This window comes from Rugosimonospora africana (assembly GCF_016862975.1).
Taxonomy (GTDB): Bacteria; Actinomycetota; Actinomycetes; order Mycobacteriales; family Micromonosporaceae; genus Rugosimonospora; species Rugosimonospora africana.
This window is the reverse complement of record NZ_BONZ01000012.1, coordinates 1-114165: the sequence shown is the minus strand read 5'-3', so window position 1 is coordinate 114165 and position 114165 is coordinate 1. Positions and strand designations below refer to the sequence as shown.

Here is a 114165-nt window from a genome sequence, read left to right as displayed (position 1 = left end):
ACAGTTGCTGGATCAGTCCGCTCACCTGCGGGATGAGCAGGCCGGCCGCGAGCCCCTGGACGAGCCTGGTGATGATCAGCAGGGTCGGGTTGGGCGAGATCCCGCAGCCCGCGCTCGCCAGCGCGAACACTGCCACGCCGAGGATGAACACGTTGCGCCGGCCGCGGGCGTCACCGAACCGTCCGGACGGCACCAGGATGAGGCCGAAGGTCAGCGCGTACCCGGAAACCACCCACTGGAGGTCGCTCTGGGTCGCGTGCAGTCCCACTTTGATCGCCGGCAGCGCGACGTTGACGATGCTGACGTCCAGCAGTGACATGAATCCGGCCACCAGGCAGACGGCCAGCGCCTTCCAGCGGCGCGGGTCGGGCGTGTAGTCGGCCGGTTCGTCGCCGGTTCCGCTGGCCGGACCCACCGGCTCAGCTCAACCGCGCGCGCAGCTCTTCGGCCGGCAGTACGACGCCGAAGACCGAGCTGTCGGGCTGTTGTTTACGACCGCCCTCGGCCAGGCTTCCGGTGTCCACCGGCTGGAAGCCCATCTCCTCGATGAGGTCGAACGCGCAGCGCTTCGCCGCGTCGTCGTCGCCGGCCACCGGAACTCCGTAGAGCAGAGCCTCGCCGCCGGTACGCGGGAAGTCGCGCAGCTTGTCGAAGGGCGTGGTGTTGAACGCCTTGACCACGTGGGACGAGGACAGGTGCCGCTGCAGCAGCTCGCTGGACGTGGTGTCGTCGGAGTCGAGCTGGGGGTAGACGCCGTCGCGCTGAGGGTGGTAATTCATCGTGTCCACCACCGTCTTGCCGGCCAGCTCCGCGACGGGGATCTCGGTGTACCGGCCGAACGGCACCGACACCACCGCCACCTCACCGAACCGGCCGGCCCCGGGTGCGGTGGTCGCTTCGGCGTTGTAGCCAAGATCGGCCTCCAGGTCCCGCAGCGTCTCCGGCCCGCGCGAGTTGGCGATGGCCACCAGGTGCCCGGCCGAGACGAAGTACTTGGCCAGCGTGCTGCCGATGTGGCCGGCGCCGATGATCCCGATCCGCATGCCGCGTTGCTACCCGGCCCCGCACCGGCTAACCCTGCGGCCCACCGAGCCCGTACGGCCCGCCGAGCCCGTATTGCGCCGAACGGTACGGCGCCGAATCCGTACGACCCGGTGCCAATCGTCGACTTCGCTTTCATCGGTACTGACCCGGAAAATGTGGCCGCGTACCGGCTGCGGGCAACTGTTCCGACCGCTGCCGATACGTTCGAAGTCACCGGTCGTGGCAATAATGCCCCGATTTGTTTGTCAGCAAGATGACATGAATCCGGTGGTCACGATGATGACACTGGCGAAAATCGCGCCGGGATTGCACGCTCTTTTGCGGGAGGATTTCTGTCGACGCCCTCGGACCATTTCCAGCAACCTGTTTCGCCATGTGCACGACCTAAGCATCTGACGATTTGCCGGGGACATTACGGAGGGGAACGGTGACGACGATCGTCTCGACATCCAGTACTGCCGTTGATCATGACACGACCGTCACCGTCACCTTTGCCCCGCTGGACCTGCCCAACCAGGCCGGGTTCGCCCGGACCGGCTGGGAGACCCGGTACGTGCGCGCTCTCCTCCTGCTTGACCTGCTGGTCGGAATGATCGCCGCGGGTGTCGCATTGATCTCCCGATTCGGCTCGTCGGTGAACGAAAGCTACAACCGGGACTATCTGTGGTTCACCCTTGCGTTGCCGTTCGCATGGCTGCTTGCGCTGACAATTTACCGTGCGTTCGAACCACGGTACCTGTTCGTCGGAAACGATGAGTACGAACGGGTATTTCGAGCCGGCGTTGGGTTGACTGCCGCACTCGCCATTTTTTCATTCACGTTCGATTTGCGCCTGGCCCGCGGGTACATCGTCATCGCAATGCCGCTCGCGATTGTGTGCGCGTTGTCCGCCCGGTACCTGATGCGCCGGCGACTGCACGCGGCCTGGGCGCGCGGCGAGCGGCTGCGCCGGGTCATCCTGGTCGGCCACGAGCAGGCCGCCCACGAGACCACCCGCCAGTTGCGCCGCGAGCGCTACCACGGCATGGGCGTCGTCGGGGTGTGCCTGCCCGCTGCCGCCGGTGCCCAGGGGGAGCTGGTACAGCGGCTGCCCGGCCTGCCGCCGGTGTACGGCAGCTTCGAGGAGGTCGCCCAGGCGGTCCAGCGGGCGCACGCCGACACGGTGGTCGTGCTGTCCTGCCCCGAACTGGACGGCACCGCGCTGCGCCGGCTGGCGTGGAAGCTGGAGCGCGACGACATCGACCTGATCGTGGCGAGCACCCTGGTCGACGTCGCCGGCGACCGGACCACCATCCGCCCGGTCGACGGGCTGCCGCTGCTGCACGTGGAACATCCCCGGCTCAAGGGCGGCCGCCGGGTGTTCAAGGAGATCTTCGACCGGGTCGCGTCGCTGTTCGGGCTCCTGCTGCTGCTCCCGCTCGTGCTGGCCGTCGCGGTGCTGATCAAGACGACTCCGGGCCGGCCCGGACCGGTGATCTTCCGGCAGACCCGGGTGGGACGCAACGGACGCACGTTCGTGATGTACAAGTTCCGCACGATGTACCGGGATGCGGAGGCCCGGCTGGTCGAACTCCGCCATCTCAACGAGACCGGCGGCAGCCTGTTCAAGATGCGCGACGATCCCCGGGTCACGCCGGTCGGCCGGTGGCTGCGCAAGCTGTCCATCGACGAGGTGCCGCAGCTGATCAATGTGGTCAAGGGCGACATGTCGCTGGTCGGGCCGCGCCCGCCGCTGCCCCGGGAGGTCGCCGAGTACCCGTTCGACATGCGTCGCCGGCTTGTCGTCAAGCCCGGGCTGACCGGCCTGTGGCAGGTCTCCGGCCGCTCAGACCTGACCTGGGAGGAGTCGATCCGGCTGGACCTGCAGTACGTGGAGAACTGGTCGTTCGCGATGGACGTGATGATCCTCGCCCGGACGGTGATCGCGGTATGGCGCAGCGCCGGCGCCTACTGAGCCTCGCTCAGCACCCCGCCGGCCTCCACGTACTCGGCGCCGGTGCTCGGGCAGACAAAGGCACCGCCGCCCTTTGCCACCAACGGAACCCCGGCCCGCCCGACCCAACCAACCCGGCGGGCCGGTACGCCGACGACCAGCCCGTACTCCGGCACGTCCCGGGTCACCACGGCGCCGGCCGCGACCAGTGCCCACCGGCCGATCCGTACCGGCGCGACACACACCGCCCGCGCCGAGATCGACGCGCCCTCGCCCACGGTCACCCCGACCGCGTGCCAGTCGTCCGCGGTCTTGAGCCGGCCGTCCGGCGTGACCGCCCGCGGGTACTCGTCGTTGGTCAGTACCGCGGCCGGCCCGATGAACACACCGTCGCCGAGCACGGCCGGTTCGTACACCAGCGCATAGTTCTGCAGCTTCACGTTGTCACCCAGGCGCACTCCCGGACCCACGTACGCACCGCGACCGATGTTGCAGTCGCGCCCCACCGTGGCGTCTTCACGGATCTGGGCGAGGTGCCAGACCGACGTCCCTTCGCCGATGCGCGCCCGGTCGTCCACGTCGGCGGTACTGGCGATGCGGGTGCCGGTGCCCTTGTCGGTGCCGGTGCCCTTGTCGGTGCCGGTGCCCTTGTCGGTGGCCATGTCGGTGTCCTCTCGACGAACGGCGACGCACGCCGAACGGTAGCGGAATTTTCCACTGTGGACGACCAGCGGGGACGTGTGGACGACCAGCGGCAAGCAGTGGACGACCAGCGGGGAGCGTTTGTGTACGTCACGATCCGGGACAGCCCGTCCGGGCAGCCATCGCCGGGATCCCCGGTCCCGGGATCCCCGGTGCTGCGGCGGGTGGCAACGACCGTCTTCCTGTTGGGTGTCGTCAGCATGCTGACCGACGTCTCGTCGGAGATGGTCAACGCCGTCCTGCCGCTGTACCTGACCGCCGAGGTCGGCATGGGGCTGGTCGCGTACGGCTTCGTGGACGGGTTGTACCAGGGCGTCAGCGCGCTGCTGCGGATCGCCGGCGGATACGCCGGGGACCGGCACGACCGGCCGAAGTGGGTCGCGGTGACCGGGTACGGGATCTCCGCCGCCAGCCGGCTGGCCATGCTCCCCGCGCACGGGCTCGCGTCGATCACCGGAGTCATCACCGCCGACCGGCTCGGCAAGGGCCTGCGCACCGCGCCGCGCGACGCGCTCATCGCCGACGTCACCGAACCCGGCATGCTCGGCCGCGCGTTCGGCGTGCACCGCACGCTCGACACGCTGGGCGCGGCGATCGGTCCGCTGGTGGCGTTCGCCGTCCTGGAGGCGGTCCCCGACGGGTACAGCTCGATCTGGGTGGTGTCGTTCGCCGTCGCGGTGGTGGGTGTCGCGGTGCTCGTGCTCGCCGTACCGGACCGGCGCACGGGTGGCGGCGCGGCCCGGCCGGCCGCCCGGGAACTGCTCCGGGTGATGGTGTCGGCCCGGCTGCGCGGACCGCTCATCGCGTGCGCGCTGCTCGGGTTCTTCACCGTCGGGGACGGCTTCCTGTACCTGTCGCTGCAGCGGCGCGACGGGTTCGCCGCGCTGTGGTTCCCGCTGCTGTACGTCGGCACGAACATCTCGTACCTGTGCCTGGCGGTGCCGCTGGGCCGGTTGGCCGACCGGATCGGGCGCACTCCGGTGTTCCTCGGCGGGCACCTGCTGCTGTTCGCCGTCTACCTGGTCGCTGCGCTGCCCTCGGCCGGCACCGCCTGGACCGTCGTCACCCTGTTGCTGCTCGGTGTGTTCTACGCGGCCACCGACGGAGTGTTGTCGGCTCTGGTGAGCCGGCTGATTCCGGCCGGTACCCGGGGCAGCGGCCTGGCGTCCGCGCAGACCGTCCAGGTACTCGCCCGGTTCGGTTCCTCGGTGGCGTTCGGTGTGCTGTGGACGCTTGCGGGCCCACGTGACGCGCTGCTCATCGCGGCCACCCTGCTCGCGGCCGCAATTCCCGTGGCCTGGTGGCTGCTGCGCGACACCGGCGACGCCGAGCCGGCCGGCACGGGCGCTGCCGCGGATACTCAGGAGGCCGTCGCGTGACCCGGCTGCGCCTCGCGATGCTGGCCGCCATCACGGTGCTCGCGGTGGGGGCGGCCACCGGCTACGTCGTGTACGCGCACGGCCAGCGGGCCTCCGCCGCGGCCAAGCAACCGAAGACGCCGACCATCGGGCTGTCCGCCGTCTCGGCCGGCCCCCGCCTGGTGTTCCGCAGCACCGCGTTGGGCTCCGGGTACGGGCACGTGGCGGTGGTGCCGCTGACCGATCCCGACGGGCCCCGGGCCATCACGCCGGCCTCCTGTGACCGGGTCTACGCGAGCGACTCCTCGGCGCTGTGCCTGGTGGCCGACCGCGGTCTGGTCACCACGTACCAGGCCCGGATGCTCGACGCCGGATGGCAGATCAACCGCGAGTCACCGCTGCCCGGGCTGCCCAGCCGGGCGCGCCTGTCGCCGGACGGCTCGCTGGACGTCACGACCACGTTCGTGTACGGCGACTCGTACACGAACCCGGGCCAGTTCTCCACCCGTACCCTCATCGGCCGCTCTTCCGGCGCGCAGATCGCCGACCTGGAACAGTTCACGCTCGTCATCGACGGCCGCAAGGTGACCGCCACCGACCGCAACTTCTGGGGCGTGACGTTCGCGGACGACGACACGTTCTACGCCACCGCGGCGACCGGCGGCCACACCTGGTTGGTGCGCGGCAGCATCGCGCAGCGCCGGTTGACCTCGATCCGCGAAGACGTCGAGTGCCCGTCGCTGTCGCCGGACAAGACCCGGATCGCGTTCAAGAAGCACGGGAACCTGCCGCCGGGACAGTGGCGGCTGGCCGTCTACGACCTGCGCACCGGCGTGGAGACCCTGCTCGCCGAGCGACGCAGCGTCGACGACCAGGTGGAGTGGCTGGACGACAGCCAGGTCCTGTACGGGATGCCGCGCACCGGCGCGGCGTCCGCGACCGAGGACGTGTGGACGGTACCCGCGGACGGCAGCGGTTCCCCGCGCGTCTTCGTGCACGACGCGTGGTCGCCGAGCGTGGTCCGGTAGCGGGCGTTCACATGAGCCATCCGACGAACGCCGGTCATACAGCGAGTCCCGGGCCGACGCCGGGAGTCCGATTCATTGCTCAAGATCATTCAGAGGGGGTGGACGCGTGACGGCCGTCAACAGAACCGCCACCGCGTCAAGGATCGTGCTGGGCGGTGCGCTCGTCGACCTGATGCGGCGGGATGACGTGGTATCGGCGGTGAACGACCGGTTGGGCGGCGGTGAACGGGTCCGCCCGCCCGGCGTACCGCTGGCCATCGGGTCAGCCAACCTCGACCACGTACACCACTTCGGGCGGCGCGGCCGCAGCGCCGCGGACATCGACGTGGCCGGCCCGACACCGGAGTGGCTGATCCTGCTCGACGGCGTGCCGATGGTGCGCCGGGCGGCCAGCCTCACCGGCCGGTCGTGGCCGCTGCTCGCCGGCTCGGACCTGCTCCCGCTGCTGCTGAACACCGCGCAGGCGGCGCGTGCCCGGGTGGGTTTCCTCGGCGGTAGCGGGCAGATGCACGACATCGTGCGCCCGGTGCTGGCCGACCGGTACCCGGGCCTGACGGTGGCGGGCTTCTGGGCGCCGCCGCGCACCGACCTCGCCGACCGGGACGGGGCGGCGCGGCTGGCCGCGCTCATCCGCGAGGCACGGGTCGACCTGCTCGTGGTCGGGCTCGGCAAGCCTCGCCAGGAGCGGTGGATCCAGCGGCACGCCGGGGCCAGCGGGGCGCGGGTACTGCTCGCGTTCGGGGCGGCGACGGACTTTCTCGCCGGTACCGCGACCCGGGCACCGGGCTGGGTGCGCCGGGCCGGGGTGGAGTGGCTGTACCGGCTGTCCCGGGAGCCCCGCCGACTGGCGCGCCGGTACTGCGTCCAGGGGCCGCCGGCCCTGTGGCGACTGTGGACGGACTCCCGCCGGTGAGCGGCGTTCCCGGTGCCGATCGGCCCGCTGCGGATCGGCCTGGTGAAGGCCGGCCCGGCCCCGACCGGCCCAGCCTCGACCGACCCGGTGCGGCCGACCGCGGCCCGAGCGACCGCGGCCCGAGCGACCGCGAGCCGGTCGACTGCACGGTCATCGTGGTGACCTACAACAGCGCGACCGACCTGCCCGGGCTGCTCGACTCGCTGCCCCGGGCGGTGTCCGGGCTGCGGGTGCGGGTTCTGGTCGTGGACAACGACTCGGCCGACGACATCGGATCCATTGTGGACGGACGCTCGGATGTGACGCTGATCCGGGCGGGTGCCAACCTCGGGTACGCCGGCGGCATCAACGCCGGACGCCGGCTCCTCGGCCCGACCCGTACGGTCGCGATTCTCAACCCGGATCTGCGCCTCGCCCCGGACAGCCTGGCGCGGCTGGTCTCGGCCGCCTGCCGCCCGGGTGCGGGCGCGGCGGTCCCCCGGTTTACCGACGAGGCGGGCACCACGTTCCCGTCGCTGCGCCGGGAGCCGTCCGTCACCCGGGTACTCGGTGACGCTCTGCTCGGCGCGCACTGGTCGGGCCGGCCCGGCTGGCTGTCCGAGATGGTCTGGGATCCACGGTGCTACGAGCGACCCGGCCCGGTGGACTGGGCGACCGGCGCGGTGCTCGTGCTGGACGCGGAGGCGGACGCCGCCGTCGGCGACTGGTACGAGGAGTTCTTCCTGTACTCCGAGGAGACCGACTACTGCCGGCGGCTGCGGACGGCGGGCTGGACCGTCCAGTACGTGCCGGACGCCCGGGTGTTCCACGAAGGCGGCGGCTCCGGCACCGGCCCCGCCCTGACCGCCCTGAACGAGGTGAACCGGGTGCGTTACTACGACAGGTACCACGGCCGGCTGGCCGGCGGCGCGTTCCGCGTCGCCGTGACGGTCGGGCAACTGGCCCGGATACAGCGGCCGGGCAACCGGATGGCGCTGCGCGCTCTCTGGTCGAGCCGGGGCCGGGACGAGCTGCCCGGCCGGCCGCCGGCGGTCCCGGCCGGCGCCTCGGCGCTTGGGCAGGAGGCGCTTGGGCAGGAGGCGCTTCAGCAGGAGGCGGCACAGCAGCAAGCGCAACAGCAGCAAGCGCAACAGCAAGCACGGCGGGAGTTCGCCCGATGACCGCGTCGAGCCCGGCGGCCAGGACGGCCGAGACGACCGACGCAACCGAGGCGGCCGAAGCGACCGACGCAACCCGAGCGGCCCGAGCGGCCCAAGCGGCCCAAGCGGCCGACCCAACCGAGGCGACCCCGGGCCCGGGCGGTCCGCTCGGATCGGTGGTCATTCCGGCGCACAACGAGCAGGCGGTCATCGCCGCCTGCCTCGCCCCGCTGGCTCCGCTCGCCGAGAGCGGAGCGCTGGAGATTGTCGTGGTCTGCAACGGTTGCACCGACGCGACGGCCGAGGTGGCCCGGACGTTCGCCGGCGTACGGGTGGTGGAGTTGCCGGTCGGGTCCAAGCCCGCCGCGCTGCGCGCGGGCGACCGGGCGGTCAGTGCCCTGCCGAGGATGTACCTCGACGCCGACGTGGTGCTGCCGCCGGACGCCGCCCGGCAGGTGCTCTCCCGGCTGTCCGCCGGCGGATCCCGGTCCGGCAGGCGCGGCGCGGCTCCGCTGGCCGGGCGACCGCCGGTGCGCTACGACGCCGCGGGGGCGACGCTGCCGGTGCGCCGGTACTACCGGGCCCGGTCACGGATCCCGGCGGTGCTCGGCTCGCTGTGGGGTGCCGGGACGTACGCGCTGTCGGCCGAGGGCCGGACGCGGTTCGGTGAGTTCCCCGACCTGGTCGCCGATGACCTGTGGGTGGATCAACTCTTCGCGCCCGGCGAGTTGGAGATCGTGGACTGCTCGCCGGTGACCGTCACAGCGCCGGCCCGCACCGGCGACCTGCTGCGGGTACTCCGGCGCACCTACCGGGGCAAGGCGGAGCACCACAGCATCAACCCGGACACCGCGTACGAGACGTCCGGCGGCACCGCGCGGGACCTGGTACGGCTGGCCCGCAGCGGACCCTCCGGGTTCCTCGACGCGACCGTCTACCTGGGACTGGTGCTGACCGCCCGGATCCTGTTCCGGCTCTCCCGCGACGGTTCGTGGGAGCGGGACGACAGTTCCCGCTCCCCGACCGGCCGCGATTAGACACCGCTACTAGGCCCGACGTCGGTGGGCACGCCGTCAGTAGGCGCGCCTCAGTAGGCGCGCCTCAGTAGGCGCCGCAGCTGGAACCGCCGTCGACCCGGTAGATGTGGACGGCGTTCCCGTCTGCGAACCGGTCGCTGAACGTACCCTGGTTGATCGTCAGCGTGCGGTTCTCGTTCAGCACGCTCACCTGTGCGTTGCCGACGCACGGCAGCGTGAACCTGGCTGTCTGCGCACCAGAAGCGGTGGAGCCGGCCAGCAGATAGAAGTGGCCGCCGTACCACTTGGTGGACACATCGACTCCGGTACCGCGTGCCACGTTGTCCGCGAACGGCGCGTTGAGCACCGGGGCGAGCGCCTTGACCTGTGCGTCCACACCTTTCACCGCGGCGCGCTGGGCCGCATAGCACGGCTCGCGCAGTGCATGCTGAGTCTTGCAGGGGCCGCCGAAGCTGTGGTTGAAGTAGATGATGCCGCGCGCCCCGTGGATGATGCTGCTCCACACGGCGGCGACGATCTGCTGCGGCTGAGCCGACAGCGTGGAGTCGCCGTCCTTGTTCGGGTGACCGACCTCGATGAAGGCCCAGACCGGCTTGCTGCCGGCCGGCGACACCAGTGAGCGGACCCGGTCGATGGTGAGTCCGTAGTTCGCGGGTCGGTGGCAGAGAGCTGCCGGCAGCCGGTCGCTGCCGCCGTTCGGGTCCGGGACGAGCTTGGATGGATCGAACAGTGAGCCGCCCTCATTCTTGATGCAGATGCCCTCATCGGTGAGCCAGTAGTTGTCCACCGAAAGCACGTCCGGGTACTGGTTGACGAAGCGGGCAGCCTGCGCGTTGGTCTCCCAGAAGGTCACACCCTTGCCGTAGTTGCCGTAGACGAGCCGGTTGTCCTGCGGGTACTGCCCGAGAATGGTCTGATCCACCGTGTACCCGCACTTCGCGCTGGCCGGTTGGCAGATCTCGCCCCCACCGGGATATTTGCCGGTCCACGGGGCATCGCCCGGGCCGGCCCACATGTCCGCTTCGTCGGGCAGTTCCCAGCCGACCGTCTCGGCGCCGGCACGTTTCGGGTCGCTCTGGATGGCATACATCCCCGCCGCGCGGATGAGATTCATCTTCGTGCTGTCGGTCAACTGCACGTACGTGTTGATTCCGGCGTCGGCGTCCTTGTCCGTGTCCGCCTGCGACAGCACGCTTTCGAACCAGACGCCGATCGGAAAGAACGACGAGCCCCCCGGCAACGGTGGAGAGAACTTCCCGTAGTAGCCGGCTCCTCCGTCCACCGGGCGCAGCCTTGCGCCCGAGCCGCCCCGCGCCGCGGGCGCTCCGGCCAACGAGACGAGACCCGCGCTGGACGACGCGCTCGGCGAGAGGCTGGGACTCGTCGAGGGGACTCCACCGGCGCTGTGGACACCGGTGGAATCCGGCAACGCGGCCGCGGCCGGGGAAGCGTCGTGGGCCGCCCGGTCGATGACCACCGCGACCGCGGTGAGCCCGGCGACAAGTGCGACCGCCGCGCCGACGATCAGCACGAGCCGGATCCGCGCCCTACGCTGGAGAATCACACGCTCACCTCATTGGCCTCCGACGCCAGCGCCGGTCTCGGCGCCGGTCGTGATGTCCACCGTGGACAGCTTCATGGCCCGCGCCACGACCTCCGCCCGCGCCGGCCAACTGTGCTGTTCGGCAAAGGATCGACGGGCCCGGACCAGCGAGCCTGCCGCGGAACCCGCACCCTCCCCCGATCGCTGGTCGGCGAGGCGCTCATGGCCCAGCGCTGCCGCCGTCTTGGCGAACTCCCCGACGTCGCTCGTGATGCGAACCAGATCGGTGTTGAGCCAGCGGGTGGCGGGCAGGTCGGTGCTGACCGTCGGCAGGCCGGCGGCCAGATATTCCAGCGTCTTGAGCGGGAAGGAAGCGCGGTTGAACTCCGAGTCGACGTACGGCGTCAGCCCCACATCGATGACTCCCAGATAGGACGGGAGCGACTCGTACGGCTGGAAGCCGACCCACTGCACCTCGGGCCGGGCACACAGCCGGGCGAAGCGCTCCGGCTCCCAGCGCGGATCACACGGTCCCACCAGCAGCAGCGAACACCCCCCGGCGACGACCGCCTCGAGGAGGGCGATGTCGATGCGGGCGGACAACTGGCCCACCACGCCGGCGATCGGGCGCGGCAGTCGTACGTCCGGGGCCGGAGCGACCCGATCGAGGTCGGCGTAGGGCTCGGTCCGCACCCCGTTGGGTACGAGCAGCACGTCGGCGCCCAGTGCCTGCCAACGGTCGCGGAGCGGCTCTGAAACGGCCATGACCAGATCGGCGGCGTCCAGGGAGTACCTTTCGTCGGCCCGAACGCGTGCGGCCGAGATCCCCATCAGCGCCGCGCCGGCGACAAAGTCATCGGTGCCGTACAGCACGTCGGTCACGCCGTCGCCCCAGCCTCCGAGCATCCGTCCGAGCCGTGCGTCCAGAACGGCGTCCGGCCGGCGGCCGAGCCGGCGCAGCGCCCACGAGATCTGTGACCGGACCAGGATCGGCGACGTTCTCCGGATGCCTGGGCGACTGTGGAACGGCAGCACTGCCGGAAACAGCGCGGTGATGTTGTCCGCGACCGGGCGCAACCTGGGCATCGGGATGCGGCCGGTGCCGTAGCGGGTGCTGGAGCGGGTGATGGGTGACACCGGAAGGTCCACCCAGAGGATGTCCGCGTAGCGGGTCAGCGCGGTGGCCAGCATCCGGTGCGTCCCGGCCACACCGTGCCAGGGTCGGCCGCCGCCGAAGACAACCAGCGGAAAGCCCGCCCGTCCACCCGCCCTCTGGAATTTCGCCTGATCACCGTGTCTTCCTGGCACGTCTAGCAGCCTGCGGCATCCACAGTGGAGCACGCAAACAGCTCGGCTGTCGGCATCCCGACCTGGGGTGCGGCCGATCGGCCCGTTGCGTGAATCGCCTGCGCTCGTAGGGTCTGGATGGCACCAGAACCGTTCGCGGCGCAACGCGGAGAGTCAGGAGTGTGCATGGCCGGGTTGAGGGTCGTCGTCTACCCGCACGCGATGACCGTGGGTGGCAGCCAGCTCAACGCGATCGAACTCGCAGCCGCCGTGCGCGACCTGGGTCACGAAGTCGCCGTGCTCGGCGAGCCCGGGCCGCTGGTCGAGCAGGTACAGGCCCTGGGTCTGGAGCACCTGCCGATCCCACGCGACCGTCAGCGCCCGTCCCTTCCGGTCGCCGCCCGGCTGCGCCGGCTCATCCAGCTCCGCCGCCTGGACATCGTGCACGGGTACGAGTGGCCACCCGGCCTCGAGGTGGCGGCCGCAGCCTTCGCCCGGCCCGGCACCGCCGCTGTGTGCACAGTGATGTCCATGGCTGTCGCGCCGTTTCTGCCGGCGTCCATGCCCCTGGTCGTGGGCACCCAAGAGCTGTGCGACCGGACCGCCGAGGGCCGCAGCGGCCCGGTCTACCTGATCGAGCCGCCGGTCGACGTGGTGCGCAACGCACCCGGCCATCCGGTGGCTGCCTTCCGGGAGCGATTCGGCTTGCTCGACTCTGGCGCACCAGGCGAGGCTGATGCGTCCGGCGGCGTCGCGCCACCTCGAGTGTTCGACCTGGTGATGGTCTGCCGGCTGGTACCCGAGCTGAAGCTGGAGGGCATCCTGACCGCCATCGACGTGGTGGGTGCGCTCGCTCGGCAGCGGCCGGTACGGCTGACCATCGTGGGCGACGGGCCGGCGGCGGACGCCGTACGGGAACGGGCCGCAGCGGCGAACACGGTCGCCGGCCAACGGGCGGTGGTGCTGACCGGTCAGCTGGACGATCCCCGTCCGGCGTACGCGGCGGCCGACGCGGTGCTGGGCATGGGCGGATCCGCGCTACGCGGGCTGGCGTTCGGTCGGCCCCTGGTGGTGCAGGGCGAGCACGGCTTCTGGGAGCTGCTGACCCCGCAGAGCTGCGAGACGTTCCTGCGTCAGGGCTGGTACGGCGTCGGTGACGGCGAGCGGGCCGGCGCCGACCGGCTGCGGGGCATCCTCGACCGGCTGATCGGTGACGAGGGACTATGCCGAACGCTGGGCGAGTACGGACGGCGGCTTGCGGTTGAACGGTTCAGCCTGCAGCGCGCCGCAGCGGTGCAGGAAGACATCTACCGGCGAGCCCTCGGCCAGCCGGCACATGTCGTGACGAGTGCCGCCGAGGGCGCGCGGGCAGCCATCAGCCTGGCCGGGTACAAGATGCACCGGCGGTACCAGCGACTGCGCGGCCTGGCCGCTCGCGACGACTTCAACGCGAAGGCGAAGGTCCAGACGTCCGCTGGATGAGCCACCCGGCCCGGGTTGGCCTCGGGCCGTCAGTCGACCGCCTCGACCGTCCGCAGGGTACGCAGCACGCCGCGCATGCGGTAGACCAGCAGCGCCATCGCGGCGACTCCGGCCACGCCTGCGACGCCGAGGGCGAACAGGTCCACGGGGATCACCCGAGCGGCCACGAGTGCCACCATCGCGGCGGCGAGGGCACCCAGGGCCGGTATGGCGACCCTGGCGCCGAGTGCCCCCGGCGAGATGCCGGTCTTGTTCAACTCGTACAGGTAGAGCGGGAGGACCACGAGCAGAGCGACCGCGAACTGGGCCGCGCCGGCACCGCCGACGCCGGCCGCCCGCGCGCCGAACTCCACCGCGGCCACCAGCGCGAGCAGCCAGACCACCTGAGCCACCAGTACCACCCGGGTGTTGGCGAGCACCACGAAGTAGTCGTACACGAGCTCGAACAGGATCCGCAGCGCACCCAGCAGTCCCAGCCAGGGCAGCACGGCGGCGGAACCCGCCCACTGGTGACCGTAGACGAACCGGATCAGCGGCCCGGCGCTCGCGGCGAGCAGCGCGCATGCGGGCAGAGTCACCGCCGCCAGCAGATCGGCCGTGGACAGGAAGCTGAGTCGCATCGCGGCCCGATCGTGCTGCAATCGGGCCAGTGCTGCCGGCGCGACCGACCGAACCGGCTGGGAGAACATGCTGACCGGCCAGTTGGACAGGTTCACCGCGAGAACGTAGAGGCCCAGCGGTACCGGGCCGAGAACGGTACCCACGATGATCTTGTCCACATTGGACACGGCGAACACGATGGCGCTGGAGCCGGCGAGCGGTAGGCCGAACTTCAACAGATCGCGGACCTTGTCCGGGTCGAAGCCGAATCGGATTCCCTGCGGGGCGAACGCGATGTACAGCACCGCGCCGCCGAGCGCACCAGCGATCTGACCGACCGCCAGGCTCATCGCGCCCAGGCCGGCCAGGGCGCAGACGACCGACGTTCCGGAGTTGAGCCAACTGGTGGTGAGACTGCAAATCATCTTGCGGTCCTGGCGGAATTCGCGTTGCAGGATCGCGGCGGGGACCGAGACGAGCCCGTCGATGATGACGCTGGCCGCGAGTACCCGCACGACCGGCGCGGCCTGCGGGGCGCCCATCGCCTGGCTGAACGCCGGCGCGCCGAGGAAGCAACCGAGGTAGATGACGACGCTGGACACCACGGAGATGGTGGCCACGCTCGGCGCGATCGCCCGCGGGTCACCCGGCCAGCGCACGATGGCGAGGCTCACGCCGAGTTCGTTGAAGCTCAGCACCGCCAGCAACGCCACCATCGCGACCGCGAACGTGCCGAACTGCGCCGGCCCGAGGATGCGAGCCATCACGATGCCGATGGCCAGCGTGCTCAGGCGGCTGGCGGCGGTACTGGCAAAGCTCCACCCCAACGCCCGGCTCGCCCGGGAAAACAGCGAGCCGGGCTCGGCAACGTCTGACTTCATACCCTCATCCTGTGGAGTCCGGCAGGAACATCGCGTCGTCCCAGTAGTTGTTCTTGGAGGCCGTGCCCGGGAATCCCGAGCCGTAGCGGTAAGCGCCACCGTTCGTCGCGACGTGCAGGGGTGGCTTGTTCACCTGGGACGTGAAGACATTGAGCGTAGCCGAATAGTATCCGACCGTAGTCGAGTACGACACCACGTACGTGGTGTTCGGCGTGATGCGAACCGGTGTCGAGAAGGTGACCATCTGCCAGCCCGAACTCGTCTCGTTGCTGAAGGTGGCCGTCGCCAGTAGAACGCCAGTGGATGTCCACAGTGAACCCTGGTGCACACCGGTGTTCATGGAACCCTTGTAGAACCGGACGCCGGTGACCACGCCGGGCGCGTCGGCGAAGAACTTCAGGCCCACCTCGATGGCCTTCGGGTCATTCCAGTTCGACGTGGCCGGGCTGTCGTCGTTGGTGAACATGCCCACCACGCCCGAGGGCAGCGGCGACGGACTGACCGGCGGCCCGTCGCTGATCGTCGGCGTCGGACTCGCCGGCGCGGTGGTCGAGGAAGACGTCGTTGGAGGAGGAGGCACGGACGGGGTCGGCGATCCGGTCGGCCCGGCGCCCGGCAGGAACAGCGGATCCACCCAGTAGTTGCTGGACTGGTACGAACTGGAGGGGAAGGCGTCGGAGCCGTAGCGGTACACGCCGTTGCCGCCGCTCGGCGCGGTCAGCGCACCGCTGACCAGGGGCGAGCCGAACGCGTTGGCGTCGGCCGCGTAGTGGCCGAACGGCGCGTAGTACGACACCACATACGTGCTGCCGGCGCTGACCGACACCGGCGTGTCGAAGTGCGCGGTCTGCCAGCCGGTACCGGTCTCGCTGCCGAACGTGACCCGGGCCAGCAGCACGCCGGTGCCCGTCCAGAGGCTGCCGGTGTGCGGTCCGGTGTTGCCGTCGCCCTTGTAGAAGCGCACGCCCACCACGGACCCGTTGACCGACGGAGTGAACTTGACACCGACCTCGGTGGCATTGGTGTCCGCGGTGGCCGGGACCACGGGCACCGCGCCCGTGGCGAACAGCGTGTTGAGGCCCGTGTAGGACTCGGTCGTGAACGACCAGGTCGTGGTCCCGGTGACCGCCTTGCCGGTCAGGTCGTGCCCCTGCACGCTTGCCGTGTATCCCATGCCGGCGGCCAGTGGGGCGGACGGCGTGAAGGTCGCGGACTTCGATCCGGCGTCGTAGGTCGTGGTCCCGGCGACCGCCCCGCCAGGGCCGGTCAGCGTGAACCGCACCGACGTCGGATCGAGTGCCTTGGAGAAGGCCGCCACGACGGACGTCGACGTGGGCACGTACAGGGCGTTGGCGCTCGGCGTGTTCGACATCACCGTCGGCACGACCGTGCTTTCGTCCTGGAACAGTACGTCCACGTAGTAGTTGGCCGCCTGGAAGGTGTTCGTCGGGAAGCCGGTGCCGGCCCGGTAGAGCCCGTTGCCGCCGACGTCACCGGATCTGGGCGTGCTCAGCGGCCCGGCGGAGGAGCCGGCGTAGATGAACGACCAGTTGTCCGCCGAGTAGTGCCCGCTCGGGGCGTAGTACGAGGCGACGTAGGTGGTGTTGGCGGTGACCGCCACCGGCGTGCTGAAAGTGAGTGTCTGCCAGCCGTTGGCGGTCTCGTTGACGAACGTGCCGGTGGCCAGCTTCGTCCCGGTGCTGGACCACAGCGTGCCGGTGTGCGTACCGGTGTTGCCGGAACCCTTGTAGAAACGCACCCCGGTGATGAAGCCGTCGTCGTGCGGGACGACCTTCACGCCGACCTCGACCGACGAGCTGTCGTTCGCCGCCGGGACGGCCGGGGTCACATTGCCGAACAAGCTGGCCAGACCGGTGAGTTTGAGGTGCAGGCTGGCCGGCGTGGAGCCGATGTTCACGCTGTCGTCGACACCGCGTACGAAGACGGTCTCATCGGTCACCCCGGCCGCGATGAACGTGTAGGACCACGGTCCCGTGCCGTTCGCCCGGTGCCAGGTGGTCCCGCCGTCGGTGGACACCTCGACCGCCGCGACGTGGCCGCCCACGTCCGACGCGCTGCCCATCAGAGTGACCTGAGCGCCGTTGGCGACCGTGCTGTCCGCAGCGGGCGCGGTGATCGTCACGGTGGGAGCCTGGGTGTCGGCGGACGCCGTGGCCGGCGTGAGCCCTGCCATCAGCGTGGCCGGCTGCACGCCCATGTCCGCGAACAGGTTGACGGTCGCCTGCTGCATGCTCGGGTCCGCCGGCGGCTCCGTGCCGTCGTGGTCGTCGTCCAAGCCCCAGGCCCACTGGATGGTACCGGCGCCGAAGACCAGCGCTCCGCTCGGCGCACGGTACAGAGTCATGTGGTGGGTTGTCGTACCGGGCGCCACGCGGAGGCCGAAGTCCTGCAGGTACTGCGGGGTGTCGCCGACGGTGGTCGACAGGTCGATCAGGCCGGCGGGCCGGAACCCGTTGTCCAAGTCCTCATCGGACTCGTACCCGACGGTGTGCGGAGTCAGCGTCGATGTCTGGCCCAGGGCCGCCTGCCGGGCGACCCCGCTGTAGCGCCACAGACGGAACAGCCCCTCGTCCGGCGGCACCTGCAGCGCCAGGTCGTCGCTGTTGGCCATGTAGGCCGTGCCGGTCAGCGCGTTCTCCGGCTGGCCGCCGTCGTACGGCGGGCTCATCGTCGGATCCCGCCAGGTGCCGGTCCAATCGTCGGTGGGATCGAGCTTGTGGCCCGGATCCCAGGTCTCCTTGTAGGTCACCAGGGTCCGGTAGTCGGTGGAGCTGCCGTCCTCGCTCGGCTCCCAGCGGGTCTTCCAGTACACCTCGTTGCCGCTGAAGAAGGCGAGGTTCACGCCCGCGTCCCGGGCCGCCTCGACGTTGTCGCGCTCGTTCTCCGACCAGTACTCGTCGTGCCCCACCGACAGGAAGATGTTGTGGTTCCGGATGAGCGAACCGTAGCGGTCGGCGTCGACATCCGTCGTGTAGCTGACGTCGTAGCCGTTGCGTTCCAGGAACCGGATCATCGGATACTCGTTGCTGAACAGGAAGTCACGTCCGCTGTTGTCGCCGCGAGTCGCGAATGGACGGTTGTAGCTCAGCTTGTAGGCACGCCCGTTGTCGAAGCCGTGGTAGAAGTCCGCGCCGCCGTACATGTTGTACGCCTGCCAGGTGGCATCGGACGTCTTGAACAGCATCTGCGAGTGGCTGGCGTCATTGCGCACGATGAACGTGATCTGGCTCTTGCCCTGGTTGTCGGTGCGCTTCAGGGTGGCCACGTACACGCCGGACACCGCTGTGACCGGCACCGGCCAGGAGGCGGTGACGGCCCAGCTACCGCAGTCGTAGATCTCGGTGTCCGGGTCGAACAGGCAGTTGTCGGGCTGATGCTCCGCGACATTCGCGATCGGCGTGACGCTGTCGATGTAGCGGGCGCCGTCGCCCTTGTAGTAGCCCAACCGGTAGATATCAATGGTGTACTGGGGCGCATCGGTCTTTATCTTGAAGTTGATGGTCTGTCCGATGTTGACGCTGATGTCGGTGGCGAACCCCTGGATGGTGTCGTCCCCCGATCCATGGATGTCCCAGACCGATTCCGGCGTGCCGTCCTTGGCGTTCTCGCAGACGATCGGGTTGGGGGAGCAGGAATCCGCTTGTGCCGGGCTGCCCACACCGCCGACTCCGGCAATGAGGATCGACAGCACACCGGCGACCGCGCTGGCCGGCCGCCAGACCCGCCGCACCTGCCGCGACAACCACGCCCGCGTCCACGCCTCCGGCGCCGAGCCGGCCCGGCCGGTCAGCACCCGGGCGATGGGAAGTCGTTCCGCCAGCCTCCGGCGCGCCGGCGCGTGCGGAACCTCCGGCGACGGCGCCGCCGGTCTTAGTCCGAAATGTTCGCCGTCCACGGCCCTCACCTCACGAAGAATGACAGTCACCGTGTCCCCCAGGACGACAAGCCGAACGCTATGTACATCTCGACTACTGGACAACTGACCGTCCATCCGGCACCGATCGCCACCCGGATGGTGGCGCGGTCGGCCAACAGGCCGGGGCCGTAGACCGTCAGGCGTCCCCCCGTGCCGGAGTGGACTGACCGTTTGACCGCCGTTCGGTCGTGACGGCGATCGACCCGGCCGCTTCCCTCGGCATTCGGGGCAGAACCATCGTGAGATCGTTGCCCGGCTGCCCACCGCCGTCGCCCGGGTCGCCGTGCCGCGGCTTCCTTCGCCGGGTGGGCAGCGCCTCCAGTACGGAGATCAAGGCGAATATCAGAATCACCCCGGCCGCGGTCACCGCGATCAGCGACCGCATTGTTCCGGTTATCTTCCGGGTCGCGTCGGTTGGTGCGTTGATCGCCAACACCTGGAACAGGAACCGGCTGTCGGCACCGTCGATCGTCTGCATGGTCTGCAGCTCGCTCTTGGTCCGCGCGGCGACCAGGTTCAGCGTGCCCTGTGCCTGGCCGGCGGAGTGGCCGGTGCCGGTGATCTGGATGACGAGACCGTTGCCGATGCTGTTGGTCGAGCTGATCACGTAATTCCGATCGGCGCCCTGCGCGATCAGGTCGCGGCGCACCGCGTCACCGGACACCCGCTGCGCCAACACATCCACGACAACCGAGCTCGGCAACCTGAGGTAGGGGTTGTTGTCGTTCAGCCGTCCCAGTGCCGGATCCGCGGCGATCTGCGCGTCGGTCGGCGGAGCCGGCGGTGCGATCAGAACGTACTGGGCCTGCGACTCGTACGACGGAGGGATGACAAACAGCACGTACGCGTCTCCGCCGACGACCAGCAGCGCGAGGATCACCACAACCAGCGGGTGGCGCCGGAGAGAGGAGAAGATGGCCAGCAGATCCATGAACGACTCGCTTCTTACGAGGAGGAAGGAGGGCGGTGTGCATGCAGCCAACAGGTACCGCACAGTCCGACCACGAGCGCGTGGACCGAAGCGAACTGGGCGAAGGAGAAGGAATCAAAAGTATATGAGGCTACGGCCGCCGCTAGCGCGGCTCCGGCCAGGGCAGCGCACAGGGCGCGAAATTCGGGATCGCGCGCTTTGACCGCCACCTGGACCATGGCGATCATCGGTACCACGAGATAGAGAATCAAAGCCAGCACACCGACCAGACCCAGCTCGATGGCGGACTTGAGGTACTGGTTGTCGAGCACCTTCGTCAGGTCGGTCTGGATGTCGGTACCGCCGCCGGCGCCCAGCCACGGATGCGCCTGCACGGCGGCGAGTACCCGTGGATAGTTGTTCAACCGGTTGGCGACCGACGGATCGGTGGAGCCCGCGGTGAACAGCCCGTACATGGTGCGTAGATAGCCGGGTGTGGACGCGAAGACGCCAACCACCGCGACCGGCGTGAACAGGATGACCCGCGCGCGCTCGGCGACCGGCAGCGCGACGACCAGGACGCCGACGGACGTGACGCTCGCGAGGATCGCGGACCGGGACACCGACATGGGGATGCACATCCCGATCAGCACCAACGGCAGCCAGCGCCGCAGCGCCGAGCGCTGCCGGCCGTAGAGACCGAGCCAGATCGCCAGCGGCAGGAGCATCCCAGCCACCACACCGAACTCGATCGGATGGTTCGCCATGCCGGTGACCCGCACCAGCGCGTCCCGTCCCTGGAAGCCGGAGTAGTCGCCGTTGCGTTCGAATCCCACCAACAACTGCCGCAGGTACGGCTTGAGATCCCAGTGCAACCAGAACTGGAACACGGCGATGAACCCGGAGAACGCACCGCCCCACACGATGACGCGAACCACGCGGTGCACGTCGCGCATCGACCGCAGGTGCTCGGCGGCGACCAGCACCACCCCCGACGTGCCGGCCCACAGCATGAGCCACCGGCCGGCGCCGAGCCGCTGGCTCTCGTCGGGAACGTAGAACGGCATCGCGGCGTAGGACAGCAGCGTGCAGATCCACATCAGTGCGAGCGCACCCCGGATCGGGTACCGGGTGTGCAGCGGATCGTGGTAACCGAAGATCGCCGTCACGATCCAGGCCGCCAGCAGGAGCATGGCGATGAGGCTGGCAACGTACCCCTGCGCGCCGATCACCCGGATCACCGTGTCGGTCGGCAACACGAAGGCCGCGACCGCGAACGCCTGGAGCATCACGGCGGCCTGCTGGGAACCCATCGGCCGCACCGCGGCCCCGAGGGCGGCGCCGCCCCTCGGTCGGTCGGCCCAGCGCCCGCCCTCGCCAACTGCTCCCCCGGACGTGCCGGGCGTCGCCCCGTTGAGCCCGCCCGGCGTCCTCGTGTCGCGGCCTGCCGGGGTCACAACAGGGAACGCAGTGTCTCGATGACGGACTCCTGCGCCTGCCCGGTGATCTGCGGGTAGACGGGTAACGAGAGGATCCGATCGGCGGCGGCCTCGGCGTGCGGGAACGCGCCCCGCCGGTACCCGAGGTGTTCGAAGGCGCGAGTCAGGTGCACCGGTGTCGGGTAGTGGATGCCCGCGCCGATGCCGGCCGCGTTGAGCTCCGCGACCACCCGGTCCCGGTCGGGCACCCGCACCACGTACAGGTGCCAGACGTGCAGGTTGCCGGGCAGCGTCGCCGGCCGCACCACGTCCAGCCCGGCGAGCAGGTCGTCGTACCGCTGTGCCGCGGCCCGCCGCGCCTGGTTGCCGGCGGCCAGCTTGGCCAGTTTGGCCCGGAGCACGACCGCCTGCAGGGCGTCGAGCCGGCTGTTGAAGCCGACCAGGTCGTGCGCGTACTTGGTCAGGCCGCCGTGGTTGGCCAGCGTCCGGACGGTTGTCGCCAGCGTCTGGTCGGTGCTCACCACCGCACCGGCGTCGCCGTACGCGCCCAGGTTCTTGCCGGGGTAGAAGCTGGTCGCCGCGATCCCCCAGGAACCGGCACCCCGCCCGTACCGGGTGGCGCCCTGGCACTGCGCGGCATCCTCGACGACCGCCACTCCGCTGCCGGCCAGCCCCTCGACCAGCCGTTCGACCGGGGCGAGCTGCCCGTACAGGTGCACCGGCAGCACCGCGCGGGTGGCCGGGGTGACGGCCGCGAGCGCCGCCTCGACGTCGATAAGGTAGCTGTCCGGGTCCATGTCCACGAGTACCGGCCGGGCACCGGTCCGGGCGACCGCCTCGGCCGTCGCGATGAACGTGTTCGCCGGCAGGATCACTTCGCCGCCCGGCCCCACGCCGACCGCGCGCAGCGCCAACTCCAGCGCATCGGTGCCGTTGGCCACTCCGACGCAGTGCGGGACGCCGGCGAACGCCGCGTACTCTCGCTCGAACGCGGCCACCTCCTCGCCGCCGATGAACCCGGTCGTCGAGATGACCCGCTTGAAGCCCAGCTCGACCTCCTCGGCCACCTCGGCGTGCGCGGCCTGGAGGTCGACGAGCGGAACTCTGCCCATGGCTCAGCTACTCCTCACGGTCATACCGGCGAACACACTGGCTTTCTCATCCGCCGGGCGCAGCCGCCGGGCCGGGTTCCCGGCCCACACCTCGCCCGGTGGCACGTCGCGCAGCACCACCGCGCCCATGCCGATCAGCGAACCCGCGCCGATCCGCACACCCTCGCGGATCAGCGCGCCCGCGCCGAGGTACACGCCCGGCTCCAACCACGCCGCACCGCCCAGGCGCACCCCGGACGCGATCGTCGCGTAGTCCTCGACCACGTCGTCGTGGGTCAGCACCGCCTGCGGCATCACCGACACGTGCGCGCCGACGGTGACCTCGGCGGTCAGGACCGCGCCGGCCAGCAGGACACTGCCCGGGCCGACGGCGCAGCCGGTGCCGACCGACGCGGACGGGTGCACGATGGTCGCGTACCGGTGGTCGGGCAGCGCCAGCCGGTTGACCACCCGGGCCCGGGCCGCGTAGTCCCGCGGGTTGCCGACGCACACGACCACCATGGCGTCCGGATGGTCGTAGACAGTGGACAGTCCACCGAGGACGGTGAGCCCGGCTCGGCCGGTGCCGTGCAGCGCGGGATCGTCGTCCAGGAAGCCGAGCAGCCGGAACGCCGGCCGCACCTCGTCGGTCGCGTGGTTGGCCGCTTCGTTGATCGCGCGAACGGCCGACACGGTCTCCCGGGCGAACCCGCCCGCGCCCGCGATCAGCAGGTCAGCGGTCATCCCCGGGCCAGTTTCCGCAGCGTACCCACGACCTGGTCCTGCTCGTCGGCGGTCAGCGTGTGGAACAGCGGGAGGATCAGCGAGTCCCGGGTGAGCCGCTCGGTCACCGGCAGGCGCGACGATCGCGCCTGCGCGTACGCCGGCTCCAGGTGAGCCGCCATGATGCCCCGCCGTGCCGAGACACCGGCGACCGCCAGCTCGGCCAGAACCTCGTCCCGGCCGCGACCGAACCGCTCGTCGAGCAGCACCCAGAACGACTGGAAGTTGGCCCGCCCGTACGGCGGGTCCGCCACCGGGGTCAGGCCGTCCACATCGGACAGAAGCTCCCGGTACCGTGCCGCCAGCTCCCGCCGGCGGGCCACCATCGCGTCCAGCTTTCCGAGCTGCACCAGCCCGACCGCGGCCTGGATGTCGGTCATTCGGTAGTTGAAGCCGGTCTCCAGGTATGCCTCGAACACCGGCTGGGTGCTCCGGTGCCGGTCGGCGGCCGACACGCTCATGCCGTGCTCGCGCAGCCGGCGCAGCCGCGCCGCCCAGTCCTCGCGGTCGAGCGTCAGCGCTCCCCCCTCGCCGGTCGTGATGACCTTACGGGGATGGAACGACCACGCCGCGAGCAGCGCGCCGTCCCCGAGCGGCCGGTCGTACGCGGTCGACCCGGCCGCGCACGCCGCGTCCTCGACCAGCGGCACCTCCCAGCTCTGGCACGCCGCGCGCAGGGCGACCGTGTCGAACGGCACGCCGCCCTGGTGCACCGCGATCACCGCCCGGGTGCGCAGCGTCCGCACCGCGTCCACGGTCTCCACCGTCAGGTTGCCGGTGAACAGCTCGACGTCGGCGAAGACCGGAGTCGCGCCGACATACCGGGCCGCGTTCGCGGTCGCGATGAACGACAGCGACGGCACGATGACCTCGTCACCCGGGCCGATGCCCAGCGCCACGAGCGCCAGGTGCAGGGCGGTCGTGCAGGAGCTGAGCGCCACCCCGTGCCCGGCGCCGACGTAGGAGGCGAAGGACTCCTCGAACCGGGCCACCCTCGGCCCCTGGGCGACCCAGCCGGACCGGACGGCCTCGGCGGCCGCCTGCGCCTCCTCCTCGCCCAGGTACGGCTTCATCACCGGGATCACGAGAGATCCTCCGTTGCGTGCGCCCGCACAATCATCGGCGAGGTCGTCGGCGGGGTCACGACGCGGCCCGCTCGGCGCGCCACCAGCGGACCAGGTCGGCCAGGCCGTCCGCCAGGCGGATGCCGGCGACGAAACCCAGCTTGTCGGCCGCCGCGCTGGTGTCGGCGAGCCGGCGGGTCACCCCGTTGACCGCGCGGGCCGGACCGAACTCCAGGTCCGGCTTCGCCTCCATCGTCTCGGCGAGCGCGAGGGCCAGCTCGCGCAGGCTCGTCTCGACACCGCACGCGATGTTGAACACGTCGTCGGTCACGTCGGCGGTAGCCGCCAGGATGTTGGCCCGGGCGATGTCGGCGACGTGAACGAAGTCCATCGTCTGCGTACCGTCGCCGAGAATCAGCGGTGGCTGGCCCGCCTCGATCCGCTCCATCCAGCGGATCAGCACCTCCGTGTACAGCCCGTGGATGTCCATCCGGGGGCCGTACACGTTGAAGTAGCGCAGGGCAACGTAGTCCAGCCCGTTCATGGCGTGGAAGCTGCGGAGCGTGGCCTCGTTGAACGCCTTGGCCGCCCCGTAGAACGTGTCGTTGTGGTACGGGTGGTGCCATTCCGTCGTGGGAAACTCCTCGGCCAGCCCGTACACGGAGGCGGAGGACGACGCCACCACCTTGCGTACGCCCGCCTCGGCCGCCGCCTCCACCACGTTGAACGTGCCGTCGACCAGCACCTCGTTGGCCAGCCTGGGCTCCTGCGCGCACTGGGTGATCCGGATCGCCGCGAGGTGGAACACCAGGTCCTTCCCGGCGGTCAGCTCGCGCACCAGCCCGGCGTCGCGGATGTCGCCCTCAACCAGCCGGACCCGGCTGTCGTCCAGCGCCCTGGCGAGGTTGGCCAGCCGGCCGCGCACCAGGTTGTCCAGCACGACGATCTCCGCCGCCCCGCCGTCGAGCAGTTGGTCCACCACATGCGACCCGATCGTGCCGGCCCCACCGGTGACCAGTGCCCGCGCCCCGTCGATCGCGACCGCCGCCGATGCGCGTGCCCCTTCCGATTCACTCATGCCGCCACCTCGCGGCGCGCGCTGCCGGCCATCGCGTTCGGTGTCACTGCACTCTCCAGGGGGATCGACGCGCCGCCCTCGGCCAGGCTGCGCGAGGCGGCTTCCAGGATTTCCAGTACCCGCAGGCCGGACCGGCCGTCGGTGAGCGGCGCGCGGCCGGTGCGGATGGCGCCCGCATACTCCTCGGCCATCGAGCGCAATGCCTCCCGCTCCGGCATCGCGGGAGCGACCATGTCGCCGGAGCGGTACGAGACGAGCATCTCCCGCCGCTGTTCGGCACCCAGCTCATCCGGGGCGGCCAGGTCGACTCCCCGGTCGTAGACCGAGATGCGCTGCGTCGGGTTGAGGTCGTCCCAGACCATCGTGCGCTTCGAGCCACCGATCAGCGTGGTGCGCACCTTGATCGGCGACAGCCAGTTGACGTGGACGTGCGCGATGGCCCCACCGGTCAGCCGGAGGGTGAGGTATGCGACGCAGGAACGGCCGGCCCCGATCGGGTCGGCGCCGGCGGCCGCCACCGAGACCGGTCGGACGTTGTCCGGCAGCACGAAGTCCAAAATGGACAGATCGTGGGGTGCCAGGTCCCAAATGACGTCGATGTCCCGCTGGACCAGACCGAGATTGATTCGCACCGAGTCCAGGTAGTGCAGCTCGCCCAGCTCGCCGCCGCGGAGCATCTCGCGGATCCGCAGCACCGCCGGGGTGTAGCAGTAGGTGTGGTCGCACATCAGGACCAGCCCGCGCCGGTCGGCCTCCTCGACCAGCCGCAGCCCGTCCGGGTACCGCGCGGCGAGCGGCTTCTCCACGAGCACGTGCTTGCCGGCTCGCAGCGCCGACATGGCCACGTCCAGGTGAGTACCGGCCGGGGTGGCGATGGCCACCGCGTGCACCGCCGGATCGTCGAGCACCCGTTCGAGGTCGGCCGTGGCCTGCACGGTCGAGTACTGGCCGAGAGCCCGCTGTGCCCGCGCGACGTCGAGGTCGCACAGCCAGCGCAGCCGGAACGATGGTGAAGCCTGGAAGTTACGGACCAGATTGGGTCCCCAGTAGCCGGCTCCGATGACGGCGACGCCGATCGGTTCCTCGGTAAGCGAAACGCTCACGGCTCCTCTTTCGGTCGGCGGCTCGTGTTCCGGGCCGCACATGACACTTAGCGGCCGACGGTCTTCCGCCGGTCGCGAAGGGGTGCGCTGCCAAGGTTCGCCACGGAACGTACCGGCGCCGGAACGCTCCAGATAGCCCGCTGACAAATACCCGGCAGACCGCGACCGAGAAGCGATCCCTTTGGCTGATCGCCCACCCGACGGACGGCGTGAGGCGAAACCATTCATGGTCGGCGGGGCCGGCCCGACGTCCGGGTGTACCGACCGATCAGGGCTTCAGCCCTGACGTCCCGGCGGTTTACGCGAAACGCGACCTCGTCTCACGAAGACAACTCGGCGATCCGGGCGGAGAGAAACTCGCGTTCGGTCTCGTTGTCGCACAGGTCGAGCGCGACCCGGTAGGCGGCGACCGCCTCGGCGTCCCTGCCCAACTGCCGCAGCAGGTCGGCGCGGGTCGCCGGGAGGTACCGGTACCCGGCCAGCCGCGGGTCCGCCCCCAGCACCTCGACCTCCGCGAGCGCCGCCGCGGGGCCACTGACCATGCACAGCGCCACCGCGCGGTTGAGGGCGACCACCGGCGACGGCCACACCCGCAGCAGCTCGCCGTACAGTCCCAGGATCTGCGGCCAGTCGGTCTCCTGGTAGCTGGGCGCCTGGGCGTGCAACGCGGCGATCGCGGCCTGGAGCGCGAACCGGCCGGGCCGACCGCCGCGCAGCGAGACGAGAACCAGGTCGCTGCCCTCGACGATCGCGGCCCGGTCCCACCCGGTGCGGTCCTGCTCGGCCAGCAACGCCAGCCGGCCGTCCGGCCCGGTACGGGTGCCGCGCCGCGCGTCGGTCAGGAGCATCAGAGCGAGCAGGCCGGCGGCCTCCCGCTCGTCGGGCATGAGGGCGCGCAGCATCCGGGCCAGGTCGAAGGCGCGCTCGATCAGGTCGTGGCGCACCAGCGTCCCACCGGCCGGAGCGGTGTGTCCGGTCGTGTAGAGCAGGTGCACCACGGTCAGTACGGCGTCCAGCCGGTCGGGCAACTCGGCCGCGCCCGGCACCCGGTACGCGATCCGGGCCGCCGTGATCTTCTTCTTCGCCCGGGTCACCCGGGCCGCCATCGTCGACTCCGTCACCAGGAACGCGCCCGCGATCTCGCCGGTGCTCAGCCCGCAGAGCAGCCGGAGCGTCAGCGCGACCTGCGCCTCCCGGGCCAGCGCCGGGTGGCAGCAGGTGAAGACGAGACGCAACCGGTCGTCCGGGATCACGCCGTTCCCCTCCCCGAGCACGCCGCCCACGCCGTCGTCGCCCATGCCGTCGTAGCCCAGGCCGCCGTTGTCCGTACCGGTCGGCTCGACGAGCAGCGGCAGCTTGGTGCGCAGGGTCCGGTCCCGGCGGAGCAGGTCCAGGGCCCGGTTGCGGGCCGTGGTCGTCAGCCAGGCGCCGGGCCGCTCCGGAATCCCCCGGTGCAGCCAGCTGTCCAGCGCGGTCACGTACGCGTCCTGGACGCACTCCTCGGCGACGTCGAGGTCGCCGGTGACGCGCACCGTCGCGGCGAGCACGAACGCCCACTCGCGACGGTGCGCGTCGGCGACCGCGCGCCGTACGTCCGCCTCGTCAACGCCGGTCATGCGACCGCCGGGTCCAACTCACATGCCTGCCGAGACATCCATGATCGGGCGTACCTCGACGCCGCCGTAGGGCGCCGGGCACAGCTTCGCGATGTCCAGCGCGTGGTCGAGGTCGTTCGCCTCGATCAGGTAGTACCCGCCGAGGGCCTCCTTCGTCTCCACGAACGGGCCGTCGGTGACGATGTCGCCGCGGATCGAGGTGGCCGTGGTGGTCGGCTGCAGCGCCTCGCTGGAGATGATCCGGGAGCCCTTCTCCTTCACCTGCTCCATGAAGCGTCCGTGCGCCTCCGCCATCTGCTGCCACATCTCGGGTGTCACCTGCGCGTAGGAGTCCTCGGTCTCGTAGATCAGGATCAGGTACTGAGCCATGGTCTTCCTCCGTGTCTCGAGGTCAGTCGGATCTGAAAAGCCGGTCGGGACCGACAATGCTTCGACGACCGGGGTGCGACGGAATCGACAGGCCGGCCGATTTTTCTGGCGGCCGGCCGTTCACTCCAGGGATCACACTCCAGGGATCACCCCGCCACGTGACAGACCGCTTCCACATTGTTGCCGTCCGGGTCCCGGACGAACGCCCCGAAGTAGGACGGATGGTATTCCGGCCACACCCGTGGCGCGTTCAGCACCTCCGCCTCAGCCTGCACCGCGGCGTCGTGGAACGCCACCACCGTGGCGCGGTCGGCGGCGCTGAACGCCAGGTGCGTCTCCCGTCCGGGGCCGGTGCCGGCGGCCCGGCCGAGCCAGAACCGGGGCTGCTCGTCGCCGTACCCGACCGTGTCGGCAAGCTCGACCATGCGCCGCAGGCCGAGCGGAGCCAGGACCGCGTCATAGAAGGCGGTACTGGCCGCCAGGTCGCTGACCTGGATCGAGATGTGGTCAATCATGTGGCCAGCATCCCAGAGGGAACGGGCGGATTTGCCCGGATACCTACGTCGTATCGGAGCAAAACGGCAACGCCGCCCAGTCGCCACCTGGACGCGGCGCAGCCGGTCGGCCGGGTTTGTCCGGCAGGCTCTAGAGTCGATCGGGTCGGATTCGCACTGCTCGAAGGGCAAGAGGTTGGCCACTGGACCGGATGTCGCTCACCCGGCCGTACCCGGACCCCGCACCGGTCCGGCCGAGGCGGACCTCGGATACGCCCGGCTGGATCTCGACCGGGCCGCCCGCACCGGCGATCCCGAGGTGGTCTACGGCGCGGGCAAGACCCCGGAGCAGGTGGTCGGCGCGCTGCGCGCGCTGGCCGCGGCGCATCCCGACCGGGCCGTGCTGGCCACCCGGGTCACGCCGGAGACCATGGCGCTCTGCCGCGACGAGCTGCCCGGCGCCCGGCTCGACGAGATCGGCCGCACCGTCACCCTGGGCTCCGCGCCCGCGCCGGTGGGCCGGGTGGCCGTGGTCTGCGCCGGCACCTCCGACCTTCCGGTCGCCCGCGAGTGCGCCACCGTCGTCGAGGTGTTCGGGGCCGAGCCCGACCTGATCGTCGATGTCGGCGTCGCCGGACTGCACCGCCTGCTGGCGCAGCGCGACCGGATCGCCGGCGCCGACGTGGTGGTCGCCGTCGCCGGGATGGAGGCGGCTCTTCCCTCGGTACTGGCCGGGTTGGTGGGCGTACCGCTGATCGCGCTGCCGACCAGCGTCGGGTACGGCTGGCACCTGGACGGCCTGACCGCGTTCCTCGCCACGTTGAACAGCTGCGCGCCCGGCGTGCTGTGCGTGAACGTCGACAACGGGTTCGGGGCCGGGGTGGCCGCCGCCCGGATCGCCCGGAGGACCGGCCCGCCCCGCTGACCCGAGACCCGCTACCTCGGGCCCAGCTCGTCGAAGAGCCGCCCGACCCGGGACAGCGTCTCGCGGAGGTTCGGCTCCGCGACCAGCGCCTCGGCCTCCGGCATCGACAGCCAGCGCAGCTCGGCCGCCGGGTTCTCCGGCCGGGCCGTCTCCGGAGCGTCCGTGGCCAGCACGTACCGCAGGTCGGCGTGCTCGTGCGCCGGCTCCTTCGCCGACGCGGTCACCGATACGACGGCCAGGTGTACGAGGGAGGCGTCCGGCCACGGTCGCAGGTCGGCGATCCCGGTCTCCTCCAGCCCCTCCCGCAGCGTGATCGCCAGCGGATCGGTCTCGCCCGGGTCGGCGTGGCCGCCGACCTGCAACCATGCCTGCTGGCGGGCGTGCCAGCGCAGCAACACCCGGCGCGTCGGCGGGTGCACGATGAGGGCCGAGCAGGTGACGTGCAGCGGCGTCGAGCGGTGCCACGGGTCGGCGACGGACAGCAGCGGAGAGAAGCGCTCCAGGTCGGCGATCTCGGCCGAGCCCCGGGCCCGGTAGCCGGCCAGTGCCTCGACCAGCGGTGTACGCGGGGCGGCGTCAGCGGCCACGCGACCGCGGGCAGTGTCAGCGGCCACGCGACCGCCGGCCGTCGCGGAGAATAAGGCGCCGCTGTCAAGCGGACGCTCTTGGCTGGTCAATGCTCCTCCAGGGCTCGCCGCGCCCGGCGCGGGCGCGCGCTCCACGGTAGCGGCTGCCCCGGACGGCCGGCGACGCGATAAACCCCGACACGAGTAACCCCCGCCGCGAGGGCGGGGGTTACGGAACGACGACGCGGGTGTCAGATGTGCCAGGCGAACCCGTTGTTCGAGCCGAGCCCGCCGAGCACGACGCCGAGCAGGATCAGGTCGACGATGCCCAGCACGACGGCGGCGATGGACAACCCCTTGCCCTTGGCTCCGTGGTTTGCCCGGTTCCATCCGATAGCACCGAAGATGATGGCCAACGGCCCGAGAATCACCTGCGCCACGAAGATCCCGACGATGCCCAGTACGAGCCCGGTGACGCTGAAGCCGTTGGAGCGGGCCGGTACGGACTGGCCGCCCGGTACGGGCTGACCGCCCGGTACGGACCGACCGCCCATGACGTTCGACATCTCGCTACCTCCCCAGTTCGCGCTGGCTCTTACGGTGAATATCTCCGCTCTATCCGGAGGGAAACCCTCGGGAAGCCACCGATCGGCGGAGCGAAACCGCCATAGCGACGCCATGGCCGCGTGGGGGCATCAACGCACCCCGACGACCCGCTCCGGGTACGGTCCCAGTTGCTGTCCACGCACCGCGGCGGCCAGTACCTCGGCCAGGTGTACGCTGCCCCGGCCGGTACCGGCACCGTCGATCTGGGTACGGCAGGAAAACCCGTCGGCCAGCACCACGGTGGTCGGATCCGCCTCGCGAACGGCCGGCAGAAGCACCCGTTCGGCACAGGCCAGCGAGACCTCCCGGTGGTCCGTCGTCATCCCGAAGTCTCCGGCCAGGCCACAGCAGCCGGACGCGAGGACCTGCGGTTCGAGCCCGATCCGGGCCATCAGTGCCTGGTCCTGTTCGAAGCCGAGGATCGCGTGCTGGTGGCAGTGCTTCTGCACGATCGCGGCCGGCAGGCTGCCGTCCTGTGTGGACACCCGCGGGGTGAAGTCGGCGGCCCGCTTGTTGAGGAGTTCGGACAGGGTGAACGTCTGTTCCCGCAGCCGTACTGCGTCGACGTCGCCGTCCAGCAGTTCGACCAGGTCGGAGCGCAGCACCGAGGTGCAGCTGGGTTCCAGGCCGACCACCGGCACCCCTTCCCGCAGATACGGAATCAGCACGTCCAGGCTGCGCCGCGCCACCCACTCCGCGATCTTCAGCTGCCCGGTCGAGATCCAGGTCAGTCCACAGCAGACGGTCCGCTCCGGCACGATCACCTCGAAACCAGCGGCCTCCAGTACCACGGTCGCGCTCGCCGCGATGTGCGGCTGCATGGAGTTGCTGAACGTGTCCGGCCACAGCACGACCCGGCCCCGGTGCCCGTCGCCACGGTTGCCCCGGCGGCGGAAGGAGTCGGTGAAGCGGCGCGACGCGAACCGCGGGATCGACCGCCGCGGGTCGATGCCGGCGACCGCCTTGGCCAGCCGGCTCAGCACGGGCGTCTGGGTCGCCGCGTTGGCCAGGAACGGTACCGGCGCGGCCAGCCGCGCCACCAGCGGCAGCCAGCCCAGCGAGTAGTGGGTCAACGGCCGCAGCCGTCGCTGGTAGTGGTGCGCGAGAAACTCGGCCTTGTAGGTGGCGACGTCGACGCCGACCGGGCAGTCACGCTTGCACCCCTTGCAGGCCAGGCACAGGTCGAGCGCGTCGTGTACCTCGGTGCTGCGCCAGCCGTCGGTGATGAGCTCGCCGCGCATCATCTCGTTCAGCAGCCGCATCCGGCCGCGGGTCGAGTGCTCCTCCTCGTGCGTCACCACATAACTGGGACACATCACCTCGGTGCCGGAGTCCCGCCGCCGGCAATCGCCCACGCCGAAGCAGCGCAGTGTCGCGCCGGGGAAGCCGCCGTCGTCCGGGTAGTCGAAGTGGGTGTCCGGGGATACCGGGCGCCAGTCGACGCCGAGGCGCAGCTGGGAATCTATCGGGTTGGCGTGCACCACCTTGCCGGGGTTCATCCGGTTGTCCGGATCGAAGATGGCCTTGAACTCGTCGAAGGCCCGCACCAGCCGGTCGCCGTACATGATGGGCAGCAGCTCGCCGCGGGCCTGCCCGTCGCCGTGCTCACCGGACAGCGAACCGCCATAGTTGACGACCAGCTCGGCGGCCCGGGTCACAAACGACCGGAACTTCCCGATGCCGGACGCGGTGACCAGGTCGAAGGGGATGCTGGTGTGCACGCAGCCCTGGCCGAAGTGCCCGTACAGCGGCGCCTCGTCGTAGTTGTGGTCGTCCAGCAGGTTGCGCAGTTCACGCAGGTACCCGCCCAGCCGCTCGGGGGGGACGGCCGAGTCCTCCCATCCCGGCCAGGTGTCCAGTCGCCCGGGTACCCGTGAGGTGGCACCCAGCGCCACGTCACGGACCTTGTCCATCCGCTCCTGCTCGGCCTCCTCGTCGTAGATCCGCCAGGCGATCACGCCGCCCTCGTCCTGGAGCCGGGCCAGCAGCGCACCGGCCCGGTCCCGGGCCTGGTCCAGGCTGTCCCCGATGGTCTTGACGTACAGCCAGGCGCCCACCTCGGGCAGTTCGTGCAGTGCCGGCATGTTCAACCGGCGGCCCCGCTCGTACTCCAGCAGCCGGTGGTCCAGACCCTCGATCATGTACGGGTGGAACTGGTGAGCGGTCATGACCCGGTCGCCGACCGCGGCGATGTCCTGGTACCCGACCATGAGCAGGCACAGGCTCGGCGGCTCGGGCAGCATGTTCAGCTCGGCGCGCAGGATCGTGACACAGGTCGACTCGGTGCCGACCAGCGCCCGGGCGACGTTGAACCCGTTCTCCGGCAGCAGATCCGGCAGGTTGTATCCGGAGATGCGGCGCGGGATGTCCGGGTACCGGGCCCGGATGTCGTCGGCGTACCGGTCGACCAGCTCGCGCAGCGACCGGTAGATCTCCGCCCGCCGGCCGCCGGCCCGCAGGATCTCCTGGTACTGCTGCTCGTCCGTCGGGCCGACCCACATCCGCTCCCCGTCGTAGGTCAGCACCTCCAGCCGCCGTACGTTCTGGGCGGTCGTGCCGCTCCACTGGGCGGTGGAGCCGCAGGAGTTGTTGCCCAGCATGCCGCCGATGGTGCAGTGCGTGTGGGTGGCCGGCCGGGGGCCGAACATTATCTGGTACCGCGCCCTGGTCACCTTGTTCAGTTCGTCGAGCACGATCCCGGGCTGGACGACGGCGATGCGCGCCTTGTCGTCGACCGACTCGATCCCGTCCAGGTACTTGGCCATGTCCAGCATCACCGCGGTGTTCGTGCACTGGCCGCCCAGGCTGGTGCCGCCGCCGCGGGAGAACACCGGCGCGCCGAACCGGCGGCACACCGCCACCGCCGCGATCACGTCGTCGACGCTGCGCGGGACGACCACGCCGATCGGGATCTGGCGGTAGTTGGACGCGTCTGTCGAGTACGCCCCCCGGGTGCCCTTGTCGAACCGCACCTCGCCGCGGACCACCTCGCTCAGCGCGGCAGCCAGCGCCCGGCTGTCCAGTGTGGACGCACCCGCTCCGTCGGGCGCGACCGGCAGCGGTGTCGGGCCGAACGGCGACAGCGCCCCGAGCGAAGTGGTCTCCTGTGTGGACGATGGCGGGCCGCCGGGCGACGGCAGCGGCACCGCCGGCATCAGCGCGCCCTCAGCTGCTGGATGCGGTCCTTGAACAGGGTGGTGGCGATCGCGACCTTCTGTGGCTGACCGCGCAGGAACGCGGTGGCGAACTTCTTCGCCTGCTCGTAGCTGACCTTCCCCGGCATCGGCGGCTCGTTCGGGTCGACCGCCACGTCCAGCAGTGCCGGCCCGTCGGCCGCGAGCGCGTCACGCAGCGCGCCGGGCAGGTCTCCCGCGTTGTCCACCCGCGCGCCGTACCCGCCGGCCGCCCGCGCCCAGGCCGCGTAGTCCGGCTCCGAGCCGGCAAACCGCACCCCGTGCTCCGGATAGCCCAGCACCATCTGTTCCCACAGGATCTGGCCCAGGCTGTTGTTGTTGTTGATGACCAGTTTGATCGGCAACCCGTAACGGACGGCGGTGTTGAACTCGGCCATCAGCATGGCGAACCCGCCGTCGCCCACGAACGCGATGACCTGCCGCCCCGGGTACGCGTGCTGGATCGCCACCGCGTACGGCAGCCCGGGCGCCATCGTGGCGAGGTTGCCGGACAGGTAGAACTCCCGCCCGCCCCGGATGTTCCAGTGCCGCGCGGCCCACGTCGCGATGGTTCCCGAGTCGCAGGTCAGCACCGCGTCGTCGGTGCACAGCTCGTCCAGCAGGTGGGCGAGGTGCTGGGGCGCGATCGGGTCCCGGTCGGAGTTCTCCAGGGCGGACATCTTCTCCCGCCAGTCGGCCATCTGCTTCTGGTACTTCTCCAGGTGCGTCCGGTCCTGCTTGCGGTGCAGCAACGGCAGCAGCGCCTCCAGCGTGACGCCGACGTCGCCCACCAGCGGAACGTCGGTGGGCATCCGGATGCCGACCCGGGTGGGGTCGATGTCCACCTGGACCACCTTGGTCTTGCCGGGCGGCGGAAGAAACTTCGTGTACGGGAAGTTGGTGCCGAGCATCAGCAGCGTGTCGATGTCGTCGACCACCTCGGCGCCCGGCGCCGTACCGAGCAGTCCGATGCCGCCGATCGCGTACGGCGAGTCGTCCGGTACCACCATCTTGCCGAGCAGCGACTTGATGATCGGCGCACCCAGTGCCTCGGCAGCTCGCTCGACCAGCGGACCGGCGCCGCGCGCTCCGACCCCGGCCAGAATGGCCACCCGCCGTCCGCGGTTGAGCACATCCGCCGCCTTGCCCAGGTCGTCATCCGACGGCCGGACCGGTGGTTGCAGGTACACCGGCGCCGTCTTCGGCGGATTGGCCGGCGCGACCGACTCCCACGGGTTCACGCCGGCCTCGGCGATCTGGATGTCGTTCGGGAAGGTCAGGTGCGCCACCCCGCGCCGCCCGTAGGCGGTGCGCACCGCGATGTCCACCAGGCCGGGTACCTGTGCCGGATTGGTGATCATCTGGTTGTACTCGGTCACGTCCTCGAAGAGGTGGTCGAGCTGCACCTCCTGCTGGTACGAGGTGCCCAGCACCGAGGTCTCCTGCATGCCCGTGATCGCCAGGACCGGTACGTGGTCCAGCTTCGCGTCGTAGAGCCCGTTGAGCAGGTGGATCCCTCCGGGACCCGAGGTGGCGAGGCAGACGCCCAGCCGGCCGGTCGCCTTCGCGTACCCGGTGGCCATGAACGCGGCCGACTCTTCGTGGTGTACCAGGATGAAGCGCACCTTGTCCCGGTGACGCCGCAGCCCTTCCATGATCCCGTTGATGCCATCTCCGGGTAGCCCGAAGACGGTGTCGACCCCCCAACGCGTCAGCGCGGTGATCAGCACCTCAGAAACAAGCTCGGCCATGCCGGGTTCGGTACCCGGGCGTCGGGTACCTATGCGGCCCACCACGACTGGGCTACCCGCGCCCGTTTCAACCCGGGAGTCCCCGGGTACCCGGGCGATCATGATTCGCCAGGTCCTCCTCGGCGCCGCCGCCGGCGCCGCCGGAACCACCGTCCTGAACGCGGTCACCTACGCCGACATGACGCTGCGCGGGCGAGCGGCCAGCACCACGCCGGAGCGCACCGTCGACCAGGTGGTGGGCCGGGCGCACACGCACATCCCCGGCGACGAGGAGCATCGCGGCAACCGGCGCAGCGCGCTGGGCGCGCTGAGCGGGATCGCCACCGGAATAGCGGTGGGCGCCGCATACGGAATGGCCCGCGCCGCCGGCTTCCGGCCACCGCTGTGGGCCGGCGCCCTGGCCGTCGGCGGTGCGGCGATGCTCAGCGCCGACGTTCCGCTCGCCGCGCTGAAGGTCAGCGATCCGCGTACCTGGAGCCGCACCGACTGGCTCGCCGACGCGATACCCCACCTGGCGTACGGTGCGGTGACCGCGGCCACCGCCGAGGCGGTCTGCGACCGCTGACCGGCGGCTCGGCGGCCTGGCCACAGCGGGTCAGCGGCTCAGCGGGTCAGCGGGTCGTGACCCCAGTTCATCAGCGAGTACCGCCACTTGGTCTCCCGCACGTCGCCGGACGGGCGCTGCGCCATGTGCCGGGCCACGTAGCCGGCCACCTTGCGCATGTGCGAGAAGTCCGCGTCGCTGAGGTCGGACTTCTTCTTACGTAGCAGCGCGACGATCCGCCGCCCGGACTGGTGCCCGGTCGACTCGGCGCGACCGGACTTCTTCTGGCCGACCGCCTTGGACTGAGCGCTGTCGAGCCAGCGTTCGAGCTTTCCGGCGTTCATGTTCACCGCGTCGCGGAACCTGCGGTATGCGGTGTCCCGGTCACTGTCGTTCACGGCGCAACGCCTCCGGCTTGTGTATGGCGACTCCGCCGCTGGAGTCGCTGCGCACCTGGTACTGCGGCGCCTGCCGGGACGCGGCGACCAGCCGCCCACCCGCCTGGGTGCGCCGGGTGATCTCGGCCTCGACGCGACCGTGCACCCGCTCCCCGTGGCTGTTCCAGCTGACACGGTCGCCGGGCCTCAGCTTCTCGGTTCCCATGCACCGGGGCTACCCGGCGATCGGGCAGCAAAACGGTGGCCGGCTCCGACCGCGCCGGCGGCGAACCGGTAGATGAGGCATCGCGGGTGCAATCGGGCCAGCGGAGGGCAATGTCCACATTGAGCGGCAATAGACTCCGGAAAGCCATTCGGATCCTGACGGCAGGCAAATGACTCGGGCCGTGGGCAAATGGCTCGGCCGGTGGACAAATGGCTCAGCCGGTAGGCCCCGCCCTCGGAGGCCGCCAACGGTCCCCATTCCTTGCCGGACGGTCTCATTTTCCTTGCCAGAACATTTCGGACAAGATGGACTATCCGGCTAAAGCGGCCGCGTGCGCGGGCGCCCATCGGCCGAGGCGGAAACGAACAAAGCCCCGACCCAGAGAAAAGCCAGGTCGGAGCCTTGATCACGGGTGCGCCGCCAGGGACTCGAACCCCGAACCCGCGGATTAAGAGTCCGCTGCTCTGCCAGTTGAGCTAGCGGCGCGTTTCGCAACGGAGAGAACGATAGCACGCACCTCGCCCGGCGCCCCAATGAGATCCCCTCCCCGGTCCCGCAAAACCGACCACGCGAAAGCCACAAATGGGGCAGGCTGAAATTACCACTCACCAAGCGAGGTCTCATCATGCGTCTGACGAAAGTCGGCTGGGCCGCCGCGATCGCGGCGCTAGCCACCGCGCCTCTGGCATTGTCGGCCTGCACCAACGGGCCGTCCGTTTCCAGCGTCTGGCACCACGGCAAGAAACTGGGCACGAACGGCAAACCCTTCTCTGTGCAGCTCACACCCGCGGGCGGAGCGACGAACCAGCCGGTCACCACCGAGATCGGCACCGCCAGCAACGGCGGCAAGATCACCAGCGTCACGATGACCGACGCGTCCGGACGGGCGGTACCCGGCACCGAGCGGCCAGACGGCAGTTCCTGGGTGCCCGGCATCCAGCTGACGTACCACGCGACCTATCACGCGACGGTGAACGCGACGGGCCCGAACGGCGAGAAGCAGAGCAAGACGACAACCTTCACGACGATGGCCGACCCGGGCAGCGGGAACACCATCACCAGCACGATGTACGTGCAGGATGGCCAGACCTACGGCGTGGGCATGCCGGTCGCCGTCCAGTTCGACACAGCGATCCCGGACAGCTCGAAGGCCGCGGTGGAGAAGCGGCTGTTCGTCCAGTCCGACCCGCCCCAGGTGGGCGTGTGGCACTGGTTCGGTGACGACCAGGTGCTGTTCCGGCCGGAAAAGTACTGGCAGACCGGCACCAAGATCACGGTACGGTCCGCGCTCGGCGGCCTCAAGGTCGGCGACAAGTACATCGACACCGACCGCACCGGTGCGGCGACCATCGGCGACAAGACCGTGTTCCAGGTCGACAACTCCAAGCACCAGATGCAGGTGTACCAGGACGACAAGCTGGTGAAGACGTTCCCGGTCAGCCTGGGCGAGTCGAACACTCCGACCTCGTCCGGCAACATGGTGCTGATGACGCACGAGTACACGTCGCTGTTCGACGTGCCGGGTGAGTACCGGGTGGACGTCATGTACGCCGAGCGGTTCACCTGGGACGGCCAGTACCTGCATGCCGCACCGTGGTCCGAGGGCGATCAGGGCTACACCAACGTCAGCCACGGCTGCGTGAACCTGTCCCAGACGAACGCGGAGTGGGTCTACAACAACAGCAAGATCGGTGACCCGGTGAGCGTGAGCGGTACCGAGGTGCACATCACCCCCGGCGACGGCTGGACGGTGTGGGACATGAGCTGGCCGGACTACATCAAGGGCAGTGCCCTTCCGCAGCAGGACCTGCTGAACCAGGCGGCGGCGGAGGCCGGTTCCGGACACAACAGCAAGACCGCGCCGCATGTGAACTGACGCGGTCGCGCGGTCCGCGTCGCAGGTGAACTGACGCGGCAGAGCTCAACCAACGCCGGGGTGCCCCTCAAGGGCACCCCGGTGAGCTTTTTTCGCATCAGGCACCACCCGGGCATGTCCTCCATGCGGTGTATCCACCGCCCGGCCACGCCGAGTAGGGCACGATAGATGACATGCAACCGCACAACAGGGTGAAACAGGTTAATAGGGCCAGCAGCCCCAATCGGGCGCTTCTGGGCTTGGCCGTACTCGGCACACTCGCGCTGACCGCCTGCGCAGCGCCCGCGTCGACGACCTGGTACCGGGCCGGCGCCCAGGCCAGCAGCCCCGCCCAGGCCAAGCCCACCCAGACCAGCAGCCCCGCCCAGGGAGCCGGTACCGGAGCGACCGTCAGGTCCCCGAGCGACGGCGAGAGCGATGTCCCCGCCTCGACCGAGATCACCTTCACCGCGCACCACGCCACGAAGATCACGGTCACGCTGACCGACGACGACAACGGGGCGGTCGTCGACGGCGCGATGCGGGCGGACGGTTCGTCGTGGGTACCGGAGCAGGCCCTCAAGTACGACACGAAGTTCACCGTCAAACTGGCCTCGACAGACCAGAAGGGGCGTTCGGCCACACACACGTCGACGTTCACCACGATGGAGGAGCCTGGCGACGTCGTGCGCCTGGACAGCCAGATGGGCGACGGCCAGGAGTTCGGCGTCGGTGCCCCGATCGTCCTCAACTTCTCCGAGCCCATTCCCGAGGACGAGCGGGCCGCGGTGCAGCGTCGGCTGTTCGTGCAGACCACGCCGCCGCAGGAGGGCGCCTGGAACTGGTTCGCCGACGACGAGGTGCACTACCGGCCCAAGGACTACTGGAAGACGGGTACCCAGATCTCGCTGCACGCCCTGTTCGGCGGCCTGCCGCTGGGCGACGGCAAGTACGGCGGCAACGACATCACGGTCAACGCGTCCATCGTGCAGCACGACGTACGGATCAACGTGGACGACAAGACCAAGCAGATGACGGTGACCGAGGACGGCAAGACGATCAAGACCATGCCGGTCAGCATGGGCAAGGAGACCACCCCGACGTCCAGCGGCCACATGGTGATCATGACGAAGAACGCCCAGGAACTGTTCGACTCGACGAACGACGGCATCGGGCCGGACCAGCCGGGCTACTACCGGCAGGTGATCGACGACGCGCTGCGGCTGACCTGGGGCGGGCAGTACATCCACTCCGCACCGTGGTCGGTCGACGATCAGGGCACGGCGGACATCTCCCACGGCTGCACGAACCTCTCCGCGGAAAACGCCCAGTGGCTGTTCGACATGGTGCACATCGGCGACCCGGTGGACATCGAGAACACCGGGGCACCGCTGGACTGGACCGACGGCTGGACCGACTGGGACCGGCCGTGGGACGAGTACCTCGAGGGCAGCGCGCTCCCGTACGACGAGTCGGGCGACATCACCGCGACCGGCGACGCTGCCGTGTCGTTCCCGATGAAGTCGTAAGCGGGGCACCACGCCTCAAAGATGATCAGGCCCGGTCCTAGGACCGGGCCTGATCTGCGCCTGAACGGTGGAACGAGTGGGGTGACTGATGGGACTTGAACCCACGACACCCGGGACCACAACCCGGTGCTCTACCAGCTGAGCTACAGCCACCATGCGCAAACCGCGCCAGGGCGCGGACAGCGACGAGGCAATGATAGCCACATTCGGGTAGCTCTCGTCGACGGGGTTCCGCTTCGGCGGGTCAGATGATCGGTCGATCGGCCGTCACCTGGGCGGCGACCGACTTCGCGGTGTCCACGTCCAGGCCCGGACCGGGCACGAAGATCGTCCGGCGGTAGTACTCAAGTTCCCGGATGCTCTCCTGGATGTCGGCCAGGGCCCGGTGCGCCAGCCCCTTGGCCGGCTGGCCGTAGTAGCTGCGCGGGAACCAGCGCCGGCACAGCTCCTTGATCGACGACACGTCGATCATGCGGTAGTGCAGGTGGGCATCGAGCCGCGGCATGTCGCGCGCGATGAAGCCGCGGTCGGTGGCGATCGAGTTCCCGCACAGCGGAGCGGTCTTCGGATCGGGTACGTGCTGGGCGATGTACGACAGGATCTGGTCCTCGGCCTCCTTCATGGTCACCGTCGAGGCCCGTACCTGCTCGGTCAGCCCCGAGCGGTCGTGCATTTCCCGGACCACCTCGACCATCGAGGACAGCAGCGCGTCGTCAGCGTGTATCACCACGTCGACGCCGTCGCCGAGTACGTTGAGGTCGGGATCCGTGACCAATGCGGCCACTTCGACCAGCGCGTCGCGCCCGAGATCAAGGCCGGTCATTTCACAATCGATCCAAACGAGGAGATCGCCCACGAGCCACAGCTTAAGACCCTGCCCAAGGACGCCTGTCGGCGCCGATAGGCTGAGCGCTCGAAAGTCGTGGAAGGTCCTGGGGAGAGCGTCATGAGTGAGCGCCTGGAAATCGCAGCGCGCATGCCTCATGACGGACCGCAGCCGAACGGGGGTCCGGCATGAGCAGGTTCGAGGATCCGGCATGAGCGAGGATCCGGCATGAGCGGGCGTACCGGGACGGTCCGGTCAGGCACGTCGGTGACCCGGAATCGGGTGCTGGTGGCGATCGCGGTCATCCTGGCCGTGACCGCCGCGCAGTACGTGTACGGCAACCGGCACAACTTCTTCGACCTCAAGATCTATTACCACGCGGTGCGCTGGTGGGCCCACGGCCACTCGCTCTACGCGTACATCCAGCCGGACCGGGTCCAGGCGTCGCTCGGCTTCACGTACCCGCCGTTCGCGGCCCTGCTCATGTACCCGATGGCGTGGCTGCCGCTCATGCTCGTCATCGTGCTGGTCTGGATCGGCTCGGCCGTCTGCGTCGTGGTGACCAGCGCCTGGCTGCTCGGCCCGGTCGCCGCCCGGCACGGCTGGCCCGGCTGGTTCGCGATCTGCGTCGGCGTACCCCTGATCACCACGCTGGAGCCCATCCGGGAGAACACCACGTTCGGCCAGATCAATATGTACCTGGCCATCCTCGTCCTGTGGGACCTGCTGTTCGCGCTGCCGCGCGGCTCGCGGTGGTCCGGGGTCGGTGTCGGGCTGGCCACCGCGATCAAGCTGACGCCCGGCATCTTCATCCTGTACCTGCTGGTCACCCGCCGGTTCCGGGCAGCCGCCGTGGCGGCGGGCACCGCGGCCGGCGCCACGCTGCTCGCGGCGGCGATCTCGCCGGGCGAGTCGTGGAAGTACTGGGACCAGACGCTGTGGAAGACCAACCGGATCGGGCATCTCTACCTCAATCAGAACCAGTCGATCATGGGCACGCTGTCCCGCGTCGCCCGGCCGCACGAGGCCAGCGGGGCGGTCTGGGTGCTGCTGGTGCTGATCGTCGCGGCGTACGGGCTGTGGCGCGCGGGGCGGGCGGCGGCAGCGGGCGACCAGCTCACCGGCGTGACGCTGACCGGCCTGGCCGGCTCGCTGATCAGCCCGGTCTCCTGGCAGCACCACCTGTACTGGTTCGTGCCCGCGCTGATCATCTTGGTCGACGTCGCGGCCGCCCCGGAGGTGTCGCGCCGGCGCTGGTACGCGTGGGCGGCCGGGATCGTCTGGTTCACCGTGACGTTCAGCCTCATCGAGCTGTTCGACTGGCACCTGATCCCGATGCGCTACCTGGACACCCCGGAGGGCGCGCTGCTCAGCAACTGGTACGTGCTGCTGATGCTCGGGCTGCTCGTGGCGCTGCCGGTACGGGTGCTCCCACCCGGCGACCCCGCGGCCACCCGGCTGGCCACGACCCTGCGCACGAACTACTGACTCACCTTCACCGTGGTCGTCACCGTGGCCTCGTCGATCTCGGTCGTGCGCAGCGTGAAGCTGAAGTTCCACTGCCCGGCCGCCGGCAGCGTGATCTGACCGATCGCGTGGAAGTCGGCGATCGGCGTCAGCACCGCGGCGATCGGCTCGATGCCCTGTGCGGGCAGGCCGGCGCTGACCTTCCACTCGACCACCTTGAGCGGGGCACCCTGCGGCGTGTAGGCGTACAGGTGGATGTCGTTCGGGCCGGTCTGCGCGGGCTCGATGTCGAACTGGAGCTGGTACAGGGACGAGGTCATGGTGGTGGAGACGACGCCGCTCTGGTTGGTCGAGCCGTTCACCGCCGCCTGGGTGCGGGCCGGCGTCGTCTGTACGAGTACCGAGGCGACGCCGATGATCACGACGGCGCCGACGACCTCGGCCAGCACGGTACGCCGCAGCCGCATGCCCACCGTCCGGTCCGGTACCCCGTCGGGCTCTTGCATCCCACGGCGGACCAGCCGGCGGCTGAACGCGGCGACCACCAGCACGACCGCCAGCAGCCCCACCTTGACCAGGACCAGCTTGCCGTACGTGGTGTGCAGTAGCGCACCGAACGAGCCGATCTGCACCAGCGCCTGAGCCGTACCGGCGAGCACCAGCGCGGCCACCGAGGCGGCGGCCCAGTCGGACCACACCGGCAGGATGGCGCCCAGTTCCTTCGGGTTGGCCCGGCGCAGCAGGAACGCCACCAGCGCGATCAGGCCACCGATCCAGATCGCCACGCCGCCGAGGTGGACGGCGTCCGCGATGACGGTCAGTGCCGGGGCGACCGAGGTGCTCGGGTGGCCGGCGATCCCGAACGTCGTGGCGATCGCCGCGCCGAGCACCGCCACCGTCCACCGCTGCCAGCGCGCGCCGCCACCGGTGAGGACCGGCCGCAGCAGCACCGCGGCGACCGCGATCACCGCGAGCCGGACCAGGTGCGCGATCCCGTACCGGTCGACCAGCTCGTTGCCCAGGTCGCTGCCGGAGATGCCGAACAGGCCGGTACCGATGGAGTACGGCACCTCCAGGTACAACTGGAGGACCGTGGCCAGGGCGAGCAGGCTGAGGCCGCCGTACGCGAGGCGGGTCGGGCCGCGCCGCTCCAGCCGGCGGGGCCACAGCAGCATCAGTACCAGGGCGGGCCCCACCGACAGGATCAGCCCGGCGTACCCGAGGAAGTTCGCCACCGAGACACCGTCGGCCACCACCGTGTCGGTGCGACCGCCACCGCTCACGTCGGCGGTCGCGGTGTTCTGCGACGGGGCGCCCACCGAGTAGGTGAACGCGGCGCCGACCGGGTGCCCGTCGGCGGAGATCACCCGGTACCCGACCACGTACGTGCCCCGCTGGGTCTCCGAGCGCAACGGGATGTGCAGGTCGTCCCCGCTGATCGTCGGGTTGCCCCGGTCGGCGCGCTTGCCGTCCGGCCCGATCACCTTGATCTTCTCCCGGACCGGCGCGACCATCTCGGAGAAGGTGATCACGACCTCCCGGGGGGACTGCTGGACCACCGCACCCTGGGTCGGCGATGTGCGGATCAGCGCGGCGTGCGCGCTGGCCGGGCCGGCGGGCAGCGTGAACACGCCGGACACGCCCAGCAGCACGCCGGCGAGGGCGACGAGGAGTCGGCGGGGGGTCATGCCCGATATGGTGCCGGGTCGATCACGGAACCGGTAGTCGGCCGTCGCAACCGCCCGCCTCGAAGGGAACGCCTCACTGACGGGTGGTCGTCCGCGGCGAGGGGAAAGTTCCCGCCTGAATGCCAGTACCGTGAGTTACCGTCACCGCTGCTCAGAGTGGCGAAGCGCGGCACCCCTCCATCCTGCGTTGGACGTTCGACGAAGCCTGCCCGGCCGGAGTGGAGGAGCCAGAGTGAGTTCACGGATCGGCGACAATTCGGGCTTCGGGGGCGCTCCGGGCGACCTGGTGACCGAAGAGGAGCTGCCCGGCCAGCGGGAACAGGAGCGCCGCCGGGCCCGCCGGATGGTCACCATCCTCGTGGTCGCCGCGCTGTTGCTCGCCGGGGTGGCGGGATGGCGCGCGTACGAGCACGAGAAGCCGAAGGGCTATCCGGCGCCGACCCGGGTCAACGGCGACGGGGACGGCATCCTGATCTCCTCCGGTCAGGTCAGGGTGGACGTCTACGAGGACCTCAACTGCCAGCGCTGCAAGGACTTCGAGGCATCGGCGCACGACGCGATCGAGAAGCTGGTCGCGTCCCGGAGGATCACCCTGACGTACCACCCGATCGCCATCCTCGACCAGTCGTCGAACCCGCCCGGGTACTCGACCCAGGCCGCCTCGGCGGCGGCCTGCGCGGCCGACGGCGGCAAGTTCCTCGACTTCGTCAAGACGGTGCTCTCGATGAAGCCCGCCGAGAACGGGCCGGGCCTGCCCGACGACCAACTGGTGCAGATCGGCGCGTGGGTCGGGCTCATCAATCCCGAGTTCGCGCACTGCGTCCGGCACGGCGAGTACCGGCAATGGGTCACGCACAGCACGGACGCGGCGACCGCCGCGGGGGTCCGGGGGACGCCGACCGTGGTGGTGGCGGGCCGGACCATCCCCGCACCGGCGGCCGACACGTTGCTGGAAGCGGTGGACGCGGCGCGGCGGTGACCACCGACTCGACCGGGCTAATCTGGGTGGCATGACCCAGCCCGTACGCCTCGCGGTTGGCGACGCCGCCCCGGATTTCACCCTGCTGACCGATTCCGGCGAGAAGTTCACGCTCTCCGCGCTGCGGGGGCGGAAGGTCGTGCTCTACGCGTACCCGGCCGCGATGACCCCGGGCTGCACCAAGCAGGCGTGTGACTTCCGGGACAACATCGCCTCGCTGCGCGGCGCCGGATACGAGGTGGTCGGCATCAGCCCGGACTCCCCCGCGAAGCTGGCCAAATTCCGGGAGCGCGACCAGCTCACCTTCCCGCTCGTCGCCGACGAGGACCGGAGCGTGCTCACCGCCTACGGCGCGTACGGCGAGAAGCAGCTGTACGGCAAGACGGTCACCGGCGTGATCCGGTCCACCTTCGTGATCGACGAGAAGGGCCGCATCGAGCGGGCGATGTACAACGTCAAGGCCACCGGGCACGTCGCCAAGCTTCGCCGGGACCTGGGCCTGGACTGAGGCGGCGATCGACGGACGGTCCACACTGGACGGTCGGACCACTGGCGACCATTCGGACGTACCGTCACGTATCGGTGGCCAGCGCGATGCGCCGGTTCGCGCCCCAGTGGTCACGTGGCGGTGCCCCGACTCGCTCAGCAGGTACTATCCGAGGGTTCGGGGCCGTAGCCCAATGGCAGAGGCACGCGGTTTAGGTCCGCGCCAGTGTGAGTTCGACTCTCACCGGCCCCACCGTTCGATCGGCTTTTGGGTTCTTGATGCCCTCGGCCGGCACCCAAGTCCTCGATCCCGAAAACAGTTCGACGGCATTGCGAAGTTCTGACACTGTCGGCGTTCGTGACGGACTTCGAGCGGGTGACCGCCGCGGACGTGCAGCTCATGCAGGGCATGGCGCAGCGGGTCACGTCAACCCGCCCGGACCTGGTGACCGCCGGCGCGTCGTTCGGCGAGTTGGCCTGGATCTGGGGCCAGGGACACGTCGATCACGGCGAGAGCTGGGCGCGTCGGCTGTGGTTCTCCGGCGCCGATCTGGTCGCGTGGGGCTGGGCCTTTCTCCCCCACCAGGTCAGGCGCAGCGACGGGTCGACGAAGGACGTCACCGGCGCCTCCCTGATGTATCAGGTCCATCCCGACCATGCCGCGCTGGTCGACGAAGTGATCGATTGGTACGACGATCTGGCGGCCGGTCTCGAGCGCACTGTGATACCGAGCGCCGCCGATGAGTTCGCCCTGAAGCGATGGGCGGCGCACGGCTATGAGACCGACCTGGCCTCGCTCGGCGACAACGGGGACTGGACTCAGCTCAACGAGCGGGACCTCACCGACCTGGAACAGCCGGTGTTGCCGGCCGGTTTCCGGTTCCGTACCGCCGACGAAGCCGGGCCGCAGGCCGCAGTCCAGGCTCATGTGGACGCCTGGGCTCCCTCGACGTACACGGCCGAGCGTTATGAGGGCGTCCGGCGGGCGTCGGGGTACCGCGGCGACCTCCACGTACTGGTGGAGGCGCCGGACGGAACGATGGCGTCCTCGACGATCATGTGGCTCGACGAGCTGAACAAGACCGCCGAGTTCGAGCCGGTCGGGACGCATCCGGGCTACCGGCGGCGGGGGCTGGGCAGGGCGATGCTTCTGCACGGCATGCACCTGGCGCGGGCGGCCGGAGCCACTCACATGACGGTCGTCTGCCTGGGTGCGCCGGGGCATCCCGCGGCACGCGGGCTGTACTACGGTCTCGGGTTCCGCGAGCTGTCACGGGACGCGCCGCTCATCAAGACCGCGACCCAGTCGCCGACGCGCTGAGACAGCCCCACGGAGCCCGGAGATCAGGCACGGCGGACCTCCTTGCCCAACATGAGGCGAGGAGCAGTGCCCGTGTCGGGTGAGCGGGCGTGAAATACGTGCAGATGGGTGACCACGACGTCGCCCGGCGATCCGGTCAGCTCGACGACCTGAACCGGCACGCCGTCGATCTCGCCCGCCTCACCGACCAGCGGCCGGCCGCGGTCCGGTAGACCGGCGCCGTCGAGAAGACGAGCCAACCACGGATAGCGACGCATGAACGCAAGCCAGTTCTCCCTGCCAGCACCGACCGGTGTCGGCAAGGTTTCCCGGTAGCGGTCGACCAGCCGATGCGTGCCGGACACCACCATCGTGCCGCCCCCTCGCGGGCCGACCTCACCGACGAACGCGAACAGCTTGACCGCCGGCACCGGCCACGTCGCATGGTCGAAACCGCAGTCCATGTGCCAGCCGTCCGGCAGGACCCACGGGTCCGGTTCGGGAAGCGAGAACAGGATCTGGGCACCGGGGCGCGGACGCCGCCAGCCGCCGGCCCCGAAGATCGCGTCCAGGGCATCGCTCACCGCTCGGTTGTCTACAAGTGGCCTGAACACCGGGTCGCGGCTCAATCCCTGCCAGTTCAGGACGGGCGAGCCCGCCCAACTGGCGGGGTCGGCAGGCCGAAGCCCGGCTTGGCTCTCGGCGTGCTGCCACATCGCGTTTCGCATGGCGGTCGCCTGGTCCGCAGTGAACGCGCTGTCGAGGCGGACGACTCCGGTGGCCTCGAAACGCGATCGGATATCGACCTCTTGCACGGCCCCAGTCTGCGGATCCCGTTGCTGCCGCGCCACCCAAAAACGACCGGTACACACCAGATCCCGTGCGGGTCTCTACTGGGCCCGCAGACCGCGCGCGTGCGTCAGCCAGACATGCTCCAGCTGCTCGGTGGTGGCGCTGTCGTAGCCACCGACCCTCGACTCGACTCGGTCGACGTACTCGTCCCACCACTGCTCGACGCTCAGGGTGGACGTCTTCGGGTCGCGCATGAGCCAGCCGGCGAACACGTCGTCCGCCACCACCTCGGTCAGGTCGTACTCACCGAGGTAACGGCCGGCGAGCAGTCCAACCCGCAGGCTCAGCTCGGTGCGCGCCGATCGCGCTGGGCGCATACCGGCCCCAAAGGCAACGGAAGCCACGGTGCCCGTCTCCAATCAGCGAAGTGCGATGGGGATCGTCAGAGCATCGATAGAGCCAGGGTTGGAAACCGGCCGCCGAGCGAGGTAGCCAACCGCATCCAGGTTAGGTTGCATAGATACCTAAGTCAACTTGAATGTTGTAGTTGAGCAACTGGCATGGTCAAATCGTGGTGCCGAGTGAGGAGCACCCATCACATGCCCGACAGGACGCCGGATTACCAGCGAGTGATCGATGGCATCACCCAGCTCATCACGAGTGGTCAGCTCAAGCCGGGTGACAAGCTTCCGACCTACGCCCAACTCGCTGACGAATACAAGGTCAGCGTCACCACCACACAGGCTGCGCTGCGGCTGCTGCGCGAGCGGGGATTGATCGAGGGGCACCAGGGCAAGGGCACGTACGTGTCGGAACCCGCGACGTAGCGTCCCGGGACACGACACCCGTCCATATTGGACAGACGATGCGGCGATCCGAAACGACCACCTTGCCCGGTCCAGACTCGGCCTGGTCGGCGATCGTGGCGTCCCCAGGCGGCGCCTCGACCGCCAGCTTGTCGTGAGGCACCGCAATACGCCGCTCGGGCCTGCGCACGGGGTGCGCGCTGTGCCACGCTCGACGCGAAGGAGGTGATGGCCATGATCGACCGCTTCACGGCACCGCTGCTGACTCCACTGGAGGCGGCCGAGCACGTCCAGATTCCGGAACGCACCGTGCATCGCTGGCTGAGCCAGAATGCGGCCGGGCATCCGCTCGTGCACAGCATCAAGCCTGTCGCGGCTCGCACACCAGCAGGAAATCAGTGGTCAACATCGACTGGCCGAGCAGAGCGTCGTACACCGCGCCGGACCGGATCACGGCACAGCAGGCCGAGTGCCGGGGCTGGCTCGGCCTGGCCCAGCGGCAACACCACAACGCGGTGATCGTGTAGGTCCGGCCCACCGCGGACACGTTCTGGCCATCACCGTACGAGCCCTGGTCGGAGTTCCTGGCCGGCACTACACCTATTTCGTCACCGCGCTCGACCGGCTTTACAACGAGAGCGTGCCGGGCCCGCCGAGCATCGGCCACCGACCCAGGAAATATCGATGAATGCCGTGGAATGCCCCACGGCTCTGGCACGAGCGGCCTTCCTTACAGACGACGACTAGCACCAAGAACCGTCATCGTCTACCGAGGAAGGCCGCGCTCGTCCACCGGCAGCCTCACCAGCCCCAATGAAAATCAACTTGCTGCAACCCTGCCGTTACTCCGCGCCCCTCAAGATCAGCAATGGTACGCTGCCAGACTATGAGCGATCGATATACTGAACAATGTAAATTCTTACGGGATATTGTTATGCAGTTGCGGAAGGAATCGCCCGTGGCACCGGAGAACGGTTCGGAATGGCTCAACAGGGTGTCGCCGCCCGCATGGAATGCGAATAACTCGTGGTGCCACCCAAACCCTGGAATCGGGATCGCCAGGGCGCGGACCCAGGCACGGATGTCCCGACAGTCCAGTTCGGCGAGAGTGGCGGCATGAAAATCGCGTTCCGCGGCCATCCGTACTTCGGGCACCTCTACCCGCTCATGCCGCTCGCCTACGCCGCCCGCGACGCCGGACACGAGGTCATCTTCCCGACGACAGGACCGTTTTCGAACCGGATCGCTGCGCTCGGCTTCTGTACGGTAGAGGCCGGCATACTGCTCGACGAGGCGAGACGGCGCCGGTTCGGCCGCCCTCTTGCGCCGACCGCCGACGACGACAACATGGTTTGGAACGTGGTAGGCGAATACTTCGCCGAGGCCGCGGTGGCCGTCGCAACCGACCTCCGTCAACTGCAGCCCGAACTCGCGATTGACCTTGTGGTGCACGAGGACACTGACCTTGGAGCTGCGGCCGCGGCCGCGGCAGCTGGCATCGCCTCGGTCTCGGTCGCAATCACCCGCTCGCTGGATCCGCACGTCGTCGAGGCGTTCCGCGGGCCAGTATTGCGCGAGCTTCAGGTACGGTTCGGTACCGTTCCGCGACCGGACGACCTGGTGCTGGACAGTTATCCGCCCAGCCTGCAGCGCCCCGCATTCCGCACCGATCCCCGCCGCGTACCCTTGCGCCCCGTGCCTTGGGCCGAGCCGTCACTACCCCTGCCGCCATGGGTCGGCACCCGGGACCGCAAATTGATTTTTGTAACCCTCGGAACGGTGGCCGGGACAATCGAGACCATGCAGTTGATCATCGATGGCCTGGCCCCACTGGACGCCGACATCCTGGTCGCTACAGGCGCAAACGACCCCGCGTTCTTGGCCGCGTTACCGGACAATGTCCATGTAGAGACCTTCGTGCACCAGGCGAACCTCGTGCCGCACATAGATCTCATGGTCCATCACGGCGGCGGCGGGACGACCTCCAGCGCCTGGGTGCATGGTGTCCCGCAACTCGTGCTGCCCGACGGCGCTGATCGGTTCCTCAACGCCGAGGCCGTCGCTGCCTCAGGCGGCGGGATCGAGCTGCGAACCCCAACCCCTGAGCTAATCGCGACGTCGGCACGTCTCCTGCTTGACGACCCCGCTTACCGGCGGTCCGCTGGAGCCGTGCGCGACGAGCTCGCCGCGCTGCCCGAACCCGCCGCTGTGCTCTCCACCCTTTAAGAGTTCCTAACAGAAATGTTGTATGTCACGTTCCGGAATCCGTGCGCGTGGTTCGTGCTGTTCCTGCTGGTATGAGGAAGGGTGAGCATCCACCGTGGATCGTGCCAGACGACCTGTGGGCGCGTATCGAGCCACTGCTACCGGTCCCACCTCGTAACCCACGCCATCCCGGACGCAAACGGCTGGACAACCGCAAAGTGCTGCAGGGCATCCTGTTCGTGCTGCCCACCGGTATCCAGTGGGAGTACCTGCCCCAGGAGTTGGGCTTCGGGTCCGGGATGACCTGCTGGCGGCGGCTGGCCGAGTGGATCACCGCCGGGGTGTGGCAGCGGCTGCATGATGGTGGGTAGTTGAACGAACGATCGCCTGGTACCACGGCATGAAACGGCTACGTATCCGATGGGAACGCCGCGACGACATCCACGAAGCTTTCCTCGGACTCGCCACCTGCATCATCACGTACCGACACGTCGCACGACTCTGTTAGGAACTCTTAGTCCAGAACGGTGACCTGGTCGCCGACCCGGATCTCGCCGGTGCCGTCCGGGATGAGGTTCAGGCCGAACAGCAGTCCCTGGTCGACGTTGCGGTGCCGGGCCAGCGTGCGCAGCGGCTCGCGCCCGCGCGCCCCGGTCTCCTGGTCGGTGGTCGTGATCACACACCGGTCGCACGGCTTGGGCGCCCGGAACGTGACCGAGCCGATCCGGATCCGCCGGCCGAGCCAGCCGTCCTCGGCCCAGGCCGGCGCCCCCTCCACCACGACGTTGGGCCGGAACCGGGTCATCGGCAGCGGCCACTCGGCCGGGCACTCCTCGGCCAACCAGTCGTTCACCGCGGCCAGCGACGCGGTGTTCGCCAGCAGCAGCGGGTACCCGTCGGCCAGGCTGACCCGGTCGTCCGGGTTGGCGTACTCCGGGTTGACCGGCCGGCGAGTCGGGTCGTCGAGGTAGTAGAGGCGCACCTTGCGCTCCAAGACGGTGGACAGCCACACGTCCGCCTCGTCACCGGCGCGGCTGAGGTCGACCGTGGTGCGCCAGACCTTGACCGGATCCAGGTCGCCGGGCTCCGCCGGTACCGTCAGCTCGCCCGCGCCCTCGTGTCGCAGCACCAGCGCCCCTTCGGCGAGGACCGGCCGGATCTGGGTCAGCCGTGGCTCCTCCCGCTGGGTCAGCATCCGACCCTGTTCGTCGGTGATCAGCCAGCGCCGGTCGCCGGCCAGTCCCCACAGCCGGACGTCGGCGCGCTCGTGTTCGAGCCGGTGGCAGCTCTTGACCGGGTAGGTGGCGATGGCCCCGAGGTGCATGAACCGAGGGTACCGGTTGACGTGTGAATAAAAGTCTGCATACATTCGCCGGGTGAATGACGGCTTGCTGCGGCTGGTGGACGGGGTGCGGCTGACTCCGACCCAGCGGCGCATCGCGCAGTGCCTGCTGGACCGGCCGGTGGACGCCGCTTTTCTGTCCAGTAACGAGGTTGCCGAGCTGGCCCGGGTCAGCCAGCCGTCGGTGACGCGTTTCGCGATGGCTCTCGGATTCGACGGGTACCCGGCGCTGCGTCGCGCCCTGCGCGACCCGGGACCGTCGGGCCTGACTCGCCCGGCCGGCCAGGCCACCCCCTCCAGTCTGGCCGGCCCGTCGAGTCAGGCGCACGGGTCCGACCCCGGTGACTTCGCGGCGCTGGACACCGCACCGCGCAACGAGCTGCAGCACGCGATCGACGGCGAGCTGGACAACCTGGGGCGGCTCGCCGACCGGCTAGCCGAGGGCGGCCCCGACCGGGCGGCCGTCGAGGCGGCCGGGAAACTGCTCATCGCCAGCCCCGCGCTGCCCGTCCTCGGGCTGCGCGCCGCCGCGCCGATGGCCACCTATTTCGGGTACTTCGCCGCCAAGATCCACCCCGATGTCCGAGTCTTCGATCAGGGCGGCACCCTGCTGGACGACCGCATCGAGCAGGCCCGCGCGGCCGGCGCGACGGCCATGCTCGCCGTCGTCCTGCCCCGGTACCCGAAGGAGGCGCTCGACGCGCTCGACACCGCTCGGGCTGCCGGGCTCTCGCTGGTCGTGCTGACCGATTCGCCGATCAGCCCCGCCGCCGCGGTCGCGGATGTCACGCTGAGCGCGGCGGTCGGCGCCCGGCTGGTCTTCGACCTGCACGTCGCCCCGATGGCGCTCGCCATGATCCTGCTCCAGGCGATGTGCGACGCCGCCCCGGCGACCACCCAGGCTCGGCTGGAGCAGTTCGAGTCGTCCGCCGCCCGGCGCAACGTATTCGTCCGTTAGGCCGCCAGGCCCGCCTGGTTTGTGGGCGGGCCGGTCAAGCGGCCGGAACATGATGAGACCAGCAGCGGGTCCGCTGGCCAGACAGGAGTTCACCGTGAACACGATCCGTGCCCCGAGGGGCACCACGCTGACCGCTCGCGCCTGGCCGCAGGAGGCCGCGCTGCGGATGCTCCAGAACAACCTCGACCCCGACGTTGCCGAGCGGCCGGAGGACCTGGTGGTCTACGGCGGCACCGGCCGGGCCGCCCGGGACTGGCCGTCGTACCACGCGCTGATCCGCACGCTGTCCACCCTGGAGAGCGACGAGACGATGCTGGTGCAGTCGGGCAGGCCGGTCGGCGTGTTCCGCACCCACGAGTGGGCTCCCCGGGTGTTGATCGCCAACTCCAACCTGGTCGGCGACTGGGCCAACTGGCCGGAGTTCCGCCGGCTGGAGAAGCTCGGGCTGACCATGTACGGGCAGATGACCGCCGGATCGTGGATCTACATCGGTACCCAGGGGATCCTGCAGGGCACGTACGAGACGTTCGCGGCCGTCGCGGAGAAGCGATTCGGCGGCACCCTCGCCGGTACCCTGACGCTCACCGCCGGCTGCGGCGGCATGGGCGGCGCGCAGCCGCTGGCGGTCACCATGAACGGTGGAGCCTGCCTCATCATCGACGTCGATCCGGCCCGGCTCGCCCGCCGGGTGGCCACCCGGTACCTGGACACCGTAGCGTCCACTGTGGACGATGCGGTGGCGCTCGCGGTCGCGGCGAAGCGGGAACGCCGGGCGCTGTCCGTCGGGGTGGCCGGCAACGCCGCCGTCCTCGTGCCGGAGTTGCTGGCCCGCGGCGTACCGGTGGACATCGTGACCGACCAGACCTCGGCGCACGACCCGCTGGCCTACGTACCGATCGGGATCGAGCCGGACGACGCGCCGGACTACGCCGCGAAGAAGCCCGAGGAGTTCACCGACCGGGCCCGTGCCTCGATGGCCGCGCACGTGGCCGCGATGGTTGGCTTCCAGAACGCCGGAGCCGAGGTCTTCGACTACGGCAACTCGATCCGGGGCGAGGCGCTGGCCGGCGGGTTCGGCGACGCGTTCGCGTTCCCCGGCTTCGTGCCGGCCTACATCCGGCCACTGTTCTGTGAGGGCAAGGGCCCGTTCCGGTGGGCGGCGCTGTCCGGCGACCCGGCCGACATCGCGACCACCGACCGGGCGATCCTGGACCTGTTCCCGGAAAACGAATCGCTGGCCCGGTGGATCCGGATGGCCGGCGAGCGGGTCGCGTTCCAGGGGTTGCCGGCCCGGATCTGCTGGCTCGGGTACGGCGAGCGGGACCGCGCCGGCCTGCGCTTCAACGAACTGGTCGCCGACGGCAGCCTCAAGGCGCCGATCGTCATCGGGCGGGACCACCTGGACACCGGTTCGGTCGCCTCGCCATATCGGGAGACCGAGGCGATGGCCGACGGCTCGGACGCGATCGCGGACTGGCCGCTGCTCAACGCGATGCTGAACACCGCGTCCGGCGCGTCCTGGGTGTCCATCCACCACGGCGGCGGCGTCGGCATCGGGCGCTCCATCCACGCCGGCCAGGTCACCGTCGCCGACGGCACCGAGCTGGCCGCGCAGAAGATCGAGCGGGTACTGACCAACGACCCCGGAAGTGGCGTCATCCGGCACGTGGACGCCGGGTACGAACGGGCCACCGAGGTGGCGGAGACGCACGGCGTGCGCATCCCGATGCGGGAGTCCGGTTCCTGGGAGTCCACTGTGGACGAGGCGGGCGCGTGAAGCCGGAACGGTTCGCCTCGCTGTGGGGCACGCTCGCGCCGATCGGCCGCGGCGCGCACGGATACCACCGGTTCGCCTGGTCGCCGCCGGAGCTTGCCTGCCGGGACTGGTTCGCCGAGCAGGCGGCCGAGCGCGGAATGCCGGTGGAGACCGACCGCAACGGCAACCTGTGGGCCTGGTTGGGCGATCCGGGTGCCGGCGACGCGGTGGTCGCCGGGTCGCACTTCGATTCGGTACCGGGTGGTGGCGGCTATGACGGCCCGCTCGGCATCGTCTCCGCGTTTCTCGCGCTGGACCTGCTCCGCGAGCGCGGCCTGACGCCGGCGAGACCGGTCGGGGTGGCCGCGTTCGCCGAAGAGGAGGGCTCCCGGTTCGGTATCGCCTGCCTCGGATCCCGGCTGATGTGTGGCGCGCTCGATCCGGAGCGGGCGGCGGCGCTGCGCGACCCGGACGGCGTTTCGCTGGCCGAGGCGAGCGGCCTGGACCCTGCCGGGTTCGGCCCGGACCCGCAGCGGCTGGCCGGCATCGGCGCGTTCGTCGAGCTGCACGTCGAGCAGGGCCGGGCGCTGACCGCCCCGGTCGGCGTGGCCAGCGCCATCTGGCCGCACGGGCGCTGGCGGCTGGAGTTCGCCGGTGAGGGCAACCACGCCGGCACCACCCTGATGGCCGACCGTCACGACCCGATGCTCACCTTCGCCTACACCGTGCTGGCAGCCAACAAGGAGGCCCGGCTGCGGGGCGGTCACGCCACGATCGGGCGGGTGGCGGCCGTACCCAACGCCACGAACGCGATCCCGGCGTCGGTGACTGGGTGGCTGGACGCCCGCGCGGCCGATCAGTCCACATTGGACGGCCTGGTCGAGGCGGTCACGGTACGGGCGACGGAGCGGGCCGGCCGGGACGGCACCTCGGTCGCGGTCACCGCCGAGTCGGTGTCCCCGGTGACCGGGTTCGACGCGGCCCTGCGCGACCGGCTCGCCGCCCTGCTCGGCGGCGTACCCGTGTTGCCGACCGGGGCCGGGCACGACGCCGGGGTGCTGGCCACCCGGGTGCCGACCGCGATGCTGTTCGTCCGCAACCCGACCGGGGTGTCCCACGCCCCCGGCGAGTACGCGACCGATGAGGACTGCGCCGCCGGGGTGGGCGCGCTGGCCGACGTGCTGGCCGAGTTGGCGTGCCGATGACCGCTCCGGCGAGATACCACGCGGAGTACGCCTGGCTCGGCGGCCAGACGCCGGTCCGCGACGTGCTCATCGAGGTGGTTGACGGGGTCATCGCGCAGGTCCGGCCGGCGCCACCCGGCACCGCCGCGACCAGGCTGCCCGGGCTCACGCTCCCCGGCCTGGCCAACGCGCACTCGCACGCGTTCCACCGCGCCCTGCGCGGCCGTGCTGGCTCGGCCCGTGTGGCGCCGCCCGGCGCAGACCAGTCACCCGGCAATTTCTGGACCTGGCGCGAGGGCATGTACGCGCTCGCCGACCGGCTCGACCCGGACTCCTACCACCGGCTGGCCCGCGCCGTTTACGGCGAGATGGCGCTGGCCGGCATCACCGCCGTCGGCGAGTTCCACTACCTGCACCACGCACCCGGCGGCGCCCGGTACGCCGACCCGAACGCGATGAGCGACGCGCTGGTGGCCGCGGCCGCCGAGGCCGGTATCCGGATCACCCTGCTCGACACCCTGTACCTGACGTCCACAGTGGACGGCGATCCGTTGGAGGGCACGCAGCTGCGCTTCGGGGACGGCGCCCTGGACGGCTGGGTGGCCCGCGCGTCCGGGCTCCGGCTCGGGCCGCACGCCCGGCGGGGCGCGGCCATCCACTCGGTACGGGCGGTGCCGGCCGAGACGATCGGTGGGTTCGTCGCCGCCACCGAGGGGCTGCCGGTGCACGCGCACCTGTCCGAACAGCCGGCCGAGAACGAGGCGTGCCTCGCCCGGTACGGTCGCACGCCGACCGAGCTGCTCCACTCGTACGGCGCCCTGCACCCCGGTACCACCGTGGTACACGCGACCCATCTGTCCGAAGTGGACAGTACCCTGCTCGGCGACACCGGTACGGCGGCTTGCTTCTGCCCGACCACCGAACGTGATCTCGCCGACGGCATCGGGCCGGCCCGCACGCTGGCCGACGCCGGCAGTCCGCTGTGCCTGGGCAGCGACTCGCACGCCGTGGTCGACCTGTTCGAGGAGGCCCGGGCGATGGAGCTGGACGAGCGGTTGCGCACCCGGCGGCGCGGGCACTTCTCCCCCGCCGAACTGCTCACCGCCGCGACGGCAGCGGGACACCGGGCGATCGGCTGGCCGGACGCCGGGACGCTCGCTGTCGGCAAGCGGGCCGACCTGGTGACCGTCGACCTCCACTCGGTCCGGACGGCGGGATCCGAGCCGCTGGCCGGGGCCGTCCTGGCCGCCACGGCGGCGGACGTCACCCACGTGGTGGTCGACGGCCGACCGGTGGTCCGGGACGGCCGGCACGTGAGCCTGGACGTCGCGGGCGAGCTGCGGGCCGCGATCGAGGCGGTGACCCGATGAGCGGCGACGCACAGAGCAGCGCGACGGACAGCGGCGCAGAAAGCGGCGCGACGGGCAGCGAGGCCAAGAGCAGCGCGATGGGCAGTCTCCTCATCGACGGCATCGGCGAGCTGACCACGCACGGTCCACAGGGGACGCTCACCGGCGCCGCGCTGGTCATCGTTGACGGCCGGGTCGCCTGGGTTGGGCCGTCGGAGGCGGCGCCGGCCGCCGACCGGCGGATCGACGCGGCCGGCCGGGCGGTCATTCCGGGCTTCGTGGACAGCCACGCTCACCTGGTGTTCGCCGGTGACCGGGCCGCCGAGTTCGCCGCCCGGATGGCCGGCGAGCCGTATACCGGGGGCGGGATCCGCACCACCGTCGCGGCCACCCGGGCCGCCTCCGACGACGCCCTGCGCGCGAACGTCGGCCGGCTGGTCGCCGAGGCGCGCCGGCAGGGCACCACGACCGTCGAGGTGAAGAGCGGGTACGGGCTCACCTCCAAAGAGGAGTCTCGGGCGCTGCGCATCGCCGGCGAGTTCACCACGGAGACCACGTACCTCGGTGCCCACGTGGTGCCCGAGGGCGTGCCGGCCGACGAGTACGTTCGGCTGGTCTGCGGTCCGATGCTCTCGGCCGCCCGCCCGTACGCGCGCTGGATCGACGTCTTCTGCGAACGTGGCGCGTTCGACCCCGACCAGGCTCGGGAGATCCTCCGCGCCGGCCTCGCCGCCGGCCTCGGTACCCGGATCCACGCCAACCAGCTCGGCCCCGGCGAGGGGGTACGGGTGGCCGTCGAGTCGGACGCCGCCAGCGCCGACCACTGCACCCACCTGTCCCCGGCCGACATCGACGCGCTCGCCGGCTCCGGTACGGTCGCCACACTCCTGCCGGGTGCCGAGTTCTCCACCCGGTCGCCGTACCCGGACGCCCGAGCCCTGCTCGACGCCGGAGCCACCGTCGCCCTGGCCACCGACTGCAACCCGGGGTCGTCATACACCTCGTCGATGCCGTTCTGTATCGCGCTCGCGGTACGGGAGATGCGCATGACGCCCGCCGAGGCGCTGTGGGCCGCCACCGCCGGAGGCGCCCGCGCGCTGCGCCGGGACGACATCGGGCACCTCGACGTCGGCGCCCGCGCCGATCTGTCCATCGTGGACGCACCGAGCCATGTCCACCTGGCCTACCGGCCGGGAGTACCACTGATTCACCAGGTAATTCAGGGCGGAGAACCGATATGACCAGCACCACCACCATCGCCGTCGGACCCACCGGGTTGTCGCCCGCCGAGGTGGTCGCGACCGCCCGTCGCGGCGCCCGGGTCGAACTGGACCCGGCCGCGCTCGACGTGATGACCACCAGCCGGCAGATCGTCGACGCCATCGAGCGGGACGGCCGCCCGGTCTACGGGGTCTCCACCGGCTTCGGGGCGCTCGCCGACACGTCGATCGCGCCGGAGCGCCGGTCCGAACTCCAGCACGCCCTGATCCGCTCGCACTCCGCCGGGATCGGCGCGCCCATGCCACGCGAGGTGGTCCGGGCGATGATGCTGCTGCGGGTACGTTCGCTGGCCATGGGCCGGTCGGGAGTCCGGCCGCTGGTCGCCCAGGCGCTGGTCGACCTGCTCAACCACGACGTCACCCCGTGGGTGCCGGAGCACGGATCGCTGGGCGCCTCCGGCGACCTGGCGCCGCTGGCGCACTGTGCACTGGTGTTGCTCGGTGAGGGCTGGGTGCTCGGCGAGGACGGCTCCCGGGTGGCCGGCGACGAGGCGCTACGCCGGGCCGGGCTGCGGCCGATCCGGCTGTCCGCCAAGGAGGGGCTGGCGCTCATCAACGGCACCGACGGCATGCTCGGAATGCTGCTGCTGGCCGGCGCTGACGCGGCCCACCTGTTCAGCATGGCGGACCTGACCGCGGCGCTGTCCATCGAGGCGATGCTGGGCAGCGACCGGCCGTTCCAGCCTGAGCTGCACACCATCCGGCCGCATCCCGGCCAGGCGGTCTCGGCAGCGAACATCCTCCGGCTGCTCCAGGATTCGTCCATCATGGACAGTCACCGGCACGACATGTCGCACGCGGTGCAGGACGCGTACTCGATGCGGTGCGCGCCGCAGGTCGCCGGCGCGGCCCGGGACACCCTGGACTTCGTGACCGCGGTGGCCGGCCGCGAACTTGTGTCCGTTGTGGACAATCCGGTGGTGCTGCCGGACGGCCGGGTGGAGTCGACCGGCAACTTCCACGGTGCGCCGCTGGGCTTCGCGGCGGACTTCCTGGCCATCGCCGCCGCCGAGGTGGGCGCGATCTCCGAGCGCCGGGTGGACCGCCTGCTCGACGTGTGCCGGTCCCGGGACCTGCCGCCGTTCCTCAGCCCGGACGCCGGGGTCAACTCGGGGCTGATGATCGCGCAGTACACCGCGGCGGGGATCGTCGCCGAGAACCGGCGGCTGGCCGGCCCGGCGAGCGTGGACTCACTGCCCACCAGCGGCATGCAGGAGGACCACGTGAGCATGGGCTGGGCGGCCACCCGCAAGCTGCGTACCGTGCTGGACAACCTGACCAGCCTGCTCGCGGTCGAGCTGCTGGCCGGAGTGCGGGGGCTTCAGCTGCGTGCCCCGCTGGTCGCCTCGCCCGCGGGGCGGATCGCGATGGCGGCGGTGACTCCGTTCGCCGGTGAGCCGGGGCCGGACATCTACCTCGCTCCGGTGCTGGAGGCCGCCCGCGACCTCATCCGCGGCACCGAGCTGCGTACCGCCGTCGAGGAGGCCGCCGGCCCGCTGCGCTGAGAGGCACCGCGGGCACCGCTCTAGCGAGCGCCGCTCACCAGTACCCGCGCATCAGCTCGCGCGACCACTCCGGCTGGCGCACCGGGCCGCGCGGGCCGAACTCCTCCAGGTACGGCTTGATGTCCAGCACCGGCGTGCCGTCGATCGCGTCCAGCCCACGCACCCGCAGCCGGAGCCCGTCGACACCGGCCAGCTCGCAGCGGGTCACCCCGATCCGGTTCGGCCGGTTCTTCGCCCGTTGGGCGAGGATGCCCACCAGCGGCCACTCCGGGTTGCCGCGCGGGCGCCGGGCCCCGGTCTGCACGCCGGCCGGGTCCACCCGGTCGAACACGTACACGACCTCGATGTGCGAGAACTCGTCCAGCCCGGCGACCGCGTCCGGGCCGACCTGCGACCCGTCGAGCACGATCGCGGTGGACACCGCGTCCCAGTCGTCGTCGATCGCCTCGTCGCGAGTGGACTCCACCCGGCCGATCGGCCGCATGTCGAACGAACCGGCCACCTCAGAGTTCCCCGGTGATGATGCCGGCCAGCGCCCGGAACGCCTTGCCCCGGTGGCTGATCGCGTCCTTCTCGCCGGGCGACAGCTCGGCGTTCGTGCGGGTCTCACCGTCGGCCACGAAGATCGGGTCGTACCCGAACCCGCCCTCCCCGCGCGGCTCGTGGATGAGCCGGCCGGACATCTCGCCGCGCACCGTCCACTCCCGACCGTCGGGCAGCGCCAGCGCCGCCGCGCACACGAACGACGCGCCCCGCGCCCCGTCCGGTACGTCGCCGATCTGCGCCAGTACGAGCGACAGGTTGGCCAGGTCGTCGCCGTGCCGGCCGGACCAGCGCGCGGAGAACACGCCCGGCATCCCGTTCAACGCGTCCACGGCGAGCCCGGAGTCGTCGGCGACGGTGGGCAACCCGGTGCGCGCCGCGCCCTCCCGCGCCTTGATGAGGGCGTTGTCCTCGAAGGTCAGCCCGCTCTCCGGCACCTCCTCGTAGGCCGGCACGTCGGCGAGGCCGACGAGCGCGACGTCGATGAGGATGCGTTGCAGTTCGACGAGCTTCTTCGTGTTGCGCGTGGCGAGCAGGATCTTCACGAAGCCAGTGCCTTGCGCTGCAACTCGGCCAGCGCCGCGCAGCCGGCCGCGCCGAGGTCGACCAGGTTGTCGAGTTCGGCGCGCTTGAACACCGCCTGCTCGCCGGTGCCCTGCACCTCGACGAACTCGCCGTTGCCGGTGCAGACGATGTTCATGTCCACGTCGGCGATGACGTCTTCCTCGTAGCAGAGGTCGAGCCGGGGCTGGCCGCCGATGATGCCTACGCTGACCGCGGCCACCGACCGGTGCAGCGCTTCTTCCGGCTTGCCGGACAGCGCGTGCTGCCGGGCCAGCCAGCCGACCGCGTCGGCCACCGCGACGTAACCGCCGGTGATGGCCGCGGTGCGGGTGCCGCCGTCGGCCTGCAACACGTCGCAGTCGACCATGATGGAGTTTTCACCGAGCGCGGACAGGTCCAGGCAGGCGCGCAGGCTGCGGCCGATCAGGCGGGAAATCTCGTGGGTGCGCCCACCGATGCGACCCTTCACGCTCTCCCGGTCGGAGCGGGTGGTGGTCGCCCGGGGCAGCATCGCGTATTCCGCGGTGATCCAGCCGAGGCCGGAACCCTTGCGCCAGCGGGGCACCCCCTCGGTGACGCTCGCGGTGCACAGCACCCGGGTCGCGCCGAACTCCACCAGAACGGAGCCTTCCGGATGCATGCTCCAGTTGCGGGTCAGAGTCACCGGTCGCAGTTGGTCAGGGGTACGTCCATCGGGTCGGGCCATGCCGCAAGCCTAGTCCGCGTCAACGGGGTGCACAGCGCGGCGGTCACCTCCCGGGCCATCGAGTCGTCGAGCCGGTGCGCCAGCCCGCGCAGCCCGTACCACCACTCGGCGATCATCATCCCGCACAGGTACGGCACCAGATCGGTCGAGCGGTCCATCACCCACCGCACGCCCTTGGTGGCCATCCAGCGCAGTTCCGAGGTGAGCGTCGGAGGCGGGTTGGACGGCTCCGCGTCCGGCCACCGGGCCGGCGGGAGGCCGAGCAGGTCGGCGAACGACCGGGCCAGCAGCCGGTGCCCGCGCTCGCTGGGATGCAGCCGGTCCACGCTCCACATGCGACGCTCGTAGGTGGCCGGGTGCCGGGCGATGTCGACGTGCACCGCCCCGAAGCGCGTCGCCGCGGCGTCGGTCACCGCGTTGACCGCCCGGATCCGGCGGGCCAGCGGCCGGGCCAGCCCGTCCGGCAGGCGGAACATCCGCCCGGGATCGGGCATCCGCATGGTGAGCACGACCGCACCCTCCGCGCGCAGGGCGCCGAGCGTGCGCTCGATCGACGCGGCGACCCGGGCCACGTCAAACGAGCGGCGGAGGGTGTCGTTGACACCTACCACCACCGACGCGACGTCCGGGCGCAGCGCCAGGGCGCGGGGCAGCTGGTTGCGTTCCACGTCGCCGGTCAGCGCGCCGTTGACCGCCAGGTTGTGCAGCTCAGCGTCGGGCAGCGCGCCGGCCAGCAGCTCTGCCCAGCCGCGCCAGGCGCCGTTCGGCTGGGGATCGCCGACGCCGACCGTGATCGAGTCTCCGAGCGCCACGAACCGGGTCACGATGGAATTCCCGCCAATTCGTCGTCGTCATCCCAGCGACTGCTCGCACGCGTCGGCAGCGGTGCGCCCGCGCCCAGCGCCAGATCCGCACCCAGCGCCAGATCCGTGTCCAGACCCAGATCCGGGTCCAGTGCCAGATCCGCGTCTACCGCCAACCCGGGATCCGCGGCGAGGTCCGGGGCAGCGACCCCGGCGAGGCCGTGCGCCGCCAGGAACCCGGCCACCGCGTTCGGCCAGCCGAACTCCTCGGCCCGGCGGCGGGCCGCCGCCCGCCGGTGCCGGTCCGGCCGGCTCAGCACATCGCGTACCCCGTCGGCGAAGCCCTCGCCGCACACCGCGACCCCGGCCGTGCCGATCACCTCCGGCAACGCGCTCTCCGCGCTGACCACCACCGGGGTACCGCAGGCCAGCGCCTCCAGGGCGGCCAGCCCGAACGTCTCGACCGGCCCCGGCGCCAGTACCACGTCCGCCGAGGCGAGCAACCCGGCGAGCGTGGACCGGTCCGCGACGAAGCCGGCGAAGCGCACCGGCAGGCCCTCAGAGCGCCGGGCCAGCCGGTGGCGCAGCGGCCCGTCCCCGGCCACCACGAGCACCGCCGGCACCCCGGCGGCCCGCAGCTCCTGTACCGCCAGGATCGAGCGCTCCGGCTTCTTCTCCGGCGACAGGCGTCCACAGTGGACGATCAGTACCTCGTCGTCGCGGGCGTACCGGCGGCGTACCGCCAGCGACCGGGCGGACGGCGAGAACAGGTCCAGGTCCACCCCGAGCGGCACCCGCCGCAGGTTCGCGACCCCGAGCCGGGCGAACTCCGCCGCCGCCCAGTCCGTCGTGCAGATCACCGAGTTGTAGTGCATCGCGGTACGGGAGTTGAGCACGTCGGCCAGCGCCGCCGCCGGCCTGGCGAGCACCCGGCCGGCGAGCCCGAGCAGGCCGGCCACGCTCTCGTGCGACACCATCACCGAAGGCACCGCGTGGCGGCGCGCCCAGGCACCGGTCCAGCGCAGCGTGGTGCGGTCGGACACCTCCAGCCGGTCCGGGCGCAGCTCGTTCAGCAGCGCGGTCAGCCGGCGCCGGTCCACCAGCACCCGGTACCCGCCGGAGAACGGCAGCACCGGGCCGGGCAGCGTGATGACCCGGCCCTGATCCGTCATCTCGTCGGCTGCCTCCACCCCGGGTACCACCAGCACAGCCTCGTGCCCGGCGGCCAGGTACCCGGAGCCGAGGGCGCGCATCGCCGTGCGCAGTCCACCGGAGCGCGGTGCGACAAAGTTGGCGAGCCGCACGATTCTCATACCGATGCCCTGTTCGTCGCGGCGGCGGTCAGGCCGCGGCGGCCGGGGCGACGGCCGGCCGCGCCGCACCCAGTACGGCCTCGTAGTGTCCGATCAGCTCGTCGCCGATGGCGGCCCAACTGCGGCCCTCCACCAGCAGCCGGCCCGCCGCGCCCATCGACTGGCGCAGTCGGGCCGACGCGGCCAGCTCGGCCACCGCGTCGGTCAGCGCGGCCCCGGAGTGCGGCGGCACCAGGCACCCGGTCTCGCCGTCCACGACCAGGTCCACCGGGCCGCCGGCGGCCGGAGCCACCACCGGTACCCCGCTGGCCGCCGCTTCCTGCAACGTCTGCCCGAATGTCTCATACGGTCCACTGTGGACGAAGATGTCCAGGCTCGCGTAGAGCCGGGCGAGTTGCGCGCCCTGCCGCACGCCGAGGAACACCGCGTCCGGCAACGCCTGGCGCAGCGCCGCCTCCGCCGGGCCGCCGCCCACGATGGCCAGCCGCACGCCGGGCAGCTTCGACACCCCGGCGAGCAGATCGACCCGCTTCTCCACGGCCAGCCGGCCCACGTACCCGACCAGCACCTCGCCATTGGGCACCAGCGCCCGGCGGAGTGCCGCGCTGCGGTGCTTCGGGTCGAAGCGGGCCGTGTCGACCCCGCGCCGCCACAGCCAGACCCGCTCGACCCCGTGCGCGTGCAACGCGGTCGCCGACGCGGTCGAGGGGGCCAGGGTGCGGTCGGCCGCGTTGTGGATCCGGCGCAGCCACCGCCAGGCCGCCGCGCCGCCGAGTTCACGCATCCGGTACGCGGTCGCGTACGAGGGCACGTCCGTCTGGTACACGGCGACGGTCGGCAGCTTCAGGTGCTGCGCCACGGCGCTGCCCCGGGCGCCGAGGAAGAACGGGCCGGCCAGGTGCACCAGGTCGGTACCGTGGCCGATCAGCGCCTCGGTCAGCCGTCGGGTGGGCAGGCCGAGCCGGAACGTCGGGTACCCGGGCATCGGCAGCGAGGGGACCCGGACCACCGGGTACGGCAGCGGACCGGCTACCCTCGGCATGCCAGAGGCCGGCTCCGGGGCAACCACCAGGGGCCGGTGCCCCCGTTCCACCAGGTGCTCTGCGACGCGCACCACCGAGTGCGCGACTCCGTTGACGTCGGGCGGGAATGACTCTGTGATGATCGCGATGCGCATGCGCTCAAGGTGCGGGTACAGCCAGTGCAGCGGACCACATCGATCTGACGATTAAAAGAAGAAACCGTTATATCTCGTACCGCGCACCGGGACGCACCAGCTCAACCGGCCCGGCGAATGCCTCAGCGGCGGCGTGATAGGTCTCTTCTCCGTTGCCCCACGCGCTGATCAAGTGAGTCAGCAGCAGCCGCCCGACTCCGGCCTTGGTCGCCGCCTCGCCCGCCTCGCGGCCGGTCAGGTGCAGGTCCGGCGGGTTGACCGCGCCGTCGAGGTAGCTGGCCTCGCAGAGGAACACGTCCGCGCCGGCGGCCAGCCGGCCGAGCGCGTCGCACATGCCGGTGTCCGCCGAGTACGCGAGCACCCGGCCGGCGTGCTCCAGCCTGATCCCGTACGTCTCGACCGGGTGGTTGACCCGCTCCACGGTCACCGAGAACGGCCCCAGCTCGAACGTGCCCCCGGTCAGGGTCCGGAAGTCGTACACGTCGTCCAGCGGGCCCTCTTCCGGGCTCCAGTACGCCCCGCCCAACCGCTCCGCCGCCCCGGCCGGCGCGTAGAGGGGCATCCTCGGGTACGGCCCGTCCGGCGAGTACCGCCTGACGACCACGTACGAGCAGGCGTCGAGCATGTGGTCACAGTGCAGGTGCGACAGCATGATCGCGTCGAGGGTACGCATGTTGCCGTAGCGCTGGAGGGCGGACATCGACCCGGGGCCGAAGTCCATCATCAGCGCGAAGCCGTCGGCCTCGACCAGGTAGGCGGAGCACGCCGAGTCCGGGCCGGGAAAGCTGCCGGCACAGCCGAGCACAGTGAGCCTCACGACGGCCCATCCTTTCGGGCCGCTGCGGGAACACGGGCCTTTGCCGAAACACGGGCCTCCAGCGGAACGGCGGCCACGACCGCGGCGCCGCCCGAACGGCTCACGCCGACGCGCCGGCCCTGTGGAACGCTCACGCCGCCGCCTGGCTCAGCGCCGTGGCGGCCGCCTCCGGGCCGAGGAAGCGGTATGCCAGCTTGGCGAACACCGTCAGGTCCCCGGTGGCCAGGAAACGGTGCTCGGGGGGTGGTGCGTCGTCGGGACGGAAGAGGTCGTGCTCGTTCAGCACCCGGTACACGTCCTTCGCCGTCTCGTCGGCGCTCGACACCAGCGTGACCGAATCCCCCATGACCAGCCCGATCACGCCGGCGAGCAGCGGGTAGTGCGTGCAGCCGAGCACCAGGGTGTCCACGTCGGCCCGCTGCAACGGCTCCAGGTAGCCGCTGGCCAGGCCGAGCAACGCCCGGCCCGAGGTGATCCCCCGCTCGACGAAGTCCACGAATTGCGGGCAGGCCACCTGGGTCACGGTCGCCTGCGGCGCCGCCGCGAACGCGTCCCCGTAGGCCCCGCTGGTGATCGTCGCCGTGGTGCCGATAACGCCGATCTTGCCGTTACGGGTGGCCGCGGCGGCCCGGCGCACGGCCGGCCGGATCACTTCGACCACCGGGACCGGATAACGCTCACGGGCATCCGACAGGCACGCCGCCGATGCGCTGTTGCACGCGATGACGAGCATCTTGACGCCCTGCTCGACCAGCTGATCGAGGCAGCGAAGCGCGTACCGGCGCACATCCGCGATCGGCTTCGGCCCGTACGGCAAGTGGGCGGTATCCCCCACATATCGCACCTGCTCGTGCGGCAATTGGTCGAGTATCGCCCTGGCCACGGTCAGACCGCCGACGCCGGAGTCGAAGATGCCGATCGGCGCTTCCGTCACGGAGGGCAAGCCTACGCTGTGCGATGCCCCCTCCCGGAGGCCCGACGGGAAAGATGTCGCTAACGTGACAGGCTGGCGGACGGCCCGATGGACGGCGGCACGCTTCGAGCGTGGCTCGTTACAAAGGGTGATAAGTGCCGCCGGACGAGGTGTTCCGGACGACCGAGGAAGTGTGAGCCGTGCCATCTGACGCCACTCAACAATCCCCAGCTCGCCCCGTAACCGTGCCACCGGCCCGGCCTTCCGGGACCGCTGGCGCAGCCCAGCCCTCCATGCCCACGGCCGGCGGACCGGCCGGCCAGGCCACCCACCCCACCGGTACCGGCATTCCCGCGCCCCGGGAGGCGGCCTCCGCGGCCCGGGCCGGCGCCGCCACGACCGGCGGCAGCGGGTCGGCCACGGCAACCGGAGCCGGTGGCCCGGCCGCCGGTGACGGGGAGGCCACGGGCACCCAGGCGACGTCCGCGACCGACCGGGGCGGCCTGACCGCGCTGGCCGCCGCGCTGCGCTCGATGACCGCGGCCCGGCCGATCGTCGCGGTGGCCGGGAAGACGGCGCCGAACAAGTCGCCGTCCGGGCGCCCGCTCGTGATGCTGTGCCTGTGGGCCATCATGCTCGGGCTCGTCGGACTGGGCATCGGCGTACGCGGACTGGTGGTCATCATCGCCAGCCACCCGGCGTCCTGGTTCAAGCCGACCCTGATCATCAGCGGCCTGGGCGGGATCCTGCTGACCGCGTGCGGGTTCGTGACCGCCCGGCGCGGGATACTGCCCTGGGTGTTCCTCGGCGCCGCGACCGTGGTCCTGATCGTCTCGGTGGTGTTCTCATCCGCCGTATGAGCCGACCGTCATGAGCCGATCGTCGCCGTCCGCGCGCCCGCCGGGCGGCGACGACATTTCGGGCGGGTCAGTGGGCTGGGTCAGCGCGCCGGCCGGCCGACGCCGGTCGGGTCAGCCGCGGCGCGGACCGGCCGTCAGGCGACCGGCCGTCAGGCGACCGGCCGTCAGGCGACCGGCCGTCAGGCCCAGAGCTGACCCTCCAGGGCCTCCTCGGCCTCGCTGAGGGTGCCGCCGTACGCGCCCGTCGACAGATACTTCCAGCCGGCGTCGGCGACCAGGAACGCCACGTCGGCGCGGCGCCCCGCCTTGAGCGCCTCGTGCGCGACCGCGAGCGCCGCGTGCGCCACCGCCCCGGTGGAGAACCCGACGAACAGCCCCTCGGTCTCCACCAGCTGCCGGGTGCGCAGGACCGCGTCCTGGGTGCCGACCGAGAACCGCCGGGTCAGCACGGTCGCGTCGTACAGCTCGGGGACGTACCCCTCGTCGATGTTGCGCAGCCCGTAGACCAGCTCGCCGTACCGCGGCTCGGCCGCGATGATCTCGATCTCCGGGTTCTTCTCGCGCAGGTACCGGCCGGTGCCCATGAGCGTGCCGGTGGTGCCCAGCCCGGCCACGAAGTGCGTGATCGTGGGCAGGTCGCGCAGCAGCTCGGGACCGGTCGTCTCGTAGTGGGCGCGGGCGTTGGCCTCGTTGCCGTACTGGAACAGCATCACCCAGTCGGGGTGCTCGGCCGAGATCTGCTTCGCCCGCGACACCGCCATGTTGGAGCCGCCGGCGGCCGGCGAGAAGATGATCTCGGCACCATACATCCGGAGGAGTTGGACCCGCTCGGCGGAGACGTTCTCCGGCATCACACAGACCAGCCGATATCCCCGCAGCTTCGCGACCATGGCCAGCGAGATGCCGGTGTTGCCGCTGGTCGGCTCCAGGATCGTGTCACCCGGCCGGAGCCGGCCCGCCTCTTCCGCGGCGCGCACCATCCACAGCGCGGCGCGGTCCTTGACCGACCCGGTCGGGTTGCGGTCTTCCAGCTTCGCCCACAGCCGCACCTGTGGGGCGCCGGGCGTTGCGGCCGGCGACAGCCGCGGCAGGCCCACTAGAGGCGTACCCCCGCAGGCGTCCAACAGACTCTCGAACCGCGCCATCCCGGCACCCCCTCCGGCGATCAGCGCAGGTTGTCGGCCAGCGCCTCGACCGCGGCGAACGCCAGCGCGCCACCGGCCACGGCGGGCAGGATGGTCACCGTGTCGCCGTCGTTGAGCTTGGCGTCCAGCGCGCCCAGGAACCGCACGTCCTCGTCGTTGATGTAGACGTTGACGAACCGGTGCAGGGCACCCTCGTCGGTGATCAGGCGCGCGCGCAGGCCGGAGTGGCTGGCGTCCAGGTTGGTGAGCAGGTCGGCGATGGTGTCGCCGGTGCCTTCGACGACCTTCGCGCCGCCGGTGTACTGGCGAAGAATGGTGGGGATGCGAACCTCGATGGCCATGATCTGGTACTCCTCGGGATCAGACAGGAAGCGGGACGTGGACTGGTATTCGCAACGCGGCTCAGTGGCCGGTGGAACACTCGTAGTCGACCGCGGCCGGGCTCTGCCCGAACATGTACGTGGTGACGGCGGTCGGGTCCACGCTGGCGTCGACAATCTGCACCGGCTCCTCGGTGACCGTCCCGTCGACGATCCGGAATGACCGGATCTCCTCGGTCGACGGGTCCCGGGTGGAGACCAGCAGATAGTGCGCCTTCGGCTCGCCCGCCAGCGAGGTGTCGGTGCGCGAGGGGTACGCCTCGGTCGCCGTGTGCGAGTGGTAGACCACCACGGGTTCCTCGTCCCGGTCGTCCATCTCCCGCCAGACCCGCAACTGCTCCATCGAGTCGAAGCGGTAGAACGTGGCGGAGCGCTCGGCGTTGTCCATCGGCACGTGCCTGACCGGGTTGTCGGATCCGATCGGACCCGCGACGATCCCGCACGCCTCATCGGGGTGATCCCGGCGGGCGTGCGCCACGATCGCATCGATGATGTCGCGCCCGATGGTCAGCACGGTTGCTAAGCCTACCTCGCGGTCGGAGGCCGACGGCGCGGAGGAGGCCGCCGGATGGGGGTCGCCGCCGTGGTCAGCGGCCGCTGGCGATGATCGCGTCGAGCAGCGACTCCTGGAGAACCCCCAGGTACTGGTACATCGTGAGCTGTCGTACCCGCGCCGAGGTCGGGTCGTGCATGACCGCGTCGTCCAGCTCCTCCAGCAGGTCGGTGTCGTCCCTCACATCCAGCCGGATGCCCAGCGCCAGCCGGACGTCGTTGAGCGCCCGCAGCCAAGCCTCGGCCGCCTCCTCGTCGAGGCGCACCACGGCACCGCCGGTGGCCGGCAGGGCGGCCAGGATGGCACCGGCCTGATCGATCTTCGCGGTCTTGAGGTCGCCCTCGGTGTACCGGCGGAACTCGGCGGCCTGGGTCGGATCGTCGCCGTACACGTCGGGAAACAGCCGCTCGACCACCGGGTCGTCCCGGTCGAAGCCGTCGGTCAGCAGGCCGATGACCTCGGTGGCCACCTGGCGCAGCACGGACACCTCGTCGGCCGCGAAGCGAGCCACGCAGGTGTCGGCGTGGCGGCGGAACATACTCACGCCGGATCCTCGCTCTCGTCGTGCCGTCTCACTGCTTGTCGACCCTCACTGCTTGTCGACGGTCGCCCACAGACCGTATGCGTGCAGGCGCGACGCGTCGTGCTCCATCCGTTCCCGGGCGCCGGACGACACGATCGCCTTGCCCTTGTGATGCACGTCCAGCATCAGTGCCTCGGCCCGGTCCTTGCTGTAGCCGAACAGCTTCTGGAACACCCAGGTCACGTATGACATCAGGTTGACCGGATCGTTCCAGACGATGGTGACCCACGGGCGGTCGGCGGCGGGTGCTTCTTCGATGTCCGGCGTCTCGATGGGCGCGACCTGCGGCGCGGTCATACCCCCCATCGTGCCACGCCCTCTGTCCGCGATGCCGGCATGCGACCGTACGCTAGTCGATGTGACCGCTGCCCTTCTCACCGACCACTACGAGCTGACCATGGTCGGCGCGGCTCTCAAGGACGGCACGGCGGACCGCCGGTGCGTGTTCGAGGTGTTCGCACGGCGGCTGCCCCCGGGCCGGCGCTACGGCGTCGTGGCGGGCACCGGCCGGCTCCTCGAACTGCTGCGCGAGTTCCGGTTCGACGAGGCTGACCTGCGGCATCTGCGCGAGGAGGGCATCGCCGACGAGGAGCTGATCGGCTGGCTGTCCCGGTACCAGTTCCGTGGCGAGATCTCCGGGTACCCCGAGGGTGAGCTGTTCTTCCCGGGCTCGCCGATCCTCACGGTCAGCGGCACGTTCGCCGAGTGCGTGGTGCTGGAGACCCTGATCTTGTCGGTGCTCAACCACGACTGCGCCGTCGCCGCCGCGGGTGCCCGGATGGTGACCGCCGCCCGGGGCCGGCCGCTGATCGAGATGGGCTCCAGGCGCACTCACGAGGAGGCGGCGGTGGCCGCTGCCCGCTCGGCGTACCTGGCCGGCTTCGCCTACACCTCCAACCTGGAGGCTGGCCGGCGCTACGGCATCCCCACCACGGGCACGGCCGCGCACGCGTTCACGCTGCTGCACGACGACGAACGGACCGCCTTCGCGTCCCAGGTGGCGGCGCTGGGCAAGGACACCACGCTGCTGGTCGACACGTACGACATCGCGGACGGCATCCGTACCGCGATCGCGGTCGCCGGGCCGGAGCTGCGCGCCGTCCGGATCGACTCCGGCGACCTGTCGGTCCTGGCCGCGCACTCCCGGCAGCTGCTCGACTCGCTCGGCGCGACAGAGACCAAGATCATAGTCTCGGGCGACCTGGACGAGTACGCGATCGCGTCGCTGGCGGCCGAGCCGGTGGACATCTACGGCGCGGGCACCGCGGTGGTCGTCGGCTCCGGCGCGCCGACCGCGAACCTGGTCTACAAGCTGGTCGAGGTCGACGGGCGCGCCGTGGTCAAGCGCTCCGAGCACAAGGCCACCGTGGGCGGTCGCAAGACGGCGGTACGGCGGCACAAGCCCACCGGTACGGCGACCGAGGAGGTCGTCGTGTCGCAGGGGCTTCCCGAGCGGCAGGCCGGCGACCAGCCGCTCCAGCGCGACTTCGTGACCGGCGGCGAGCAGGTCGACGACATCCCCGCCCTCACCCAGAGTCGGGAGAGGTTGCACGACGCGCTGATCTCCATACCCTGGGAGGGATTGAAGCTGTCCGCCGGCGATCCGGCCATCCCGGTCACCGTCGTCCCGGCTTCCTGACCCCGCCGGCCGGAGCCATCCCTGACCCGGAGCGTGCCATGCGTACATTGATCGTCGTTGACGTGCAGAACGACTTCTGCGAGGGCGGCTCGCTGGCGGTTGCCGGTGGCGCCGCGGTCGCGGCCGCGATCTCGGCGGCGCTGTCCGCCGACGCGGCAGTGGCCATCGATCCGGCGCTGGTCACCGACCCGGTGCCGGTCACCACCCCGGCGCCGGCCACCGACCCGGCACCCGCCACCGAACCGGTACCCGGGACGGCCGCCGGCGGGCCGCGGTGGGACCACGTCGTGGCCACCAAGGACTTTCACATCGACCCGGGCGCGCACTTCGGCGACCCGCCCGACTTCGTACTGACCTGGCCGGTGCACTGCGTGGTCGGCACGGCCGGTACCGAGCTGCACCCCAACCTGGACGCCACCCGGATCGAGGCGGTGTTCACCAAGGGCCAGCACGCGGCCGCGTACTCCGGCTTCGAGGGCCGCGCCGACGGCGTCGGGCTGGCCGACTGGCTGCGCGCCAACGATGTGTCCGCGGTGGACGTGGTGGGTATCGCGACGGACCACTGTGTCCGCGCGACCGCCCTGGACGCGGTCAGCGCCGGCTTCGACACCACCGTCCTGCTCGACCTGACCGCCGGTGTCGCGCCGGCCACCGTCGACGCCGCGCTGGAGGAGCTGCACGCCGCGGGCGTCCGCCTGACCGGTGCGGTCCCGGCGGCTCCACGGGAGCCCGAGCAGCGCGGGTAGCGCGCGGACCAGAACCCCGCACAGTTACGAACCGGCATATACGCAAACTGGCCGGCCCGTTATCCGGGCCGGCCAGTGAGGTTTCGGGGTCACCCCGTGGGTCAGTGGTCGCGGTAGCTCGCGCCGCTGTCCGCCTCGACCGTCAGCGGCTTGGCACCACCGGGCGGCGGCGCGATCGGGGAGGCCCCGGGCGCCAGGTGCGGGAACTTGAGGTCGAACGCCGGCCGCTCGGAACGGATCCGGGGCATCCGGTCGAAGTTGCGCAGCGGCGGCGGGCAGGAGGTCGCCCACTCCAGCGACATGCCGTACCCCCACGGGTCGTCGACCTCGACGATCTGGCCGGCCCGGTACGACTTCCACACGTTGTAGAGGAACGGAAGCGTGGAGGCGCCGAGGATGAACGCGCCGATCGAGGAGATCGTGTTGAGCGTGGTGAACCCGTCGCTGGCCAGGTAGTCGGCGTACCGGCGGGGCATGCCCATCGCGCCCAGCCAGTGCTGCACCAGGAACGTGGTGTGGAACCCGATCGTGGTCAGCCAGAAGTGCACCTTGCCCAACCGCTCGTCGAGCATCCGGCCAGTCATCTTCGGGAACCAGAAGTAGACGCCCGCGTAGACCGCGTACACGATCGTGCCGAACAGCACGTAGTGGAAGTGCGCGACGACGAAGTACGTGTCCGAGACGTGGAAGTCGATCGGCGGGCTGGCCAGCAGCACGCCGGACAGGCCACCGAACAGGAACGTGACCAGGAAGCCGATCGAGAACAGCATCGGCGTCTCGAAGCTCAGCTGGCCCTTCCACATGGTGCCGATCCAGTTGAAGAACTTGATGCCGGTGGGCACCGCGATCAGGAACGACAGGAACGAGAAGAACGGCAGCAGCACCTGGCCGGTGGCGAACATGTGGTGCGCCCACACGCTCATGGACAGCGCGGCGATGCCGATGGTCGCGGCGACCAGGCCCTTGTACCCGAAGATCGGCTTGCGGCTGAACACCGGGATGATCTCCGAGATGATGCCGAAGAACGGCAGCGCCACGATGTAGACCTCGGGGTGGCCGAAGAACCAGAACAGGTGTTGCCAGAGCATCGCGCCGCCGGTTTGCGCGTCATAGACGTGTGCGCCGAGTTCTCGGTCGGCCATCGCGGCGAGCAGCGCGGCGGCCAGGATCGGGAAGACCATGAGCACCAGCAGAGAGGTGACCATGATGTTCCAGGTGAAGATCGGCATCCGGAACATCGTCATGCCGGGGGCGCGCAGGGTCAGGATCGTGGTGATCATGTTGACCGCGCCGAGGATCGTGCCCAGACCGGAGATCACCAGGCCGATGAACCACATGTTCGCGCCGGCACCCGGCGAGTTCACGTCGTTGGCCAGCGGCTGGTACGCGAACCAGCCGAAGTCGGCCGCACCGCCCGGGGTCAGGAACCCGGCGATGGTCAGCGAACCTCCGAACAGGTACAGCCAGTACGCGAACGCGTTGAGCCGGGGGAACGACACGTCCGGCGCGCCGATCTGCAACGGCACGACGTAGTTCGCGAACGCGAACACGATCGGTGTCGCGAAGAACAGCAGCATGATCGTGCCGTGCATGGTGAACAGCTGGTTGTACTGCTCGGGCGACAGCAGCTGCAGGCCGGGGCGGGCCAGCTCGGCACGCATCAGCAGCGCGAGCAGACCGCCGATCAGGAAGAACGCGAACGACGTGACCAGGTACATCAGGCCGATCTGCTTGGCGTCGGTCGTACGCAGCAGCCGCGCGATCGCCGAACCCTTGGGCGGCTGATGGACGGGCCAGGGCCGCGTCACGATCGGCTTCGGTGCGACGGTGGTCACGTGGGGCCTCCTGCAGGCTGGTCACCGCGCGGCCGCGAGATGATCCGCGGCCGTACCTCGGACGCAGAATAGTCCCCGGGCCAGCGCGGTCGGGCCAAGGGGTGGCCAACCCGCTGGAAAGTCCACTGCGGACCGTGCCCGGTCACGATTCGCGACCGGTCAACACCGCTGCGCAGCCGTGTCACAAGCGGCCGGGAGGCGGTCTCATTTCCAACGCGGATGCAACCGCGCCATGCTTCCAGTCGTCTTGATCGCGCAGGGGTCGCTCCGGGCGGGCTGAGGGCAGGGGATATATGCGGATTTTCGGGGCATTACGGATGGCGCCCTGGTGGCGGGGACCGATCCTGCTCCTGCGCCGGGGCGGCGTCGTGATCGCGTTGATCGCGGCCGCACTCGTCGCGACCCTGCCCGCCGCGGCGGCCACCCCCTTCCTCTCCTCGTCACGCAGCGCCACGCTGCACCACCAGATCGCGGCCAGTTGCCCGTGGTCGCTGGGCGCCTCGGTGACCGGCACCCTCTACGGGGCCGGCGACGGGAGCGACCCATCCGACGACCCGGCGATGGAGAGCGCCAACCTGGCGGCCACCCGTACCGAACAGGCCAGCGCGGCGGCGCGCTCGATTCCGCTGGTCGGACCGGCCGAGACCACCCTGTTCACGCCCGTCCAGGGCCCCACCGAGGTGGCCGACAACCCGGTGTTCCCGATCAACCTGGTCGCCCGCTCCGGGGCCGAGGACCACCTCCAGGTGCTGGACGGGCCGCGCGGCACCGGAGCCTGGATCTCCGACGAGTACGCGAACTTCGTCCACCTCAAGGTCGGCGATCCGATCACCCTGTACGGCGCCAACAAGGGCACGTCCAGGCGGCTCCCCGACGGTCAGACGGAGGTGAGCTTCAGCACCGAGCGGTACTCCACCACCGTCCCCGTCGCGGCCGTCTACCGCGACCTGCGCGACCTGCCCGACGATCCGTGGTGGTGCGACCTGGAGTCGGTGTACGACGGGCCGCAGGGCAACGCCGCCACCCCGGTTGTGGTCTTTCTCGACCAGAAGACGTTCCTGACCGTCCAGCCGCGGCTGAACATGCCCGGGAAGCAGGTGATCACGTTCCCGCTCACTGACCCGAACCTGAACCAGGACCAGGCCCGGCGTACGGCCGCCGCGGTCGCCCGGTTCAACACGCTGTACGGGGCGAAGGACTCCCCGTTCGACGCGATCCAGAACCGGGTCGGCACCCCGAACTCCGGCGACATCCTGCTGGCCCAGTTCAGCGCCCGGGCCGATCTGGCGCGCCGGTCGATGCTGCCGGCCGTGGTGCCGGTGACCGCCGCCGGCGTACTGGTCGGCCTGCTGGTGGTGGCCGCCGCGGCGGTGTTCTGGGTACAGCGCCGGCGGCGGGAGCTGACCCTGCTGTCGGCGCACGGGGTCAGCGCGAAGGCGCTGGCGCTCAAGGCGGTCACCGAGTCGCTGCCCGCACTGGTCGTGGGTACGGTCGCCGGCTGGGGCGCGGCCTGGGGACTGGTCCGCTGGGTCGGGCCGGATCCGGTGCTGTCCCGCGAGGCGGCGCCGTGGGCCGCGGCGGGAGCCGTGGCCAGCCTGGTGGCCGCCGTACTGGCGGTGGCCGTCGTCGCCGGGGTGACCTGCCGGTCGCTGACCGACCAGGTGCGCTCGCGTCACCACCGGGTGCTCCGGGCCATCCCGTACGAGCTGCTGGTGCTCGCCGCCGCCGTACCGCTCTGGCGCGCGCTGGGTGGCCAGCAGGTGACCGGCGACGCGTCCAACGGCGTCGGTACCGCGATCCACGTGCCCGGTCGGCTGCTGATCGTCCCCATCATGGTGGTCGCCGGGCTCACCGTCCTGGCCGCCCGGCTGGCCGTGGGGTACCTGCGCAGCCGCGGCACGCGACGCCGGCCGGCCTCCCCGGCGGCGTTCCTGAGCTGGCGGCGCATCGGCCGGCAGGCGGTGATGACGGCCGTACTCGCCGGTGCCACCTCGGTCCCGATCGCGCTGGCCGTGTACGGCGCGACGGTCACCGGCTCGGTGCACACCACGGTCGCGGACGAGGCCCGGCTGCGGGTCGGCAGCGATGTGGTGATGACGCTGACCCACCGGGTTCCCATCCCCGCGTCGCTCGCGGACCAGGCGACCGAGGTACTGCGGCTGGACGGCTCGCAGATCGGCGGGGTGGAGACCGACCTGCTCGGCGTCGACCCGGCGAGCTTCGCCAGGGACGCCTACTGGGACTCCCGGCTCGACGGCGCCTCCCTGGATGACCTGATGGACCCGATCCGGTCCGGCGGCGGCAACCCGAGAACGGTGGTCGCCTCGGCGCAGACCCCGTCCGGCGCCCAGCAGGCGACCTGGAGCGGCGACAAGGTGCTGGGCGGCACCGTGAACATCGTCTCCACCCACGTGCTGCCGGCCCAGCGGACCGGGTACCCGGCGGCCCTCATCCCGAAGGCGGCACTAGGCGACGACACCCAGTACGCGGTCGTCCAGCTCTGGGTACGCGGCGACCCGGCCCAGATCCAGCGGGCGGCGAAGGCCGCGAACCTGCCGGTCAAGCAGATCCTGGTGGCGGAGGACCTGTACAGCAACTCGCTGTGGGAACCGCTCACCTACACCTTCGAGTACCTGACCGCGCTGTCCCTGCTGACCGGCGTGGTGACCCTGGTCGGCCTCCTGCTGTACCTGGAGTCCCGCACCCCCTGGCACCGCCGCTCGTACGTGATGCTGCGGCGGATGGGGCTGACCGCGCGCAGTCACCGCCGCGCGATCCTCGGCGAGCTGGCCCTGCCGCTTTCGGCCGGGCTGGTCGGCGGCATCGCGGTGGCCGCCGGGCTGACCGCCGCCCTGAGCCCCAACTACGACCTGAACCCCGACCAGCTGCCGGACACCGTCGTCGCTGTGCCGTACCTGCCGGTCGGACTGATCGCCGTCGCGGTGGTGGCGGTCGCCATCGGCGCCGGCGGCTATGCCCAGCGGCGGATCGGCCGGGCCAACCCCTCGGAGGTGCTGCGTGACGCCATCTGACCGGTCCCCGGCGGTGCGCTGCCGGGGCGTGCTGCGCACGTACCACCTGGACGGCTCGGAGGTCAGCGCGCTGCGCGGGGTCGACCTCGACCTCGCGCCGGGCACGTTCACCGCGCTGGTCGGACCGTCCGGCTCCGGCAAGTCCACGCTGCTGCGCCTGCTCGCCTGCGTCGACCGCCCGGACCGCGGGTCGATCCAGATCGACGGGGTCGAGGCGGCGTCGCTGTCCCGCCGGGGCCGCTTGCGGCTGCGCCGCCGGACGCTGGGCTTCATGTTCCAGGCGCCGGCCGACAACCTGCTGGACTACCTGACGGTACGGCAGCACCTGCGGCTCGCCGCGCAGCTGCGCGGGCTGCCCGCCGACATCGACCTGGAGGAGGACACGCTGGAGCGGCTGGGCCTGGCCGGCCGGGCCGAGCACCTGCCGCGCCAGCTGTCCGGTGGCGAGCAGCAACGGGTCGGGATCGCGTTCGCCGCGTTCGGCCCGCCCGCGCTGCTGCTGGCCGACGAGCCGACCGGGCAGCTCGACCACGGAGCGGTGGACGGCGTGCTCGACGCGTTCCTGGCGATGGCGGCTGCCGGGGTGGCGGTGGTCGCCGCGACGCACGACCCGGCGGTCGCCGGTCGGGCTCACCAGGTGGTACGCATGCGCGACGGCATCATCGAGGAGCATTCATGATCGAGGTCCGCAATCTGACCCGGCGGTTCCGGCGGGGCTCCGAGACGGTCACCGCGCTCGACGACGTCAGCCTGGACATCATCCCCGGCGAGCTGACCGTGGCCGCCGGGCCGTCCGGCTCCGGGAAGACCACGCTGCTGTCCATCATCGCCGGGTACGAGCGGGCTGACGCGGGCACGGCGACGACCGCGAACGGCGAGCCGACCGGCCAGCTCGGCTGGGTTGACCTCGGCTTCGTACCGCAGTCGCTGACCCTGCTCGACGAGCTGACCATCGCGGAGAACGTCGACCTGCCCGACCGGCTCAACCCCGGTACCCGCGGCGGGTCCGGCCAGTCCGGCTCGGCGGGTCTGGCGCCGGACGGCGACCCGGACCGACCGCCGGTCGTCCAGCTCATGGAACAGCTGGAGATCGGGCACCTCGCCGACCGGCTGCCGAGCCAGGTCTCCGGCGGCGAACAGCAGCGCGCCGCGATCGGGCGGGCGCTGCGGCTGGCCCCGGCCATCCTGATCGGCGACGAACCGACCGGCCACCAGGACCGCGGCCGGGTCGACCTGGTGCTGAACATCCTGCGCCAGCACGCGTACGCCGGCCACGTGGTACTGATCTCCAGCCACGACGAGGCGGTGATCTCGATCGCGGACCGGGTGATCACGCTGGCCGACGGCCGGCTCGTCGCCGACGAGCGCAGCCGGGCGGGCACGGTCCCCGGCCGCTGACGAAGGCAGCGGGACGGGCGCTGCCCTCGGCCGCTGACGAACGCGGCAGGGCTGGCACCGTCTCCCGGCCGATGGCCGACCGCTACCGGACCGGCGCGCTGGCTCCCAGGTTGAAACCGATCGCACCGGCCGCGACCGCGGCCAGGACCAGCAGCACGATGCCCCAGGCGATCAGCCGCTCCGGGGCGTCGAGCCGCCCGAACAGCGTCGCCCGCTTGGTCTCCACCATCGGGACGGGCTGCGTCGGCGCCGTGCCGAACAGGTCGGTGCCGGACGGCGTGGGCGCGGGTGCCGGCTGGGCGGCCTCGGCGGCGGGCTTCCACCAGGCCCGCAGGATGATGGTGACGGCACCGCCAAGTACCAGCAGTGTGCCGAGCACCGTCATAGCGCCGGCGATCCAGTTCCGCATGCTCGTCTCCTCCCCGGAGAGCAAAGGACGCGGTACAGGCTAACCGCTCGGCCGGCTGGTCGCGCCCCTCGCCGCCCCGCGCGCCGGAAGCACGGCGGCGGCACGGCGGCAGCACCGCGGCAACCTAGCGGCGGGTGCGCAGGATCAGGTTGGCCACCAGGGCGGTCCAGCCGGTCTGGTGCGAGGCGCCCAGGCCGGCGCCGGTGTCACCGTGGAAGTACTCGTAGAACGGCACCAGGTCGTGCCAGTCCGGGTCCTGCTGGAACTTCGGGACGTCGCCGAACACCGGCCGCCGGCCGTCCGGGTCGTCGAGGAACAGCTTGACCAGCCGCTGCGAGAGGTCGTCGGCGATGGCGCCGAGGGTGAGCTTGTGACCGGAGCCGGTCGGGTACTCCACCAGCAGGTCGTCGCCGTAGAACCGGTAGTACCGGCGCAGCGCCTCGATGAGCAGGAAGTTGACCGGGAACCAGACCGGCCCGCGCCAGTTGGAGTTGCCGCCGAACACGCCGGTCGTCGACTCCCCCGGCTCGTACCCGACGCCGAACTCGGTACCGCCCAGGCTCACCGTGTACGGCTCGTCCTTGTGCGCCTTGGACAGCGCACGCAGCCCGTACTCCGAGAGGAACTCCTTCTCGTCGAACATCCGGGACAGGATGCGCAGCAGGCGGTCCTGCCCGACCATCGACAGCAGCCGGTGTTGCTGGCCGTTGTTGATGCGCCGCCCGCCGACCACGTCGGCGTACTCGGGCTTGTTGGAAAGGAACCAGCGCAGCCGGCTGGTCAGCTCCGGCAGCCGGGCGAGGGCGATGGTGCTGATCGTCGCGGTGGCGGCGAGCGGCAGCAGGCCGACGACGGAACGCACCCGCAGCGGCACCGTCGCGCCACCGGTCTCGCGCAGCACGTCGTAGTAGAACGAGTCGTCCTCGTCCCACAGGCCGGCCTGCCGGGACGCCGCCGCTATGTACGCGAAGTGCTCGAAGAACTTCGGGGCCAGGTCGGCGTACGCCGGGTCCTTGTGCGCGAGGACCAGCGAGATCTCCAGCAGATTCAGCGCGTACGAGGCCATCCACGCGGTGCCGTCGCTCTGCTCGAGCGTGCCGTCCACCGGGAGGTGGCTCGACCGGTCGAACGGGCCGATGTTGTCCAGGCCGAGGAAGCCGCCCTCGAAGATGTTGTTGCCGGTGCTGTCCTTGCGGTTGACCCACCAGGTGAAGTTCATCAGCAGCTTGTGCAGGACACGCTTGAGGAAGCCGAAGTCCCCGGCGCCATCGATCTCGAACACCTTCAGCGCGGCCCACGCGTGCACCGGCGGGTTCACGTCGTCGAACGCCCACTCGTACGCGGGCAGTTGCCCGTTGGGGTGCATGTACCACTCCTGGAGGAGCAGCAGCAGTTGACTCTTGGCGTACCCGGGGTCGACATGCGCGATGGCCACGCAGTGGAAGGCCAGATCCCACGCCGCGTACCACGGGTACTCCCAGGTGTCCGGCATGGAGATGACTTCGCAGTTGGTCATGTGCGACCAGCGCGCGTTGCGCCCATGCTGGTGGCTTTCCGGCGGCGCCTCCGCGTACGGGTCGCCCTTCAGCCAGCGGGCCACGTCGTAGTGGTAGAACTGCTTGCTCCACATCAGGCCGGCGACCGCCTGGCGCAGTACCAGCGCCTCGTCCTTGCCCGCGCCGTCCGGGGTGAGCGCGGCGAAGAAGTCGTCGGCCTCGGCCAGCCGCGCGGCCATCACCTCGTCGAACCCGCCGGTCAGGTCGCATGCCGGGCCCTCGTCGACCGGGCCGTGCAGGGTCAGCCGCAGCCGCAGCTCCACCGACTCACCGGCCGGTACGGTGACCGTGTAGTGCAGCGCCCCCTTGGTGCCGACACCCTCCGGGTTGACGGTGTCCGCGCCGTGCACGACGTGGTCGTTGATGCCGTCCTTCGGGTACGGGGTGCGGTTGGGTAGGTTCCACAGCCGCTGCGCGTTGCTCTCGTTGTCACACAGCAGCGGGGTCGGGTCGCCGGCTCCGGTCAGCACCAGGCGGCCGAGTCGCTGGTGGTCGGCGACCAGCCGGGTGCCGTCGGCGGTGATGACCGGCGGCTCGCCCCGCCCGGGCAGTCCCCACATCCAGGTGTTGCGGAACCACATCGTGGGCAGCACGTGCAGGGTCTCTTCGTCCGGACCCCGGTTCGCGACGGTGATCCGGACGCACAGGTCGGTCGGGCCGGCCTTGGCGTAGTCGGCGGTGATCGCCCAGTACCGGTTCTCGTCGAAGACGCCGGTGTCGATCAGCTCGTACTCCGGCTGGTCCCGACCCCGTTCACGGTTGGCCTCGGCCAGCCCGGCGTACGGGAACTCGGCCTGCGGGTAGTGGTAGCGCCAGGTCATCCACGAGTGGGTGGGCGTGGAGTCCAGGTACCACCAGTACTCCTTCGGGTCTTCGCCGTGGTTGCCCTCCGGTCCGCCGAGGCCGAAGATGCGCTCCTTGAGGATCGGGTCGCGTCCGTTCCAGAACGCCAGCGCGAAGACGAACCGCTGCTGGTCGTCGCAGATTCCGGCGAGCCCGTCCTCGTTCCACCGGTAGACCCGGGAGCGGGCGTGGTCGTGCGGGAAGTAATCCCAGGCGGTGCCCCACTCGCTGTAGTCCTCACGGACGGTGCCCCAGGCGCGCTCCGCGACGTAGGGACCCCATTCCCGCCACGGCTGCCCGCCAGCGTCGGCCTGGCCCAGCCGCTTCCGCTCGGCACCCGCCCCGCTCATGCCTGCATACTCCTCGACCAGTGTTACGAACCGGCTAGCCGGCTGCCCCCGACAGCGGCTCCCGCCACACCCCGGCGACGCCCGGCTGATCACCGGGGCTACAGGTTATGTCGGAAACGTCGATATCGACCAATCGCGCTGTCCACGGGCTACGCCTGGTGACACGCCCACCACAAGCAGGAACCGTCGTACCATATGTGAGTATTCTCTGTCTTTCGCCCTAATTAGTCCTATCCTCACGAAATAGCCCTACTGCGATAGGACACGTGATGCCTGCTTCCTTGTCTCGACCCCTCCTGCCCCGACCTTCCCTGTCTCGGCCCTCCCTGCCCCGGCCGGCTGTTCGCCGGGGGCTCGGGTCTCTCGCCGTCCTCGGCCTGATCTTCACCGGCACCCTGGCCGCGGGGCCGGCGTCCGCCCGCCCCGCCATGTGGCCCGTCGCTCCGGTCCCTGCCGGCCCGGGCGCCGGCCAGGGCGCCCAGGCCCACACGCTGCAAGACGCCCGCCACGCGAACGGACGGCTCGGCGCTCAGCCCGACGCCGGGGTGGCCGGCGGCTTCACCGGCGTTCCCGACCTGTCCGGCCGTGCGGGCACCCTGGACCGGACCTTCGGCCAGCAGGGAGTCACGGTCACCCCGTTCGCCGGGCGGTCGGCGGCAGCCGCCGACGTGGCCCTGCTGCACGACGGGTCGATCATCGCGGCCGGCGGCCCACCGTCCGGCGACTCCGCGGACTTCCTGCTCGCCCGGTACAGCCGGGACGGTGTGCTGGACGGCAGGTTCGGCGACCACGGCCTGGTCGTGACGCCGTGGACGGCACCGAACGGCGGGCAAGGCGCCGCGGGCGTCGCGGTCGGCGGCAAGGACCAGATCGTCGCGGTCGGCACCGCCGGCCTCGGCCGGGGCAACGAGATCGGGTTCGCGGTCGCGCAGTACCGGCCGGACGGCTCGCTGGATCGCTCGTTCGGCACCGGAGGCCGGATCGTCACGCCGGTCGGCCCGGTCGGCGACGCCGGTGCCAGCGCGGTGCTGGTCCAGCCCGACGGGCGGATCGTGGTGGTCGGCGGAGCCAACGACGATCAGGGCAACGCGGACTTCGCCGCGGTCCGGTACCTGCCCGACGGGCGGCTCGACCCGACCTTCGGTACCGGCGGTGTCGCGCTCATCGTCCTCCCCGGCGGGGACGCCGCCGCCAGCTCCGTCGCGCTCCAGCGGGACGGGAAGGTCGTCATCGCCGGTACCGCCGTGACGAACGCCGGCCAGAACTTCGCCGCGGTACGGCTGACCCGCGGCGGGGTACCCGACTCCGGCTTCGGTACCAACGGCATCGTGCTCGCCCAGAACCACCCCGGACAGGACAAGGGCGGTGCCACGAGCGTGGCGATCGGTCCGGACGGTCAGATCGTGCTCGCCGGGCTCGGCGAGACGACGGCCGGAACCACGGCGTTCGGGCTCATGCGGTTCCTGACCGACGGCACTCCGGACGCGAGCTTCGGCGGAGGTACCGGCCAGGTGCTCACCGAGTTCGACGACCAGTCGATCGCGGAACGGGTCCTGGTACGCAGGAACGGCTCGATCGTGGCGGTCGGCATTGACGGCCTGACGACGTCAAAGTTCGCCCTCGCCGGCTACCTGCCCAACGGCGACACCGACCTGGCGTTCGGCGACGACCGGGGCCGCACCACGACGGCGTTCGGCACGAACTCGGCCGCGTTCGGCGCGGTGCTCGACGCGATCGGGAGGATCGTGGCGGTCGGCGGTACCGGCAGCCAGTCGGCGTCAAGCTTCGTGGTGGCCCGGTACCTCGGCCCGACCCCGCCGTCGAAGCTGGGCACCGAGCAGGCAGTGCCGGGTGAGGCTCCGGCCTCGCCCGAACCCGTACGGCCCAGCGTCGCGCCCTCGCAGTCCCCGGCCCCGAGCCAGTCGGCCGCACCCAGCCCGAGCCAGGCCGCCGCACCGAGCCCGAGTCAGTCGGCCGCACCCAGCCCGAGCCAGTCGGCCGAGCCCAGCGCCAGCCAGTCCGCCGACTCCGGCCGATCGGCCGGGCCGAGCCCGTCGGTCGCGCCCAGCGCGAGCCAGTCGCCCGACCACCGCTGGCCGTGGGACGACCACCGCCTGTCGCCCGCGCTGAGCCCGAGTGCGAGCGCGAGCGCAAGCCCGAGCGCGAGCGCAAGCCCGAGCCCGAGCGCAAGCCCGAGCCCGAGCGCAAGCCCGAGCGCGAGCGCAAGCCCGAGCCCGAGCGCAAGCCCGAGCGCGAGCACCAGCCCGAGCACGAACCCGTCGGACGGCGCGGCCCAGCCAGCCGCGCCGAGCGCGGGCCCGAGCACGAGCCCGTCGGATGACCAGAGCCAGTCGCCCGACCCGGGTTCGCGCCGGCAGCCCGGTCGCCTCTCCGACATCGGCTGAACGCACCGCCGCCACCGCGCCCCCTCCCGCCTCATCCATTAGGTTGAGGCGGGAGGGGAGGCTGCCATGGCGGAGTCCGGCAGAACAGGCGCCGCGAGCACCAGCGCGGTCGGAAGCAGTGCCGTCGAAGGCGATGTGGTCAGAGGCAATGCCGTCAGTGGCAACGCCGTCACGGGCAGCGCAGCCAAGGACACTGCCGTCAGAAGCATTGCCGTCAAGGGCACCGCGTCCAAAGGCACCGCGGCCAAAGGCACCGCGGTCGACGGCAGCGCCGGGAGAGGCCGCGCCGCCGACAGCATCACCGTCGTCCTGCGCGGCGCCGACACCGCCCGGGTCAGGATGCCCACCCAGGCGGAGCGGGACTCGCTCGGCCTCGACCCGGACGTCCCGGTCTGGGTGATCAGCCGGGCCGACGGCGGCACCGAGGTGTACCCCGGTGACTCGACTGTGGTCGCGCCGGCCGGATGACGGCGGGCACCGGATGACGGCGGGCACCGGGTGAGCGCGGACATCGTCCTGGGTACCCAGGTCTGCGGCCGGCTGGACGAGGGCGCCGGCCGGGAATGGCTGCTCGCCGATGGGCGCGGCGGGTACGCCATGGGTACCATCGCCGGCCTGCGCACCCGCCGGTACCACGGGCTGCTCGTGGTCGCCGGGGACAGGCCGGGCGACCGGCACGTCGGACTGGCCGCGCTCGACCCGGTCGTGGAGCTGCCGTCCGGCGCCCGGATCCGGCTCGGTACCCACGAGTGGGCCGGCGGCGCGGTCTCCCCCGCCGGGTACACCCGGCTCGAACGGTTCGACCTGACCGACGGCCTGCCGCGCTGGCGCTGGCGGATCGGCGACGTGGTACTCGAACGCGAGCTGGCCATGGCGCGCGGATCCGGGCAGCTCGGCGTGGTGCACCGGCTGTTGGCCGGCGGCCCGGTGCGGCTGTGCCTGGAGGCACTGTGCACGTGGCGGGACGCGCACGGCTCCCGGGACGCCGGAGGCGGGCCGCTGCCCGCGGAGCACAGCACCGGTGGGGTGACGATCGCCGGGGCGTACCGGCTGTCCGGGCCGGGCTGGCACCCGGGCGGCGAGTGGTACCGCGACGCGTACCTGCGTGAAGAGGCGGCCCGTGGCCTGCCGCCACAGGAGGACCTGTGGTACGCGGGCCAGTTCGTCACGGAGCTGTCCGCCGGCCAGGTGGCCGAGGTGACCGCGTGCGGGGATGCGACCGCGTCCGCGCCGGAACCGGCCACCGCCATCGTGGCCGGGGCGCGGGCCCGGGCGGCCCGACTCGTGGCGGGCGCGGCGGATCCGGTCGACGCCAGGCTCCGGTTGGCCGCCGACGCGTTCGTCATCGACGGGCCCGACGTGGTGGCCGGGTACCCGTGGTTCGGTTCCTGGTCCCGGGACACGATGATCTCGTACCGGGGGCTGTTCCTGGCGACCGGCCGGATCGAGGAGGGTCGGGCGCTCCTGCGCCGGTACGCCGGGACGCTGCGCGACGGGCTGCTGGCGAACACCGCCGACACCGGCCGGGTCGAGTACAACACCGTGGACGGCACGCTCTGGTTCGTGCACGCGGTGGACGAACACGTCCGGTACAGCGGCGACACCGACTTGGCCGCGGAACTGGTCCCGGCGCTGGACGGGATCCGGGACGCGCACGTCGCCGGTACCGGGCTGGGCATCCGCGCTGACCCGGCCGATGGGCTGCTCACCCAGGGCCGGACCGGGTACGCGCTGACCTGGATGGACGCCCGGGTGGACGGGCTCGGGGTGACCCCGCGCATCGGCAAGCCGGTCGAAGTCAACGCGCTGTGGGTCAACGCGCTGCGCGCGATGGTGGCGATGCGGGAACGGGTCGGCGCGAAGCCGGAGCCGACCCGGGAGGCGCAGGACCTGGCCAATGCCGCGTCGACGTCCTTCCTCGCCCGGTTCCCGGCTCCCACCGGCTGGCTGTACGACGTGGTGGACGGGCCGGCGGGCGACGACCCCTCGCTGCGGCCGAACCAGCTGATCGCGTACGCGCTGCGGCACGCCCCGTGCCACGGCCGGCGGCCACACCCGGCCCTGGACGCCGAGTTGCTCACCCCGCTGGGCCTGCGCACGCTGAGCCCGGGTGCCGGCGGCTACCTGGGCAGGCACCGAGGCGGCCCGGCCGAGCGGGACCGCGCGTACCACCAGGGGACGGTCTGGCCGTGGCTGCTGGGCCCGTACATCGACGCGCGACGGGCGGCCGGGCTGCCGGTCGACGGGCTGCTCGACGGGTTGGTCACGCACCTGGACGAGTACGGGCTCGGCTCGGTCAGCGAGACCGCGGACGGGGACGCCCCGCACGGCGCGACCGGCTGCCCGTTCCAGGCGTGGTCGGTGGCCGAACTGCTGCGCCTGCGCAGGTTCGGTGACCGCCGACACCATTGACGATCGGTGAACGGTGGGTCTTAACGCGGGCGAAATGCCGCCGTCTTCACCGGTACACCGGGGGTGGTGAGGATTGGCAGCGATCCCCCGTAACTGCGATCCGGCACCCGAATTCGGGTGTCTGCCGGCGCATGCGGGGAGCCGGGCGGGCGCGCGGAAAAGGAGGGGGCCATGGCACAGGTGAGCAGCGTCCGGGAGGAGGCGCCGGCGAGACACTCCCGGATCCTGATGCTGTCCTGGGAGTACCCGCCGGTGATGGTCGGCGGCCTCGGCCGGCACGTTCACGCACTGGCCACCGCCCTGGTCGCCGCGGGGCACCAGGTCACGGTGGTGACCCGGCACGCACCCGACGCGCCGCTGGAGGAGTTGCGCGAGGGCGTACGCGTGGTGCGCGCACCGGAGGATCCGCCGGCCTTCCCGCTGGCGACGGACACCCTCCTGGCCTGGACGATGGCGTTCAACCACTCGCTGACCCGTGCCGCGCTGCACGCGGTGGCGACCGAGACCTTCGACGTCATCCACGCGCACGACTGGCTGGTCACGCACACCGCTGTCACCATGCGCGACCACCTGGGCATCCCGCTGGTGGCGACGATCCACGCGACCGAGGCCGGCCGGCACCAGGGCTGGCTGCCGGAAGAGATGAACAAGACCATCCACACCGTCGAGTGGTGGCTGGGCCACGAGGCGAGCCGGATCATCGCGTGCTCGCAGTACATGCGCTGGGAGATCGGCCGGCTGCTGGACCTGCCGGAGGACCGGATCGAGGTCATCCCGAACGGAGTCGACGCGCCGATCTGGCGGGCGGAGCCGCGGGCGGTCGCCGCCGCCCGGGCACGGTTCGCCGCCGGCGGGCCGCTGATCGGCTTCGCCGGCCGGCTGGTGTACGAGAAGGGCGTCCAGCATCTGGTACACGCGCTGCCGGAGCTGAGCGACCGGCACCCGGGCCTACGGGTGGTCATCGCCGGGGACGGCCCACACAAGGGCGAGCTGGAGTCGGAGATTCACCGGTTGCGGTTGGGCGGCCAGGTCAACTTCGCCGGTTTCGTCGGCGACGACCTGCCGGCCACGTTCGCGGCGAGCGATGCCGTGGTGGTACCGAGCATCTACGAGCCGTTCGGCATGGTGGCCTTGGAGGCTGCCGCGGCCGGCGCCCCGCTGGCGGTCTCGAGCACCGGCGGGCTGGCCGAGATCGTGCAGCCCGGGGTGACCGGGGTGACCTTCCCGGCGAAGAACCCGAACGCGCTCGCCGCGGCGGTGACCTCACTGCTCGCCGACGGCCCGGCGGCGCGCCGGATGGCCCGGCAGGCGCGGGCGATGGTCCGCGCCCGCTACGGCTGGTCGGCGATCGCCGACCGGACCGTGGCGACGTACACGGACGTGGTCGCGAACACTCCGGAGAACCGGGCGCAGGCGCGGGCGAAGCTGGCCGCCGGCCGGCCACGGATCGTGGTACCGGAGGGCAACCTGCTGGCCCTGGACGCCTGACCCGGCCCGGTCAGTACCCGATGCCGCCTCCGGACCCGCTGGCCGTGGTCGTGATGGCGTTGCCGGACGGCGACACCACCCACCACAGTCCGCCGTTGTCGAGCCCCTGCCCGGCGGTGTCACCGGCGGCCTTGTCCGACGCGAAGTAGTACAGCGGGTGGCCGTGGTAGTCGACCTGGGACGTCCCGTCCGGCCGGGTCGACGTGGTCAGGTCGGAACCCGTGACGCCGGTGCCGGCCTGGGCCGTGCCGTTCGTGGTCAGCGGCGGCCAGAAGGCCGCGCACTGGCCGACGCAGGTGGATGTGCTCGTGGTGTCCGTGACGAACAGGTAGAGGGTGCGACCGGAGCCGTCGGTGAGATAGGTACCCAGCGGTCCGGTGTGAGTCATGACGACCGGAGTGCCGCCCGCGCCCGACGCGGCCTGGCTCGGTGCCGCACCCTGCGACCCGGCCGGCGACGCGCTTGTCGTGTTGCTCGAACAGGCGGCGACAAAGGCACCGGCGCCAGCCAGCAGCCCGAGCTGCCGCCATCGACGCGCGGAAAGATGCGTCTTCATATCGGTGTTCCTTCTTTAGTTCTCCCATCCTGTGGAGGCCTCCAACAGACGACACGGCGCCCCGATCGGGCCGGTTCACGGGTGCGTCGCACGCCACTTTCGTTGCCAGACAACGCGGCCCGACCGCGCCCGGACGCGGTCGGGGTCGCGTTTCGGCTCAGCTGACCGAAATCTTGTCCAGATCCGGTGCGTACGCACCGTTGTTGTAGAGCTTGATGGTGTTGCCGCCGGCGGTGAGGTTCACCGTCAGCGTGCGCGTGGCCGGGGTGGACCAACTGGTACCGGTCACCGGTACCTCGACTCCGGCGCCACCATTGACGCTGACGAAGAACGAGCGGCTGCCGTCCAGCTCGTACGTGATGGTGAGCGTCTTGCTGCCGGCCGTACCGGTGCTGACGTTGTTCACGGTTTCGTAGTTGGCGCTGTTGTTTCCGATGAACCGCACCTTCGCCCCGCCGGAGCAGGTCGAGCAGCTGGCCACCGCCGTGGCGCCGGACAGTGTGTTGCCGGACGCCTCGGCCTCGACACTCGCGCTGCCGCCACCGGCACCGGGCACCACCCGGATCAGCCGGGTCTCGCCGGGCCGCAGCGTGGCCGAGTACGAGTTGGCGACGGTACCGGTGTGCGAGCCTGACCACAGGTCGGTGACGTCGCCGGTACCGGTGAAGCCGACCTGCGACCAGTTGGCCGTGACGGTCTGGTTGCCGGAGGTACCTGTGTTGAACAGCGCCACCACGTACGCGCCGGACGACTCCCGCTTGCTGAACACCTGCTGGCTGCCGCTGTTGACGATGCGTTTCGCCGCGACCGCGTCCTGGTCCACGCCGAGCACCCGGTCGTTGGTGAGCATCGCCAGGTCGGTGGAGTCGAGATGGGTCAGGTCGGTTCCCAGCAACAGCGGGGCGGCGGCCATCGACCACAGGGTCAGCTGCGAGCGGCGCTGGTCCGCGCTGAGCCCGACCTGGTCGCCGTTGCCGATCTCGATCGAGTCGAGGTCGTTCCAGCCGCCCGGTCCGGCATACGGCTGCCAGGACGCGGCGGTGGAGAACCGGGCGCTGACGTGTGACCAGTCGGTGAGCGGGTACCCGCTGCCGTTGGCCCCGGGACCGCAGTAGCACTCGACGTCGCCCTGAGTACGCCAGCTGTTCGCGTACTGCTGCCAGGTGGCCGCGTTGGCGATCGGCAGGTTGTTGGACAGCGCGAAGTTGATCGGACGGCCGGTCTGGCGCAGAGCGGTCGACCACGCCTGAACGTCCGGGATGTCGTCAGCGCCGACACCATCGATCTTCAGGTAGTCCACGCCCCAGGACGCGAACAGATCCGCGAACGAGTCCACGTACTGCTGCGCGCCGGACTTCGAGTAGTCGATGTAGTACATGTGCTTGCAGTTGTAGTTCTTCTCGGTCCGGCTGGTGTCCGCGATGTCCGCGGCGTGCGCGCTGGAGCCGAGGATCGGTGTGTTCTTGGTGACCGCGTTCTGCGGTACGCCCGGCGTCACGTAGAGGCCGAACTTGAGCCCGTCGGCGTGCACGTGGTCGGCGACCGCCTTCATGCCGTTCGGGAACTTCGCGGTGTCCACGGTCCACCGGCCGTTGGCGTCGACCACCGGCCCGTTCGCGTCGCACTTCAGGTAGAAGTCGTCGAGGTTGATGTAGACGAACCCGTGCGCGGACAGGCCGCTGTCGCGCATCGCGTCGGCCTGAGCCTCGATGTTCGCCTCGGTCGGGTCGCGCCGGACGAAACTCCAGCTGCTCCACCCCATGGCAGGTGTCAGGGAAAGTCCGTTGTTCTCCGCGATCGCCGGCGGCGCGGCGGCCAGCGCGCCGACGACCGCACCCACCGCGCCGACCGACATCGCGGTCAGCCCCACCGTCAATCGTCGTGCCAGTCGATGGCGCATCGCCCCTCCTGCAAGGCTCCGGCATCCGTCTGGATTGGAATGCAACCTCTCAGTAACGATTCCTGTCAATATCTGTTTTCCCTCGAGCGGAAACGGTGCGGGCGACCGGAGGCGCGCTCCATACCCGGGCGACCAATACGGCTCGGCGCGTCTGACGACGCGCGGCGACCCGGACCAGTCGGGCGACCAATACGGCTCGGCGCGTCTGACGACGCGCGGCGACCCGGACCAGTCGGTTTGGTGGAGGTATCTGGGGTATCTGGGCCGGCATGCGGGTTCTGGGCATCAATGCGGTCTTCCACGACCCGGCTGCCGCGATCGTCGTGGACGGGCGGATCGTGGCCGCCGCCGAGGAGGAGCGATTCAGCCGGCGCAAGCACGGCAAGCGGCCGGTCCCGTTCTCCGCCTGGGAACTGCCCGAGGAAGCCGCCCGCTGGTGCCTGGACGTCGCCGGGCTGCGCCCGGACCAACTCGACGCGGTCGGCTACTCCTTCGATCCCGCCCTGTGCCAGCCGGCCTCCCGGCTCGGGCTGGACGACCCGTGGGACTGGCTGCGCCAGGAGTACGCCCTGCGGGCCCCGCGGTTCATCGCCACCGCGCTGCCCGGGCTGGATCCGGAGTCGGTCCGGTTCGTACCGCACCACGTCGCTCACGCGGCGTCCGCCGCGCTGGCCGCCCCGGCCGGGTACGGGCAGGGTGACTGCGCCGTACTGGTGCTCGACGGCCGCGGAGAGCGGGCCAGCCACCTCGCCGGCCGGTACGAGAAGGGACAGCTCACCCCGCTGGCGAGCCAGCGGCTGCCGCACTCGCTCGGCCTGCTCTACGAGGAGCTGACCGAGCACCTGGGATTCCTGCGCTCCAGCGACGAGTACAAGGTGATGGCGCTGGCCTCGTACGGCACGCCCCGGTTTCTCGGCCCGCTGCGGGAAGCGGTGGCGGTCACCGGTACCGGCGGCTTCACCACCCGCCCGGTCGACTTGGCGGCACTGGCCCGGCGGCGCCGGCCGGGCGAGGCGATCCGCGACGAGCACGCCGACCTGGCGGCGAGCGTGCAGGCCCGGCTGGAGGAGGTCATCGGCGAGCTGTCCGGTTGGCTGCACGCCGCAGCCGGCGGCCCGGACGCTCTGGTGATGGCCGGCGGCGTCGCGCTCAACTGCGTGGCCAACGCGCGGCTCGCCGGGGACGGGCCGTTCCGCACGGTGTGGGTACAGCCGGCCGCGGGCGACGCCGGTACCGCGCTGGGTGCCGCCCTGCATCTGTCCACTGTGGAGGCTGATGCCGCTGCGCACCCGATCCTGCCGATGGCGGGGGCCGATCTCGGGCGCGGGTACTCGGACGCGCAGATCGAGGCGGAGCTGCGCCGCGCCCAGGTGCGGTACGACCGTCCCGCGTCCGTGGCGGCGGTCGCCGCCGAGGTGCTCGCCGGCAACGGCGTGGTGGCCTGGTTCCAGGGCCGCGCCGAGTACGGGCCGAGAGCGCTGGGCCACCGGTCGCTGCTGGCGCACCCGGGGCATGCCGGGAACACCGAGCGGCTCAACGAGGTCAAGGGGCGCGAGCAGTTCCGGCCGGTGGCGCCGATGGTGCTGGCGAGCCGGGCCGCGCAGCTGTTCGAGGGTGTCCTGCCCAGTCCGTACATGCTGTTCACGCACCGGGTGCGGGACGGCTGGCGGGAACGGATCCCGGCGGTGGTGCACGTGGACGGTACGGCCCGGATCCAGACCGTGGATCCGGACGCCGAGCCGCTGGTCGCCGAGCTGCTGACCCGTTTCGAGGAGGCCACCGGGCTGCCGGTCGTGGTCAACACCTCGCTGAACACCGCCGGCCGGCCGATGGTGGACACTCCGGCCGAAGCGCTGGAACTGTTCGGCTCGGCGCCGGTGGACCTGCTCGCGATCGGCCCGTTCACGGTGAGCCGGGACCTGGCGTTCGCGCGCACCCCCGCCACGGCCGGCTCCGGGGTGGCGCGGTGAGCCCGCCGGCCGGGGTGAGCGTCGTCATCCCCACGCTGCGCCGGCCCAGCCTCGACGCGCTGGTGCGACGGCTGGCCGGGCAGGTGGACGGCTCGCCGGTTCCGGTCGAGGTTCTGGTGGTACCCGATCCGGACCGGGCCGGCCCGGCGAAGGCGCGCAACGCGGGCTGGTCGGCGGCCCGGTACGAGTGGGTGGCCTTCCTCGACGACGACGTGCTCCCGGCACCGGACTGGCTCGCCGCACTGCTACGCGACCTGGATCAGCCGCCGGACGTCGGCGGGGTCCAGGGGGTGGTGTCCGTGCCGTGCTCGGTGCGGCCCGACGACTGGGAGCGCAACACGGCCGGGCTGGCCCGGGCCGCGTGGGCCACCGCCGACATGGCATACCGGCGGGCCGCGCTGGAGAGCGTGTCCGGCTTCGATGAGCGGTTCCCCCGGGCGTACCGGGAGGACGCCGACCTGGCGTACCGGGTCCGCCGCCACGGCTGGCGGTTGGTGACGGGCACCCGGCGGACGGTGCATCCGGTACGCCCGGCGGGCCGCTGGGTCAGCCTGGCGGCGCAGCGCGGCAACGCCGACGACGCGTTGCTTCGGCGGCTGCACGGACCGGACTGGCACGAACGGCTGTCGGCACCGGCCGGGCGGCGGCACCGGCACGCCGCGGTGGTCGGCGCCGGCCTGGCGGCCGCGGCGCTGGCGATCCTCGGCCAGCGGGGGCGTCGGATCGGAGCGGCCCCGGTACGGGTCGGCGGCAGCAGGCACCTGGCGGCAAGGAGAGCGGTACGCGCCGGCACGGCGCTGTCGGGCGCGGCGTGGCTCGCCGGTACCGCCGAGTTCGCCGCCGTACGGGTCCGGCGGGCGCCCGGTTCCGACCCGGTCGCGCTGGCGCTCACCAGTGTCCTGATCCCGCCTCTCGCGGTGGGCCACTGGCTGCGTGGCTGGCTCCGGTTCCGGGGCGCACCGCCGTGGCCGGACCGGGCCACCGCTGCTCCTCCTTCTTCTTCTCCTTCGAGAAGCGTTTATCCCCAATCACCCCGGGAAACGGCCTGTCATGTCCGTATCAGTGCAGCTAGACCGATCTGGAAGTCGGTTCGACGCGGCGCTGTTGGATAGGGACGGGACACTGGTCCGCGACGTCCCCTACAACGGTGACCCCGATCGAGTGGAGCCGATGCCGGGTGCCGCCGAGGCGGTCGCCCGCTTGCGCGATGCCGGGCTGCGACTCGGGGTGGTCAGCAACCAGTCCGGCATCGGTCGTGGACTGCTCGACGCGGCGGCCGTCGCCCGGGTCAACGCCCGGATCGACGAGCTGCTCGGACCGTTCGAGACCTGGCAGGTCTGCCCGCACACGCACGAGGACCAGTGCCGGTGCCGCAAGCCGGCGCCCGGGCTCATCCGGGAGGCGGCGCGGGCACTGGGCACGACGCCGCAGCGCTGCGTCGTGATCGGCGACATCGGTGCCGACGTGGACGCCGCCGCCGCGGCCGGGGCGACCGGGCTGTTGGTGCCGACCGAGGCGACCCGGGCGGCCGAGGTCGCGCAGGCGCCCGCGGTGGTGGCCAGCCTGGGCGACGCGGTGGACTGGATCCTGGCGCGGGAAAGCCTGCTGCACCCTCCGGTACCGGCCGCACCGTCCGGGGGCAACGTGCTGGCCGTCCGCGCGGACTCCACCGGTGACGTACTGATCTGCGGTCCGGCGATCCGGGCGCTGGCCGCCCGCGCCGCTCGGGTCACGCTGCTGTGCGGGCCGCGGGGTCGGGCCGCCGCCGGGCTGCTGCCGGGTATCGACGACATCATCGAGTGGCCGGTGCCGTGGATCGACTCCGCCGCTGGGCCGGTCGACCCGGCCGCGGTCACCGCGCTGCTCACCGAGGTGAGCCTGCGCGGCATCGACGAGGCGGTCATCTTCACGTCGTACCACCAGAGCGCCCTGCCCCTCGCGCTGCTTCTGCGGCTGGCCGGGGTCGGCCGGGTCTCGGCGATCAGCGACGACTACGCGGGCGGGCTGCTGGACGTGCGGCACCGGGTACCGCCGGGGGTACCGGAACCGGAGCGGGCGCTGTCGCTCGCGGCCGCCGCCGGGTACCCGCTGCCGGACGGCGCCGACGGCGGCCTGCGCGTCAACACGGACCTGTCCGCGCGGACGTACCCGGATCCGGAAGAGGAGGAGGATCCGGGCGACGACATCGACAACAGCGGAAGCGGTGGCGGCGGCGGCGGCGGCGGATCCGGGGACGGCACGGTACGCGACGGGGCCGGTTACGTTCTGGTGCATCCGGGTGCCAGCGTGCCGGCCCGGGCCTGTCCGCCGGAGCGGTGTGCCGAGATCGTCGCGGCGCTGACCGCGGCCGGCCGCAGGGTGGTGGTCACCGGCGGTCCAGACGAGCGGGAGTTGACCGCGCAGGTGGCCGGCGACGTCGCCAGCGACCGGGGCGGCGACTACGACCTGGCCGGGCTCGCGAGGCTGATCGCCGGCGCCGACGCGCTGGTGTCGGGCAACACCGGGCCGGCACACCTGGCCGCGGCGGTCGGTACCCCGGTGGTCAGCCTGTTCGCCCCGACGGTTCCGTTCGGGCAGTGGGCGCCGTACCAGGTGCCCACGGTGCGGCTGGGCGAGCAGTTGGCGGCGTGCCGGGAGACCCGCGCCGTCCGCTGCCCAGTGCCCGGCCACCCGTGCCTGTCGCGGATCGACCCGGCCGACGTGGTGGCTGCCGTCGACGCTCTGGTCGGGGGTACCCGGTGAGGGTACTGCTCTGGCACGTCCACGGCTCGTGGACCACCGCGTTCGTTCAGGGCAAGCACACCTACTTCGTACCGACCACACCGGAGCGCGACCAGTGGGGCCGAGGCCGGGCGGACACCTACCCCTGGCCGGACACGGTCCGCGAGGTGACCCCGGAGCAGATGTCCACATTGGACTTCGACGTCCTGCTGCTGCAACGGCCGGAGGAATGGGACCTCGCCGCGCAGTGGCTGGGCCGGCGGCCGTGCGCCGAGGTGCCGACCGTCTACGTGGAACACAACACGCCGCGCGGCGACGCGCCGACCACCCGGCACCCGATGGCCGACCGGGACGGGCTGACCCTGGTCCACGTCACCCACTTCAACGCGCTGATGTGGGACGGCGGGCAGACCCGGCAGACCGTCATCGAGCACGGCATCCCGGATCCCGGCCACAAATACACCGGCGAGCTGGAGCGCTTCGGCGTGGCCATCAACGAACCGGTACGGCGGTGGCGGGTCACCGGCACCGACCTGCTCCCCCGCTTCGCCCAGGTGGCTCCGCTCGACGTATACGGCATCGGCACCGCGTCGCTCGCCGAGTTGGCCGCGAGGAACCCTCCGCCTGCCGGCGTCGCGCCGGTCACCGCCTACGACGACCCGCCGCAGGCATGGATGCACGAACAACTCGCCGCGCGCCGGGCCTACCTGCACCCGATGCGGTGGACCTCACTGGGATTGAGCCTGCTCGAGGCGATGAGTCTCGGCATGCCGGTGGTGGCGCTGGCAACCACCGAGGCGGTCGAGGCGGTACCACCGGACGCCGGCGTGCTGTCGACCAACGTGGACGTGCTGGTTGACGCCGCACGCTGGCTGATGGAAGAACCGGCGGACGCGAAGCGGCTGGGCGATCGCGCCCGGACGGTGACACAGGCCCGCTACGGCCTGGACCGGTTCCTGTCCGACTGGGACCGACTGCTGATGGAGGTGAGTCCTTGCGCATCGCAATGATCTCCGAGCATGCCAGCCCTCTCGCGGCCATTGGCGGGGTGGATGCCGGCGGGCAGAACCTGCACGTCGCAGAGCTGGCCACGGCGCTTTCCGCAGCAGGGCACGACGTGTGCGTCTACACCCGGCGGGACAGCGACGCGTATCCCGACACGGTACGCGCGGCCTCCGGATTCACCGTCGTGCACGTACCGGCCGGGCCGCCGCGCCGCCTGCCGAAGGACGAGCTGCTGCCGTACATGGGCGAGTTCGGCCAGTGGCTGGCCGCGTCGTGGACGGCCGGCCCGTGGGCGCCGGACGTGGTGCACTCACACTTCTGGATGAGTGGGCTGGCCGCGCTGACCGCGCGCTCCCGCTACTCGGTGCCGGTGGTGCAGACCTACCACGCACTGGGTGTGGTCAAGCGCCGGTACCAGGGCGCTCTGGACACCAGCCCGGCACAGCGGATCAGCTACGAACGGATCCTCGGCAAGCAGGTCGACCAGGTGATCGCGCAGTGCTCCGACGAGCTGGCCGAACTGGTCGCGTTGGGCGTGCCGCGCCGCTCGATCCGGCTGATCCCCTCCGGCGTCGACGCCACGAGGTTCACCCCGAGTGGGCCGTCGGCCCTGCCCCGCCGCACCGGCCGCATCCTCTCGGTGGGGCGGCTCGTCGAACGCAAGGGCTACGCCGACCTGATCGAGGCGATGCGCCTACTGCCCGACGCGGAGGCGGTCATCGTCGGCGGTCCGCCGGCCAGCCAGCTGAAGGACGACCCGGTCGCGACACACCTGCGCTGGCTCGCCCAGGAGCGCGGGGTCGCCGACCGGATCCGGCTCACCGGTGCGGTCGCCCGGGAGGAGATGCCCGAGTGGTACCGCAGCGCCGACCTGGTCGCCTGCCCGGCGTGGTACGAACCGTTCGGGCTCACCCCGCTGGAGGCTATGGCCTGCGGGGTACCGGTCGTCGCGTACGCGGTCGGCGGGCTGGTCGACACCGTGGTCGACTCGGTCACCGGGTACCTGGTCCCACCGCGGGACTACCGGGCGCTGGCCAAGACGCTGCGAGAGCTGCTCGCCGATCCGGTACGGCGGCTGGAGTTCGGCGCCGCCGCGGTGGACCGGGCGGCGGAGTGCTACTCCTGGTCCCGTACCGCGGACCAGCTGGTCGCCGTGTACCAGCAGCTGACTCGGGTGGAGGTGCCGGTCGAGGCGGTGAGCGCGGGATGAGCATCGGCGGAGGCGAGTACCGCCCGCGCCCTCCCGGCGGATCGCAGCCGGAGCCGGTTTTGGGCGGAGGCGAGTACCGCCCGCGCCCTCTGACGCACCTCGACGCGCTGCGCGACGCGCTGGACGAGTTCCGTCAGGAGGCGCCCCGGCTGGCGGACTGGGCCGCGCAGCTGGCCTGGACCCTGCCGCGCGGCGGCCGGTTGCTGGCGGCCGGCAACGGTGGCAGCGCCGCGCAGGCACAGCACCTGGTGTGCGAGCTGGTCGGCAAGCTGGACGCGGACCGGCCGCCGATGTCCGGCATCGCGCTCTGCGCGGAGACGAACGCGCTCACCGCGATCGCCAACGACTACGGGTACGAGCAGGTGTTCGCCAGGCAGGTGCATGCGCACGCACGCGAAGGGGACGTGGTCGTGCTGCTGTCGACGAGCGGGCGCAGCCGCAACGTGCTGGCCGCGGCGGACGCCGGGCGGGAACTCGGGCTGGAAGTGTGGGGGATGACCGGCGCCCTGCCCAACCCGCTGGCCACCCGCTGCACCCAGGTGCTCGCGATCCCCAGCCGGGACACCCAGGTCGTGCAGGAGCTGCACCTGGTCGCGGTCCACCTGCTCTGCGGGTACCTGGACTCGTTGCTCGGGGTGCCGCTGGTTGCCGAGGTCGCCTCGTGAACGGGGCAGCTTCCCGAACCGGTACGGCGACATGGTGACCAGACCGATCGTCGTCGTCGGCGACGCGCTGTTGGACCGGGACGTGGTCGGCCAGGTCGACCGGATCTGCCCGGACGCACCGGCCCCGGTCTTCGAGGAGAGTCAGGCGTTCGACCGGCCGGGCGGCGCCGCGCTGGCCGCCGCGCTTCTCGCCGAATACGGCCGGCCGGTCCGGCTGGTCGCCGCGATCGGTGCCGACCCGGCCGGCGACCGCCTGCGGGAACTGCTGGAGTCCGCCGGTGTCGAGGTCGTCGCGCTGCCGTACCGGGGAAGCACCCCGGAGAAGATCCGGCTGTGCGCCGGTCCCCAGGTACTGATGCGGATGGACCGCGGCTCCCCCGGCCAGCCGCTGGATCCGGACGGCGGGCTCGACGTCGCGTTCGCCGATGCCGGGGCGATCGTGGTCAGCGACTACGGGCGCGGAGTGGCCGGGCTGGCCTCGGTACGCGCGGCGGTCGCCGCCAGTACCGTGCTGCGGCCGGTCGTCTGGGACCCGCACCCGCGTGGCCCGGCCCCGGTACCCGGCGTCCGGCTGGTCACCCCGAACGAGTCCGAGGTGCTCGCGACGGCCGGCAACTCGGCGCGCGGCAACCTGGCGGGCGGCAACCCGCACGACGCCGGTACGGGCGGTGGGCGGCACCGGGCGCCGGACGCACCGGATACCGGCCCGGACGGCTCCGGAAGCACCGGATTCGGCCACCGGTTCTCGACTCTGGCGGTGGCCGCGAACCGGGCCCGGGAGCGCTGGCGGGTCCGGGCCGTGACGGTCACCCTCGGCGCCGATGGCGCCCTGCTGGCACACGGCGGCGCGACGCCGATGGTGGTGCCGGCCCCGGTGCGCGCCGACGCCGACTCGTGCGGAGCCGGCGACCGGTTCGCCGGTGCGGCCGCCGCCGCGCTGGCGGACGGAAGCCTGCTGTCCGAGGCGGTACAGAGCGCGGTCGCCGACGCGGCCACGTTCGTGGCGGCCGGGGCGGCCCGCGGGTACGCCCGGCGCAGCACCGGCGCGGTACCGCGGTCGGCGACCGAGGTCAGCGTCGAGGCCGCGCTGGCCATGGCGGCCGCGACCCGGGGAGCCGGAGGCACCGTGGTGGCCACCGGAGGCTGCTTCGACCTGCTGCACGCCGGGCACGTGGCCACCCTGGAGGCGGCCCGGGCACTGGGCGACTGCCTGATCGTGTGCCTCAACTCCGACCACAGCGTCCGCTCGCTGAAGGGGCCGGACCGCCCGCTGGTGTCGCAGGACGACCGGGCCCGGCTGGTCGCCGCGCTGGGTTGCGTCGATGTGGTGGCCGTCTTCGACGAGCTGACCCCGGAGCCGCTGCTGGCCCGGCTGCGCCCGGACGTCTGGGTCAAGGGCGGCGACTACTTCCTGGACGACCCGGACGACCGGCCGGTGCTCCCGGAGGCGGAGCTGATCCGCAGTTGGGGCGGGCAGAGCGTGGTCGTGCCGTACCTGGCGAACCACTCCACCAGCGGGCTGATCCGCAGCGCGCAGGACCGGCTGACGCCCCCTCCGGCCGAGCCGCGCAGGGAAGGGGAAGAGCGATGAGGAAATCGAACGGTACCCCGGGTGCCCAGCCGCTGGCCGGCGAGCGGGTACTGGTCACCGGCGGGGCGGGCGGGTTGGGCGCCGCCGTGGTCGACGCGGTGCGCGAGGCCGGCGGAAAGCCGTACGTGCTGGACATGCGCGAGCCGTCGGACGGCATTCCGGCGGTCGCCGTGGACCTGTCCGACACCAGGGCCGCCGAGCGGGCCGCCACCGAACTGGCCGAACACGCCGGCGGGCTGGACGCGGTCGTCACCGCCGCCGGCATCGACCTGCCCGGACGGCTGACCGACGTGCCGGGTCCGGACTGGGAGCGGGTGGTCCAGGTCGACCTGCTGGCCCCCGCGGCGGTGGTCCGCGCTTGCTTGCCGTACCTGGTGGAAAGCCACGGGCACGTGGTGACCGTGGCCTCGACGCTCGGACTGCGCGCGCTGTCCGACGCGACCGCCTACTGCGCGGCGAAGTTCGGCGTGGTCGGCTTCACCCGGGCGCTGGCCGTCGAGCTGGCCGGCCGGGTCGACGTGACTCTGCTGGTACCGGGTGGGATGCGGACCAACTTCTTCGACGGGCGCACCGAACAGTACCGGCCGGGTGAGGACGCGGTGCTCAACGATCCCGCCAACGTGGCCCGGGCCGTACTGTTCGCGCTGTCCCAGCCGCCCGGATGCGCGGTACGGGAACTGGTGATCACCCCAGACGTCGAACCGTCATACCCGTGAGCGCATCGTGAGCGAGCGCCAGCGAGGGAACCATGGGCTCAGCGTTCTCGTGCCTCATGGCCGGTCCGAGCGTAGCGAGGAGCGGACATGAGTGTCGTCGTGCTGCGCGCGTTGGGTATCGGCGACCTGGCCACCGCGGTACCGGCGCTGCGCGGCCTGCGTGCCGCGTTCCCGACCGCCCCGCTCGCCCTGGCCGCACCGGCCTGGCTCGCGCCGATGGCCGAGTTGACCGGGGCGGTGGATCGGGTAATCCCGCTGTCCGGGCTGGCTGCGCCGCCGCGTGACGTGGCTCCGCCGGCCGTCGCGGTCAACATGCACGGCAACGGGCCGCAGTCGCACCGGGTACTCGCCGCGCTCAAGCCGCAGCGGATGCTGGCGTACCAGATCCGGGAGTTCCCCGACGGTCCACAGTGGAAAGAGGACGAGCACGAGGTGCTGCGCTGGTGCCGGCTGCTGGCCTGGTACGGGATCGAGTCCCACCCGGGTGACCTCGCCCTGCGGGTACCGGCGGCCCGGGCCGGGCAGACCGACGTGACCATCGTGCATCCCGGCTCGAAGTCGCCGCAGCGGCGCTGGCCGGCGCACCGGTTCGCGGAGGTGGCCCGCCGGTTGTCCGCGGACGGGCAGCACGTGGTCATCACCGGCTCCCCCGACGAACGGGAACTCGCGCTGTCCATCGGTCGCGATGCGGGGCTGCCCGAGGAACGGGTTCTCGCCGGGCACACCGACCTCGGCGCCATGGCCGCACTGGTGGCCACCGCTCGGCTGGTGGTCTGCGGCGACACCGGCACGGCACACCTGGCGACCGGGTACGGCGTGCCATCGGTGGTGATGTTCGGCCCGGTACCACCGAGCCGGTGGGGACCTCCGGCCGGCCGCGCGCAGCACCGCGCCCTGTGGCATCCCACCGCGCACGGCCCCGCGCTGCTGGAAGTCACCGTGCCCGAGGTGCTGGCGGCGGTCGCCGACGTGCTGTCGATCAGGCCGGATCGGTCAGCAGCCGTTCGCGCAGTGTCGCCAAGGTCTGGCTGAGCAGTCGGGACACGTGCATCTGCGAGATGCCGACCTGGTCGGCGATTTCCGACTGGGTGAGGTTGCCGAAGAAGCGCAGCGACAGGATCCGCTGCTCCCGCTGGGGCAGCTCTTTGATCAGCTGATGCAGCGCCTGCCGGTCGGCAAGCGACTCGATCTGGTCGTCCGGCTCACCGATAAGCTCACCCAACTCGATGCCCCCGTCATCGGTACCCACGGCGCTGTTCAACGACCGGGTGGCGTACGCGCTGCCGCACTCCAGACCCGCGAGCACCTCTTCCTCGTCTATCCGCAGCCGCGTCGCGACGTCGCTGACCAGCACCGACCGGCCCAGCTCCTGCGCCAGGTCGGTGAACGCGCGGCTGATTTCGAGATGCAACTCCTGCATCCGGCGACTGACCCGGACACTCCACCCCTTGTCGCGGAAGTGGCGCTTGAGTTCGCCGACGACGGTCGGGCCGGCGAAGTTCGCGAACGGGATGCCCCGGTTGATGTCGAAGCGGTCCACCGATTTGATGAGGCCGACCGTGGCGACCTGAGTCAGGTCGTCCAACGACTCGCCGCGCCCGGAGAAACGCCGGGCCAACCGGCGGGCGAATGGCAGATACGCGCAGATCAGCTCGTCGCGCAGGGCCAACCGGTGCGGATCGTCGACGTCCAGCGGCGCCATCCGTGCGAATGCCTCGGCCGCGAACTCGTCAACCGGTGACCCACCACCGGTCGCTTGACCGACCGGACGGGTTTGAACTGGTTGCTCGATGGCGATAGAAGACATGGCCTGCCTCTGTGCTGCGACTTACCCGAAAGACACGAAGCCGGCCGGGTAAGGCCGAGCGAACTAGCCCGCGCATGGCACGGGACGGTCGGTCAAATGGTGGCGGCGCCCACCTGAGCGCCGGAAGCGACCGGACATCCCGGGGAACCCGGGATGCGACTTCTCATCGAGGTCGCGGCCACACCTGCCTGATGGGTGTGCCACTTCCGTACGTTACTCGCCGACCATGGCCCCGCAAGCGGCTTGGAAAAACCTGGGTCAGGCGGGTACGGCGAGTCGCGCCCAGACCACCTTGCCCTCGCCAGTGGGGGCGCAGCCCCACCCGTCGGACATCGAGTCCACGATGAGCAGACCACGCCCGTACCCGTGGCCGTCGGCGGCGACGCCGCCGCCCGGATCCACCAGCGTGCGCGGATCCCCGTCCCGTACCGCGAGATGCAGCACCGTTCCGACCAGCCGTACGGTCAGCTCCATCGGGGTGCGCGCGTGCACGACCGCATTGGTGACCAGTTCGGACACGATGACCTGAGCGAGTTGACTCAGCCGGGGAACACCCCATTCGGCGCACGACCGGTCAACCGTGATCCGGGCCTGTTCGGGAGCGTGCCGGTCGGGTGGCAGCCGGACCGAGTGCCGGGGCGGTACCGGCAGCCGCAGCGCGACCCGCACCGCGTCGTCCACCCGGTCGTACAGGTCGAGGCCGCCGACGCTCGTCCGGTCGCCGGTGCGCTGTTCCCCTCCGGTGCGCTGCTCTCCCGCGGTGCGCTGGCCGGCATACCGCGGCTTGCGGGGCGCCGCGGCGGACAGCAGCGCGCGAACCGGCGGCGTGGCGCCGCACAGGGCGATCCGGGCGCCGGGCCAGTTGGCGGCGTCGTCGGCCAGGTTGAGCAGCGCGGTGACCGCGGCGTCGCCGGCGATCGACAGGTGGCTCACGTCGAGGACCAGCGCCATCGGCTGGTCGGCCAGCCGCTCACGCAGCGAGATCACGCCGCTGACCGCCGACGAGTCGTCAAACGTGCCGTACAGGTCCACAACGGCGACCGGCAATCGCCGTTTCACGCGGCACAGCAGCGTCGACACAGGGGTCAGCATGCTCGGCCGCACACACCGTGCTCTGTGGCAGCACCCATGGTCCACCTCAACCTTTCCCGCCGGCGACCGGAGTCACTGGAACTTGGTACCCACCGCTATCCAAGTCATTCGTCGGTGTCGGTCTGACTTATCCGCTAACATCGGCCGCGACAGCTTGCGGTTTCAGACAGCAGCGTACTGGAGTACCCATCCGGGCGCAGAGTCCCGCGCGACACGCCGGTCCGGGGTGGCTTTTCTAGAAGACGCCGTGGTACATCGCACACCCGCGACACACCTCGGGCGGGTCGCCGTCACGCAACCGGCGGCGAAACTCCTGGTAGGCCGGCCCGGCCCAGATCTCAGGAAAGCTCCGTTCGGCCAGCCGGCCCAGCGACATCCGGTCGTCGCCCATCACCATGCAGCACGGCTGCACCACGCCCTGGCTGGTCACGTACGCGGAGTCCCAGGGCCAGCCACACCCCGGGCGGGTGGAGCCGGCCGGCTCGGGCAGGCGCAACGCCACCCCGTGCTCCCGGGCGACCCGGCCAGCCGCCGCGTACGCCGCCTCGGCCACCCGGCGGTCGGCTCCGGTCCACAGCGCCTGGTCGGCGGCGTACTCGCGGATCTCCCGGTACGCGCCGGCCGGGTCGGTGTCGCCGAAGCTGTGCGACAGGTTCTGTACCCGCAGGTCGTCGACTCCGATCCGGCCGAGCAGCGCGACCAGCTCGGCCAGTTGGTTGACATTGCGCCGCATCGCGACGAACACCACCCGTAGCCACGGCGTGGCGCTGCCAGCCGCCCGCTTCGCCTCGACCAGCCCGGCGAGGTTGGCCAGTACCCGATCGAACCGCGCACCCTCCCGGATGCCCTCGAACGTCGGCGCGTCGGCGCCGTCCAGCGACACGTGCAGCCAGTCCAGCCCGGCCGCGACGAGTTCGTCGGCACGCTCCCGGGACAGCAGGGTGGCGTTGGAGTTGAATCCGACCCGTACGCCGCGTGACTTCGCGTACCGGACCATCTCCAACAGATCCGGCGCGAGCAACGGCTCACCCAGCCCCTGAAGGGTCAGCCTCCGCAACCCGGGTACGTCGTCGACCAGCCGGCGCAAAGTCGCGAACGGCATGGCGCCGGCCAGCTTGTTGACCGGCGGCCGGTACCGGACGAGGCACATCGCACAGCGCAGGTTGCACGCGGAGGTGATTTCGACCTGGAGGGCGGTCGGCAACGGAGGGGTCAGGCTCGCCGGCATGGCGGCGGCGTACCCGGGTCGAACGGGCCGAAACCCGACGCGTGTATCCGGAGCCGACAAGGGTACCCAGCGCCCATGCTCGAATCCCTGCGGCGGCGGTTGGACATCATCGGCAAGGATTACGGCGGGGGTCAGCCGCTGCGCGGGTACTTGAACACACTGACCGTGTACGCCAGCGTGGTGGCCGGCTTGACCGGCGTGGCCGTGGCGACCGGGAGGCGCGGGCCGAGCCGTCCGGCCCCGGCCGATGTCGTCCTCATCTCGGTGGCCACGCACAAGCTCAGCCGGCTGCTGGCGAAGGAGGCGGTGACGAGCCCGCTGCGCGCGGCGATGACCCGGTTCGAGGGGGCGGCCGGCAGCAGCGAGGTGAACGAGGTACCGCGGGCGAGCGGCTCCCGGCACGCCGCCGCCGAACTGATCAGCTGCCCGTTCTGCCTGGGCGTGTGGGTGTCCACCGGGTTCTGCGCGGGCCTGGTGTTCCTGCCGCGCCTGACCCGGCTGGTGGCCACCGGACTGACCGCGGTCGCCGGGTCGGACTTCCTGCAACTGGCGTACGACGCGGCGAAGCACGCGTCCGGCAACGCCGGCGCGCACGCCGCGTAAGCCGAACGGTCAGCCCGGTTGACGGGTCAGAACCGGCTACCCCGGTCGGGGGCACCGCCCAGCGCCGCCCACACCTCCGACACCGTGTTGTAGAGCTCATCCGGGGCGAGCCGGGTCAGCGCCGCCACGACATCGTCCGGCGCGTGTGCCGCCCGGGCTGCCGCGGTCAGCGTGGACCGGTCCGCCGGGAACGCCGACCGGGTCAGGTACCGGCCCAGCCGGGAACGCGCCTCCCGCTCGTTCGGCGTCATGCCGTCCGGGGCCCCGCCCTCGTGGCCGGCGGTCAGCTCCGGTATCAGCGAGTTGTTGGGCTGGTCCTCGGCGGACGGCTCGGGTTCGTGCCACTCCTCGGCGCGGCTGTTGGCTGGTTGACCCTGAACCACTCCGCGGGTCTCGCTCGCCATCTGGTCGTCGAGACGCGGCCCGTGTTTGCTGCTTCCTCGGTCCATGGCCGTCGGCTACCCCCTGGCCGGAAGCGGCAAACCGGCACCCGCCCTCCGGCGGTCGGCGGCGAGGTCCGCGGACCCGGCCGCTGGTGAACGAGGTCCGCCTGCTCGGCGAGAGAGCAACGAAGCCGTCCGCCCGGCGGGAGGGCAACGAAGCCGCCCGCCCAGCGACAGAGCGACGAAGTCCGCCTGCCCGGCGGGAGAAACTCCGCCGCCCGGCGGTTACTCCGGACCGATGTGGGTAACCAGCGGCCAGCGCAACCGACGGCGGACCCATGACGGAGGGCGTGGGCATGGAGCGGTCACGAGGGGGCCGACGCTCCGATCCGCTGTGGCTCCGCGGTCGCCGGTGGGGGGCATTCGGGGGGATGCGTCATACGCACCGCGGGGAAGGACGGAGCCGGCAGGAGAGATCCTGCCGGCTCCGTCGCGTCTGAGCCCGCCGGCTCCGTCGCCCGAGGCTCCGGCGTAGTCGCCCACGCTCCGGCGTAAGGGCCAAGGGTCAGACCGGGCCGGGGTGGCCGTCCGGCGTCGGCCGGACGCGCCGGCCCTGTTCGGTGTCCGGGTCCGGATCGCCCTCCGCCGGCACCTCGCGGTCGACCTGTTCGATGGTCTGCTGCGCGCCGACCTCGCCACCGCTCGCGTCGTCCACTTGCCCATCGGCCGAGTACACCGCCATCGCCTGATCCAGCTCGGACAACGGCACCTTCTTCTCGTCCCGCCACCGTTCCATGTCACTCTCCTTCGCTGCGATCAGCTCCGGTTACCCGCGCCTGGACCGGGTAACACCCCGGACGCCGAGGGCGACCAGGAGGTACCCGATGACCCAGACGGCGCAGCGCGACGTCATCGACATGCTCAGCCAGGAGCACCGGGAGATCGAGGAGCTGTTCGTGCGGCTGGACGAACTGGCCGCCACCCGGGACGCACCCGACTCGGACGGCGAGCGGGCCGAGGCCAGAGTCATCGCCGACCAGGCCATCACCGAGCTGACCCGACACTGGGTCGCCGAGGAGCGGCACCTCTACCCGGCGGTACGCGAAAACGTACCGGACCTGGAGCAGGTGGCCGACCGGGAACTCGCCGAGCACGCCAAGGCCGAACGGAACATGAAGGCGCTGGAGCGCCTCGACCCGGACGACGAGGAGTTCTGGATCCGTACCGAGGTGCTCATCGGGCTGGTCCGGGCGCACATCCAGGTCGAGGAGGACCAGGTGTTTCCGGGGCTGCGCGATGCGGTACCCAGAGAGTTGCTCGTCGAGTTGGGCGGCAAGGTCGAGCGGGCGCAACGCGCCGGACCCACGCATCCGCACCCGGCCGCGCCGGACCGCCCGCCGGGCAACCGGCTGGTCGACCCGGCCACCGGGCTCATGGACCGGATCCGGGACGCGGTGTCCAGCCGGGGACGTGCCCAGTAACCGCGCCATGGACGGCGATCCACCGGCGGCCCGGCCGGTACCGCGGGGAAGCGGCGGCCGGCCGGCACGGTGACCTCGTCGCCGGGTGTGGCGGCGACACGCGGGAGGCGACGATGTGGGGAGTGAGACATGCGCGACGTGGATGACCTGCTCGACGAGGTGTACTCCGGGCAGGAACGGATGACGCGTGACGACATCTACCGCCGGGCCGTGGCGGCGAGCCTGCCGGCGGAGGTGATCGTGGCGCTGACCGCCCTCCCCGAGGGCGAGTACGCGCAGGACGAGGTGAGCGAGTCGCTGGCCCAGCTCGGCGACGTCAACGCCGAACACGCCGAAGGGGTGTCGGTCACCGACCTGTCCGACGACGATCTGCTCCGCGAGCTGGCCGAGCTGCACCGGACCCGGAACGAGACCCTGCGGCACGGCTCCGACCAGGCGCTGGACCGGCACGACGAACGCACCACGGAGATGGAAGCCGAGTACCTGCGCCGGTTCCCCGAACGGGAGGTCGACCCGGACCGGATCCGGGAAGGCGCCCGCCACCGCCAGGCGGCCGTGCGCCCGATCGAGGAGACCCTGGAGGTGGAGCTCGCGATCGGCGATGAGGGGCCGGTGCCGTCCCTGACGTCAGAAGCGGCGAGCCAGGCTGGTCGAGCCTCATCCCCGGCGTTCCAGGAGCCCGCGCCGGCGGGCGGACCCGGGCCGCGCGGCGTCACCGCCGCTCGGACCGCCGGGGCCAGCCCGGACACCGGCGCTGTCCGCACCGGAGCGGAGCAGCCGTGGGACCCGGAGGATCTGGCCGTTGCCGAGGGGCACGACCCGACTCCGAGAAACGTCGAGAATGCCCGCCAGGAGCTGGCCCGCGAGGGGCGCTCCGCGATCGAACGTACGGTGCCGTGAACCTGTCCTTCCTCCGCCCGCTGTATCAGCAGCCCGGCCCGTGGGCCTCGGTGTACCTGGACGCCACCCACAACCGGACCGACGCCGACCACGCGATCTGGCTGCGTTGGGCGAGCCTGCGGGGGAAACTGGCCGACCAGGGCGCGGACGAGGCGACGCTGGTGGCGATGGACATCGCGGTCAACCCGGACCAGGGTGTGGCGCCCGGCCGGGTGGGGCTCGCGGTATTCGCGGCGGGCGGTCAGGTCGCCCTAGCCGAGCCGCTGCCGCAGCCGCCGCCGGTGGAGCTCGCGACCTGGTCGACGCGCCCGCAGACCGGCATGCTGCTGTCCACCGGGCACGAGCAGGTGCAGTGGGTACGGGTGGTGGTCGACCGTACCGGTGCCCAGCTGACGGCCGTGGACACCGGACGCCTACGGATCAACAAGGAGGTGTCCGGCTCCCAGGAGTACCCGATCAACATCAGCGAACAGGGCGGCTGGGCGCAGGCCCGGTACGAGCGGGCCGCCAACGTCGCGTGGGACCGCAACCAGCAGGACGTGATCCCGCGGCTGACCACGATCGTGGACGGGATCGGCGCCGACATCATCATCGTGGCCGGCGACGTGAAGGCCCGGCAGATGCTGATCGACCGGCTCCCGGCCCGGCTCGCGGAGCGGGTGGTCGAGTCCGACACCGGCAGCAAGGCGCTGGGAGCGCAGCAGCAGCACCTGGACGACATCACCGCGCAGGAGGTGGCCCGGGTCGCCGGGCACCGCCGGTGCGAGGTGCTCGACCGGTACCGGATGGACCTGTCCAAAGGGTTCGCGACCCAGGGCATGCCGGCGGTCACCGAGGCCGCCTGGCACGGCGCACCGGCCTTCCTGCTGCTGTCCATGGGCGCCGACCGGCCACAGCTGTGGGTCGACCCGGACGACTGCCGGGCCGTGGCGACCGATCCGCAGGTGCTGCGCGACGCCGGTGTCACCAAGCCGGCGCAGGAGACCGCGGACGCGGCGCTGATCGGGGCGGCCGCCGCCACCGACGCCGACGTGTTCGCCATCTCGACCGAAGAGGAGCAGCTGCTCGACGGGGTCGGCGCGATCCTGCGGTACCAGGACGTGTCGGCGCAGGAGTAACGCGGAAACGAAGAAGCCGGCCGGTCACCCTCGCAAGGTGCCCGGCCGGCTTTGCGCCCCGGAAGCTGCGCTACTCGCTGTGCGCGCCGGCTCCGGCGATCGCCCCGCCGTTTCCGACCCAGACCGTCTTGGCGTTGCAGAACTCCCGGATGCCGTGCCCGGACAGCTCCCGCCCGTACCCGGAGTTCTTCACCCCGCCGAAGGGCAGCTCCGGGTACGAGGTGGTCATGCCGTTGACGAACACCATGCCGGCGTCGAGATCGGTGACGAACCGCTCCTGCTCGGCCGGATCGCCGGTCCACGCGTTCGAGCCGAGACCGAACTCGCTGTCGTTGGCCAGCGCCACCGCCTCCTCGTAGGAGCCCACCCGGAACAGGCCGGCGGCCGGCCCGAACACCTCCTCGGACCACATCTTCATCTCCGGGGTCAGGTCGGCCACCACCGTCGGCGGGTACCACCAGCCCGGCCGGTCGGCCGGCGCGCCCCCGCACAGCACCCGGGCGCCGTGCTCCACCGCGTCGCGTACCTGCGTGTCGATGTCGTCCCGGCCCTGCTCGAGAGCGAGCGGGCCGACGTCGGTGTCGGCGTCCATCGGGTCGCCCACGCGCAGCGCCGCCATCCGTGCCACGAACGCCTCGGTGAACTCGTCGTACACGTCGGTGTGCACGATGAACCGCTTGGCCGCGATGCAGGACTGGCCGTTGTTCTGGCAGCGGGCGGTGGTGGCCACCTCGGCCGCCCGGTCGATGTCGGCCGACGGCATGACCACGAACGGGTCGCTGCCGCCCAGTTCCAGCACCGTCTTCTTGAGCTCGCGCCCGGCGACCGAGGCCACCGCCCGGCCGGCCGCCTCGCTGCCGGTGAGGGTCGCCGCCCGTACCCGGCGGTCGGAGAGGACCCGTTCCACCTGGTTCGCGCCGATCAGCAGGGTCTGGAACGCGCCGTCCGGAAAGCCGGCCCGGGCGAACAGGTCGGCCATGAACAGCGCGGTCTGCGGCACGTTGGACGCGTGCTTGAGCAGCCCGACGTTGCCCGCCATCAGAGCCGGCGCCGCGAAACGCATGGCCTGCCAGAGCGGGAAGTTCCACGGCATCACCGCGAGCACCGGCCCGATCGGCTGGTAGATCGTGTATGCCCGGCTGGCCTTGACCGCCGCGGCGTCCGCCGGTTCGGCGGCGAGGAACTCCTCGGCGTGCTGGGCGTAGAACCGGCAGGCGACCGCGCACTTGGCCACCTCGGCCTTCGCCGCCGCCAGCGTCTTGCCCATCTCGGTGGTCATCATGGCGGCGATGTCGTCGCGCTCGTCGTCCAGGATGGACGCGGCCGCGGTGATCCACTCCGCCCGCTGACGGTACGAGGTGACGCGCAGCGCGGCGAAGCCGTCCACCGCGCGAGCCAGCGCCCGATCGATCTGCCCCTCAGACATGGCATCGAAAGTCTTGACTACCTCGCCGTTCGCGGGATTGATTGTCGCGATCGCCATGCCGCACCATCCTCTCGTTGGCTCCGCCCACCGTATCCAGGTTGGTTCGGGCCGGCGAGCGGACCGCGCCCGCGATCTGCCGCACACGTGTTTAATGAATCCTGACAAGGGAACTCTCCCGCAGGTCAACGAGGGCCGGGCCGATAAGCACGATGGCGAAGTTCACTGTGAGCGCGGACGTCGAGGGCACGGCGCTCATCGTCAATGTCGCGGGTGAGGTGGACATGGCTACCGCGCCGCAATTGACCGCCGTCTTCGATGAGCATCTGGGCGGCGGGCGGTACCAGACTTGCGAGGTAGACCTCAGGCGAGTCACCTTCCTGGACTCCACCGGGATCAAGGCGCTGCTCACCGGCCAGACCCGGGCCAACGGCACGGGCTGCACGCTGCGGGTACGGGCGGCGAGCGGCTGGGTGGCACGGGTCATCCAGGTCACCGGAATGGCCGACCGGCTCGGGCTTGCCCCGCAGGACGGCGAACAGCGGGACGGGGCCGCATCATGAGCACACTCACCGCGACGGTCACACCGGACGCGCTGACCGGCGCGCTGGTCGTGGACATCGACGGAGAACTCAGTCCGGCCACCGCCCCGATCGTGCGGAACACGCTCGTGCAGTGCTTCGCCGAGTGCCCGTCCGCGATCGTCGTGGACCTGAACCGGACCCAGGCCGACCAGCACTCGGCGCTGACCGTGTTCCCGTCCGTGCAGGAGTACAGCCCGCAGGCGGCCTACGTGGCGCTGATGATCTGCGCGGGAGGCGGGCCGCTGATCGGCCGGCTCGGCGCGAGCGCACTGGGCCGGTACCTGATGGTCTACAACACCTGCGCCGACGCGCTGGCCTCGGTCGGCGCCGGGCCGGTCGGCCGCGAACAGCGGCAGCAGCGCCTGCGGCCGACTCCGCACGCGCCGGCCGCCGCCCGGCACTTCATCGCCGACACCTGCCGCTGCTGGGACCTGGGGCACGTCCAGTCGACGGCCGAGCTGATCGGCTCGGAGCTGGTGAGCAACGGGGTGCGGCACGCGGGTACCGACCTGGATCTGACGCTCAGCCGGCGGGGCCGGTACCTGCACATCGGGGTCCGCGACACGCACCGGGCGGCGCTGCCCCGCAAGGTCGACCGCCGCCCAGACTCCGAAGGCGGCCGGGGGCTGCACCTCATCGAGGCGTACGCCTCGAGTTGGGGCACCTCGGTCAGCGGATCCGGCAAGATCGTCTGGGCGAACCTGGCCGCCGACACCGCGGCGTGACCGGCGTCCCCGGTAACGGAGGGCCGCCCTCGACTGGGGATCGGCGAGTGGTGTAACCGGCACGTCGACGGGTAGCCAGACAGCATGACTGTGAATCCGATCCAGCTCCAGAAGTTCCTGGGTGGCATCGACTACCCGACGAACAAGCAAACACTGATGAAAAGCGCCCAGAAGCACGGCGCGGACAAAAAGGTGATGGACACGCTGAAGGCGCTGCCCCGGGACGATTTCAACTCACCGAACGACGTCAGCGAGGCGATCGGCGACATGCGCGCCTGACCGTCGCGGCGGAAACCGGCTCACGGCCCGTGCCTGACGGGCCGCGGCCGGGCTTTCACGCGTACGGCGGCCCTTGCGTGACGCAACGGCCCGGTGCTAGGTCGTTCATCCGCCGATCAGATCGAGCAGGGGCTCGGGCGTGACGTGCTCGACGTTCACCATCACCGCGAACGGCACGGTGGCCGCGATGGCCTCGGTGACCGCTCGGGTCGCGCGCTCCGCCGCGTCCAGCCCGCAGTCGCACCGGCGGGCCACCGCCGCCAGGAACTCGGTGCGGTCGATCTGGCTGACCGCCGAGTCAGCCGGGAAGTGCCGGCCCACCTCGGCGCCCATCTCATCCGGCAGGCTGGAGGCCAGGTACGCGGCGGTCCCGTACGGCAGCACCTCGCCCAGCGTCTCTAGCACCGCACAAACCGCCTGCCAGGGCGGCAGCCCGACACCCGCGGCGGCCACCCGGTCGATGATGTCCTGGCTGCGGGTGTCCGGGTGGGAGTCCATGCGCCCTGTGCTACCCGTGACGGCGCGAATCATGCCGGTTGACCCGCCTCGATTCGGGTAGCGCGAGGGCATGTTCCGCTCGCTCGATCCCGGCGACCCGGCGACCTTCCACGCCGAGCGCGAACTCGACGTTCTGGTACCCACCCGCAACCGGGCCACCGAACTGGCCGCCACCCTGGCCGGACTGGCCGCCCAGGACATCGCCGAGCCGGACGCGGACTTCGGGATCGCGGTCAGCGACCAGTCGGACGGGCAGCCCGCGTGGCGGCACGCCGCGGTGGCAGGCATGGTTCGGGTGTTGCGTCACCGCGGACACCCGGTCCTGCTCAGCGCACACCTGCCCCGGCGCGGGGTGGCGGAGAACCGGGGACACCTGCTGGCCGCTTCGGCGGCGCGGTACGTGCTGTTTCTCGACGACGACGTGTGGCTGGAGCCGGGCGCGGTGCGCCGGCTGCTCGACGCCATCCGGACGCTGCGCTGCGGCCTGGTCGGCAACGCGCCGCACGGACTGTCCTATCTGGACGATCACCGTCCGGATCAGGAGCGGACGTACCAGGAGTGGACGGTGCCTCCGCACCCGGAACGGATCGCCCCACGCGGGCCGGAGTGGAGCCGGGCCAGCGTGCACACGGCGGCCAATCTGATGCACGTCGAGCAGCGGCTCGGGCTGGCGCCGGATGAGTGGCGGGCGTACCGGATCGCCTGGGTGGGCGCCTGCGTGCTGTACGACCGGGCCAAGCTCGTGGACGTCGGCGGGTACGACTTCTGGCCCCGGGTACCGGTCGAGCACAGCGGCGAGGACGTGCTGGTGCAGCTGCGGGTGATGGACCAGTACGGCGGCGCCGGCATCGTCCCCAGCGGCGCGTTCCACCAGGAGACACCGACCACTGTGGACGCCCGCGAAACCGAGTGCTTCGACGTGGTCGCCCCTTAC

General features: G+C 71.2%; 103 protein-coding genes, 3 tRNA genes and 2 pseudogenes (1 of these 108 only partly in view). 53 read left to right on the top strand and 55 right to left on the bottom strand.

Translation table 11 applies throughout. The features are described from left to right. Together Raf01_RS05650 and Raf01_RS05645 are read right to left on the bottom strand one after the other, a co-directional pair. Positions 1–415, bottom strand: partial view of an MFS transporter gene (locus Raf01_RS05650; protein WP_275412960.1) — the 5' portion only. 1076 nt of this gene lie to the left of the window's left edge; the window shows 415 of its 1491 coding nt (coding positions 1–415); its start codon is at positions 413–415; the stop codon falls past the left edge of the window. A 4-nt stretch (positions 416–419) separates the two neighbouring features. After that, complete coding sequence (locus Raf01_RS05645; protein ID WP_203916638.1) at positions 420–1043, bottom strand: NADPH-dependent F420 reductase; 624 nt, start codon at positions 1041–1043, stop codon at positions 420–422. Positions 1044–1471: 428 nt separating this feature from the next. Here Raf01_RS05645 and Raf01_RS05640 point away from each other — a divergent pair, with 428 nt between their 5' ends. Continuing rightward, positions 1472–2998, top strand: a complete 1527-nt coding sequence (locus tag Raf01_RS05640; protein WP_239133398.1) for a sugar transferase — start codon at positions 1472–1474, stop codon at positions 2996–2998. Here Raf01_RS05640 and Raf01_RS05635 read toward each other — a convergent pair. Continuing rightward, the gene (locus tag Raf01_RS05635; protein WP_203916637.1) at positions 2992–3639 is read right to left on the bottom strand and encodes an acyltransferase; all 648 of its coding nucleotides are present in this window, start codon (positions 3637–3639) and stop codon (positions 2992–2994) included. The two genes, Raf01_RS05640 and Raf01_RS05635, sit on opposite strands and share 7 nt — an antisense overlap. 57 nt (positions 3640–3696) lie before the next feature. On the opposite strand from Raf01_RS05635, the gene Raf01_RS05630 reads away from it, so the two are divergent. From Raf01_RS05630 to Raf01_RS05610, 5 genes are all read left to right on the top strand, one after another. Then, positions 3697–5058, top strand: a complete 1362-nt coding sequence (locus tag Raf01_RS05630) for an MFS transporter (RefSeq protein WP_239133397.1) — start codon at positions 3697–3699, stop codon at positions 5056–5058. Beyond that, the gene (locus tag Raf01_RS05625) at positions 5055–6065 is read left to right on the top strand and encodes a TolB-like translocation protein (protein ID WP_203916636.1); all 1011 of its coding nucleotides are present in this window, start codon (positions 5055–5057) and stop codon (positions 6063–6065) included. The genes Raf01_RS05630 and Raf01_RS05625 overlap by 4 nt, the downstream gene beginning before the upstream one ends. Before the next feature lie 106 nt (positions 6066–6171). Next, positions 6172–6978, top strand: coding sequence for a WecB/TagA/CpsF family glycosyltransferase (locus Raf01_RS05620; protein ID WP_203916635.1), 807 nt, complete (start codon positions 6172–6174; stop codon positions 6976–6978). Continuing rightward, entirely contained in the window at positions 6876–8138 is a 1263-nt protein-coding gene (locus Raf01_RS05615) for a glycosyltransferase (protein WP_308442631.1), read from the top strand. The genes Raf01_RS05620 and Raf01_RS05615 overlap by 103 nt, the downstream gene beginning before the upstream one ends. Then, positions 8135–9154 carry a glycosyltransferase gene (locus Raf01_RS05610; RefSeq protein WP_203916633.1) on the top strand — a complete coding sequence of 340 codons (1020 nt, stop codon included), beginning with the start codon at positions 8135–8137 and terminating at the stop codon, positions 9152–9154. Before Raf01_RS05615 ends, Raf01_RS05610 begins: the two co-directional genes overlap by 4 nt. Positions 9155–9218: 64 nt before the next feature. On the opposite strand, the gene Raf01_RS05605 is transcribed toward Raf01_RS05610, so the two are convergent. Beyond that, positions 9219–10718: a hypothetical protein gene (locus Raf01_RS05605; RefSeq protein ID WP_203916632.1), complete on the bottom strand. Its 1500-nt coding sequence runs from the start codon at positions 10716–10718 to the stop codon at positions 9219–9221. Between the two features lie 9 nt (positions 10719–10727). Beyond that, complete coding sequence (locus Raf01_RS05600; RefSeq protein WP_203916631.1) at positions 10728–11906, bottom strand: glycosyltransferase; 1179 nt, start codon at positions 11904–11906, stop codon at positions 10728–10730. Between the two features lie 264 nt (positions 11907–12170). Here Raf01_RS05600 and Raf01_RS05595 point away from each other — a divergent pair, with 264 nt between their 5' ends. After that, a complete protein-coding gene (locus Raf01_RS05595; RefSeq protein ID WP_203916630.1) occupies positions 12171–13466 on the top strand; it encodes a glycosyltransferase in 1296 nt (431 codons plus the stop codon). Positions 13467–13495: 29 nt separating this feature from the next. On the opposite strand, the gene Raf01_RS05590 is transcribed toward Raf01_RS05595, so the two are convergent. From Raf01_RS05590 to Raf01_RS05535, 12 genes are all read right to left on the bottom strand, one after another. Continuing rightward, on the bottom strand, positions 13496–14947 hold the full coding sequence (locus Raf01_RS05590; protein ID WP_203916629.1) for a lipopolysaccharide biosynthesis protein: 1452 nt from the start codon (positions 14945–14947) through the stop codon (positions 13496–13498). 4 nt (positions 14948–14951) lie between these two features. Beyond that, positions 14952–18863, bottom strand: coding sequence for a DUF4082 domain-containing protein (locus Raf01_RS05585; protein ID WP_203916628.1), 3912 nt, complete (start codon positions 18861–18863; stop codon positions 14952–14954). A 157-nt stretch (positions 18864–19020) separates the two neighbouring features. Beyond that, the gene (locus tag Raf01_RS05580) at positions 19021–19815 is read right to left on the bottom strand and encodes a Wzz/FepE/Etk N-terminal domain-containing protein (RefSeq protein WP_203916627.1); all 795 of its coding nucleotides are present in this window, start codon (positions 19813–19815) and stop codon (positions 19021–19023) included. A 14-nt stretch (positions 19816–19829) separates the two neighbouring features. Next, complete coding sequence (locus Raf01_RS05575; protein WP_203916626.1) at positions 19830–21107, bottom strand: O-antigen ligase family protein; 1278 nt, start codon at positions 21105–21107, stop codon at positions 19830–19832. A gap of 140 nt (positions 21108–21247) precedes the next feature. Further along, positions 21248–22345, bottom strand: coding sequence for a DegT/DnrJ/EryC1/StrS family aminotransferase (locus Raf01_RS05570; RefSeq protein WP_203916625.1), 1098 nt, complete (start codon positions 22343–22345; stop codon positions 21248–21250). Between the two features lie 3 nt (positions 22346–22348). After that, entirely contained in the window at positions 22349–23068 is a 720-nt protein-coding gene (locus tag Raf01_RS05565; protein WP_203916624.1) for an acetyltransferase, read from the bottom strand. Beyond that, positions 23065–24192 carry a DegT/DnrJ/EryC1/StrS family aminotransferase gene (locus Raf01_RS05560; RefSeq protein ID WP_239133396.1) on the bottom strand — a complete coding sequence of 376 codons (1128 nt, stop codon included), beginning with the start codon at positions 24190–24192 and terminating at the stop codon, positions 23065–23067. Before Raf01_RS05560 ends, Raf01_RS05565 begins: the two co-directional genes overlap by 4 nt. Positions 24193–24247: 55 nt before the next feature. Beyond that, a complete protein-coding gene (locus Raf01_RS05555) occupies positions 24248–25249 on the bottom strand; it encodes an NAD-dependent epimerase/dehydratase family protein (protein WP_203916623.1) in 1002 nt (333 codons plus the stop codon). Further along, positions 25246–26352 (bottom strand): Gfo/Idh/MocA family protein, encoded by a 1107-nt coding sequence (locus Raf01_RS05550; protein WP_239133395.1) that lies wholly within the window; start codon positions 26350–26352, stop codon positions 25246–25248. The genes Raf01_RS05555 and Raf01_RS05550 overlap by 4 nt, the downstream gene beginning before the upstream one ends. A 320-nt stretch (positions 26353–26672) precedes the next feature. Then, the gene (locus Raf01_RS05545) at positions 26673–27899 is read right to left on the bottom strand and encodes an RNA polymerase sigma factor (RefSeq protein ID WP_203916664.1); all 1227 of its coding nucleotides are present in this window, start codon (positions 27897–27899) and stop codon (positions 26673–26675) included. Between the two features lie 87 nt (positions 27900–27986). Beyond that, positions 27987–28337 carry a YciI family protein gene (locus Raf01_RS05540; RefSeq protein WP_203916621.1) on the bottom strand — a complete coding sequence of 117 codons (351 nt, stop codon included), beginning with the start codon at positions 28335–28337 and terminating at the stop codon, positions 27987–27989. Positions 28338–28483: 146 nt separating this feature from the next. Next, positions 28484–28852 carry a VOC family protein gene (locus tag Raf01_RS05535; protein WP_203916620.1) on the bottom strand — a complete coding sequence of 123 codons (369 nt, stop codon included), beginning with the start codon at positions 28850–28852 and terminating at the stop codon, positions 28484–28486. A 175-nt stretch (positions 28853–29027) separates the two neighbouring features. Here Raf01_RS05535 and larB point away from each other — a divergent pair, with 175 nt between their 5' ends. Next, positions 29028–29756: a nickel pincer cofactor biosynthesis protein LarB gene (gene larB, locus Raf01_RS05530; protein WP_239133394.1), complete on the top strand. Its 729-nt coding sequence runs from the start codon at positions 29028–29030 to the stop codon at positions 29754–29756. Positions 29757–29767: 11 nt separating this feature from the next. Here the strand turns inward: larB and Raf01_RS49390 are convergent, their stop codons facing one another. The 4 genes from Raf01_RS49390 to Raf01_RS05515 all read right to left on the bottom strand — a co-directional run bounded on the left by Raf01_RS49390 (position 29768) and on the right by Raf01_RS05515 (position 35852). Then, positions 29768–30343, bottom strand: coding sequence for an NUDIX hydrolase (locus Raf01_RS49390; protein ID WP_239133393.1), 576 nt, complete (start codon positions 30341–30343; stop codon positions 29768–29770). Positions 30344–30573: 230 nt separating this feature from the next. Then, on the bottom strand, positions 30574–30888 hold the full coding sequence (locus tag Raf01_RS49385; protein ID WP_239133392.1) for a DUF4190 domain-containing protein: 315 nt from the start codon (positions 30886–30888) through the stop codon (positions 30574–30576). Between the two features lie 129 nt (positions 30889–31017). Further along, entirely contained in the window at positions 31018–34083 is a 3066-nt protein-coding gene (locus Raf01_RS05520) for an FAD-binding and (Fe-S)-binding domain-containing protein (protein WP_203916617.1), read from the bottom strand. Then, complete coding sequence (locus Raf01_RS05515) at positions 34083–35852, bottom strand: thiamine pyrophosphate-dependent enzyme (RefSeq protein ID WP_203916616.1); 1770 nt, start codon at positions 35850–35852, stop codon at positions 34083–34085. The genes Raf01_RS05520 and Raf01_RS05515 overlap by 1 nt, the downstream gene beginning before the upstream one ends. Positions 35853–35952: 100 nt before the next feature. Here Raf01_RS05515 and Raf01_RS05510 point away from each other — a divergent pair, with 100 nt between their 5' ends. Next, positions 35953–36417 (top strand): hypothetical protein, encoded by a 465-nt coding sequence (locus Raf01_RS05510; protein ID WP_203916615.1) that lies wholly within the window; start codon positions 35953–35955, stop codon positions 36415–36417. A 38-nt stretch (positions 36418–36455) separates the two neighbouring features. Here the strand turns inward: Raf01_RS05510 and Raf01_RS05505 are convergent, their stop codons facing one another. The 3 genes from Raf01_RS05505 to Raf01_RS05495 form a co-directional block, all read right to left on the bottom strand. Continuing rightward, positions 36456–36794, bottom strand: coding sequence for a DUF3140 domain-containing protein (locus tag Raf01_RS05505; RefSeq protein WP_239133391.1), 339 nt, complete (start codon positions 36792–36794; stop codon positions 36456–36458). Then, on the bottom strand, positions 36781–36999 hold the full coding sequence (locus tag Raf01_RS05500; RefSeq protein WP_203916614.1) for a hypervirulence associated TUDOR domain-containing protein: 219 nt from the start codon (positions 36997–36999) through the stop codon (positions 36781–36783). Before Raf01_RS05500 ends, Raf01_RS05505 begins: the two co-directional genes overlap by 14 nt. Before the next feature lie 413 nt (positions 37000–37412). Then, positions 37413–37485, bottom strand: a tRNA-Lys gene (locus Raf01_RS05495). Between the two features lie 139 nt (positions 37486–37624). Here Raf01_RS05495 and Raf01_RS05490 point away from each other — a divergent pair. Beyond that, positions 37625–38875 carry a L,D-transpeptidase gene (locus tag Raf01_RS05490; RefSeq protein WP_203916613.1) on the top strand — a complete coding sequence of 417 codons (1251 nt, stop codon included), beginning with the start codon at positions 37625–37627 and terminating at the stop codon, positions 38873–38875. Between the two features lie 239 nt (positions 38876–39114). Then, on the top strand, positions 39115–40383 hold the full coding sequence (locus tag Raf01_RS05485) for a L,D-transpeptidase (RefSeq protein WP_203916612.1): 1269 nt from the start codon (positions 39115–39117) through the stop codon (positions 40381–40383). Positions 40384–40460: 77 nt separating this feature from the next. Here Raf01_RS05485 and Raf01_RS05480 read toward each other — a convergent pair. Then, a tRNA-His gene (locus tag Raf01_RS05480) sits at positions 40461–40536 on the bottom strand. Positions 40537–40627: 91 nt separating this feature from the next. Next, positions 40628–41239 (bottom strand): oligoribonuclease, encoded by a 612-nt coding sequence (gene orn, locus Raf01_RS05475; RefSeq protein ID WP_275412958.1) that lies wholly within the window; start codon positions 41237–41239, stop codon positions 40628–40630. A 198-nt stretch (positions 41240–41437) separates the two neighbouring features. On the opposite strand from orn, the gene Raf01_RS05470 reads away from it, so the two are divergent. Beyond that, positions 41438–42697: a glycosyltransferase 87 family protein gene (locus Raf01_RS05470; RefSeq protein WP_203916610.1), complete on the top strand. Its 1260-nt coding sequence runs from the start codon at positions 41438–41440 to the stop codon at positions 42695–42697. Here Raf01_RS05470 and Raf01_RS05465 read toward each other — a convergent pair. Next, positions 42691–44364: a copper resistance CopC/CopD family protein gene (locus Raf01_RS05465; protein ID WP_373319469.1), complete on the bottom strand. Its 1674-nt coding sequence runs from the start codon at positions 44362–44364 to the stop codon at positions 42691–42693. The genes Raf01_RS05470 and Raf01_RS05465 overlap by 7 nt on opposite strands. Positions 44365–44596: 232 nt before the next feature. Between Raf01_RS05465 and Raf01_RS05460 the strand changes: the two genes are divergently transcribed. From Raf01_RS05460 to Raf01_RS49380, 4 genes are all read left to right on the top strand, one after another. Then, positions 44597–45343 (top strand): DsbA family protein, encoded by a 747-nt coding sequence (locus tag Raf01_RS05460; RefSeq protein ID WP_203916609.1) that lies wholly within the window; start codon positions 44597–44599, stop codon positions 45341–45343. 31 nt (positions 45344–45374) lie between these two features. Beyond that, positions 45375–45851, top strand: a complete 477-nt coding sequence (bcp, locus tag Raf01_RS05455) for a thioredoxin-dependent thiol peroxidase (protein WP_203916608.1) — start codon at positions 45375–45377, stop codon at positions 45849–45851. A 158-nt stretch (positions 45852–46009) separates the two neighbouring features. Continuing rightward, positions 46010–46082, top strand: a tRNA-Leu gene (locus tag Raf01_RS05450). A gap of 105 nt (positions 46083–46187) precedes the next feature. After that, positions 46188–47150 carry a GNAT family N-acetyltransferase gene (locus Raf01_RS49380; RefSeq protein WP_239133389.1) on the top strand — a complete coding sequence of 321 codons (963 nt, stop codon included), beginning with the start codon at positions 46188–46190 and terminating at the stop codon, positions 47148–47150. Positions 47151–47173: 23 nt separating this feature from the next. On the opposite strand, the gene Raf01_RS05440 is transcribed toward Raf01_RS49380, so the two are convergent. Both Raf01_RS05440 and Raf01_RS05435 read right to left on the bottom strand, forming a co-directional pair. Next, a complete protein-coding gene (locus tag Raf01_RS05440; RefSeq protein WP_203916607.1) occupies positions 47174–47980 on the bottom strand; it encodes a phytanoyl-CoA dioxygenase family protein in 807 nt (268 codons plus the stop codon). A 39-nt stretch (positions 47981–48019) separates the two neighbouring features. After that, entirely contained in the window at positions 48020–48298 is a 279-nt protein-coding gene (locus Raf01_RS05435) for a hypothetical protein (RefSeq protein ID WP_203916606.1), read from the bottom strand. Positions 48299–48520: 222 nt separating this feature from the next. Between Raf01_RS05435 and Raf01_RS05430 the strand changes: the two genes are divergently transcribed. The 4 genes and pseudogenes from Raf01_RS05430 to Raf01_RS49375 all read left to right on the top strand — a co-directional run. Then, on the top strand, positions 48521–48748 hold the full coding sequence (locus Raf01_RS05430) for a winged helix-turn-helix domain-containing protein (protein ID WP_203916605.1): 228 nt from the start codon (positions 48521–48523) through the stop codon (positions 48746–48748). Positions 48749–49125: 377 nt separating this feature from the next. Continuing rightward, the gene (locus Raf01_RS50500; RefSeq protein WP_275412957.1) at positions 49126–49254 is read left to right on the top strand and encodes a hypothetical protein; all 129 of its coding nucleotides are present in this window, start codon (positions 49126–49128) and stop codon (positions 49252–49254) included. 589 nt (positions 49255–49843) lie between these two features. Then, the gene (locus Raf01_RS05420; RefSeq protein ID WP_203916604.1) at positions 49844–50953 is read left to right on the top strand and encodes a glycosyltransferase; all 1110 of its coding nucleotides are present in this window, start codon (positions 49844–49846) and stop codon (positions 50951–50953) included. A gap of 71 nt (positions 50954–51024) precedes the next feature. Next, positions 51025–51291: pseudogene (locus Raf01_RS49375) on the top strand (transposase); the annotation flags it as partial. A 155-nt stretch (positions 51292–51446) separates the two neighbouring features. Here Raf01_RS49375 and Raf01_RS05410 read toward each other — a convergent pair. Next, positions 51447–52256 (bottom strand): MOSC domain-containing protein, encoded by an 810-nt coding sequence (locus tag Raf01_RS05410; protein WP_203916603.1) that lies wholly within the window; start codon positions 52254–52256, stop codon positions 51447–51449. Between the two features lie 52 nt (positions 52257–52308). Here Raf01_RS05410 and Raf01_RS05405 point away from each other — a divergent pair, with 52 nt between their 5' ends. The 6 genes from Raf01_RS05405 (at position 52309) to hutH (ending at position 60306) form a co-directional block, all read left to right on the top strand. Beyond that, on the top strand, positions 52309–53232 hold the full coding sequence (locus Raf01_RS05405; RefSeq protein ID WP_203916602.1) for a MurR/RpiR family transcriptional regulator: 924 nt from the start codon (positions 52309–52311) through the stop codon (positions 53230–53232). A gap of 94 nt (positions 53233–53326) precedes the next feature. Continuing rightward, positions 53327–55009 carry a urocanate hydratase gene (hutU, locus tag Raf01_RS05400; RefSeq protein ID WP_239133388.1) on the top strand — a complete coding sequence of 561 codons (1683 nt, stop codon included), beginning with the start codon at positions 53327–53329 and terminating at the stop codon, positions 55007–55009. Continuing rightward, positions 55006–56193, top strand: a complete 1188-nt coding sequence (locus Raf01_RS05395; RefSeq protein ID WP_203916601.1) for an allantoate amidohydrolase — start codon at positions 55006–55008, stop codon at positions 56191–56193. Before hutU ends, Raf01_RS05395 begins: the two co-directional genes overlap by 4 nt. Then, the gene (locus tag Raf01_RS05390; protein WP_203916600.1) at positions 56190–57542 is read left to right on the top strand and encodes a formimidoylglutamate deiminase; all 1353 of its coding nucleotides are present in this window, start codon (positions 56190–56192) and stop codon (positions 57540–57542) included. Before Raf01_RS05395 ends, Raf01_RS05390 begins: the two co-directional genes overlap by 4 nt. Positions 57543–57619: 77 nt before the next feature. Continuing rightward, a complete protein-coding gene (gene hutI, locus Raf01_RS05385) occupies positions 57620–58762 on the top strand; it encodes an imidazolonepropionase (RefSeq protein ID WP_203916659.1) in 1143 nt (380 codons plus the stop codon). Continuing rightward, positions 58759–60306 carry a histidine ammonia-lyase gene (gene hutH / locus Raf01_RS05380; protein ID WP_203916599.1) on the top strand — a complete coding sequence of 516 codons (1548 nt, stop codon included), beginning with the start codon at positions 58759–58761 and terminating at the stop codon, positions 60304–60306. The genes hutI and hutH overlap by 4 nt, the downstream gene beginning before the upstream one ends. 34 nt (positions 60307–60340) lie before the next feature. Here hutH and Raf01_RS05375 read toward each other — a convergent pair whose 3' ends face one another. From Raf01_RS05375 to murI, 8 genes are all read right to left on the bottom strand, one after another. Continuing rightward, complete coding sequence (locus Raf01_RS05375) at positions 60341–60808, bottom strand: SAM-dependent methyltransferase (protein ID WP_239133387.1); 468 nt, start codon at positions 60806–60808, stop codon at positions 60341–60343. Between the two features lies 1 nt (position 60809). Continuing rightward, a complete protein-coding gene (gene rdgB / locus Raf01_RS05370; protein ID WP_203916598.1) occupies positions 60810–61394 on the bottom strand; it encodes an RdgB/HAM1 family non-canonical purine NTP pyrophosphatase in 585 nt (194 codons plus the stop codon). Then, positions 61391–62119 (bottom strand): ribonuclease PH, encoded by a 729-nt coding sequence (rph, locus tag Raf01_RS05365; protein ID WP_203916597.1) that lies wholly within the window; start codon positions 62117–62119, stop codon positions 61391–61393. The genes rdgB and rph overlap by 4 nt, the downstream gene beginning before the upstream one ends. Further along, positions 62074–62943, bottom strand: coding sequence for an SGNH/GDSL hydrolase family protein (locus tag Raf01_RS05360; RefSeq protein WP_203916596.1), 870 nt, complete (start codon positions 62941–62943; stop codon positions 62074–62076). The genes rph and Raf01_RS05360 overlap by 46 nt, the downstream gene beginning before the upstream one ends. Then, complete coding sequence (locus Raf01_RS05355) at positions 62940–64235, bottom strand: glycosyltransferase (protein ID WP_203916595.1); 1296 nt, start codon at positions 64233–64235, stop codon at positions 62940–62942. Before Raf01_RS05355 ends, Raf01_RS05360 begins: the two co-directional genes overlap by 4 nt. 28 nt (positions 64236–64263) lie before the next feature. Next, positions 64264–65412: a glycosyltransferase family 4 protein gene (locus Raf01_RS05350; RefSeq protein ID WP_203916594.1), complete on the bottom strand. Its 1149-nt coding sequence runs from the start codon at positions 65410–65412 to the stop codon at positions 64264–64266. A 67-nt stretch (positions 65413–65479) separates the two neighbouring features. Continuing rightward, positions 65480–66229, bottom strand: a complete 750-nt coding sequence (locus Raf01_RS05345) for an MBL fold metallo-hydrolase (protein WP_203916593.1) — start codon at positions 66227–66229, stop codon at positions 65480–65482. Positions 66230–66359: 130 nt separating this feature from the next. Then, positions 66360–67163, bottom strand: coding sequence for a glutamate racemase (gene murI / locus Raf01_RS05340; protein WP_203916592.1), 804 nt, complete (start codon positions 67161–67163; stop codon positions 66360–66362). A 272-nt stretch (positions 67164–67435) separates the two neighbouring features. Between murI and Raf01_RS05335 the strand changes: the two genes are divergently transcribed. Continuing rightward, positions 67436–68002: a hypothetical protein gene (locus tag Raf01_RS05335; RefSeq protein ID WP_203916591.1), complete on the top strand. Its 567-nt coding sequence runs from the start codon at positions 67436–67438 to the stop codon at positions 68000–68002. Positions 68003–68181: 179 nt separating this feature from the next. Here Raf01_RS05335 and Raf01_RS05330 read toward each other — a convergent pair whose 3' ends face one another. The 5 genes from Raf01_RS05330 to clpS all read right to left on the bottom strand — a co-directional run bounded on the left by Raf01_RS05330 (position 68182) and on the right by clpS (position 70960). Beyond that, on the bottom strand, positions 68182–69147 hold the full coding sequence (locus Raf01_RS05330) for a PLP-dependent cysteine synthase family protein (protein ID WP_203916590.1): 966 nt from the start codon (positions 69145–69147) through the stop codon (positions 68182–68184). Positions 69148–69167: 20 nt separating this feature from the next. Further along, positions 69168–69488, bottom strand: coding sequence for a MoaD family protein (locus tag Raf01_RS05325; RefSeq protein WP_203916589.1), 321 nt, complete (start codon positions 69486–69488; stop codon positions 69168–69170). Between the two features lie 61 nt (positions 69489–69549). Beyond that, the gene (locus Raf01_RS05320; RefSeq protein WP_203916588.1) at positions 69550–70041 is read right to left on the bottom strand and encodes a M67 family metallopeptidase; all 492 of its coding nucleotides are present in this window, start codon (positions 70039–70041) and stop codon (positions 69550–69552) included. A 73-nt stretch (positions 70042–70114) separates the two neighbouring features. Continuing rightward, the gene (locus Raf01_RS05315) at positions 70115–70618 is read right to left on the bottom strand and encodes a DUF2017 domain-containing protein (RefSeq protein ID WP_203916657.1); all 504 of its coding nucleotides are present in this window, start codon (positions 70616–70618) and stop codon (positions 70115–70117) included. A gap of 51 nt (positions 70619–70669) precedes the next feature. After that, complete coding sequence (gene clpS / locus Raf01_RS05310) at positions 70670–70960, bottom strand: ATP-dependent Clp protease adapter ClpS (protein WP_203916587.1); 291 nt, start codon at positions 70958–70960, stop codon at positions 70670–70672. Between the two features lie 100 nt (positions 70961–71060). Between clpS and Raf01_RS05305 the strand changes: the two genes are divergently transcribed. Together Raf01_RS05305 and Raf01_RS05300 are read left to right on the top strand one after the other, a co-directional pair. Beyond that, positions 71061–72302 (top strand): nicotinate phosphoribosyltransferase, encoded by a 1242-nt coding sequence (locus Raf01_RS05305; protein WP_373319475.1) that lies wholly within the window; start codon positions 71061–71063, stop codon positions 72300–72302. Positions 72303–72340: 38 nt separating this feature from the next. After that, positions 72341–73048, top strand: coding sequence for an isochorismatase family protein (locus Raf01_RS05300; RefSeq protein WP_203916586.1), 708 nt, complete (start codon positions 72341–72343; stop codon positions 73046–73048). A 101-nt stretch (positions 73049–73149) separates the two neighbouring features. On the opposite strand, the gene ctaD is transcribed toward Raf01_RS05300, so the two are convergent. Beyond that, the gene (gene ctaD, locus Raf01_RS05295; protein WP_203916585.1) at positions 73150–74883 is read right to left on the bottom strand and encodes an aa3-type cytochrome oxidase subunit I; all 1734 of its coding nucleotides are present in this window, start codon (positions 74881–74883) and stop codon (positions 73150–73152) included. Positions 74884–75200: 317 nt separating this feature from the next. Here ctaD and Raf01_RS05290 point away from each other — a divergent pair, with 317 nt between their 5' ends. The 3 genes from Raf01_RS05290 to Raf01_RS05280 are packed head-to-tail and all read left to right on the top strand — an operon-like array spanning position 75201 to position 79313. Then, positions 75201–77915, top strand: a complete 2715-nt coding sequence (locus tag Raf01_RS05290) for an FtsX-like permease family protein (protein WP_203916584.1) — start codon at positions 75201–75203, stop codon at positions 77913–77915. After that, positions 77902–78594, top strand: coding sequence for an ABC transporter ATP-binding protein (locus Raf01_RS05285; protein WP_203916583.1), 693 nt, complete (start codon positions 77902–77904; stop codon positions 78592–78594). The genes Raf01_RS05290 and Raf01_RS05285 overlap by 14 nt, the downstream gene beginning before the upstream one ends. Continuing rightward, positions 78591–79313 (top strand): ABC transporter ATP-binding protein, encoded by a 723-nt coding sequence (locus Raf01_RS05280; protein ID WP_203916582.1) that lies wholly within the window; start codon positions 78591–78593, stop codon positions 79311–79313. The genes Raf01_RS05285 and Raf01_RS05280 overlap by 4 nt, the downstream gene beginning before the upstream one ends. 82 nt (positions 79314–79395) lie before the next feature. On the opposite strand, the gene Raf01_RS05275 is transcribed toward Raf01_RS05280, so the two are convergent. Continuing rightward, positions 79396–79722: a hypothetical protein gene (locus tag Raf01_RS05275; protein ID WP_203916581.1), complete on the bottom strand. Its 327-nt coding sequence runs from the start codon at positions 79720–79722 to the stop codon at positions 79396–79398. Between the two features lie 124 nt (positions 79723–79846). Then, positions 79847–82471: an MGH1-like glycoside hydrolase domain-containing protein gene (locus tag Raf01_RS05270; protein ID WP_203916580.1), complete on the bottom strand. Its 2625-nt coding sequence runs from the start codon at positions 82469–82471 to the stop codon at positions 79847–79849. A gap of 281 nt (positions 82472–82752) precedes the next feature. Between Raf01_RS05270 and Raf01_RS05265 the strand changes: the two genes are divergently transcribed. The 4 genes from Raf01_RS05265 (at position 82753) to Raf01_RS05250 (ending at position 88776) form a co-directional block, all read left to right on the top strand. Beyond that, positions 82753–84876, top strand: a complete 2124-nt coding sequence (locus Raf01_RS05265; protein WP_203916579.1) for a hypothetical protein — start codon at positions 82753–82755, stop codon at positions 84874–84876. Positions 84877–84942: 66 nt separating this feature from the next. Further along, positions 84943–85344: a hypothetical protein gene (locus tag Raf01_RS05260; RefSeq protein WP_203916578.1), complete on the top strand. Its 402-nt coding sequence runs from the start codon at positions 84943–84945 to the stop codon at positions 85342–85344. 30 nt (positions 85345–85374) lie between these two features. Further along, complete coding sequence (locus Raf01_RS05255; RefSeq protein WP_239133386.1) at positions 85375–87288, top strand: amylo-alpha-1,6-glucosidase; 1914 nt, start codon at positions 85375–85377, stop codon at positions 87286–87288. Between the two features lie 171 nt (positions 87289–87459). Next, positions 87460–88776 carry a glycosyltransferase family 4 protein gene (locus Raf01_RS05250; RefSeq protein ID WP_239133385.1) on the top strand — a complete coding sequence of 439 codons (1317 nt, stop codon included), beginning with the start codon at positions 87460–87462 and terminating at the stop codon, positions 88774–88776. A 10-nt stretch (positions 88777–88786) separates the two neighbouring features. Here the strand turns inward: Raf01_RS05250 and Raf01_RS05245 are convergent, their stop codons facing one another. Together Raf01_RS05245 and Raf01_RS05240 are read right to left on the bottom strand one after the other, a co-directional pair. Then, a complete protein-coding gene (locus Raf01_RS05245) occupies positions 88787–89332 on the bottom strand; it encodes a COG4315 family predicted lipoprotein (protein WP_203916577.1) in 546 nt (181 codons plus the stop codon). A gap of 157 nt (positions 89333–89489) precedes the next feature. After that, positions 89490–91232: an alpha-galactosidase D gene (locus Raf01_RS05240; RefSeq protein WP_203916576.1), complete on the bottom strand. Its 1743-nt coding sequence runs from the start codon at positions 91230–91232 to the stop codon at positions 89490–89492. Positions 91233–91501: 269 nt separating this feature from the next. Here Raf01_RS05240 and Raf01_RS05235 point away from each other — a divergent pair, with 269 nt between their 5' ends. The 9 genes from Raf01_RS05235 (at position 91502) to Raf01_RS05195 (ending at position 102142) form a co-directional block, all read left to right on the top strand. After that, positions 91502–93202, top strand: a complete 1701-nt coding sequence (locus Raf01_RS05235) for a carbamoyltransferase family protein (protein ID WP_203916575.1) — start codon at positions 91502–91504, stop codon at positions 93200–93202. Further along, positions 93199–94314, top strand: coding sequence for a glycosyltransferase family 2 protein (locus Raf01_RS05230; protein WP_203916574.1), 1116 nt, complete (start codon positions 93199–93201; stop codon positions 94312–94314). The genes Raf01_RS05235 and Raf01_RS05230 overlap by 4 nt, the downstream gene beginning before the upstream one ends. Further along, positions 94223–95944, top strand: coding sequence for an HAD-IIIA family hydrolase (locus Raf01_RS05225; protein ID WP_444544543.1), 1722 nt, complete (start codon positions 94223–94225; stop codon positions 95942–95944). The genes Raf01_RS05230 and Raf01_RS05225 overlap by 92 nt, the downstream gene beginning before the upstream one ends. Next, positions 95941–96933, top strand: a complete 993-nt coding sequence (locus tag Raf01_RS05220; RefSeq protein WP_203916572.1) for a glycosyltransferase family 4 protein — start codon at positions 95941–95943, stop codon at positions 96931–96933. Before Raf01_RS05225 ends, Raf01_RS05220 begins: the two co-directional genes overlap by 4 nt. Then, complete coding sequence (locus Raf01_RS05215) at positions 96918–98138, top strand: glycosyltransferase (RefSeq protein ID WP_203916571.1); 1221 nt, start codon at positions 96918–96920, stop codon at positions 98136–98138. Before Raf01_RS05220 ends, Raf01_RS05215 begins: the two co-directional genes overlap by 16 nt. Positions 98139–98227: 89 nt before the next feature. Further along, complete coding sequence (locus Raf01_RS05210; protein WP_239133400.1) at positions 98228–98803, top strand: D-sedoheptulose-7-phosphate isomerase; 576 nt, start codon at positions 98228–98230, stop codon at positions 98801–98803. Positions 98804–98837: 34 nt separating this feature from the next. Beyond that, positions 98838–100394 (top strand): PfkB family carbohydrate kinase, encoded by a 1557-nt coding sequence (locus Raf01_RS05205; protein WP_239133384.1) that lies wholly within the window; start codon positions 98838–98840, stop codon positions 100392–100394. Further along, entirely contained in the window at positions 100391–101110 is a 720-nt protein-coding gene (locus Raf01_RS05200) for an SDR family oxidoreductase (RefSeq protein ID WP_203916568.1), read from the top strand. The genes Raf01_RS05205 and Raf01_RS05200 overlap by 4 nt, the downstream gene beginning before the upstream one ends. Positions 101111–101197: 87 nt before the next feature. Then, entirely contained in the window at positions 101198–102142 is a 945-nt protein-coding gene (locus Raf01_RS05195; RefSeq protein WP_203916567.1) for a glycosyltransferase family 9 protein, read from the top strand. Here the strand turns inward: Raf01_RS05195 and Raf01_RS05190 are convergent. The 3 genes from Raf01_RS05190 to Raf01_RS05180 all read right to left on the bottom strand — a co-directional run bounded on the left by Raf01_RS05190 (position 102090) and on the right by Raf01_RS05180 (position 105237). After that, entirely contained in the window at positions 102090–102917 is an 828-nt protein-coding gene (locus tag Raf01_RS05190; protein ID WP_239133383.1) for a SigB/SigF/SigG family RNA polymerase sigma factor, read from the bottom strand. The two genes, Raf01_RS05195 and Raf01_RS05190, sit on opposite strands and share 53 nt — an antisense overlap. Before the next feature lie 258 nt (positions 102918–103175). Then, positions 103176–103976, bottom strand: coding sequence for an ATP-binding protein (locus Raf01_RS05185; RefSeq protein WP_203916566.1), 801 nt, complete (start codon positions 103974–103976; stop codon positions 103176–103178). A 268-nt stretch (positions 103977–104244) separates the two neighbouring features. After that, positions 104245–105237 (bottom strand): radical SAM protein, encoded by a 993-nt coding sequence (locus tag Raf01_RS05180; protein WP_203916565.1) that lies wholly within the window; start codon positions 105235–105237, stop codon positions 104245–104247. A 75-nt stretch (positions 105238–105312) separates the two neighbouring features. Between Raf01_RS05180 and Raf01_RS05175 the strand changes: the two genes are divergently transcribed. Continuing rightward, on the top strand, positions 105313–105840 hold the full coding sequence (locus tag Raf01_RS05175) for a DUF1360 domain-containing protein (protein ID WP_203916564.1): 528 nt from the start codon (positions 105313–105315) through the stop codon (positions 105838–105840). A 26-nt stretch (positions 105841–105866) separates the two neighbouring features. Here Raf01_RS05175 and Raf01_RS05170 read toward each other — a convergent pair whose 3' ends face one another. Together Raf01_RS05170 and Raf01_RS05165 are read right to left on the bottom strand one after the other, a co-directional pair. After that, positions 105867–106289 carry a DUF2795 domain-containing protein gene (locus Raf01_RS05170; RefSeq protein ID WP_203916563.1) on the bottom strand — a complete coding sequence of 141 codons (423 nt, stop codon included), beginning with the start codon at positions 106287–106289 and terminating at the stop codon, positions 105867–105869. 499 nt (positions 106290–106788) lie between these two features. Next, positions 106789–107019, bottom strand: a complete 231-nt coding sequence (locus tag Raf01_RS05165; RefSeq protein WP_203916562.1) for a hypothetical protein — start codon at positions 107017–107019, stop codon at positions 106789–106791. An 88-nt stretch (positions 107020–107107) separates the two neighbouring features. On the opposite strand from Raf01_RS05165, the gene Raf01_RS05160 reads away from it, so the two are divergent. The 3 genes and pseudogenes from Raf01_RS05160 to Raf01_RS05140 all read left to right on the top strand — a co-directional run bounded on the left by Raf01_RS05160 (position 107108) and on the right by Raf01_RS05140 (position 109722). Then, positions 107108–107704, top strand: a complete 597-nt coding sequence (locus tag Raf01_RS05160; RefSeq protein ID WP_203916561.1) for a hemerythrin domain-containing protein — start codon at positions 107108–107110, stop codon at positions 107702–107704. A gap of 336 nt (positions 107705–108040) precedes the next feature. Further along, positions 108041–108235, top strand: a pseudogene (locus Raf01_RS05150) (DUF6158 family protein); the annotation flags it as partial. A 365-nt stretch (positions 108236–108600) separates the two neighbouring features. After that, positions 108601–109722: a baeRF2 domain-containing protein gene (locus Raf01_RS05140; protein ID WP_203916560.1), complete on the top strand. Its 1122-nt coding sequence runs from the start codon at positions 108601–108603 to the stop codon at positions 109720–109722. A gap of 70 nt (positions 109723–109792) precedes the next feature. On the opposite strand, the gene Raf01_RS05135 is transcribed toward Raf01_RS05140, so the two are convergent. Continuing rightward, positions 109793–111205, bottom strand: coding sequence for an NADP-dependent succinic semialdehyde dehydrogenase (locus tag Raf01_RS05135; RefSeq protein ID WP_203916559.1), 1413 nt, complete (start codon positions 111203–111205; stop codon positions 109793–109795). Between the two features lie 152 nt (positions 111206–111357). Here Raf01_RS05135 and Raf01_RS05130 point away from each other — a divergent pair, with 152 nt between their 5' ends. From Raf01_RS05130 to Raf01_RS05120, 3 genes are all read left to right on the top strand, one after another. Next, positions 111358–111708: an STAS domain-containing protein gene (locus tag Raf01_RS05130; protein ID WP_203916558.1), complete on the top strand. Its 351-nt coding sequence runs from the start codon at positions 111358–111360 to the stop codon at positions 111706–111708. Next, entirely contained in the window at positions 111705–112454 is a 750-nt protein-coding gene (locus Raf01_RS05125) for an ATP-binding protein (protein ID WP_203916557.1), read from the top strand. Before Raf01_RS05130 ends, Raf01_RS05125 begins: the two co-directional genes overlap by 4 nt. Positions 112455–112538: 84 nt before the next feature. After that, positions 112539–112733: a DUF2795 domain-containing protein gene (locus tag Raf01_RS05120; protein WP_203916556.1), complete on the top strand. Its 195-nt coding sequence runs from the start codon at positions 112539–112541 to the stop codon at positions 112731–112733. Positions 112734–112838: 105 nt separating this feature from the next. Here Raf01_RS05120 and Raf01_RS05115 read toward each other — a convergent pair whose 3' ends face one another. After that, positions 112839–113231, bottom strand: a complete 393-nt coding sequence (locus Raf01_RS05115; protein ID WP_203916555.1) for a DUF2267 domain-containing protein — start codon at positions 113229–113231, stop codon at positions 112839–112841. 70 nt (positions 113232–113301) lie between these two features. Between Raf01_RS05115 and Raf01_RS05110 the strand changes: the two genes are divergently transcribed. Beyond that, positions 113302–114165, top strand: an 864-nt coding sequence (locus tag Raf01_RS05110; RefSeq protein ID WP_203916554.1) for a glycosyltransferase, incomplete at its 3' end; no start/stop codon positions are given.

What these genes read in the sequence shown, in the direction of transcription:
- Raf01_RS05645 (WP_203916638.1), bottom strand. Translation starts at nt 1,043, where the DNA reads ATGCGGATCGGGATCATCGGCGCCGGCCACATCGGCAGCACGCTGGCC.
- Raf01_RS05635 (WP_203916637.1), bottom strand. Translation starts at nt 3,639, where the DNA reads ATGGCCACCGACAAGGGCACCGGCACCGACAAGGGCACCGGCACCGAC.
- Raf01_RS05610 (WP_203916633.1), top strand. Translation starts at nt 8,135, where the DNA reads ATGACCGCGTCGAGCCCGGCGGCCAGGACGGCCGAGACGACCGACGCA.
- Raf01_RS05595 (WP_203916630.1), top strand. Translation starts at nt 12,171, where the DNA reads ATGGCCGGGTTGAGGGTCGTCGTCTACCCGCACGCGATGACCGTGGGT.
- Raf01_RS05590 (WP_203916629.1), bottom strand. Translation starts at nt 14,947, where the DNA reads ATGAAGTCAGACGTTGCCGAGCCCGGCTCGCTGTTTTCCCGGGCGAGC.
- Raf01_RS05580 (WP_203916627.1), bottom strand. Translation starts at nt 19,815, where the DNA reads ATGGATCTGCTGGCCATCTTCTCCTCTCTCCGGCGCCACCCGCTGGTT.
- Raf01_RS05575 (WP_203916626.1), bottom strand. Translation starts at nt 21,107, where the DNA reads ATGGGTTCCCAGCAGGCCGCCGTGATGCTCCAGGCGTTCGCGGTCGCG.
- Raf01_RS05570 (WP_203916625.1), bottom strand. Translation starts at nt 22,345, where the DNA reads ATGGGCAGAGTTCCGCTCGTCGACCTCCAGGCCGCGCACGCCGAGGTG.
- Raf01_RS05565 (WP_203916624.1), bottom strand. Translation starts at nt 23,068, where the DNA reads ATGACCGCTGACCTGCTGATCGCGGGCGCGGGCGGGTTCGCCCGGGAG.
- Raf01_RS05555 (WP_203916623.1), bottom strand. Translation starts at nt 25,249, where the DNA reads ATGAGTGAATCGGAAGGGGCACGCGCATCGGCGGCGGTCGCGATCGAC.
- Raf01_RS05540 (WP_203916621.1), bottom strand. Translation starts at nt 28,337, where the DNA reads ATGGCTCAGTACCTGATCCTGATCTACGAGACCGAGGACTCCTACGCG.
- Raf01_RS05535 (WP_203916620.1), bottom strand. Translation starts at nt 28,852, where the DNA reads ATGATTGACCACATCTCGATCCAGGTCAGCGACCTGGCGGCCAGTACC.
- Raf01_RS49385 (WP_239133392.1), bottom strand. Translation starts at nt 30,888, where the DNA reads ATGTCGAACGTCATGGGCGGTCGGTCCGTACCGGGCGGTCAGCCCGTA.
- Raf01_RS05520 (WP_203916617.1), bottom strand. Translation starts at nt 34,083, where the DNA reads ATGCCGGCGGTGCCGCTGCCGTCGCCCGGCGGCCCGCCATCGTCCACA.
- Raf01_RS05515 (WP_203916616.1), bottom strand. Translation starts at nt 35,852, where the DNA reads ATGGCCGAGCTTGTTTCTGAGGTGCTGATCACCGCGCTGACGCGTTGG.
- Raf01_RS05510 (WP_203916615.1), top strand. Translation starts at nt 35,953, where the DNA reads ATGATTCGCCAGGTCCTCCTCGGCGCCGCCGCCGGCGCCGCCGGAACC.
- Raf01_RS05500 (WP_203916614.1), bottom strand. Translation starts at nt 36,999, where the DNA reads ATGGGAACCGAGAAGCTGAGGCCCGGCGACCGTGTCAGCTGGAACAGC.
- Raf01_RS05490 (WP_203916613.1), top strand. Translation starts at nt 37,625, where the DNA reads ATGCGTCTGACGAAAGTCGGCTGGGCCGCCGCGATCGCGGCGCTAGCC.
- Raf01_RS05470 (WP_203916610.1), top strand. Translation starts at nt 41,438, where the DNA reads ATGAGCGGGCGTACCGGGACGGTCCGGTCAGGCACGTCGGTGACCCGG.
- Raf01_RS05465 (WP_373319469.1), bottom strand. Translation starts at nt 44,364, where the DNA reads ATGACCCCCCGCCGACTCCTCGTCGCCCTCGCCGGCGTGCTGCTGGGC.
- bcp (WP_203916608.1), top strand. Translation starts at nt 45,375, where the DNA reads ATGACCCAGCCCGTACGCCTCGCGGTTGGCGACGCCGCCCCGGATTTC.
- Raf01_RS05435 (WP_203916606.1), bottom strand. Translation starts at nt 48,298, where the DNA reads ATGCGCCCAGCGCGATCGGCGCGCACCGAGCTGAGCCTGCGGGTTGGA.
- Raf01_RS05430 (WP_203916605.1), top strand. Translation starts at nt 48,521, where the DNA reads ATGCCCGACAGGACGCCGGATTACCAGCGAGTGATCGATGGCATCACC.
- Raf01_RS05420 (WP_203916604.1), top strand. Translation starts at nt 49,844, where the DNA reads ATGAAAATCGCGTTCCGCGGCCATCCGTACTTCGGGCACCTCTACCCG.
- Raf01_RS05410 (WP_203916603.1), bottom strand. Translation starts at nt 52,256, where the DNA reads ATGCACCTCGGGGCCATCGCCACCTACCCGGTCAAGAGCTGCCACCGG.
- Raf01_RS05390 (WP_203916600.1), top strand. Translation starts at nt 56,190, where the DNA reads ATGACCGCTCCGGCGAGATACCACGCGGAGTACGCCTGGCTCGGCGGC.
- hutI (WP_203916659.1), top strand. Translation starts at nt 57,620, where the DNA reads ATGGGCAGTCTCCTCATCGACGGCATCGGCGAGCTGACCACGCACGGT.
- hutH (WP_203916599.1), top strand. Translation starts at nt 58,759, where the DNA reads ATGACCAGCACCACCACCATCGCCGTCGGACCCACCGGGTTGTCGCCC.
- rph (WP_203916597.1), bottom strand. Translation starts at nt 62,119, where the DNA reads ATGGCCCGACCCGATGGACGTACCCCTGACCAACTGCGACCGGTGACT.
- Raf01_RS05355 (WP_203916595.1), bottom strand. Translation starts at nt 64,235, where the DNA reads ATGAGAATCGTGCGGCTCGCCAACTTTGTCGCACCGCGCTCCGGTGGA.
- Raf01_RS05350 (WP_203916594.1), bottom strand. Translation starts at nt 65,412, where the DNA reads ATGCGCATCGCGATCATCACAGAGTCATTCCCGCCCGACGTCAACGGA.
- Raf01_RS05335 (WP_203916591.1), top strand. Translation starts at nt 67,436, where the DNA reads ATGCCCACGGCCGGCGGACCGGCCGGCCAGGCCACCCACCCCACCGGT.
- Raf01_RS05330 (WP_203916590.1), bottom strand. Translation starts at nt 69,147, where the DNA reads ATGGCGCGGTTCGAGAGTCTGTTGGACGCCTGCGGGGGTACGCCTCTA.
- Raf01_RS05325 (WP_203916589.1), bottom strand. Translation starts at nt 69,488, where the DNA reads ATGGCCATCGAGGTTCGCATCCCCACCATTCTTCGCCAGTACACCGGC.
- Raf01_RS05315 (WP_203916657.1), bottom strand. Translation starts at nt 70,618, where the DNA reads ATGTTCCGCCGCCACGCCGACACCTGCGTGGCTCGCTTCGCGGCCGAC.
- clpS (WP_203916587.1), bottom strand. Translation starts at nt 70,960, where the DNA reads ATGACCGCGCCGCAGGTCGCGCCCATCGAGACGCCGGACATCGAAGAA.
- Raf01_RS05305 (WP_373319475.1), top strand. Translation starts at nt 71,061, where the DNA reads ATGGTCGGCGCGGCTCTCAAGGACGGCACGGCGGACCGCCGGTGCGTG.
- Raf01_RS05300 (WP_203916586.1), top strand. Translation starts at nt 72,341, where the DNA reads ATGCGTACATTGATCGTCGTTGACGTGCAGAACGACTTCTGCGAGGGC.
- Raf01_RS05290 (WP_203916584.1), top strand. Translation starts at nt 75,201, where the DNA reads ATGGCGCCCTGGTGGCGGGGACCGATCCTGCTCCTGCGCCGGGGCGGC.
- Raf01_RS05280 (WP_203916582.1), top strand. Translation starts at nt 78,591, where the DNA reads ATGATCGAGGTCCGCAATCTGACCCGGCGGTTCCGGCGGGGCTCCGAG.
- Raf01_RS05275 (WP_203916581.1), bottom strand. Translation starts at nt 79,722, where the DNA reads ATGCGGAACTGGATCGCCGGCGCTATGACGGTGCTCGGCACACTGCTG.
- Raf01_RS05270 (WP_203916580.1), bottom strand. Translation starts at nt 82,471, where the DNA reads ATGAGCGGGGCGGGTGCCGAGCGGAAGCGGCTGGGCCAGGCCGACGCT.
- Raf01_RS05260 (WP_203916578.1), top strand. Translation starts at nt 84,943, where the DNA reads ATGGCGGAGTCCGGCAGAACAGGCGCCGCGAGCACCAGCGCGGTCGGA.
- Raf01_RS05250 (WP_239133385.1), top strand. Translation starts at nt 87,460, where the DNA reads ATGGCACAGGTGAGCAGCGTCCGGGAGGAGGCGCCGGCGAGACACTCC.
- Raf01_RS05245 (WP_203916577.1), bottom strand. Translation starts at nt 89,332, where the DNA reads ATGAAGACGCATCTTTCCGCGCGTCGATGGCGGCAGCTCGGGCTGCTG.
- Raf01_RS05240 (WP_203916576.1), bottom strand. Translation starts at nt 91,232, where the DNA reads ATGCGCCATCGACTGGCACGACGATTGACGGTGGGGCTGACCGCGATG.
- Raf01_RS05235 (WP_203916575.1), top strand. Translation starts at nt 91,502, where the DNA reads ATGCGGGTTCTGGGCATCAATGCGGTCTTCCACGACCCGGCTGCCGCG.
- Raf01_RS05200 (WP_203916568.1), top strand. Translation starts at nt 100,391, where the DNA reads ATGAGGAAATCGAACGGTACCCCGGGTGCCCAGCCGCTGGCCGGCGAG.
- Raf01_RS05195 (WP_203916567.1), top strand. Translation starts at nt 101,198, where the DNA reads ATGAGTGTCGTCGTGCTGCGCGCGTTGGGTATCGGCGACCTGGCCACC.
- Raf01_RS05190 (WP_239133383.1), bottom strand. Translation starts at nt 102,917, where the DNA reads ATGTCTTCTATCGCCATCGAGCAACCAGTTCAAACCCGTCCGGTCGGT.
- Raf01_RS05180 (WP_203916565.1), bottom strand. Translation starts at nt 105,237, where the DNA reads ATGCCGGCGAGCCTGACCCCTCCGTTGCCGACCGCCCTCCAGGTCGAA.
- Raf01_RS05175 (WP_203916564.1), top strand. Translation starts at nt 105,313, where the DNA reads ATGCTCGAATCCCTGCGGCGGCGGTTGGACATCATCGGCAAGGATTAC.
- Raf01_RS05170 (WP_203916563.1), bottom strand. Translation starts at nt 106,289, where the DNA reads ATGGACCGAGGAAGCAGCAAACACGGGCCGCGTCTCGACGACCAGATG.
- Raf01_RS05165 (WP_203916562.1), bottom strand. Translation starts at nt 107,019, where the DNA reads ATGGAACGGTGGCGGGACGAGAAGAAGGTGCCGTTGTCCGAGCTGGAT.
- Raf01_RS05160 (WP_203916561.1), top strand. Translation starts at nt 107,108, where the DNA reads ATGACCCAGACGGCGCAGCGCGACGTCATCGACATGCTCAGCCAGGAG.
- Raf01_RS05135 (WP_203916559.1), bottom strand. Translation starts at nt 111,205, where the DNA reads ATGGCGATCGCGACAATCAATCCCGCGAACGGCGAGGTAGTCAAGACT.
- Raf01_RS05130 (WP_203916558.1), top strand. Translation starts at nt 111,358, where the DNA reads ATGGCGAAGTTCACTGTGAGCGCGGACGTCGAGGGCACGGCGCTCATC.
- Raf01_RS05125 (WP_203916557.1), top strand. Translation starts at nt 111,705, where the DNA reads ATGAGCACACTCACCGCGACGGTCACACCGGACGCGCTGACCGGCGCG.
- Raf01_RS05120 (WP_203916556.1), top strand. Translation starts at nt 112,539, where the DNA reads ATGACTGTGAATCCGATCCAGCTCCAGAAGTTCCTGGGTGGCATCGAC.
- Raf01_RS05115 (WP_203916555.1), bottom strand. Translation starts at nt 113,231, where the DNA reads ATGGACTCCCACCCGGACACCCGCAGCCAGGACATCATCGACCGGGTG.